Origin of the sequence: Vibrio ostreae, assembly GCF_019226825.1 — a bacterium.
GTDB classification, from domain to species: domain Bacteria; phylum Pseudomonadota; class Gammaproteobacteria; order Enterobacterales; family Vibrionaceae; genus Vibrio; species Vibrio ostreae.
The window spans coordinates 3,055,149-3,168,120 of record NZ_CP076643.1; the positions used below are offsets into that span (position 1 = coordinate 3,055,149).

At 51.8% G+C, this 112,972-nt stretch carries 116 protein-coding genes, 1 tRNA gene and 6 pseudogenes (2 of these 123 only partly in view); 77 read left to right on the forward strand and 46 right to left on the reverse strand.

The features are described 5' to 3' along the window. From KNV97_RS20190 to KNV97_RS20210, 5 genes are all read left to right on the forward strand, one after another. Positions 1-359, forward strand: partial view of an aminodeoxychorismate/anthranilate synthase component II gene (locus KNV97_RS20190; RefSeq protein WP_218562656.1) — the 3' portion only. 220 nt of this gene lie to the left of the window's left edge; the window shows 359 of its 579 coding nt (coding positions 221-579); the start codon falls outside the window, past its left edge; it ends in the stop codon at positions 357-359. 421 nt (positions 360-780) lie between these two features. Next, the gene (locus KNV97_RS20195; RefSeq protein WP_218562657.1) at positions 781-1,992 is read left to right on the forward strand and encodes an aspartate aminotransferase family protein; all 1,212 of its coding nucleotides are present in this window, start codon (positions 781-783) and stop codon (positions 1,990-1,992) included. 98 nt (positions 1,993-2,090) lie between these two features. Further along, positions 2,091-3,110 (forward strand): arginine N-succinyltransferase, encoded by a 1,020-nt coding sequence (astA, locus tag KNV97_RS20200; RefSeq protein WP_136485241.1) that lies wholly within the window; start codon positions 2,091-2,093, stop codon positions 3,108-3,110. 34 nt (positions 3,111-3,144) lie between these two features. Beyond that, positions 3,145-4,602, forward strand: coding sequence for a succinylglutamate-semialdehyde dehydrogenase (gene astD, locus KNV97_RS20205; protein WP_218562658.1), 1,458 nt, complete (start codon positions 3,145-3,147; stop codon positions 4,600-4,602). A 104-nt stretch (positions 4,603-4,706) separates the two neighbouring features. Further along, positions 4,707-5,501, forward strand: coding sequence for a DUF1338 domain-containing protein (locus KNV97_RS20210; RefSeq protein WP_136485237.1), 795 nt, complete (start codon positions 4,707-4,709; stop codon positions 5,499-5,501). 168 nt (positions 5,502-5,669) lie between these two features. Here KNV97_RS20210 and crp read toward each other — a convergent pair whose 3' ends face one another. The 6 genes from crp to KNV97_RS20240 all read right to left on the reverse strand — a co-directional run bounded on the left by crp (position 5,670) and on the right by KNV97_RS20240 (position 11,215). Continuing rightward, complete coding sequence (crp, locus tag KNV97_RS20215; protein ID WP_004728582.1) at positions 5,670-6,302, reverse strand: cAMP-activated global transcriptional regulator CRP; 633 nt, start codon at positions 6,300-6,302, stop codon at positions 5,670-5,672. Between the two features lie 233 nt (positions 6,303-6,535). Next, positions 6,536-7,405 (reverse strand): phosphoribulokinase, encoded by an 870-nt coding sequence (locus KNV97_RS20220; RefSeq protein ID WP_136485235.1) that lies wholly within the window; start codon positions 7,403-7,405, stop codon positions 6,536-6,538. 93 nt (positions 7,406-7,498) lie between these two features. Further along, on the reverse strand, positions 7,499-7,708 hold the full coding sequence (locus KNV97_RS20225; protein WP_136485232.1) for a YheU family protein: 210 nt from the start codon (positions 7,706-7,708) through the stop codon (positions 7,499-7,501). 42 nt (positions 7,709-7,750) lie between these two features. Beyond that, the gene (locus KNV97_RS20230) at positions 7,751-8,725 is read right to left on the reverse strand and encodes a hydrolase (protein ID WP_218562659.1); all 975 of its coding nucleotides are present in this window, start codon (positions 8,723-8,725) and stop codon (positions 7,751-7,753) included. Between the two features lie 97 nt (positions 8,726-8,822). Further along, on the reverse strand, positions 8,823-9,296 hold the full coding sequence (locus KNV97_RS20235; protein WP_136485228.1) for a TIGR02444 family protein: 474 nt from the start codon (positions 9,294-9,296) through the stop codon (positions 8,823-8,825). After that, positions 9,293-11,215: an ABC transporter ATP-binding protein gene (locus tag KNV97_RS20240; RefSeq protein WP_218563463.1), complete on the reverse strand. Its 1,923-nt coding sequence runs from the start codon at positions 11,213-11,215 to the stop codon at positions 9,293-9,295. The genes KNV97_RS20235 and KNV97_RS20240 overlap by 4 nt, the downstream gene beginning before the upstream one ends. A gap of 134 nt (positions 11,216-11,349) precedes the next feature. Here KNV97_RS20240 and kefG point away from each other — a divergent pair, with 134 nt between their 5' ends. From kefG to motX, 7 genes and pseudogenes are all read left to right on the forward strand, one after another. Beyond that, positions 11,350-11,940 carry a glutathione-regulated potassium-efflux system ancillary protein KefG gene (kefG, locus tag KNV97_RS20245; RefSeq protein WP_136485226.1) on the forward strand — a complete coding sequence of 197 codons (591 nt, stop codon included), beginning with the start codon at positions 11,350-11,352 and terminating at the stop codon, positions 11,938-11,940. Next, a pseudogene (gene kefB / locus KNV97_RS20250) lies at positions 11,921-13,724 on the forward strand (glutathione-regulated potassium-efflux system protein KefB). The gene kefG and the pseudogene kefB overlap by 20 nt, the downstream one beginning before the upstream one ends. 14 nt (positions 13,725-13,738) lie before the next feature. Beyond that, positions 13,739-13,939, forward strand: coding sequence for a YheV family putative zinc ribbon protein (locus tag KNV97_RS20255; protein WP_136485222.1), 201 nt, complete (start codon positions 13,739-13,741; stop codon positions 13,937-13,939). A gap of 192 nt (positions 13,940-14,131) precedes the next feature. Next, on the forward strand, positions 14,132-14,662 hold the full coding sequence (gene slyD, locus KNV97_RS20260) for a peptidylprolyl isomerase (RefSeq protein WP_136485220.1): 531 nt from the start codon (positions 14,132-14,134) through the stop codon (positions 14,660-14,662). Between the two features lie 187 nt (positions 14,663-14,849). Next, positions 14,850-15,791 carry an isoaspartyl peptidase/L-asparaginase family protein gene (locus KNV97_RS20265; protein ID WP_218562660.1) on the forward strand — a complete coding sequence of 314 codons (942 nt, stop codon included), beginning with the start codon at positions 14,850-14,852 and terminating at the stop codon, positions 15,789-15,791. Positions 15,792-15,920: 129 nt separating this feature from the next. Further along, positions 15,921-17,237 carry an adenylosuccinate synthase gene (locus KNV97_RS20270; RefSeq protein WP_218562661.1) on the forward strand — a complete coding sequence of 439 codons (1,317 nt, stop codon included), beginning with the start codon at positions 15,921-15,923 and terminating at the stop codon, positions 17,235-17,237. Between the two features lie 215 nt (positions 17,238-17,452). Then, on the forward strand, positions 17,453-18,088 hold the full coding sequence (motX, locus tag KNV97_RS20275) for a flagellar protein MotX (RefSeq protein WP_136485214.1): 636 nt from the start codon (positions 17,453-17,455) through the stop codon (positions 18,086-18,088). 125 nt (positions 18,089-18,213) lie between these two features. Here motX and KNV97_RS20280 read toward each other — a convergent pair whose 3' ends face one another. Further along, entirely contained in the window at positions 18,214-20,061 is a 1,848-nt protein-coding gene (locus tag KNV97_RS20280; RefSeq protein ID WP_218562662.1) for a DUF3413 domain-containing protein, read from the reverse strand. A gap of 185 nt (positions 20,062-20,246) precedes the next feature. Between KNV97_RS20280 and rnr the strand changes: the two genes are divergently transcribed. The 30 genes and pseudogenes from rnr to rplQ all read left to right on the forward strand — a co-directional run bounded on the left by rnr (position 20,247) and on the right by rplQ (position 37,563). After that, positions 20,247-22,694 (forward strand): ribonuclease R, encoded by a 2,448-nt coding sequence (rnr, locus tag KNV97_RS20285; protein WP_218562663.1) that lies wholly within the window; start codon positions 20,247-20,249, stop codon positions 22,692-22,694. 28 nt (positions 22,695-22,722) lie between these two features. Beyond that, complete coding sequence (rlmB, locus tag KNV97_RS20290; protein ID WP_218562664.1) at positions 22,723-23,463, forward strand: 23S rRNA (guanosine(2251)-2'-O)-methyltransferase RlmB; 741 nt, start codon at positions 22,723-22,725, stop codon at positions 23,461-23,463. Positions 23,464-23,892: 429 nt separating this feature from the next. Continuing rightward, positions 23,893-24,204: a 30S ribosomal protein S10 gene (gene rpsJ / locus KNV97_RS20295; protein ID WP_001181007.1), complete on the forward strand. Its 312-nt coding sequence runs from the start codon at positions 23,893-23,895 to the stop codon at positions 24,202-24,204. A 14-nt stretch (positions 24,205-24,218) separates the two neighbouring features. Then, positions 24,219-24,848, forward strand: coding sequence for a 50S ribosomal protein L3 (gene rplC / locus KNV97_RS20300; protein ID WP_136485206.1), 630 nt, complete (start codon positions 24,219-24,221; stop codon positions 24,846-24,848). A gap of 16 nt (positions 24,849-24,864) precedes the next feature. After that, positions 24,865-25,467 carry a 50S ribosomal protein L4 gene (gene rplD / locus KNV97_RS20305; protein ID WP_136485203.1) on the forward strand — a complete coding sequence of 201 codons (603 nt, stop codon included), beginning with the start codon at positions 24,865-24,867 and terminating at the stop codon, positions 25,465-25,467. Then, positions 25,464-25,766 carry a 50S ribosomal protein L23 gene (gene rplW / locus KNV97_RS20310; RefSeq protein ID WP_004394523.1) on the forward strand — a complete coding sequence of 101 codons (303 nt, stop codon included), beginning with the start codon at positions 25,464-25,466 and terminating at the stop codon, positions 25,764-25,766. The genes rplD and rplW overlap by 4 nt, the downstream gene beginning before the upstream one ends. Positions 25,767-25,782: 16 nt before the next feature. Then, positions 25,783-26,607 (forward strand): 50S ribosomal protein L2, encoded by an 825-nt coding sequence (gene rplB / locus KNV97_RS20315; RefSeq protein ID WP_136485201.1) that lies wholly within the window; start codon positions 25,783-25,785, stop codon positions 26,605-26,607. Between the two features lie 20 nt (positions 26,608-26,627). Further along, complete coding sequence (gene rpsS / locus KNV97_RS20320; RefSeq protein WP_004394525.1) at positions 26,628-26,906, forward strand: 30S ribosomal protein S19; 279 nt, start codon at positions 26,628-26,630, stop codon at positions 26,904-26,906. A gap of 10 nt (positions 26,907-26,916) precedes the next feature. Continuing rightward, positions 26,917-27,249 (forward strand): 50S ribosomal protein L22, encoded by a 333-nt coding sequence (rplV, locus tag KNV97_RS20325; protein WP_136485198.1) that lies wholly within the window; start codon positions 26,917-26,919, stop codon positions 27,247-27,249. Positions 27,250-27,268: 19 nt separating this feature from the next. Further along, positions 27,269-27,970, forward strand: coding sequence for a 30S ribosomal protein S3 (rpsC, locus tag KNV97_RS20330; RefSeq protein WP_020329479.1), 702 nt, complete (start codon positions 27,269-27,271; stop codon positions 27,968-27,970). An 11-nt stretch (positions 27,971-27,981) separates the two neighbouring features. Beyond that, positions 27,982-28,392: a 50S ribosomal protein L16 gene (gene rplP / locus KNV97_RS20335; RefSeq protein ID WP_004728605.1), complete on the forward strand. Its 411-nt coding sequence runs from the start codon at positions 27,982-27,984 to the stop codon at positions 28,390-28,392. After that, on the forward strand, positions 28,392-28,583 hold the full coding sequence (gene rpmC, locus KNV97_RS20340; protein WP_136485196.1) for a 50S ribosomal protein L29: 192 nt from the start codon (positions 28,392-28,394) through the stop codon (positions 28,581-28,583). The genes rplP and rpmC overlap by 1 nt, the downstream gene beginning before the upstream one ends. After that, the gene (rpsQ, locus tag KNV97_RS20345; protein WP_136485194.1) at positions 28,583-28,837 is read left to right on the forward strand and encodes a 30S ribosomal protein S17; all 255 of its coding nucleotides are present in this window, start codon (positions 28,583-28,585) and stop codon (positions 28,835-28,837) included. The genes rpmC and rpsQ overlap by 1 nt, the downstream gene beginning before the upstream one ends. Before the next feature lie 159 nt (positions 28,838-28,996). Next, entirely contained in the window at positions 28,997-29,368 is a 372-nt protein-coding gene (gene rplN / locus KNV97_RS20350) for a 50S ribosomal protein L14 (protein ID WP_136485192.1), read from the forward strand. A 14-nt stretch (positions 29,369-29,382) separates the two neighbouring features. Next, positions 29,383-29,700: a 50S ribosomal protein L24 gene (gene rplX, locus KNV97_RS20355; protein WP_136485190.1), complete on the forward strand. Its 318-nt coding sequence runs from the start codon at positions 29,383-29,385 to the stop codon at positions 29,698-29,700. A gap of 24 nt (positions 29,701-29,724) precedes the next feature. Beyond that, entirely contained in the window at positions 29,725-30,264 is a 540-nt protein-coding gene (gene rplE, locus KNV97_RS20360) for a 50S ribosomal protein L5 (protein WP_136485187.1), read from the forward strand. Between the two features lie 17 nt (positions 30,265-30,281). Then, a complete protein-coding gene (gene rpsN / locus KNV97_RS20365; RefSeq protein WP_020329484.1) occupies positions 30,282-30,587 on the forward strand; it encodes a 30S ribosomal protein S14 in 306 nt (101 codons plus the stop codon). A 29-nt stretch (positions 30,588-30,616) separates the two neighbouring features. Beyond that, positions 30,617-31,009, forward strand: coding sequence for a 30S ribosomal protein S8 (rpsH, locus tag KNV97_RS20370; protein ID WP_136485185.1), 393 nt, complete (start codon positions 30,617-30,619; stop codon positions 31,007-31,009). Positions 31,010-31,025: 16 nt separating this feature from the next. Beyond that, positions 31,026-31,559 carry a 50S ribosomal protein L6 gene (rplF, locus tag KNV97_RS20375; protein WP_136485182.1) on the forward strand — a complete coding sequence of 178 codons (534 nt, stop codon included), beginning with the start codon at positions 31,026-31,028 and terminating at the stop codon, positions 31,557-31,559. Between the two features lie 9 nt (positions 31,560-31,568). Then, complete coding sequence (rplR, locus tag KNV97_RS20380; protein WP_136485180.1) at positions 31,569-31,922, forward strand: 50S ribosomal protein L18; 354 nt, start codon at positions 31,569-31,571, stop codon at positions 31,920-31,922. A 14-nt stretch (positions 31,923-31,936) separates the two neighbouring features. After that, positions 31,937-32,440, forward strand: a complete 504-nt coding sequence (gene rpsE, locus KNV97_RS20385; protein ID WP_136485178.1) for a 30S ribosomal protein S5 — start codon at positions 31,937-31,939, stop codon at positions 32,438-32,440. 7 nt (positions 32,441-32,447) lie between these two features. Further along, complete coding sequence (rpmD, locus tag KNV97_RS20390) at positions 32,448-32,624, forward strand: 50S ribosomal protein L30 (protein WP_000201159.1); 177 nt, start codon at positions 32,448-32,450, stop codon at positions 32,622-32,624. Positions 32,625-32,629: 5 nt separating this feature from the next. Beyond that, positions 32,630-33,064, forward strand: a complete 435-nt coding sequence (rplO, locus tag KNV97_RS20395; RefSeq protein ID WP_136485176.1) for a 50S ribosomal protein L15 — start codon at positions 32,630-32,632, stop codon at positions 33,062-33,064. Between the two features lie 20 nt (positions 33,065-33,084). Beyond that, positions 33,085-34,419 carry a preprotein translocase subunit SecY gene (gene secY / locus KNV97_RS20400; protein WP_136485174.1) on the forward strand — a complete coding sequence of 445 codons (1,335 nt, stop codon included), beginning with the start codon at positions 33,085-33,087 and terminating at the stop codon, positions 34,417-34,419. A 36-nt stretch (positions 34,420-34,455) separates the two neighbouring features. Then, positions 34,456-34,570: pseudogene (rpmJ, locus tag KNV97_RS20405) on the forward strand (50S ribosomal protein L36). A 149-nt stretch (positions 34,571-34,719) separates the two neighbouring features. Continuing rightward, positions 34,720-35,076, forward strand: a complete 357-nt coding sequence (gene rpsM / locus KNV97_RS20410) for a 30S ribosomal protein S13 (protein WP_136485171.1) — start codon at positions 34,720-34,722, stop codon at positions 35,074-35,076. Positions 35,077-35,095: 19 nt separating this feature from the next. Then, positions 35,096-35,485 carry a 30S ribosomal protein S11 gene (gene rpsK, locus KNV97_RS20415; protein WP_001118870.1) on the forward strand — a complete coding sequence of 130 codons (390 nt, stop codon included), beginning with the start codon at positions 35,096-35,098 and terminating at the stop codon, positions 35,483-35,485. Positions 35,486-35,512: 27 nt separating this feature from the next. Next, positions 35,513-36,133, forward strand: a complete 621-nt coding sequence (rpsD, locus tag KNV97_RS20420; RefSeq protein ID WP_136485169.1) for a 30S ribosomal protein S4 — start codon at positions 35,513-35,515, stop codon at positions 36,131-36,133. Between the two features lie 24 nt (positions 36,134-36,157). After that, complete coding sequence (locus KNV97_RS20425) at positions 36,158-37,150, forward strand: DNA-directed RNA polymerase subunit alpha (protein WP_004728619.1); 993 nt, start codon at positions 36,158-36,160, stop codon at positions 37,148-37,150. 26 nt (positions 37,151-37,176) lie between these two features. Continuing rightward, positions 37,177-37,563 carry a 50S ribosomal protein L17 gene (gene rplQ, locus KNV97_RS20430; protein ID WP_136485167.1) on the forward strand — a complete coding sequence of 129 codons (387 nt, stop codon included), beginning with the start codon at positions 37,177-37,179 and terminating at the stop codon, positions 37,561-37,563. Between the two features lie 98 nt (positions 37,564-37,661). Here rplQ and KNV97_RS20435 read toward each other — a convergent pair whose 3' ends face one another. Together KNV97_RS20435 and KNV97_RS20440 are read right to left on the reverse strand one after the other, a co-directional pair. Continuing rightward, a complete protein-coding gene (locus KNV97_RS20435; RefSeq protein ID WP_218562665.1) occupies positions 37,662-38,168 on the reverse strand; it encodes a DUF2780 domain-containing protein in 507 nt (168 codons plus the stop codon). A gap of 104 nt (positions 38,169-38,272) precedes the next feature. Further along, a complete protein-coding gene (locus KNV97_RS20440) occupies positions 38,273-38,893 on the reverse strand; it encodes an FKBP-type peptidyl-prolyl cis-trans isomerase (RefSeq protein ID WP_218562666.1) in 621 nt (206 codons plus the stop codon). Positions 38,894-39,124: 231 nt separating this feature from the next. Here KNV97_RS20440 and KNV97_RS20445 point away from each other — a divergent pair. Next, positions 39,125-39,725: pseudogene (locus tag KNV97_RS20445) on the forward strand (LysM-like peptidoglycan-binding domain-containing protein). A 121-nt stretch (positions 39,726-39,846) separates the two neighbouring features. Here KNV97_RS20445 and KNV97_RS20450 read toward each other — a convergent pair. Then, a complete protein-coding gene (locus KNV97_RS20450; protein WP_218562667.1) occupies positions 39,847-40,299 on the reverse strand; it encodes a GNAT family N-acetyltransferase in 453 nt (150 codons plus the stop codon). A gap of 234 nt (positions 40,300-40,533) precedes the next feature. Between KNV97_RS20450 and dbpA the strand changes: the two genes are divergently transcribed. After that, positions 40,534-41,853: an ATP-dependent RNA helicase DbpA gene (gene dbpA, locus KNV97_RS20455; RefSeq protein ID WP_407701913.1), complete on the forward strand. Its 1,320-nt coding sequence runs from the start codon at positions 40,534-40,536 to the stop codon at positions 41,851-41,853. A 5-nt stretch (positions 41,854-41,858) separates the two neighbouring features. On the opposite strand, the gene KNV97_RS20460 is transcribed toward dbpA, so the two are convergent. After that, positions 41,859-42,401 (reverse strand): Crp/Fnr family transcriptional regulator, encoded by a 543-nt coding sequence (locus tag KNV97_RS20460; RefSeq protein WP_407701914.1) that lies wholly within the window; start codon positions 42,399-42,401, stop codon positions 41,859-41,861. A 509-nt stretch (positions 42,402-42,910) separates the two neighbouring features. Between KNV97_RS20460 and cobA the strand changes: the two genes are divergently transcribed. From cobA to cysC, 5 genes are all read left to right on the forward strand, one after another. Beyond that, positions 42,911-43,786: a uroporphyrinogen-III C-methyltransferase gene (cobA, locus tag KNV97_RS20465; protein WP_136485155.1), complete on the forward strand. Its 876-nt coding sequence runs from the start codon at positions 42,911-42,913 to the stop codon at positions 43,784-43,786. 72 nt (positions 43,787-43,858) lie between these two features. Then, complete coding sequence (gene cysD, locus KNV97_RS20470; RefSeq protein WP_032082223.1) at positions 43,859-44,767, forward strand: sulfate adenylyltransferase subunit CysD; 909 nt, start codon at positions 43,859-43,861, stop codon at positions 44,765-44,767. Positions 44,768-44,784: 17 nt separating this feature from the next. Then, entirely contained in the window at positions 44,785-46,212 is a 1,428-nt protein-coding gene (gene cysN, locus KNV97_RS20475; protein ID WP_136485153.1) for a sulfate adenylyltransferase subunit CysN, read from the forward strand. A 46-nt stretch (positions 46,213-46,258) separates the two neighbouring features. Continuing rightward, complete coding sequence (locus KNV97_RS20480; protein WP_136485151.1) at positions 46,259-47,983, forward strand: SLC13 family permease; 1,725 nt, start codon at positions 46,259-46,261, stop codon at positions 47,981-47,983. Positions 47,984-48,016: 33 nt separating this feature from the next. After that, positions 48,017-48,646, forward strand: a complete 630-nt coding sequence (gene cysC, locus KNV97_RS20485) for an adenylyl-sulfate kinase (protein WP_218562668.1) — start codon at positions 48,017-48,019, stop codon at positions 48,644-48,646. Between the two features lie 98 nt (positions 48,647-48,744). Here cysC and KNV97_RS20490 read toward each other — a convergent pair whose 3' ends face one another. The 8 genes from KNV97_RS20490 to msrA all read right to left on the reverse strand — a co-directional run bounded on the left by KNV97_RS20490 (position 48,745) and on the right by msrA (position 55,044). Beyond that, positions 48,745-49,641, reverse strand: a complete 897-nt coding sequence (locus KNV97_RS20490; RefSeq protein ID WP_136485146.1) for a TIGR03899 family protein — start codon at positions 49,639-49,641, stop codon at positions 48,745-48,747. Positions 49,642-50,020: 379 nt separating this feature from the next. Further along, positions 50,021-50,500, reverse strand: coding sequence for a DUF3299 domain-containing protein (locus KNV97_RS20495; RefSeq protein ID WP_240798177.1), 480 nt, complete (start codon positions 50,498-50,500; stop codon positions 50,021-50,023). Positions 50,501-50,604: 104 nt separating this feature from the next. Next, entirely contained in the window at positions 50,605-51,864 is a 1,260-nt protein-coding gene (locus tag KNV97_RS20500) for an ABC transporter permease (protein WP_136485142.1), read from the reverse strand. Continuing rightward, a complete protein-coding gene (locus KNV97_RS20505; protein ID WP_136485140.1) occupies positions 51,861-52,577 on the reverse strand; it encodes an ABC transporter ATP-binding protein in 717 nt (238 codons plus the stop codon). The genes KNV97_RS20500 and KNV97_RS20505 overlap by 4 nt, the downstream gene beginning before the upstream one ends. Positions 52,578-52,628: 51 nt before the next feature. Further along, positions 52,629-53,240 carry a zinc uptake protein ZrgA gene (zrgA, locus tag KNV97_RS20510; protein WP_218562669.1) on the reverse strand — a complete coding sequence of 204 codons (612 nt, stop codon included), beginning with the start codon at positions 53,238-53,240 and terminating at the stop codon, positions 52,629-52,631. Between the two features lie 111 nt (positions 53,241-53,351). Beyond that, positions 53,352-53,666, reverse strand: coding sequence for a DUF2607 family protein (locus KNV97_RS20515; RefSeq protein WP_136485136.1), 315 nt, complete (start codon positions 53,664-53,666; stop codon positions 53,352-53,354). Between the two features lie 73 nt (positions 53,667-53,739). Next, the gene (locus KNV97_RS20520) at positions 53,740-54,291 is read right to left on the reverse strand and encodes a YtfJ family protein (RefSeq protein ID WP_136485134.1); all 552 of its coding nucleotides are present in this window, start codon (positions 54,289-54,291) and stop codon (positions 53,740-53,742) included. Between the two features lie 123 nt (positions 54,292-54,414). Continuing rightward, positions 54,415-55,044, reverse strand: a complete 630-nt coding sequence (gene msrA, locus KNV97_RS20525) for a peptide-methionine (S)-S-oxide reductase MsrA (protein ID WP_136485132.1) — start codon at positions 55,042-55,044, stop codon at positions 54,415-54,417. Positions 55,045-55,220: 176 nt separating this feature from the next. Here msrA and tamA point away from each other — a divergent pair, with 176 nt between their 5' ends. The 3 genes and pseudogenes from tamA to KNV97_RS20540 all read left to right on the forward strand — a co-directional run bounded on the left by tamA (position 55,221) and on the right by KNV97_RS20540 (position 61,079). After that, positions 55,221-56,936: an autotransporter assembly complex protein TamA gene (gene tamA / locus KNV97_RS20530; RefSeq protein WP_136485130.1), complete on the forward strand. Its 1,716-nt coding sequence runs from the start codon at positions 55,221-55,223 to the stop codon at positions 56,934-56,936. After that, positions 56,933-60,692 (forward strand): annotated as a pseudogene (gene tamB, locus KNV97_RS20535) (autotransporter assembly complex protein TamB). The gene tamA and the pseudogene tamB overlap by 4 nt, the downstream one beginning before the upstream one ends. A gap of 39 nt (positions 60,693-60,731) precedes the next feature. Continuing rightward, on the forward strand, positions 60,732-61,079 hold the full coding sequence (locus KNV97_RS20540) for a gamma-glutamylcyclotransferase family protein (RefSeq protein ID WP_136485126.1): 348 nt from the start codon (positions 60,732-60,734) through the stop codon (positions 61,077-61,079). Between the two features lie 52 nt (positions 61,080-61,131). On the opposite strand, the gene ppa is transcribed toward KNV97_RS20540, so the two are convergent. Next, the gene (ppa, locus tag KNV97_RS20545) at positions 61,132-61,662 is read right to left on the reverse strand and encodes an inorganic diphosphatase (RefSeq protein ID WP_136485124.1); all 531 of its coding nucleotides are present in this window, start codon (positions 61,660-61,662) and stop codon (positions 61,132-61,134) included. 240 nt (positions 61,663-61,902) lie between these two features. After that, positions 61,903-62,913, reverse strand: a complete 1,011-nt coding sequence (gene fbp / locus KNV97_RS20550; protein WP_136485122.1) for a class 1 fructose-bisphosphatase — start codon at positions 62,911-62,913, stop codon at positions 61,903-61,905. 254 nt (positions 62,914-63,167) lie between these two features. Between fbp and mpl the strand changes: the two genes are divergently transcribed. The 5 genes from mpl (at position 63,168) to thiQ (ending at position 68,819) form a co-directional block, all read left to right on the forward strand. Further along, positions 63,168-64,538, forward strand: a complete 1,371-nt coding sequence (gene mpl, locus KNV97_RS20555; protein WP_218562670.1) for a UDP-N-acetylmuramate:L-alanyl-gamma-D-glutamyl-meso-diaminopimelate ligase — start codon at positions 63,168-63,170, stop codon at positions 64,536-64,538. A gap of 45 nt (positions 64,539-64,583) precedes the next feature. Next, positions 64,584-65,207 (forward strand): flavin prenyltransferase UbiX, encoded by a 624-nt coding sequence (locus KNV97_RS20560; protein WP_168797017.1) that lies wholly within the window; start codon positions 64,584-64,586, stop codon positions 65,205-65,207. A 297-nt stretch (positions 65,208-65,504) separates the two neighbouring features. Then, complete coding sequence (gene thiB, locus KNV97_RS20565) at positions 65,505-66,497, forward strand: thiamine ABC transporter substrate binding subunit (protein WP_218562671.1); 993 nt, start codon at positions 65,505-65,507, stop codon at positions 66,495-66,497. Positions 66,498-66,502: 5 nt separating this feature from the next. Next, positions 66,503-68,122, forward strand: coding sequence for a thiamine/thiamine pyrophosphate ABC transporter permease ThiP (gene thiP, locus KNV97_RS20570; protein WP_136485503.1), 1,620 nt, complete (start codon positions 66,503-66,505; stop codon positions 68,120-68,122). Beyond that, positions 68,106-68,819: a thiamine ABC transporter ATP-binding protein gene (gene thiQ / locus KNV97_RS20575; RefSeq protein ID WP_218562672.1), complete on the forward strand. Its 714-nt coding sequence runs from the start codon at positions 68,106-68,108 to the stop codon at positions 68,817-68,819. Before thiP ends, thiQ begins: the two co-directional genes overlap by 17 nt. A 72-nt stretch (positions 68,820-68,891) precedes the next feature. Here the strand turns inward: thiQ and yjgA are convergent, their stop codons facing one another. Next, positions 68,892-69,419: a ribosome biogenesis factor YjgA gene (yjgA, locus tag KNV97_RS20580; protein ID WP_218562673.1), complete on the reverse strand. Its 528-nt coding sequence runs from the start codon at positions 69,417-69,419 to the stop codon at positions 68,892-68,894. Positions 69,420-69,528: 109 nt separating this feature from the next. Here yjgA and pmbA point away from each other — a divergent pair, with 109 nt between their 5' ends. After that, positions 69,529-70,872 (forward strand): metalloprotease PmbA, encoded by a 1,344-nt coding sequence (gene pmbA / locus KNV97_RS20585; RefSeq protein ID WP_218562674.1) that lies wholly within the window; start codon positions 69,529-69,531, stop codon positions 70,870-70,872. 104 nt (positions 70,873-70,976) lie between these two features. On the opposite strand, the gene mgtE is transcribed toward pmbA, so the two are convergent. The 12 genes and pseudogenes from mgtE to KNV97_RS20645 all read right to left on the reverse strand — a co-directional run bounded on the left by mgtE (position 70,977) and on the right by KNV97_RS20645 (position 80,266). Then, positions 70,977-72,335: a magnesium transporter gene (mgtE, locus tag KNV97_RS20590; RefSeq protein WP_136485107.1), complete on the reverse strand. Its 1,359-nt coding sequence runs from the start codon at positions 72,333-72,335 to the stop codon at positions 70,977-70,979. Between the two features lie 203 nt (positions 72,336-72,538). Next, positions 72,539-72,817 carry an HPr family phosphocarrier protein gene (locus KNV97_RS20595; protein ID WP_136485105.1) on the reverse strand — a complete coding sequence of 93 codons (279 nt, stop codon included), beginning with the start codon at positions 72,815-72,817 and terminating at the stop codon, positions 72,539-72,541. A gap of 9 nt (positions 72,818-72,826) precedes the next feature. After that, on the reverse strand, positions 72,827-73,687 hold the full coding sequence (gene rapZ / locus KNV97_RS20600; protein WP_136485103.1) for an RNase adapter RapZ: 861 nt from the start codon (positions 73,685-73,687) through the stop codon (positions 72,827-72,829). 8 nt (positions 73,688-73,695) lie between these two features. Next, positions 73,696-74,148: a PTS IIA-like nitrogen regulatory protein PtsN gene (gene ptsN, locus KNV97_RS20605; RefSeq protein ID WP_136485101.1), complete on the reverse strand. Its 453-nt coding sequence runs from the start codon at positions 74,146-74,148 to the stop codon at positions 73,696-73,698. A gap of 1 nt (position 74,149) precedes the next feature. Further along, positions 74,150-74,437 carry a ribosome hibernation promoting factor gene (hpf, locus tag KNV97_RS20610; protein ID WP_136485099.1) on the reverse strand — a complete coding sequence of 96 codons (288 nt, stop codon included), beginning with the start codon at positions 74,435-74,437 and terminating at the stop codon, positions 74,150-74,152. Positions 74,438-74,460: 23 nt separating this feature from the next. Beyond that, positions 74,461-75,940: pseudogene (locus tag KNV97_RS20615) on the reverse strand (RNA polymerase factor sigma-54). 50 nt (positions 75,941-75,990) lie between these two features. Further along, a complete protein-coding gene (gene lptB, locus KNV97_RS20620; protein ID WP_136485095.1) occupies positions 75,991-76,716 on the reverse strand; it encodes an LPS export ABC transporter ATP-binding protein in 726 nt (241 codons plus the stop codon). 8 nt (positions 76,717-76,724) lie between these two features. Continuing rightward, a complete protein-coding gene (gene lptA, locus KNV97_RS20625) occupies positions 76,725-77,216 on the reverse strand; it encodes a lipopolysaccharide transport periplasmic protein LptA (RefSeq protein WP_136485092.1) in 492 nt (163 codons plus the stop codon). Continuing rightward, entirely contained in the window at positions 77,197-77,760 is a 564-nt protein-coding gene (gene lptC / locus KNV97_RS20630; RefSeq protein ID WP_136485090.1) for an LPS export ABC transporter periplasmic protein LptC, read from the reverse strand. The genes lptA and lptC overlap by 20 nt, the downstream gene beginning before the upstream one ends. Continuing rightward, positions 77,757-78,314, reverse strand: a complete 558-nt coding sequence (kdsC, locus tag KNV97_RS20635; protein WP_136485088.1) for a 3-deoxy-manno-octulosonate-8-phosphatase KdsC — start codon at positions 78,312-78,314, stop codon at positions 77,757-77,759. Before kdsC ends, lptC begins: the two co-directional genes overlap by 4 nt. Continuing rightward, positions 78,314-79,288, reverse strand: a complete 975-nt coding sequence (gene kdsD, locus KNV97_RS20640) for an arabinose-5-phosphate isomerase KdsD (RefSeq protein ID WP_136485086.1) — start codon at positions 79,286-79,288, stop codon at positions 78,314-78,316. The genes kdsC and kdsD overlap by 1 nt, the downstream gene beginning before the upstream one ends. Positions 79,289-79,300: 12 nt before the next feature. After that, complete coding sequence (locus tag KNV97_RS20645) at positions 79,301-80,266, reverse strand: calcium/sodium antiporter (protein ID WP_136485084.1); 966 nt, start codon at positions 80,264-80,266, stop codon at positions 79,301-79,303. Between the two features lie 343 nt (positions 80,267-80,609). Between KNV97_RS20645 and mlaF the strand changes: the two genes are divergently transcribed. The 8 genes from mlaF (at position 80,610) to KNV97_RS20685 (ending at position 86,012) form a co-directional block, all read left to right on the forward strand. Continuing rightward, on the forward strand, positions 80,610-81,413 hold the full coding sequence (gene mlaF, locus KNV97_RS20650; protein ID WP_136485081.1) for a phospholipid ABC transporter ATP-binding protein MlaF: 804 nt from the start codon (positions 80,610-80,612) through the stop codon (positions 81,411-81,413). After that, positions 81,403-82,194, forward strand: coding sequence for a lipid asymmetry maintenance ABC transporter permease subunit MlaE (mlaE, locus tag KNV97_RS20655; protein ID WP_136485079.1), 792 nt, complete (start codon positions 81,403-81,405; stop codon positions 82,192-82,194). The genes mlaF and mlaE overlap by 11 nt, the downstream gene beginning before the upstream one ends. A gap of 2 nt (positions 82,195-82,196) precedes the next feature. Next, the gene (mlaD, locus tag KNV97_RS20660) at positions 82,197-82,685 is read left to right on the forward strand and encodes an outer membrane lipid asymmetry maintenance protein MlaD (RefSeq protein ID WP_136485077.1); all 489 of its coding nucleotides are present in this window, start codon (positions 82,197-82,199) and stop codon (positions 82,683-82,685) included. Between the two features lie 6 nt (positions 82,686-82,691). After that, the gene (gene mlaC, locus KNV97_RS20665) at positions 82,692-83,348 is read left to right on the forward strand and encodes a phospholipid-binding protein MlaC (protein ID WP_407701915.1); all 657 of its coding nucleotides are present in this window, start codon (positions 82,692-82,694) and stop codon (positions 83,346-83,348) included. Continuing rightward, complete coding sequence (locus tag KNV97_RS20670; protein WP_136485075.1) at positions 83,345-83,674, forward strand: STAS domain-containing protein; 330 nt, start codon at positions 83,345-83,347, stop codon at positions 83,672-83,674. Before mlaC ends, KNV97_RS20670 begins: the two co-directional genes overlap by 4 nt. Next, entirely contained in the window at positions 83,667-83,921 is a 255-nt protein-coding gene (gene ibaG / locus KNV97_RS20675; protein WP_136485073.1) for a BolA family iron metabolism protein IbaG, read from the forward strand. The genes KNV97_RS20670 and ibaG overlap by 8 nt, the downstream gene beginning before the upstream one ends. Positions 83,922-83,930: 9 nt before the next feature. Next, positions 83,931-85,196: a UDP-N-acetylglucosamine 1-carboxyvinyltransferase gene (gene murA / locus KNV97_RS20680; protein WP_218562675.1), complete on the forward strand. Its 1,266-nt coding sequence runs from the start codon at positions 83,931-83,933 to the stop codon at positions 85,194-85,196. Between the two features lie 72 nt (positions 85,197-85,268). Next, complete coding sequence (locus KNV97_RS20685; protein WP_168797016.1) at positions 85,269-86,012, forward strand: 1-acylglycerol-3-phosphate O-acyltransferase; 744 nt, start codon at positions 85,269-85,271, stop codon at positions 86,010-86,012. A 149-nt stretch (positions 86,013-86,161) separates the two neighbouring features. On the opposite strand, the gene KNV97_RS20690 is transcribed toward KNV97_RS20685, so the two are convergent. The 5 genes and pseudogenes from KNV97_RS20690 to KNV97_RS20710 form a co-directional block, all read right to left on the reverse strand. Then, positions 86,162-86,551, reverse strand: a complete 390-nt coding sequence (locus tag KNV97_RS20690) for a RidA family protein (RefSeq protein ID WP_136485067.1) — start codon at positions 86,549-86,551, stop codon at positions 86,162-86,164. A gap of 128 nt (positions 86,552-86,679) precedes the next feature. Continuing rightward, positions 86,680-87,147: an aspartate carbamoyltransferase regulatory subunit gene (gene pyrI, locus KNV97_RS20695; RefSeq protein WP_136485065.1), complete on the reverse strand. Its 468-nt coding sequence runs from the start codon at positions 87,145-87,147 to the stop codon at positions 86,680-86,682. A 12-nt stretch (positions 87,148-87,159) separates the two neighbouring features. Then, entirely contained in the window at positions 87,160-88,089 is a 930-nt protein-coding gene (gene pyrB, locus KNV97_RS20700; RefSeq protein WP_136485063.1) for an aspartate carbamoyltransferase, read from the reverse strand. A 229-nt stretch (positions 88,090-88,318) separates the two neighbouring features. Beyond that, positions 88,319-89,323, reverse strand: a complete 1,005-nt coding sequence (locus KNV97_RS20705) for an ornithine carbamoyltransferase (RefSeq protein WP_218562676.1) — start codon at positions 89,321-89,323, stop codon at positions 88,319-88,321. Between the two features lie 116 nt (positions 89,324-89,439). After that, positions 89,440-90,817: pseudogene (locus KNV97_RS20710) on the reverse strand (PhoH family protein). Positions 90,818-91,281: 464 nt separating this feature from the next. Between KNV97_RS20710 and rapA the strand changes: the two are divergent. After that, positions 91,282-94,191: an RNA polymerase-associated protein RapA gene (rapA, locus tag KNV97_RS20715; RefSeq protein WP_218562677.1), complete on the forward strand. Its 2,910-nt coding sequence runs from the start codon at positions 91,282-91,284 to the stop codon at positions 94,189-94,191. Between the two features lie 93 nt (positions 94,192-94,284). On the opposite strand, the gene KNV97_RS20720 is transcribed toward rapA, so the two are convergent. Next, positions 94,285-95,559: an Nramp family divalent metal transporter gene (locus KNV97_RS20720; protein ID WP_136485055.1), complete on the reverse strand. Its 1,275-nt coding sequence runs from the start codon at positions 95,557-95,559 to the stop codon at positions 94,285-94,287. A gap of 296 nt (positions 95,560-95,855) precedes the next feature. Here KNV97_RS20720 and KNV97_RS20725 point away from each other — a divergent pair, with 296 nt between their 5' ends. Then, positions 95,856-96,593: a pseudouridine synthase gene (locus tag KNV97_RS20725; protein ID WP_136485053.1), complete on the forward strand. Its 738-nt coding sequence runs from the start codon at positions 95,856-95,858 to the stop codon at positions 96,591-96,593. 31 nt (positions 96,594-96,624) lie between these two features. Further along, positions 96,625-97,587 carry a D-2-hydroxyacid dehydrogenase gene (locus KNV97_RS20730; protein ID WP_218562678.1) on the forward strand — a complete coding sequence of 321 codons (963 nt, stop codon included), beginning with the start codon at positions 96,625-96,627 and terminating at the stop codon, positions 97,585-97,587. 90 nt (positions 97,588-97,677) lie between these two features. On the opposite strand, the gene KNV97_RS20735 is transcribed toward KNV97_RS20730, so the two are convergent. The 3 genes from KNV97_RS20735 to pepA all read right to left on the reverse strand — a co-directional run bounded on the left by KNV97_RS20735 (position 97,678) and on the right by pepA (position 102,786). Next, a complete protein-coding gene (locus KNV97_RS20735; RefSeq protein WP_218562679.1) occupies positions 97,678-100,539 on the reverse strand; it encodes a valine--tRNA ligase in 2,862 nt (953 codons plus the stop codon). A 92-nt stretch (positions 100,540-100,631) separates the two neighbouring features. Beyond that, on the reverse strand, positions 100,632-101,081 hold the full coding sequence (locus KNV97_RS20740) for a DNA polymerase III subunit chi (RefSeq protein ID WP_136485046.1): 450 nt from the start codon (positions 101,079-101,081) through the stop codon (positions 100,632-100,634). 196 nt (positions 101,082-101,277) lie between these two features. Next, on the reverse strand, positions 101,278-102,786 hold the full coding sequence (pepA, locus tag KNV97_RS20745; protein ID WP_136485044.1) for a leucyl aminopeptidase: 1,509 nt from the start codon (positions 102,784-102,786) through the stop codon (positions 101,278-101,280). Between the two features lie 191 nt (positions 102,787-102,977). Between pepA and lptF the strand changes: the two genes are divergently transcribed. Both lptF and lptG read left to right on the forward strand, forming a co-directional pair. Continuing rightward, positions 102,978-104,084: an LPS export ABC transporter permease LptF gene (gene lptF, locus KNV97_RS20750; RefSeq protein WP_136485042.1), complete on the forward strand. Its 1,107-nt coding sequence runs from the start codon at positions 102,978-102,980 to the stop codon at positions 104,082-104,084. A 3-nt stretch (positions 104,085-104,087) separates the two neighbouring features. Continuing rightward, entirely contained in the window at positions 104,088-105,158 is a 1,071-nt protein-coding gene (gene lptG / locus KNV97_RS20755) for an LPS export ABC transporter permease LptG (protein ID WP_136485040.1), read from the forward strand. 66 nt (positions 105,159-105,224) lie between these two features. Here lptG and KNV97_RS20760 read toward each other — a convergent pair whose 3' ends face one another. Next, a complete protein-coding gene (locus KNV97_RS20760; protein WP_136485037.1) occupies positions 105,225-105,698 on the reverse strand; it encodes an RDD family protein in 474 nt (157 codons plus the stop codon). 267 nt (positions 105,699-105,965) lie between these two features. On the opposite strand from KNV97_RS20760, the gene KNV97_RS20765 reads away from it, so the two are divergent. Next, complete coding sequence (locus tag KNV97_RS20765; protein ID WP_218562680.1) at positions 105,966-107,336, forward strand: GGDEF domain-containing protein; 1,371 nt, start codon at positions 105,966-105,968, stop codon at positions 107,334-107,336. 143 nt (positions 107,337-107,479) lie between these two features. Then, positions 107,480-107,564 (forward strand) — tRNA-Leu (locus KNV97_RS20770). A gap of 246 nt (positions 107,565-107,810) precedes the next feature. Here KNV97_RS20770 and KNV97_RS20775 read toward each other — a convergent pair. Beyond that, positions 107,811-108,239, reverse strand: a complete 429-nt coding sequence (locus KNV97_RS20775) for a DUF7282 domain-containing protein (protein WP_136485023.1) — start codon at positions 108,237-108,239, stop codon at positions 107,811-107,813. A gap of 620 nt (positions 108,240-108,859) precedes the next feature. Here KNV97_RS20775 and KNV97_RS20780 point away from each other — a divergent pair. Continuing rightward, on the forward strand, positions 108,860-109,093 hold the full coding sequence (locus KNV97_RS20780; RefSeq protein ID WP_136485021.1) for a hypothetical protein: 234 nt from the start codon (positions 108,860-108,862) through the stop codon (positions 109,091-109,093). 129 nt (positions 109,094-109,222) lie between these two features. Here KNV97_RS20780 and KNV97_RS20785 read toward each other — a convergent pair whose 3' ends face one another. Next, complete coding sequence (locus tag KNV97_RS20785) at positions 109,223-110,143, reverse strand: homocysteine S-methyltransferase family protein (RefSeq protein WP_218562681.1); 921 nt, start codon at positions 110,141-110,143, stop codon at positions 109,223-109,225. Positions 110,144-110,385: 242 nt separating this feature from the next. On the opposite strand from KNV97_RS20785, the gene KNV97_RS20790 reads away from it, so the two are divergent. The 3 genes from KNV97_RS20790 to KNV97_RS20800 all read left to right on the forward strand — a co-directional run. Further along, positions 110,386-111,957, forward strand: a complete 1,572-nt coding sequence (locus tag KNV97_RS20790; RefSeq protein WP_136485016.1) for a sensor domain-containing diguanylate cyclase — start codon at positions 110,386-110,388, stop codon at positions 111,955-111,957. Positions 111,958-112,084: 127 nt separating this feature from the next. Then, complete coding sequence (locus KNV97_RS20795; protein ID WP_136485014.1) at positions 112,085-112,489, forward strand: VOC family protein; 405 nt, start codon at positions 112,085-112,087, stop codon at positions 112,487-112,489. Positions 112,490-112,621: 132 nt separating this feature from the next. Then, positions 112,622-112,972, forward strand: partial view of an HD-GYP domain-containing protein gene (locus tag KNV97_RS20800; protein WP_218562682.1) — the start only. It continues 909 nt past the right edge of the window; 351 of the gene's 1,260 nt are visible here — the first part of the coding sequence; its start codon is at positions 112,622-112,624; its stop codon lies beyond the right edge, outside the window.

Sequence of the window (112,972 nt, forward strand, 5' to 3'; positions counted from 1 at the left end):
CGATGCTTGGCGTGTGTCTGGGCCATCAGGCGATTGCACAGGTATTTGGTGGTGAAGTGGTGCGTGCCCGTCAGGTGATGCATGGTAAAACCTCACCGATCCGACATACCGGACGCAGTGTATTCGCTGGTCTGAACAATCCGCTCACTGTGACCCGCTATCACTCGCTGGTGGTCAAAAACGGTACTTTGCCGGATTGTTTTGAGCTGACCGCCTGGACTGAACTGGCCGATGGCAGCGTGGATGAGATCATGGGCTATCAGCACAAAACCCTGCCGATTGACGCGGTGCAGTTTCACCCGGAATCGATTAAAACCGAACAAGGCCACGAGTTGCTGGCGAATTTCCTCAAGCGCTGAGCGCGCAAATCTTTCTTTTTCCTCTCAGCCTGGCGGTATATCCGGCGGGCTGATTCCTGATCGCGATCACTTTTCTTAACATTTTCGTCATTAAATTTACCTTTTTTCTGTGTTGAAAATTTATGCGCCGCACATCCTGCCAATGCCTTGCCAGCGCTGATGGATACAGGGCTCAAATGAGGTTTTTTCGCTCATTGTTAAAAAGTGCTTCATAAAAGAGTTTACATGGTGCATAAATAATCATGAGTGGTGAGGATTGTGAGCTTAAATGCTAAGCTGAAAGAATAATTCACTATTGAATTGGTTAATATTTTGTAAATACAATGCTGCATCTGCTTAAACGCAACACAAAATCTTATGAGTAAGGTTTTGCGAAGGAGAGCCTTTTTGCCAGGCATGCGGTATTGATAAGGAATGGGTAATGACAGTGGAAAATAAAGTAGATCGTGGTTTGTTTGATGAGGTGATGGTGCCTTGTTATAACCCGATGGAGTTCATCCCGGTTAAGGGCGAAGGTTCACGTGTTTGGGATCAGCAGGGTAAAGAGTACATCGACTTTGCCGGCGGTATCGCAGTGAGCTGTTTGGGGCACTGTCATCCGGCTATGGTGAAAGCGCTGACTGAACAGGGCAACAAAATCTGGCACCTCAGCAACGTGATGACCAATGAGCCTGCGCTGCGTCTGGCAAAAAAACTGACCGAGGTCAGCTTTGCGGAAAAAGTATTCTTTGCTAACTCTGGCGCAGAAGCGAACGAGGCGGCCCTGAAGCTGGCCCGTCGTTATGCGGCAGATGTGTATGGTGCGCAAAAATCGGAAATCATCGCATTTAAACAGGGTTTCCACGGCCGTACTTTCTTTACTGTCACCGTGGGCGGCCAGGAAGCATACTCGGACGGCTTTGGTCCAAAACCGGGCGATGTGACGCACCTGCCTTATAACGATATCGAAGCGCTGCAGGCACACATCTCTGATCGCACCTGTGCCATCATGATGGAGCCGCTGCAGGGCGAAGGCGGCATCGTGTCGCCGAACCCTGAATTTGTCCAGGCGGTGCGTGAGCTGTGTGATAAACACAACGCCCTGCTGATTTTTGATGAAGTACAGACCGGTAACGGCCGTACCGGTGATTTCTATGCTTATCAGGGCATTGGCGTGACTCCGGATATTCTCAGCACCGCCAAATCACTGGGCGGCGGTTTCCCAATCGGCGCCATGCTGACCACGACTAAATTGGCGCAGCACATGAAAGTGGGCGTACACGGCTCGACGTATGGTGGTAACCCGCTGGCTTGTGCTGTGGCAGAGGCGGTGGTGGATATCGTCAGCCAACCTGAGACGCTGGCGGGGGTTAAGCAGCGTGAAGCTCTGCTGCGTGCCGGACTGGAGAAAATCAACGCCAAATACAACCTGTTTAAAGAGATCCGTGGTAAAGGTCTGCTGCTGGGTGCGGCACTGAACGATGAGTGGCAAGGCCGCGCGCGTGATGTGTTGGTGGCGGCTGGTCAGCAAGGCCTGATGCTGCTGGTGGCAGGTGCGTCTGTGGTGCGTATGACACCATCACTGGTGATCACAGAGCAAGAAATTGAACAAGGCTTAGCACGACTGGATAAAGCGATTGCGACGCTAGTTTAAGCGAGCCGGAGCACTGTATCCTAGCCAGCAGATGGCGCGGATACAGTGTGTTATCAGGCTGACAGGCGCGGGCCTGTCTGCATCTGGAGGGAATATAGATGCTTGTTGTTCGCCCCATTGCAATGTCTGATTATGACGCGCTGCATACCTGCGCGGTTGAATCGGGACATGGTTTCACCTCATTGCCGGTCAACCAGGAACTGTTGACCAACCGCATTACCCATTCCGAATACAGTTTTAGCAAATCCAATGTGACCGAGCCGGGAGACGAAGGCTACCTGATGGTTGGCTTTGACTCCGAAAGCGGTGAAGTGGCCGGTACCACCGGTATTGAAGCGGCGGTTGGCTGGGACATGCCCTGTTACTCTTATCACATCAGTACCATAGTGCATTCTTCACCTAAACTCGGCGTCAACAATGTGGTCAAGTTACTGACGTTTGGCAACAACTACACCGGTTGCTCCGAGATCTGCACCCTTTACCTGCGCCCGGCGTTTCGTCAGGGGCTGAACGGGCGTCTGATGTCGAAGTGCCGTTTTCTGATGATGGCAGAACACCCGGAGCGCTTTTCGCAAACCATATTCGCCGAAATGCGCGGCGTGTCGGACGAGCAGGGTAACTCGCCGTTCTGGCAGTGGCTGCAGGAACACTTTTTTTCGATTGATTTCACCATGGCGGATTATCTGACCGGGATTGGCAAAAAAGGCTTTATTGCCGATCTGATGCCCAAACTGCCGATCTACATCAACCTGCTGAGTAAAGAAGCGCAGGCCGTGATTGGTCAGGTGCATGAGAAAACCCGCCCGGCATTAGCCTTACTGGAAAAAGAGGGCTTTACCTGCCGCAACTATGTCGACATTTTTGATGCCGGTCCGTCGGTCGAGTGCGATTTACGCAATATCGAATCGGTGCGCGAGTCGGTGCGGGCTAAGGTTGAAGTGGCTGCGCACTCCAGTTCGCAGACGTTTTTGATGTGTAACAGCTCATTTGAACAGTTTCGTGCCACCGCAGCGAAAGCAGCGCATAACCGCGAAAACGGCACCGTCATTATTGCGCCGGACGTCGCTCTAGCGCTCCAGGTGGAAACCGGTGACTGGGTGCGGATTCTGGCCCAGTAGGCCCCATTTACAAGACAAGTTAAGGATGTAACACATGACTCAGTGGATTGCCGGTCAATGGGTGGCTGGCCAGGGTGAACATTTCACCTCTCTAAGCCCATACAACCAGGAAGTAGTCTGGCAGGGGGACTGCGCGACACCAGCTCAGGTTGAAGCGGCGGTCAGTGCCGCGCGCAGCGCACTGCTGAGCTGGAAGCAACGTTCGTTTGCTGAGCGTGAACAGGTCGTGCTGGCGTTTGCTGAGCAGGTGAAAGCCAACAGCGAGATGATCGCCGAAGTCATTGCCAAAGAAACCGGCAAACCATTGTGGGAAACCCGCACTGAAGCGGCGGCGATGGCCGGTAAAATTGCGATTTCTATTCGTGCTTATCATGACCGTACCGGCGAAAGTGTGCGTGAGGCGGCGGGCAACCAGATTGTGCTGCGCCATCGCCCGCTCGGCGTCATGGCGGTATTCGGGCCATATAATTTCCCGGGTCATTTGCCGAACGGACACATTGTACCGGCGCTGCTGGCGGGTAATACTGTGGTGTTTAAGCCGTCAGAGCAGACGCCGTGGACCGGTGAAATAGCGATGAAACTGTGGCAGCAGGCCGGATTGCCGGATGGTGTGCTTAACCTGGTTCAGGGCGGAAAAGAGACTGGCATCGCTTTAGCGCAGTCAAAAGGCATTGATGGCCTGCTGTTTACCGGCAGCGCTCATACCGGTCATTTGTTGCACCGTCAGTTCGCCGGTCAGCCGGGTAAGATGCTGGCGCTGGAAATGGGCGGCAATAACCCTATGGTGATCTCTGAGCAGTATGGCGATCTGGACTCGACCGTGTACACCATACTGCAATCCGCTTTTATCAGTGCCGGGCAGCGTTGTACCTGCGCGCGGCGGTTGTACATTCCCGCCGGAGAGAAAGGCGATGCGCTGCTGGTACGTCTGGTTGAGGCGACCCGCAAGCTGCGTATTGACCAGCCGTTTGCCGAGCCGGCGCCATTTATGGGCCCGCAAATCTCGGTTGCGGCGGCTGAGGTGATTCTCGCTGCGCAGGCCCGTCTGGTTGAGCTTGGTGCTGAGCCTTTGATTGAGGCTCGTGCGCTGCAGGCGGCGTTTGTGACACCGGGGATTATTGATGTGACCGCGGTGCGTGAACTACCGGATGAAGAAGTGTTCGGGCCGTTGCTGCAGGTAGTGCGTTACCACGGCCTTGAGCAGGCTGTTGCGCTGGCCAATGATACCCAGTTTGGTTTGTCAGCCGGTCTGGTCAGTACCGATGACAACGAGTGGCAGTATTTCGTCGACCATATTCGTGCCGGTATTGTTAACCGTAACCGGCAACTGACCGGCGCGAGCGGAGATGCGCCGTTTGGCGGGCCGGGTGCGTCCGGTAACCTGCGTCCGAGTGCCTACTATGCCGCCGACTACTGCGCTTATCCGATGGCTTCGATGGAAGGGTCTGCGACCGAGCTGCCGGCGACGCTCAGCCCGGGCATCGAACTGTGAGTTCAGGGGCTGGCCAAGTGCCGGCCCGGTAGTTGCTATCACTGTGCCGCCCTGTCGGGTGGTGAACGCTAATGCACGCGCTGGCGTGCTGATAAGGAGGCGTTATGACGCCAACAGATCTGTTTCAATCTCTGTGGAATGATTACATTGACCGTCTTTGTCCTTCGGCGGACAAAGTGCATCAGTTGCTGGAAGAAGACGAAGCACTGATCAATGACCATATTGCCCTGCGTACCTTCAATCTGGCGCCATTAGGCCTGGAGACTCTTGCCCGGCCGTTTATCGAGCTGGGTTATCAGGCGTGCGGCGAGTATCTGTTTGAGAGTAAAAAACTGGTGGCCAAACATTATGAGCATCCGGATCCGTTGCAGCCGAAAGTGTTTATCAGTGAACTCAAAGTGGCAGAGTGCTCAGCGCAGTTGCAGGCCATTGTACAGGGGCTGGTGGCTCAGGTTGATGAGCGTCAACTGACGGGCAGTGATTTTCTCTTCGGCGGGCGCTTATGGGAGTTAAGCTACGCGGATTATCAGGTGCTGGCCGCTGAGAGCGAGTATGCCTCCTGGCTGGCAGCACACGGTTATGGTGCCAACCATTTCACCGTCAATGTCAATCAGCTCAAGCATCTGCATGAAGTGCAGCAGGTTAATGATCACCTGCGCCAGGCCGGATTTACCATCAACGAATCGGGCGGCGAAGTAAAAGGGTCGCCGCAGGTATTGCTCGAACAGTCCTCGACCATGGCGGATAAGGTTGAGGTGCGTTTTAGTGAGGGGAGCTATACCATCCCGGGCGGTTTTTATGAGTTCGCCAAACGTTATCCGCTGCCGGATGGTAAGTTGTACACCGGCTTTGTCGCGGCCTCGGCCGATAAGATTTTCGAAAGTACAGACAGCCGCTAGAGAGCCTGCTTGGTACCCTAAGCTCAATAATTAGGTACCTTGAGCTCAATAATTAGGTGCCGTGAGCTCAATAATTAGGTATCTGAAAGTAATCACCTGGTGTCCTGAACGCTATAAAAAAGCCACCGCGAGGTGGCTTTTGCAATCTTGTCTATTTGCCGTATGGGCTTAACGCGTGCCGTAAACCACGATGGTTTTACCGTGCGCAGAAATCAGGTTCTGCTCTTCCAGCATCTTCAGGATACGGCCAACGGTTTCACGTGAACAGCCGACAATCTGACCGATTTCCTGGCGGGTAATCTTGATTTGCATACCATCCGGGTGGGTCATCGCATCTGGTTGTTTCGCCAGGTTCAGCAGAGTCTGCGCGATACGGCCCGTTACGTCCAGGAACGCCAGATCGCCTACTTTTTGGCTGGTGACTTGCAGACGGCGCGCCATCTGACCAGAAAGACGCATCAGGATATCAGGGTTAACCTGAATCAACTGACGGAATTTCTTGAACGAAATTTCAGCCACTTCACAAGGAGATTTGGCACGAACCCAGGCAGTACGCTCTTGGCCTTCTTCAAACAAGCCAAGTTCACCGATGAAATCACCTTGGTTCAGGTAAGACAGAATCATCTCCTTACCTTCTTCATCTTTGATCAGTACCGCAACAGAACCTTTAACGATGTAGTACAGGGTTTCTGCTTTTTCGCCCGCGTGAATCAGCGTGCTTTTTGAAGGGTACTTATGAATGTGACAATGGGAAAGAAACCACTCTAGTGTTGGGTCGGTTTGAGGTTTACCTAGAACCATAATATCTCACTTCCTCTGCAGGGTACGCTTGCTGCTATCCATATTTTAGCGAAGCCTTATTCAACGGATTCTCTAGAATAAGAGGACTTTATTATTGCTGCAAGTTATCTTGTGTTTCGGTTTAGAATAGTATCCTTTTTCCAACACGATTTCTTGACTTTAATCGTGTTGGAGACCGGATAATGTACGCAAAACTGTGCCCATGATCACGGTATGAAAAGTAAGCGACAGCCTCAGCCGATTTTTCCTGATTCTATCAGTTGTTCCAGCAGTGGCCGTACGATCAGCTCCATCGCGAAGCTCATTTTACCGCCCGGAACCACGATGGTGTTGTGGCGTGACATAAACGAGCCGTCAATCATCGCCAGTAGGTAGGGATAGTCGACATTTTTAATCCCGCGCACCCGGATCACCACAAAACTTTCATCCAGGCTCGGGATGCCTTTGGCGTTGAGCGGGTTAGAGGTATCGACCGTCGGTACGCGCTGGAAGTTGATGTGGGTGCGGGAAAACTGCGGTGTGATGTAGTTGAGGTAGTCATCCATCGAACGCACGATGGAGTCCATCACCGCTTCACGTGAGTGGCCGCGGTCGCGGGTATCACGCACGTATTTCTGAATCCATTCCAGGTTGACGATAGGCACCATGCCGATCAGAAAATCGACATGCTGAGCGACATTGATGTCACCATCGACGACTCCGCCGTGCAGACCTTCGTAGAACATGATGTCTGAGTTCTGTGGCAGATCCTGCCACGGGGTAAAGGTGCCCGGCATCTGATTGTAAGGGACCGCTTCGTCAAAGGTGTGCAGATAACGGCGAATCTGGCCGGTACCGGACTTACCATACTGACGGAAGAAGCCTTCCAGCGCGGCAAAATCGTTGGCCTGAGGGCCGAAGTAGCTGATATGGCGCCCTTGCTCCCGTGCTTTACGGATTTCGACGTCCATCTCCGGACGGGTAAAACGGTGAAAACTGTCACCTTCCACCCAGGCCGGCCGGATGTCCATCATATTGAACATCTTGCGAAAGGCTTCTGAGGTGGTGGTGGTGCCCGCGCCCGATGAACCGGTCACGGCAATAATTGGGTGTTTCGCTGACATGACAGACCTTGTCTCTGATTCCTTAACGAGGCTGTGTAATTTCACAGCCTGAGTCGAAACACTATAGCACGGAAACGGTGAGCGGGTGATGGCTTAAGCGCGGTTGGTTTTGATATCGACCGTTTCATGCAGTTCAGAGTAAACAATTACCGCATCACCGCGCTGCAGCTGGGATCTGACCTGATCGACTTTATCCTGCAGCGAAACTTCTTGTGCACCGTAGTCGGTGCCTTCACGTAACACGAATTCGCGGATCAGGCTGTCTAACGTGTCGGGGTCAATTTGTTGCCAGGGAACAATCATAAATATCTCATACTTTTATGATGGATGAACAGGGCGATTATATCAGTTTTTATCGCGCAGGCAGGCATAGTAAGCGGGCAGGGCTTGTTCGAGCCAGAACACCGGTTTGAGCAGGCTACCGCTGACAAAGCCGACGTGGCCACCCTGCTCGAACAGACGATAGTCAATGTTATCCGGCAGGATAAATTTCGGGATCACTGCATCGGTCATAAAGGGGTCGTCTTTGGCATGAATGATCTGGGTCGGCACGCGGATATCCTGCAATTTATGAATCCCTGAACAGCGCTGGTAATAATCGCTGGCATCACGAAAACCGTGCAGTGGGGCGGTGATCAGGTCGTCAAACTCCTGCAGGCGGGTGACACGCTTTATATTGTGGTAAGACAGCCCGAGTTCACCTTTCAGCAGGTGATGCTTTTTGAGCGCGGTATTTTTCAGTGATGAGAGCAGATAGGTACGGTACAACTTGGAGAAGCCGTGCTCAATCCGCTCTGAGCAGGCGGCCAGGTCAAGCGGCGCCGAGACGATAGTCGCGGCGCTCAGGATCGGATCCTGGTTGTAATGGGCGAGGTAATTAACCAGCATGTTGCCACCGAGTGAGATGCCGACCGCGATAATGGTCTGCTGCGGGAAGCGCTCACGGATGTTCTCCAGCACGAAGCGCGCATCTTCCACCTCGCCGGAATGATAAGCACGTGCCAGGTGGTTGGGTTTACCACTGCAGCCGCGAAAGTGCATCATCACGGACAGCCAGCCATCCTGGGCAAAAGCGTGCATCAGGCCATTGGCATACGGACTGTAAAAGCAGCCTTCCAGACCATGGAACAGTACGAACACGGGCTTATTACCGCGGGTATGCTGCGGGTCTTCACTCCAGGCCAGATCGAGAAAATCACCGTCCGGCGTGTCCAGTGTCTGCCAACAAGGTTCGAACAGTGCCTTTTTGCGGATAAAGCGCGGCAATAAGGTTTGCAGGTGGGGATTCTTCAGGCCGGTCGCGGCAACAAATTGGGTCATAGTTCAGCCAATACAAAGTGTTTAAATGAGTATATACCCTAATAATCGGCTGTTCGAATTTTGCCGCGCAGCCCTGTCTGGGCGCAGTGGTGAGCGCTCAGAATGAAGCCGGAACGGGTTTACCGAAAATGGTGGCCAGATGTTCGGCACCGAGCTGGCGACAGTAGCGTAAGGTCAGTACTTCGCCGTGATTGATGGTCAGGGTATGACGGTTGATGACCTCAATAAGGTCAGACTGCTGCTGCTTCTCAAGCTGCAGTTCAAACTGCAGCGCTTCGCGGTATAAAGTATCGGTCAGATTGTTTTTGAGCTTGCGGCGCAGTTCGCGGTAGTGATGGAGCAGGGTTTCGGTTCTGGCAATGCCTTCAATCAGTGATTGCCAGTCCTGTTCCTGCAAGGTGAGCTGCTGCTCGTCGAGATATTTAAGCAGCAGCAGTAAGTTCACATTGCCGTTAAAGTTATTCTGTAAGCTGAGACACGCCTCTTTGACCTCGCGTACGCTGTAGTATTGCAAACTGAATTGCCACAATCTTTCTAACGTGAGGGATAGTGTGACGTGTTCTTGGCTCATTGAATGTTGAACTCCTGTTCCATCTCTTCCAGGGCTTCCTGCTCACTCATCCAGTCACCTTCGACCTGTTCCAGTTCGGATTTGGCGCTGGCCTGAGTTGCGAGAACCTGATTAAGTTTAGCTTTATTTTCCGCGTCATACAGTGCGGAATCGGATAATTGTTGTTCTGCCTCGGCAATGGTGGCGTTCAACTTATCCATTTTTGCTTCCAGTTGTGTCAGCTTTTTGCGAATTGGCGCGGTCAGCTTGCGGAAATCTGCTTCACGTCGTTTCTGCTCTTTTTTCGCTGCGGCACTGTTGGTGTTGTCTTTGGCCGGAGCCTGCGCTGCACTCTCTTTACGATCGGCTTTTTGTTGTTCAGTCAGCCACTTATAGTAGTCGTTCAGATCGCCATCAAACGGTGCGACTTGTTGGTCATGTACCAGGTACAGGTCATCGGTGGTCGCGCGCAGCAGATAGCGGTCGTGGCTGACGATCACCATCGCCCCCTCGTAGCTTTGCAGAGCCAGGGTCAGGGCCTGGCGCATGTCGAGGTCGAGGTGGTTGGTCGGTTCGTCGAGCAATAGCAGGTTGGGCTTTTGCCATACGATCAGCGCTAATACTAAACGCGCCTTTTCCCCACCGGAGAAGGGGCCGACTTTATCCAGCGCTTTATCGCCGTGAAAACCAAAGCTGCCGAGATAGTTACGTAACTCCAGTTCGTTTTTGTCTGGTGCGATTTGCATCATATGCTGCAGCGGCGTCTCTTCCGGGTGCAGTGTTTCCAGCTGATGCTGGGCAAAGTAACCAATCTTGACGCCTTGCGAGTAGGTCAGATCGCCACCTTGCGGATTGAGCTCGCCCGACAAGAGTTTAATCAGGGTTGATTTACCTGCCCCGTTACGGCCCAGCAGACCGATGCGGCTGCCCGGAACCAGATTCAGGCGAATTTTTTCCAGAATCAGATGGTCGCCGTAACCTGCACTGACCTGATCCATCATCATAATCGGGTTAGGTAGAGCGGCCGGCTCACGGAACTCAAAACTGAACGGGTTATCGAACTGGGCCGGCAGAACCTGTTCCATTTTCTCCAGCGCTTTGATGCGGCTCTGTGCCTGACGCGCTTTGGAAGCTTTGTAGCGGAAACGGTCGATGTAGCTTTGCATGTGTGCCATCTGTTTCTGCTGTTTCTGGTACATGGCCTGTTGTTGCAGCAGTTTCTGCGCACGCTGGGTTTCAAACGAGGAGTAGTTACCGGTGTACTCGTTGAGTTTCTCGTTTTCGATGTGAATAATCCGCCCGACAATCGGGTCCAGAAAGTCACGGTCGTGGGAAATCAGCAGCAGCGTGCCCGGATAGCTTTGCAGCCAGCGTTCCAGCCACATCACAGCATCCAGATCCAGGTGGTTGGTCGGTTCATCGAGCAGCAGCAGGTCCGAGCGGCAAATCAGCGCCTGAGCCAGGTTAAGGCGCATACGCCAGCCACCGGAAAACTGGGTCAGATTCCACTCCATCTGCTCCTGGCTGAAGCCCAGACCATCGAGCAGTTCGGCTGCGCGGGCACGGATGCTGTAACCGCCGATGGTTTCCAACTGACCATGCAGCTCAGCCACGCGGGTGCCCTGATCCTGTTGCTCAGCCAGATGTAACTGGCGTTCCAGCTCGCGGTATTCGCGGTCACCGTCAATCACGTACTCCAGCGCAGTGCGTTCCAGAGCCGGAGTTTCCTGCGCTACCCAGGCCAGTTCCCAGTGTGCGGGCTGGTTAAAACTGCCGGCATCTATGGTCAGCTCGTCTTTCAGCAGCGCAAACAGGGTGGATTTACCGCAGCCGTTTTTACCCACCAGGCCGACTTTATCGCCGGGATGAATGGTCGCTGAAGCTGCATCAAGCAGTGGTTTGCCACCGCGCAGTAACTGAATATCGGAGAAGGTAATCATAATAATGCCGTCTGTTCTGGTATTAAATTTTCGCCCGGAATAGTAGGGGCAATAAGGATAAATGTCGATCATTATACAAATTACGTTATGATGCTCAGTAACCGTTTGATAACCACAGGGAGTGTGCTCAACGAATGGCAAACCCAGAGACCGTGGCTGACAACAAGCCCAAAGTATTGGTGGTGTATGCTCACCCTGAGCCGGATCACTCGGTCGCCAATCAGATCATGATCAAAAAGATCAAGCACCTTGAGCATGTCTCGGTGCTGGATCTCTACGCCACCTATCCTGATTTCTTCATCGACGTCAATCGTGAGCACCAGCGCGTGCTGCAGTACGACGTGATTGTGTTGCAACATCCGCTGTATATGTATTCCTGTCCTGCTTTGCTCAAAGAGTGGATTGATCGTGTGCTGGGCAAAGGTTTTGCCTTTGGCGATGAGAGTGCCATGAAAGGCAAGATCTGGCGCAGCGTGGTCACCACCGGCGGTAACCAAGATGCATTCAGCCATCACGGCTACAACCGTTACTCGATGCGGGAAATTCTGCAGCCGTTTGAACTGACCGCCGCGCTGTGCTGTATGGAATGGATGGAACCACTGATTCTGTACTGGGCGCGTAACGTCAGTGAAGAGGAACGTTATCAGCATGCCGAGCAATACCATCAGTGGTTGCTCGACCCGCTGGGGCAGACAGGAGTGAGTGATGGCCGCACTGACCGGTGATTTTTTGCAAAGTGCTGTGGTGTTCCTGACTTCGGCGGTCGTTGCGGTGCCGCTGGCACAGCGCGCCGGGCTTGGCTCGGTGCTCGGCTATCTATTGGCCGGAGTGGCGATTGGCCCGTGGGGGGCTCGGGCTGATCAGTGATGTGAATGCGATTCTCCATTTCGCCGAATTCGGCGTGGTGCTGCTGCTGTTTCTGATTGGCCTGGAGCTGAATCCGAAAAAACTGTGGCAGATGCGCGGCCCAATCCTCGGCCTTGGCGGCGCTCAGGTGGTGGTGACCGGTGCGGTGTTATCCAGCCTGGCCTGTCTGCTCGGCATGAGCTGGCAGAGCAGCCTGGTGGTGGGCCTTGGCCTTGCCCTTTCTTCCACCGCGATCGCATTGCGCGTGATTGACGAGCAGGGACTGAGCCGCAGTGAGACCGGACAGTCGGGCTTTGCGGTTTTGCTGTTTCAGGACATTGCGGTGATTCCCATTCTGGCACTGATGCCGGTGCTGGCCGGTAGCTCCGGGGGGAACTGGCTGGACGGCGTGTGGATGCTGTGCGGCATCATCGGCCTGCTGGTCGGCGGCCACTATCTGCTCAGCCCGCTGTTTCGTTATATTGTGCTGAGCGGGGTGCGTGAACTGTTTACCGCCGCGGCACTGCTGCTGGTGGTCGGGATTGCGCTACTGATGCAAAACCTGGGCTTGTCGATGGCGCTGGGTACTTTCCTGGCGGGTGTCCTGCTGGCCGAAAGCGAGTTCCGCCATGAGCTGGAAATTGCTATCGAACCGTTTAAAGGCTTGTTACTTGGCCTGTTCTTTATTGCGGTTGGCATGGCGGTTGACCTCGGTATGCTGATGACCATGCCTGTGCAGATCCTGCTGGCGGTGACCGGCCTGGTGGTGGTCAAAGGCCTGATTCTTTATGCGCTGGCGCGTTTATCCGGCACCCGGGCGAAAGCGCGCAGCAGCATGGCGGCGATTCTCAGTCAGGGCGGCGAGTTTGCCTTTGTCATTTTTACTGCCGCGAGTCATGAAGGCTTACTGGCAGCGGAGCAGGTTTCATTTTTGCTGGTGGTGGTCAGTTTATCCATGGTGACCACGCCGCTGATTCTGACCATACAACGTCAATGGTTTGCCCGTCGTCTCAACAGTGCAGCGGATGAAACGCTCGATAGTGATGTGTTCAATAAAGAGCCACGTGTGATTATTGCCGGTTTCGGCCGTTTCGGGCAGATTGTCGGCCGTTTGATGTTTGCCAATAAGATTAAGGTGACGGTGCTGGAAAGCGATGCGAGCCAGATCAAATTGCTGCGCAAATATGGTTATAAAGTGTTTTATGGTGACGCGACTCAATTAGAATTGCTGCGCGCCGCCGGGGCCGAGGATGCAGAAGCGATAGTGATCTGTACTGATGCGCCGGATGAGGTGATGAAAATCGTCGCTCTGTGTCAGCACCATTTCCCGCGCCTGAAAATTCTTGCCCGTGCCCGCAGCCGGGTCGAAGCCTATCAGCTGATGAATCACGGTGTAGAGTGTTACTCACGCGAAATGTTCCTCGGTGCGCTCGACTTGGGGCGGCAGGCACTGGTTTCTCTCGGTATGCATCCGTATGAAGCCAAGCGGGCCGAAGCGCATTTTCGTCGTCTCGATCATGCCATGCTTGAAGAGCTGCTGCCGCAGCATACTGAGGGCACCAAACTGGGGTTGCGTGCTAAAGAAGCACGTAAAGAGCTGGAAGAGATATTTGGCCGTGAGATGGATAATGATCGTCAGTCGCGCGGCTACTGGGAACAATAACAGGATCAAATAACGTGAAAGCCAAGAAACGTTTTATTGCCGGTGCGGCCTGTCCGCACTGTCAGGCGCAGGATACTCTGCGCTGGTGGGTCGACAATAATGTCGAATTAGTCGAGTGTGTCGAGTGTGACTACACAGAGCAACGCGCGCCAAAATCGGTCGAGCAGAGTTCGCATGCCGGTGAGCAGATGATAGGGATCTTCCGTCCCGAGTAAGTGTCGCGCCGCGTATGCCTCTCGCTGAGAGCGGGATAAAACGCGCTTTTGCGGCCTGTGACCGACTTAAACCGGGCCCGCTTGCCACGCATGCCTTGAGGTGACAAGGCGAATCATCCATAATGTCGCCTATCTCAAGCTAATCTGTGTGATCTGATTTGAGTACTGAATACACAACTCCTTGGAGCCGTTATGAAAATTGAAAAGAACGTGGTTGTAAGCCTTGCCTACCAGGTAAAACTGGAAGATGGCATTGTGGTAGACCAGTCAACAGTGGAAGCACCACTGGATTACTTACATGGTCACAACAACCTGATCATTGGTCTTGAGCGCGAACTGGAAGGCAAAGCTGCCGGTGATAAATTCACCGCAACGATTGCACCAGAAGATGCGTACGGTGAGCACAGTGATGCACTGGTTCAGCGTGTACCAGCTGACGTATTCCAAGGCGTAGACCAAATTGAAGTGGGCATGCGTTTCCTGGCGGATACTGACCAGGGTCCAATCCCGGTAGAAATCACCGAAGTGGATGGCGACGAAGTAGTGGTTGATGGTAACCACATGCTGGCTGGCCACACTCTGACTTTCGAATGTGAAGTGGTTGCACTGCGTGAAGCGTCTGAAGAAGAGCTGGCGCACGGTCACGTTCATCAGGCTGGCGGTCACGATCATGACCACGACCACGAAGGTGGTTGCTGTGGCGGTGATCATCACCACCACTAATTGATTTCAGCGCCGGTCACTGCACCGGAAGCCGAAATGAATCAAAGCGCGAGCCAGGTGATCTGGCTGGCGCTTTTTTATATCTGATCACTTTCTTTTGCGTGTCCGGTGAGGACGTTACGCCTGCGCAGTACTACCGCCCAGCGAGGTGCCGCCCAGCGTGATGTCGGCGGACAAGGAGCACAGCATGACCCAACCTTTTGCCATCGCCATCCATGGTGGTGCCGGTACCATATTACGCGCCCAGATGAGCGCTGAGCTTAACCGCGAGATCCGCCAGGCTCTGCAGCAGGCCGTCAGCGCCGGTCATCAATTGCTCGCCCGGGGTGGCGATGCCCTGGACGCTGTGGTGGCGGCAGTCAGGGTGCTGGAAGACAGCCCGCACTTTAATGCCGGTCATGGCTCGGTACTGACGGATAAAGAAATGGTGGAAATGGATGCGTCGGTGATGCATGGCGCGCAGATGAATGCCGGTGCGATTGCCGGGGTGCGCCACATCCGTAATCCGGTTGAACTGGCTCGGGATGTGATGCTGCGCAGCCAGCATGTCATGCTGGCCGGTGAGGGCGCGGAAGAGTTTGCGTTCAGCCTTGGCTATGAGTATACCGAACAGGATTACTTCTTTACCGAGCGCCGTTATGACCAGTTGCAAAGCATGAAGCAAAAAGGCTTGTTTGCCCTGTCGGAATCGGCTTATCCGGACGATACTAAGCACGGCACTGTGGGTGCGGTGGCGCTCGATCAGCAGGGTAATCTGGCTGCGGCGACCAGTACCGGTGGCATCACCAACAAACGGTATGGTCGCATCGGCGATTCGGCGATTATCGGGGCCGGAACGCTGGCCGAAAACGGCACGGTGGCGGTGTCAACGACAGGGATGGGCGAGTACTTCATTCGTAAAGGGGTGGCCGGGGATGTGGCGGCGCGGATGCGCTATTTGCAGCAGGACGTGCATACGGCTTGCGAGCAGGTCATTCAGGGCGATCTGAAAGCGATGGGCGGTGAAGGCGGTCTGATTGCGATTGACGCACAGGGCGAGATTCATTTTGCCATGAACAGCAGCGGTATGTACCGCGCCAGTATCGATGTACAAGGTCACTTGCTGGTCAAGATTTATGCTGATGAATGAGCGTTGAATTCACTAAATTAATGGATTGCAACGGTAATTTTTCATCCATTTTTTATGCTTAAAAAATGACTGCATCGAATCGTTTTCGGTGCTAGAATCCATTTTTAATCAGCAATCAGACTTGGAAAGATGGGAAATAACGTAGTCGTTCTTGGCACCCAATGGGGTGATGAAGGAAAAGGGAAGATCGTTGATCTTTTAACTGAAGATGCAAAATATGTGGTTCGCTACCAGGGCGGTCACAATGCAGGTCACACACTGGTTATCGACGGCGAGAAAACCGTCCTGCACCTGATTCCTTCCGGTATCCTTCGTGATAACGTGAAATGTATCATCGGTAACGGTGTGGTACTTTCACCTGACGCATTAATCAAAGAAATGACAGCTCTGGAAGAGCGCGGTGTTCCGGTACGTGAACGTCTTTACATTTCTGAAGCTTGTCCCCTGATTCTTCCTTACCACATCGCTCTCGACCAGGCTCGTGAAGCTGCACGTGGTAAAAAAGCCATTGGTACGACTGGTCGCGGTATCGGTCCTGCTTACGAAGACAAAGTTGCTCGTCGTGGTCTGCGTGTTGGCGACCTGTTTGACCGTGCTGCTTTTGCTGAGAAGCTGAAAGAAGTCATGGCACTGCACAACTTCCAGCTGGAACACTTCTACAAAGTTGAACCTGTCAGCTACGAAGAGGTGCTGGAACAGGCGATGGGTTACGCTGATCTGCTCACTTCTATGGTTATCGACGTCACTGACGAGCTGGATGCAGCCCGTAAACGCGGCGACAAAATCATGTTCGAAGGCGCGCAAGGCACACTGCTGGACATCGACCACGGTACTTACCCATACGTGACTTCATCTAACACCACGGCTGGTGGCGTTGCTGCTGGTTCTGGCTTTGGTCCTCGCTACCTGGGCTACATCCTGGGTATTGCGAAAGCTTACTGTACCCGTGTAGGTTCTGGTCCGTTCCCGACTGAACTGTACGATGGTCTGGACAAGCAAGATCCGGTTGGTAAACATCTGGGTACGGTAGGTCATGAGTTTGGTGCGACGACTGGTCGTCTGCGTCGTACTGGCTGGTTCGATGCGGTTGCGATGCGTCGTGCAATCCAGATCAACTCAATCACTGGTTTCTGTCTGACTAAACTGGACGTTCTGGATGGTCTGAAAGAGATCAAGATCTGTACTGGTTATCAGATGGCTGACGGCTCAATTGCTGAAGTATCGCCAATGGCTGCTGACGCATACGACAACGTGACGCCGATTTACGAAACCATGCCAGGCTGGTCAGAAACAACTTTTGGCGCAAAATCGATTGATCAACTGCCACAAACTGCTCTCGATTACATCAAGCGTATCGAAGAGCTGACTGGTGTGCCGGTTGACATCATCTCGACCGGTCCTGACCGTAACGAGACCATCATCAAAGTACACCCGTTTAACGTGTAATTGATAGGAAAGTATTTTTGAAAGCCGGCTGTCTCAGCCGGCTTTTTTTATGCTTCTCATTCCAGAGCGGGCAACTGCTGCGGCAAAAAGTTGCCAGTCGGTGGCAATATTTGCCTAAAGCGTGGCGGGCATTGGCCGATAAAAGAATCAGACCGGGCCTGCGCGTATCACGCGCTATACTGTTATGGCTATCGGAGTTAACTAAGAGTGCAGGTATGAAGCTACGAACGGTAGCCGCTTCTCTGGTGTTAGTCTTTCACGCATCTTTCAGCCAAGCAAATGTGGCTGAGGTCGGTGAGCCAGTGCCAATTTATTCAGAAGCTGAGCTGATCAAACTAATCGAGAACAACAAACATCTGGAACGCGTTAAAGCGGATAATTGCCAGTTGGTCGAGGACATCGTTGCCCGCGCCACACGCATTAATTTGCCGGCTTACGAGTTTCTGTATGGTGACATGCTGGCATGGGGCGTGTGTGTGGAGCAGGACGTGGAGCTTGGCCTGTACTACATGGAAAATGCCGCTCACCAGGGATTGCCAGCTGCGCTGGAACAACTGGGGCGCTATTATTCGCGCGGCACCTTAGTGCAGCAGGATAAAGAGCGCGCGATTCCTTATCTGCGTGAAGCCGCGTCGATGGGCAATCTTAACGCGCGTATTCATCTTGCCGAGCTTCTGCTGCGTGATTACGGCAGTCCGCTGGATTATGAAGATGCCTACCGCTGGCTGTACAGCTCAGTAACGGCAGACCAACGGACTCACAACCGGATTGCGATTCTGCGCCAGGGGCTGGAGCAGCGTATGCCGCAGAATATTATTGCCCGCGCCAAGCGGCGTACCACCTTCTGGTAGCCTCACCAGACTCCCTTTCTGTACTATTGCGGCCACGTTGTCATACCTGCACGTGGCCGCACTTGTCTCTGTCGTTGCACTTGTCTCTGCCGTTGGCGATACGTCGCCAACGGCAGAGACAGTGCTTATTTCAAAAAGCGATTCATCTGGGTCAGCGCCTGCATCAGATCGCTGCTGGTAAATGAGTGCTGTGCTTTCGGCTCTAACTGCGGTGTCATGGTCTGAACGCTGCCGCTCGGGTAGGTCACCATAATCTCATCATCCGCCACCATGGCGTAGTTGAAATAACTGCCGATCAGTAACCAGTCCCGGTCACGCTGAGTATCAAACAGATCATAACCCACCGAATAGTCGCTGACCGGGTTAGAGACCCCGAGTGTGCGCTGCATAAAAGTCGGTGCGATATCCTGATGGGTGGTCTTCCAGCGAATGTCTTTACTCTCCCGGCCCGGCACATAGATATAGAGCGGGACATGAATCTGCGCCATGCTGTAGTTGCTGCCGTGCCCCCAGTAGTTCTGATGGTTATCGTTAAACTCCTGACCGTGATCGGACGTAATGACGACAATGGTGTGGTCCAGTTCGCCGCGTGCCTGCAGCGATTTCAGGACCCGTTCGACCTGAGTGTCGATGTAGTACAGCGCATTGCGGTAGCGGTTGCGGTACGGCTCAGGATCGAAATCGTTGTTGAGTTTGATGTGATCCACCCGCTCCCAGGAAGGCGAAAAGTGTAGCGGCATGTCAGCCGGAAAATCGGTGGCATGGGCGGAGTCATAGAACAGGAAACCAAAATAAGGTTTGCTGCTGTCACGTGTGTGCAGAAAGTCGATGAAGTCATCGGTAATGCGCGCGTCACGTTGTGGCGAGGTATCTGCCGGTGTATCAATACGCAGATTTTCCACCCCGTTAAATACCGTGCGATCAAACGGCGGGCTGTTCAGCGGCGCCGCGGCATAAATTGCAAACTGATAATCTTGTGCCTGCAGGGCATCCATCAGCGCCGGACGTTGCTGCGCGGACAGGAAAGCGTTCCAGTAGGTCGCCGGCAGACCGTAGAACAGGCTGAAAATACCGGCCTGGGTTGAATTGCCGCCACTGACATGCTGCTGGAAACGCAAACTGCGCTGGGCAAACTGGCTGATATGCGGCGTCACTTGTGGGTTGGCATCATCGTAGCGCCAGGTATCGATGGCGATGAACAGAATATTCGGTTGCTGCTTGGGTTGCTGCGTGGACTTCTCATAGCTGAGCGGATGCAAAGGGTAATTGAGGTTCGAACTCTGTGGCTGGGCCAGAGTCAGGTTCTCTTCGCGTGCCGCCTGGATATCAATCCAGCCCATCTTATGGAAAAAACGTTTGGCAGTCAGAGGGTAGTACAGTGGCCAGTGATAGCTGTAGCTTGGTACGACGCTGTCGTAATTGGCATCGCGCCACATGTGAATGCTCTGGCTGGTCAGCAGGCAAGCAAACCAAATCGCGCAGGCGTATCTGGTCCAGCGCAGTTGAGTGCGAGCCAGTTTACTGCTCAATACGCTCACCACCAGGCTGGCCAGTCCAAGTCCCAGCACAATCATGCCCGCCATCAGCAGGGTGTACCAGGACAGGCTGATGACCTCATCACCGCCTTCGATCAGCAACTCCCAGACGAAACCACTGAGATGGAAGCGGTACTGCTGGTAAACCTGCACATCGACGATCAGCAGCACCGAAGCCAGCCAGGTGATCAGGGTCGCTATACATTTCAGCCAGCGTCCCGGCAGCCAGCTCAGCGCCAGCATGGCTAAACTGATGGCCAGGGCAAACAGACCAAACCAGCCTATCTGGGTGGTCAGCAAGTACAGTTTGGCCAGCCAGTCGTGTTGCGGGGTGATCATCCAAGTCAGATAAGGCAGGCCTAGTACTGATAATAAAACAACGTTCAAAACAAACTGGCTCAGTAACCAGCGCACCTTGTGGCGTACATTTAACAGCATAAGATTATCCGTCTCCGCGAGAGGGGTGAAACAAGAGGTAGAAAGCCGGTCAATGTAGCGTAAAGTTTGATTCATGTCACATATTTGCCTTTGGTGATCTTGTTCAGGATATTTGTTTTAGTTCTTATGCTCAGATTCTCAGTAGGTTATACTGGTGTTCCCTTCATAATTAAGCAGGTCTGGCTATGTCTGACACCCCGCACGTTGATCCTTTCGCGGATCGTGAAGCTGATAACTACGAAAATCCAATACCAAGTCGTGAATTCATTATCGAATATCTGACTCAGGCCAATGTGCCGATGAACCGCAATGATCTGTTCGAGGCGCTGCAGTTGTCTGGTGAGGACCAGTACGAAGGCTTGCGTCGTCGTCTGCGTGCCATGGAACGAGACGGTCAGCTGGTGTTTACCCGACGTCAGTGTTACGCCCTGCCGGAAAAACTGGAAATCGTCAAAGGCTATGTGATCGGTCATAAAGACGGTCACGGCTGGGTACGTCCGGAAGGCAGTGCCAATAAAGACAATGACATTCTTCTTCCTCATCACCAGATGAAACACATCATCCATGGTGATCTGGTATTGGTACAACCAACCGGTACTGACAAGCGCGGCCGAAAAGAGGGGCGATTAGTCCGCGTGCTGGAAGAGCGTCAAACTCAGATTGTGGGTCGCTTTTTCTTTGAATACGGCTACTCCTATGTGGTGCCGGATGACTCGCGGATTCATCAGGATATCCTGATCCCGAACGAGCTGCGCGGCAGCGCGCGGATGGGCAACGTGGTGGTGATTGAAATTACCGACCGTGGCACCCGCAATCGCGGCATGATGGGCCAGGTGGTTGAAGTGCTGGGCGAGAACATGGCGCCGGGCATGGAGACGCAAATTGCTATCCGCACGCACCAGATCCCGCATGTGTGGCCGCAAGAAGTGGAAAAACAGATTGCCGGTCTGGGTGAAGAAGTGCCGGAAGAAGCCAAACAGGGCCGGGTCGATCTGCGTCAACTGCCACTGGTGACCATCGATGGCGAAGATGCGCGGGACTTCGATGATGCGGTCTACTGTGAAGCCAAGAAAGGCGGCGGCTGGCGTTTGTGGGTCGCGATTGCCGATGTGAGCTATTACGTCCGTCCGGATTCTGCGCTGGATAAAGAAGCGATTCAGCGTGGTAACTCAGTCTACTTCCCGTCCCAAGTGGTTCCTATGTTGCCGGAAGTGCTGTCGAATGGTCTGTGTTCTCTCAACCCGCAGGTCGATCGCCTGTGTATGGTGTGTGAGATGACCATTTCGGAAAGCGGTAAGCTGTCTGGTTACAAACATTATGAAGCGGTAATGAATTCCCATGCCCGTCTGACTTACACCAAGGTGCACGACATTCTGGAAGGGGATGAAGAACTGCGTGCGCGTTATCATGCTCTGGTGCCGCATCTGGAAGAACTGCACCGCATGTATAAAGTGCTGAAAGGCTCACGAGAACAGCGCGGCGCGATCGAATTTGAAACTGTCGAAACCAAGTTTATTTTTAACGCCCAGCGCAAGATTGAAAGTATCGAGCCGCTGGTGCGTAACGATGCCCACAAGCTGATTGAAGAGTGCATGATCCTGGCCAACATCGCCTCGGCCTCGCTGGTGGAAAAAGCCAAAGAGCCATCGTTGTACCGCATCCACGAGTCGCCGGGTGAAGAGCGTCTGATGGGCTTCCGTGACTTCCTGTCCGAGCTCGGACTCGATTTAGGCGGTGGCCTGGAGCCGTCGCCGACCGATTACGCTCACCTGATGAGCCAGATTGGCGAACGTCCGGATAAAGAACTAATACAGACCATGCTGCTGCGTTCGATGAAGCAGGCGGTATACAACGCAGACAATGCCGGCCACTTTGGTTTGGCGCTGCAACGTTATGCTCACTTTACTTCGCCGATCCGCCGTTATCCGGATCTGCTGCTGCACCGCGCGATCAAGTATCTGATCGCCAAGCAGGAAGGGACCAATAAAGATCGCTGGACACCGACCGGCGGTTATCATTATTCCTTTGATGATATGGATTTCTATGGTGAGCAGTGTTCGATGACCGAGCGCCGTGCGGATGATGCAACGCGCGAAGTCTCTGACTGGCTGAAATGTGAATACATGCAGGATCACGTGGGTGAAGAGCTGGAAGGCGTGATTGCCAACGTGACCGGGTTTGGCTTCTTCGTACGCCTGACGGATCTGCACATCGATGGTCTGGTGCATATTTCCAACCTGGCAAACGACTACTATCAGTTTGATCCGATTGGCCAGCGTCTGGTGGGGGAATCGTTTGGTGCCATTTACCGCCTCGGCGATGCGGTCAAAGTCAAAGTGCTGGCAGTTAACCTCGATGATCGTCAAATAGACTTTGAATTAGTGGAAACAAGTCGTAAGCTACGCGGCGAAGGTAAAACGGCTAAGAAACGCGCGGCGGACGCCAAAGCCAAGGCGAAAGGCAAAAAACAGGCCGCCACTCGTGGCGCGAAAGCGGTTCCGCAAATTGAACCGACCAAACGCCCTGAGGACAGGGATGCCGCCGAGCAACCGAAGCGTAAAAAAAGCAAAGCGGAAAAAGCACGTAAGCATCAGTCGCGCGGTAAAGCCGACAAAGCCCGTGCGAAAAAGTAAGCCCGTGCGAAAAAGTAATAGGTAACTAATGAGTAACGAACTGATCTACGGCATTCACGCAGTGCGTGCCGTCCTGGAACGCGACCCGGCACGTTTTGTTGAAGCGTACGTCCTGAAAGGTCGTCAGGATGATCGCCTGCTGCCGGTACTGAACGAGCTGGCTCGTATCGGTGTATCGATTCAGGAAATGAACCGCAAAGTTCTGGATGACAAAGCGAACGGAGCCAATCACCAGGGCGTGATTGCCAAAGTCAAACCGAGCAAGCCGCTGAATGAAAATGACCTGGACGCGATCCTGGCTCAACATGAGCAGCCATTGCTGCTGGTACTGGATGGCGTCACCGATCCGCACAACCTGGGGGCGTGTCTGCGTAATGCCGATGCCGCAGGTGTGGCAGCGGTGATTGTGCCGAAAGATAAATCAGCACCGATGACAGCAACGGTCAGCAAAGTGGCGTGCGGTGCGGCGGAAACCGTGCCTCTGGTGCGGGTAACCAACCTGGCGCGTACCATGCGTGCACTGCAGGAGCAGGGCGTTTGGTTTGTCGGTACGGCTGGCGAAGCGACCCACGATATCTACCACAGCAAACTGACCGGGCCGCTGGCTATCGTGATGGGTGCGGAAGGGGATGGTATGCGTCGACTGACCCGAGAAACTTGTGATGACCTGATCAAGATCCCGATGGCCGGCACAGTTTCCAGCCTTAACGTGTCTGTGGCAACCGGTATCTGCCTGTTTGAGGCAGTGCGTCAGCGTTCGCTGAGCTAACTGACCCGCTAACACAGCAAAACGCAGGCCCAGGCCTGCGTTTTTTTATTGGTAATGCTGGTTACAGCTTAACCCCGAATCAGTGGTTTAGAATTAATAGCGTTTATTTTTCAAACACTGCTTGCATGCCCCCCGCCGATCTGTATAATGCAGCCCCACTGGTTAAGCCAGTTGTGAACCAATGAGCAGCGAGGAGCTGTTAAATCTTCGGATTTTTCAGGTAATGTAAACTCAGCTTATGTTCGCAGTTAATAAAAATTTAGCTTTTAACTGTCGTTATGATAGTTCCAGGTTAATCACCTATTAGCTGACAATGCGTCCTAATCTTGGATGCTACGGTTTCACATAAATCAATCGGCATTCTCTCGCCCTGGCGAGTTTGAGTGGCGATATTGTTTGTGTAATTTATCAAATTTGGAGCTCTGTCTCATGCAGAACCAACGTATCCGTATCCGCCTAAAAGCTTTCGATTACAAACTGATCGATGCTTCTACCGCGGAAATCGTTGAAACAGCTAAGCGCACTGGCGCACAGGTTCGTGGTCCAATCCCACTGCCAACTCGTAAAGAGCGTTTCACAGTTCTTATCTCTCCACACGTTAACAAAGATGCTCGTGATCAGTACGAAATTCGTACTCACAAACGTCTGATCGACATCGTTGAGCCAACAGACAAAACTGTTGATGCTCTGATGCGTCTAGACCTTGCTGCGGGCGTTGACGTACAAATTAGCCTAGGTTAAGGGAGATTAGAAGAATGATTGGTCTAATCGGTCGTAAAGTGGGCATGACCCGCGTATTTACTGAAGAAGGCGTTTCTATCCCAGTAACAGTTGTTGAGGTTGAAGCTAACCGTATTTCTCAAGTTAAAACTCTTGAGTCTGACGGCTACGCAGCAATCCAGGTAACTGCTGGTGCTAAGAAAGCAAACCGCGTAAACAAAGCTGAAGCAGGTCACTTTGCTAAAGCTGGCGTTGAAGCTGGTCGCGGTCTTTGGGAATTCCGTTTGGAAAACGGTGAAGAGTTTGAAGTTGGTGCTGAACTGACTGTTGAACTGTTCAACGAAACTAAGAAAGTAGACGTTACTGGTACATCTAAGGGTAAAGGTTTCCAAGGCGCTGTTAAGCGTTGGAACTTCCGCACTCAAGATATGACTCACGGTAACTCATTGTCTCACCGCGCACCTGGCTCTATCGGTCAATGTCAGACTCCAGGCCGCGTGTTTAAAGGCAAGAAAATGGCAGGTCACATGGGTGCTGAGCGTGTAACGACTCAAAACCTAGAGATCGTACGAGTTGACGCTGAGCGCAATCTGCTTCTTATTAAAGGTGCAGTCCCAGGCGCAACTGGCGGCAACGTGATCGTAAAACCAGCTGTTAAAGCATAACGTCTAGGAGTAAGTAATGGAATTGATGGTTAAAGGTGCTAACGCACTAACTGTTTCCGAAACTACTTTCGGACGTGAGTTCAACGAAGCTCTTGTACACCAAGTAGTTGTTGCATACGCAGCAGGTGCTCGTCAAGGTACTCGTGCTCAAAAGACACGTTCAGAAGTTTCTGGCGGTGGCGCTAAGCCATGGCGTCAAAAAGGTACTGGCCGTGCGCGTGCTGGTACAATTCGTAGCCCAATCTGGCGTACAGGTGGTGTTACTTTTGCTGCGAAACCACAAGATCACAGCCAAAAAGTAAACAAGAAAATGTACCGCGGTGCTATGAAAGCAATTCTTTCTGAGCTAGTTCGTCAAGAGCGTCTAATCGTTGTTGATAACTTCTCAGTAGAAGCACCAAAAACTAAAGAGCTAGTAGCTAAGCTTAACGAACTTGAGCTTAACGATGTACTTATCGTTACTGGCGAAGTAGACGAGAATCTGTTCTTAGCTGCTCGTAACCTGTACAAAGTTGACGTGCGCGACGCTTCTGGTATCGACCCAGTAAGCCTGATCGCATTTGACAAGGTTCTTATGACTGCTACTGCAGTTAAGCAAGTAGAGGAGATGCTGGCATGATTCGTGAAGAGCGTCTACTAAAAGTTCTACGTGCTCCACACATCTCTGAAAAAGCAACTATGGCTGCAGAGAAAGCGAACACTATCGTTTTCAAAGTAGCAAAAGATGCAACTAAGAAAGAGATCAAAGCAGCTGTAGAAAAGCTATTTGAAGTTGAAGTTAAGTCTGTAAATACCCTTATTCTTAAGGGTAAGACCAAGCGTCAAGGTCTACGCCAAGGCCGTCGTTCAGACGTGAAGAAAGCGTACGTAACTTTGAAAGAAGGTCAAGATCTTGACTTTGTTGGCGGCGCGGAATAACAGGAGTAGTTGAAAAATGGCTATTGTTAAATGTAAGCCGACTTCGGCTGGTCGTCGTCACGTAGTTAAAGTTGTTAACACTGACCTGCACAAGGGTAAGCCTTACGCACCACTTTTAGAGAAAAACTCTAAAAATGGCGGTCGTAACAACAACGGTCGTATCACTGTACGTCACATCGGTGGTGGTCACAAACAACACTACCGTGTAATCGACTTTAAACGTACTAAAGATGGCATCCCAGCGAAAGTTGAGCGCCTAGAATACGATCCAAACCGTAGCGCGAATATCGCTCTGGTTCTGTACAAAGACGGTGAGCGTCGTTACATCATTGCACCTAAAGGTCTGCAAGCTGGTGATGTTATCCAATCTGGTGTTGATGCACCGATTAAAGCGGGTAACACTCTGCCAATGCGCAACATCCCTGTAGGTTCAACCGTTCACAACGTAGAGCTGACTCCTGGTAAAGGTGCACAGCTAGCTCGTTCTGCGGGTGCATATGCACAAATCGTTGCTCGCGACGGTTCATATGTAACTATCCGTCTACGTTCTGGCGAAATGCGTAAAGTATTGTCTGAAGGCCGTGCAACAATCGGTGAAGTAGGCAACTCTGAGCACATGCTACGTGAACTGGGTAAAGCTGGTGCTAGCCGCTGGCGCGGTGTTCGTCCAACCGTTCGCGGTGTGGTAATGAACCCGGTTGACCACCCACACGGTGGTGGTGAAGGCCGTACTTCTGGTGGTCGTCACCCAGTATCTCCTTGGGGTATGCCTACTAAAGGCTTTAAGACCCGTAAGAACAAACGCACTGACAAGTACATCGTACGTCGTCGCAATAAGTAATCTATTAAAGAGGATAAGCCATGCCACGTTCTCTCAAGAAGGGTCCATTTATTGACCTACACTTGCTGAAGAAGGTAGAGAAAGCGGTGGAAAGCGGAGACAAAAAGCCTATTAAGACTTGGTCCCGTCGTTCAATGATCATTCCTACAATGATCGGTTTGACCATCGCTGTCCATAATGGTCGTCAACACGTTCCAGTTTTCGTAACTGACGAGATGATCGGTCACAAGCTGGGTGAATTTGCACCAACTCGCACTTACCGCGGCCACGCTGCGGATAAGAAAGCTAAGAAGCGCTAAGGAGTAAATAATGGAAGCATTAGCTAAACATAACTTTGCTCGCATTTCTCCTCAGAAAGCTCGCTTAGTTGCAGATCAAATTCGTGGTAAGAAAGTTGACCAAGCACTAGAAGTTCTGACTTTCAGCAACAAAAAAGCTGCTGTACTAGTTAAGAAAGTTCTAGAGTCAGCTATCGCGAACGCGGAGCACAACGAAGGTGCAGATATTGACGACCTACGTGTCGCTAAAATCTTCGTAGATGAGGGCCCAGTCATGAAGCGTATTATGCCTCGTGCTAAAGGCCGTGCGGATCGTATCTTGAAGCGTTCAAGCCACATCACTGTGGTTGTCGCAGATCGCTAAGAGACTAGGAGAGTAAGCAATGGGTCAAAAAGTACATCCAAATGGTATTCGTCTAGGCATCGTTAAGCCTTGGAATGCTACATGGTTTGCTAACACCAAAGATTTCGCTGACAACCTAGACGGCGACTTCAAGGTACGTCAGTTCCTGACTAAAGAACTGTCAAAAGCGTCTCTATCACGCATCGTTATCGAGCGTCCTGCGAAGAGCATCCGTGTGACTATTCACACTGCTCGTCCAGGTGTTGTTATCGGTAAGAAAGGTGAAGACGTTGAGAAGCTACGCGCAGCAGTAGCGAAAATCGCAGGTGTACCAGCGCAAATCAACATCGCTGAAGTACGTAAGCCTGAGCTAGACGGCCAACTAGTGGCTGATAGCATCGCGTCTCAACTAGAGCGTCGTGTTATGTTCCGTCGTGCTATGAAGCGCGCGGTACAGAATGCTATGCGTCTAGGCGCTAAAGGTATCAAAGTGGAAGTAAGCGGTCGTCTAGGCGGCGCTGAAATCGCACGTTCAGAGTGGTACCGTGAAGGCCGTGTGCCTCTACACACTCTACGTGCTGACATTGATTACGCAACTTCTTCGGCTCACACCACTTACGGTGTAATCGGCGTTAAAGTTTGGATCTTCAAAGGTGAGATTCTAGGCGGAATGCCAGCTGCTAACGCAGTAGAGCCTAAGGCTGACAAGCCTAACAAGAAGCCGCGTAAAGGCCGTAAGTAAGGAGTCGACAGATGCTACAACCTAAACGTACTAAGTTCCGTAAGGTTCATACAGGTCGTAACCGTGGTCTGGCTAAAGGTACTGAAGTAAGCTTCGGTTCTTTTGGTTTGAAAGCTGTAGGCCGTGGTCGTCTAACTGCTCGTCAAATCGAAGCGGCACGTCGTGCTATGACGCGTCACATTAAGCGTCAAGGTAAAATCTGGATCCGTGTGTTCCCAGACAAACCAATCACAGAAAAACCACTAGAAGTTCGTCAAGGTAAGGGTAAAGGTAACGTTGAGTACTGGGTAGCCCAAATCCAACCTGGTAAGGTTATGTACGAAGTTGATGGTGTACCTGAAGAACTGGCTCGTGAAGCGTTCCGTCTTGCGGCGCGTAAACTGCCATTCAAGACTACATTTGTAACTAAACAGGTGATGTGATGAAAGCACAAGATCTACGCGAAAAAAGCGTTGAAGAGCTGAATGCAGAGCTGATGAATCTGCTTAAAGAGCAGTTCAACTTGCGCATGCAAGCTGCAACTGGTCAACTACAGCAAACTCATACTCTGAAAGCTGTACGCCGTGATATCGCACGTGTTAAAACTGTTTTGACTGAGAAGGCGGGCGCATAATGAGCGACAATATTCGTACCCAGCAAGGTCGTGTAGTTAGCGACAAGATGGACAAGTCTATCACTGTTGCTATCGAACGTTTTGTGAAGCACCCAATCTACGGTAAATTCGTTAAGCGTACGACTAAAGTACACGCACATGATGAAAACAACGAGTGTGGCATCGGCGACACAGTTGAGATTTCAGAATGTCGTCCACTGTCTAAGACTAAGTCTTGGACTTTGGTAAAAGTAGTAGAAAAAGCGAAAATCTAATTTAGCTTGACTACGAATAAAGCGGCCCCAATTATTTTTGGGGCCGCTTGTTTTTTGACTACCCAATCTCGAAAAAGGGTGGTACAATTCGCGTCCCTTTAAAGAGGCAGCCCGACCCGAGACGGGTCTAGTTTATTTAATATTTAGCGGAGCACTAACATGATCCAAATGCAAAGTATGCTGGACGCAGCTGATAACTCAGGCGCTCGCAGCGTAATGTGTATTAAGGTTCTGGGTGGCTCTCACCGTCGTTACGCTCATGTGGGCGACATCATCAAAGTTACCGTGAAAGAAGCAATTCCACGCGGTAAAGTGAAGAAAGGTGATGTACTGAAGGCGGTGGTAGTTCGCACCCGTAAAGGCGTACGTCGACCAGACGGTTCTGTCATTCGCTTCGACCGTAATGCTTGTGTGCTGTTGAACAACAACACCGAGGCACCAATCGGTACACGTATCTTTGGTCCAGTGACTCGTGAACTTCGTACTGCGAAATTCATGAAGATTGTTTCACTGGCTCCAGAAGTTCTGTAAGGAGCGGCAATAAAATGGCAGCTAAAATCCGTCGTAATGACGAAGTGATCGTTCTTGCTGGTAAAGACAAAGGCAAGAAAGGTAAAGTAACTAAGGTTCTAGCAACTGGTAAAGTTATCGTAGAAGGTATCAACCTTGTTAAGAAACACCAGAAACCTGTTCCTGCACTAGGTATCCAAGGCGGTATCGTAGAGCAAGAAGCAGCGATCGACGTTTCTAACGTGGCTATCTTCAACGCAGCTACTGGTAAAGCGGACCGTATCGGTTTTCGTTTCGAAGACGGCAAGAAAGTTCGTTTCTTCAAGTCTAACAACGAAACCGTTTCTAACTAATTAGAAGTAATTTGGAGTTCTACTATGGCGAAACTGCATGATTACTACAAGTCGTCTGTAGTCGCTGAACTGACCAAACAGTTCGGTTACACAAGCGTCATGCAAGTCCCTAGAATTGAGAAAATCACCCTCAATATGGGCGTTGGTGAAGCAATCAACGATAAGAAACTACTGGAAAACGCAGCATCTGACATGGCAACCATTTCTGGTCAAAAGCCACTGATCACTAAAGCGCGTAAATCTGTTGCTGGTTTCAAAATTCGTGAAGGCTACCCAATTGGTTGTAAAGTAACCTTGCGTGGCGAACGCATGTGGGATTTTCTGGAGCGCTTAATTGCAATCGCTCTACCACGTGTACGTGACTTCCGCGGTGTTAGCGCTAAGTCTTTTGACGGCCGCGGTAACTACAGCATGGGCGTTCGCGAGCAAATCATCTTTCCGGAAATCGACTACGATAAAGTCGATCGTGTGCGCGGTCTTGATATCACTATCACGACGTCTGCTGCAAACGATGAGGAAGGCCGTGCTCTGCTGGCTGCCTTTAACTTCCCATTCCGTAAGTAAGGTGAAGGGTTACTGTTATGGCTAAACAATCAATGAAAGCACGTGAAGAAAAACGTGCAAAGCTAGTAGCTAAGTTCGCAGAAAAGCGTGCAGCGCTAAAAGCTATCATCAGCGATGTAAACGCATCTGAAGAAGATCGTTGGAATGCAGTTCTGACTCTGCAATCTCTTCCACGTGATTCAAGTGCATCACGTCAGCGCAACCGTTGTAACCAAACTGGTCGTCCACACGGTTACCTACGTAAGTTCGGTCTGAGCCGTATTAAAGTTCGTGAAGCTTGCATGAAAGGCGAGATTCCTGGACTTCGTAAGGCTAGCTGGTAATTGCCACTTAATCATTTGGAGTAAAGTTTATGAGCATGCAAGATCCGATTTCGGATATGCTGACCCGTATTCGTAACGGTCAGGCAGCAAACAAAGTTGCTGTTAAAATGCCTTCTTCAAAGCTGAAAGTTGCAATCGCTGCACTACTGAAAGCTGAAGGTTACATCGTTGACTTCGCTGTTGAAAGCGAAGCAAAACCTGAGCTGGAAATCACTCTTAAGTATTTCCAAGCGAAACCAGTAATCGAGCAAATCAAGCGCGTTTCTCGTCCAGGTCTTCGTGTTTATAAGAAGAAAGACGAGCTGCCATCAGTGATGGGCGGTCTTGGTGTTGCTGTTGTTTCCACTTCCAAGGGTCTGATGTCAGACCGCGCTGCTCGTAAAGCAGGTCTTGGCGGTGAAATCATTTGCTACGTAGCTTAATTTTAAGGAGTAGAACATGTCTCGTGTTGCTAAAGCACCTGTCGCTATTCCAGCTGGCGTAGAGGTGAAACTAAACGGCCAAGAGATCACTGTTAAAGGCGCTAAAGGTGAACTAACTCGCGTTATTCACAACGGCGTAGTGATCGCACAGGAAGAAAACAACCTAACTTTCGGCCCAGCTGAAGGTGTTGCTAACGCATGGGCTCAAGCAGGTACTGCTCGCGCTCTGGTTAACAACATGGTTGTTGGTGTTACTGAAGGCTTTACTAAGAAGCTAGTTCTTAAGGGTGTAGGTTACCGTGCTGCTATCAAAGGCAACGCTGTAGGTCTGACCCTGGGCTTCTCTCACCCTGTTGAGCACGAGCTGCCAGCGGGTGTTAAAGCTGAATGTCCAAGCCAAACTGAAATTGTACTGACTGGTGCTGATAAGCAAGTAGTTGGTCAAGTTGCGGCTGACATTCGTTCTTACCGCGCGCCTGAGCCTTACAAAGGTAAAGGTATTCGTTACGCAGATGAAAATGTGCGTACTAAAGAAGCTAAGAAGAAGTAAGGTAACACTATGGATAAGAAAGCATCTCGCATCCGTCGTGCTACACGTGCACGTCGTAAGATTGCAGAACTGGGTGCGACTCGCCTAGTTGTACACCGTACTCCTCGTCACGTGTACGCTCAGGTAATCGCAGCGAACGGCTCTGAGGTTATCGCATCAGCTTCTACTGTAGAAAAAGCGATCCGTGAGCAAGTGAAATACTCTGGTAACATCGATGCAGCTAAAGCAGTAGGTAAAGCTATTGCAGAGCGTGCGCTTGAGAAAGGCGTATCAGCTGTTGCATTTGATCGTTCCGGTTTCCAATACCACGGTCGAGTAGCGGCGCTGGCAGACTCTGCTCGCGAAGCTGGTCTGAAATTCTAAGGTAGGGTTGGAAGATGGCTAAAGAACAACAAGTTCAAGCGAATGATTTGCAAGAAAAGCTAATCGCCGTTAACCGCGTTTCTAAAACGGTTAAAGGTGGTCGAATCATGAGCTTCACTGCACTGACTGTAGTTGGTGACGGTAACGGTCGTGTAGGTTTCGGTTACGGTAAAGCCCGTGAAGTACCTGCAGCGATTCAAAAAGCAATGGAAAAAGCACGTCGTAACATGGTTACTATCGCGCTTAACGAAGGTACTCTTCACCACCCGGTGAAAGGTCGCCACTCGGGCTCTAAAGTTTACATGCAGCCAGCTGCAGAAGGTACTGGTGTAATCGCAGGTGGTGCGATGCGTGCAGTACTTGAAGTTGCGGGTGTACATAACGTTCTGTCTAAAGCATACGGTTCTACGAACCCTATCAACATCGTTCGTGCAACGATCGACGCTCTAGTAGATGTTAAGTCACCAGAAATGGTTGCGGCTAAACGTGGTCTAACTGTTGAATCTATTTCGGAGTAAGAACACCATGGCAACTATTAAAGTAACTCAAACTAAAAGCTCAATTGGTCGCCTACCGAAGCACAAAGCTACTTTGCGCGGTCTAGGTCTTCGTAAAATCAACCACACAGTAGAACTTGAAGATACTCCGTGCGTACGCGGTATGATCAACAAGGTTTACTACATGGTTAAAGTTGAGGAGTAATCATAATGTTTTTGAATACTCTATCACCGGCTGCTGGTTCTAAACCTTCTAAGAAGCGTGTAGGCCGTGGTATCGGTTCTGGCCTTGGTAAAACTGGTGGCCGTGGCCACAAAGGTCAAAAGTCACGTTCTGGCGGTAAAGTTCGTCCAGGTTTCGAAGGCGGTCAGATGCCTCTGAAACAACGTCTACCAAAATTCGGTTTCACTTCTCGTAAGAGCCTAGTGTCTGCTGAAATTCGTCTGTCTGAACTGGCGAAAGTAACTGGTGACGTAGTTGATCTAAACAGCCTGAAAGCGGCAAACCTGGTGACTAAAAACATCGAGTTTGCAAAAATCGTTCTTTCTGGCGAGATCAACAAAGCAGTGACTGTAAAAGGTCTGCGCGTAACTAAAGGCGCTAAAGCTGCAATCGAAGCTGCAGGCGGTAAAATCGAGGAATAATCTCGAGGATTGAGGTACAGATGGCTAAGAAACCAGGACAAGATTTTCGTAGTGCTCAGAGCGGCTTAAGTGAGCTGAAGTCGCGCTTATTATTCGTAGTGGGTGCGCTTCTAGTATTCCGAGCAGGCTCTTTTGTGCCAATCCCTGGTATTGACGCTGCTGTACTTGCCGATTTGTTCGAACAGCAAAAAGGCACCATCATTGAGATGTTTAACATGTTCTCTGGTGGTGCACTTTCGCGTGCATCTATATTCGCACTGGGCATCATGCCGTATATTTCGGCATCTATTGTTGTCCAGTTGCTGACTGTAGTTCATCCAGCGTTAGCCGAACTCAAGAAAGAGGGTGAGGCAGGCCGTCGTAAGATTAGCCAATATACGCGTTACGGCACGCTTGTACTTGCATGTTTCCAGGCTATTGGTATTGCAACCGGCTTACCAAACATGGTCGACAATCTGGTTGTTATCAACCAAACCATGTTTACGCTAATTGCTACCGTGAGTTTAGTAACCGGCACCATGTTCCTGATGTGGTTAGGTGAACAAATTACAGAGCGTGGAATTGGTAATGGTATTTCATTACTAATCTTTGCAGGTATCGTTGCTGGATTGCCACAAGCAATCGGTCAGACAATCGAGCAAGCGCGTCAAGGTGAACTGCATGTACTTCTTCTACTGTTAATTGCAGTGGTAGCTTTTGCTGTTATTTACTTCGTTGTGTTCATGGAACGTGGTCAGCGTCGAATCGTCGTTAACTACGCGAAGCGTCAACAGGGTCGTAAAGTTTTTGCAGCGCAAAGCACTCACTTGCCATTGAAAATTAATATGGCGGGTGTTATCCCTGCGATTTTCGCATCGAGCATTATCCTGTTCCCAGGAACACTGGCTCAGTGGTTTGGTCAGAACGGCGAGAGCAGCACATTTGGTTGGCTAACTGATGTGTCTTTGGCTCTGAGCCCGGGTCAACCGCTGTATGTAATGCTTTATGCAGCAGCGATTATTTTCTTCTGTTTCTTCTATACTGCGTTGGTGTTTAACCCTCGCGAAACAGCAGATAACTTGAAGAAGTCTGGTGCATTCGTACCCGGTATCCGCCCAGGCGAACAGACAGCTAAGTACATTGATAAAGTAATGACTCGCTTAACCTTAGCCGGTGCGCTATACATTACTTTCATCTGTCTGATCCCTGAGTTCATGATGGTCGCTTGGAACGTACGTTTCTACTTCGGCGGCACATCACTACTGATTGTAGTTGTCGTAATCATGGACTTTATGGCACAGGTACAGACTCATATGATGTCAAATCAATATGATTCTGTGTTGAAAAAGGCAAATCTGAAAGGTTATGGCCGTTAACAGGTCGCCATTCAGAGAGATTTACGGAGTTTAGCAATGAAAGTTCGTGCTTCCGTTAAAAAAAATCTGCCGTAACTGTAAAGTTATCAAGCGTAACGGTGTCGTTCGCGTGATTTGCAGTGAGCCAAAGCACAAGCAACGCCAAGGCTAATAAGCAGAAATTTTTACTTGAAAAGTAAGGGTTGGTCGAGTATATTCCTCGGCCTACCTTTTGCGTGCAAAAGAAGTAGTATCCCGCAGCGTATCCTCTACGGGCTTTGCTGCGGATAATTCTTTTATAGAAAGTACTAGGAGTGAATAGTGGCCCGTATAGCAGGCATTAACATTCCTGATCAAAAACATGCAGTAATCGCGCTTACCGCGATTTACGGCATCGGTAAGACTCGCTCTCAAGCTATCCTAGCTGAAGTGGGTATCGCTGAAAATGTTAAGATCAGTGAACTAACAGAAGATCAGATCAATCTACTGCGTGATGGTGTAGCTAAGTACACTGTAGAGGGTGATCTACGTCGTGAAGTATCCATGAACATCAAGCGTCTTATGGACCTTGGCTGCTACCGTGGTCTTCGTCACCGTCGCAGTCTACCACTACGTGGACAGCGTACTAAAACCAATGCTCGCACCCGTAAGGGTCCGCGTAAGCCGATCAAAAAGTAATCGGGAAGGGTAGAGTACAATGGCTAAACAACCAACTCGCGCACGTAAGCGTGTACGCAAGCAAGTTGCTGATGGCGTAGCGCATATCCACGCATCTTTCAACAACACAATCGTAACCATTACTGACCGTCAAGGTAATGCTCTAGCATGGGCTACCGCAGGTGGTTCAGGTTTCCGTGGTTCTCGTAAGTCAACTCCGTTCGCTGCACAGGTTGCTGCTGAACGTTGTGCTGAAATGGCCAAAGAATACGGTCTGAAGAATCTGGAAGTTATGGTTAAGGGTCCTGGTCCAGGTCGCGAATCTACTGTTCGTGCACTGAACGCCGCTGGTTTCCGCATTACAAACATCGTAGATGCGACACCAATCCCTCATAACGGTTGTCGTCCACCTAAGAAACGTCGCGTTTAACGTTTCTGGGAACATTGGAGAAAGATCATGGCAAGATATTTGGGTCCTAAGCTGAAGCTTAGCCGCCGCGAAGGTACTGACTTGTTCCTTAAGTCAGGCGTTCGTGCGATTGATACCAAGTGTAAAATCGATAACGCACCAGGTGTACACGGCGCACGTCGCGGTCGTCTATCTGAGTATGGCGTTCAGCTTCGCGAGAAGCAAAAAGTTCGTCGTATGTACGGCGTTCTAGAAAAACAATTCCGTAACTACTACAAAGAAGCAGCTCGCCTTAAAGGTAACACCGGTGAGAACCTACTTCAGCTTCTTGAAGGTCGTCTGGACAACGTAGTTTACCGTATGGGCTTTGGCGCAACTCGCGCAGAAGCACGTCAGCTGGTTAGCCACAAAGCTATCCTGGTTAACGGTAAAGTTGTAAACGTTCCTTCTTTCAATGTTGCGGCCAACGACGTTGTTGCAATCCGTGAGAAAGCGAAAGCGCAATCTCGCGTAAAAGCGGCTCTTGAAGTTGCTGAACAACGCGAAAAACCAACTTGGATTGAAGTAGATGCAAGCAAGATGGAAGGTACTTTCAAGCGTTTGCCTGAACGTTCTGATCTATCAGCTGACATCAACGAACAATTGATCGTCGAGCTTTACTCTAAGTAAGGTTTAAACTAAAGAGAGGACACAATGCAGGGTTCTGTAACAGAATTTCTTAAGCCACGTCTTGTTGATATCGAACAAATCAGCACGACACACGCAAAAGTAACTCTTGAGCCATTAGAGCGTGGTTTCGGCCATACTCTTGGTAATGCACTTCGCCGTATTCTTCTATCTTCTATGCCGGGTTGTGCCGTAACAGAAGTAGAGATTGAAGGCGTACTTCACGAATACAGCACCAAAGAAGGTGTTCAGGAAGATATCCTTGAGATTCTACTGAACCTGAAAGGTCTGGCAGTTCGCGTTGCCGAAGGCAAAGATGAAGTGTTCATTACACTGAACAAATCAGGCTCGGGCCCTGTGGTTGCAGGTGACATCACCCATGATGGTGATGTAGAGATCGTAAACCCTGAACACGTTATTTGTCACTTAACGGATGACAACGCTGAGATCGCAATGCGTATCAAAGTTGAACGTGGTCGTGGTTATGTTCCAGCTTCTGCGCGTATCCATACTGAAGAAGATGAGCGTCCAATTGGTCGTCTGCTTGTCGATGCTACATTCAGCCCAGTAGACAAAATTGCCTACTCTGTTGATGCAGCACGTGTTGAGCAGCGTACTGACTTGGACAAGCTTGTTATCGATATGGAAACAAACGGTACTCTTGAACCTGAGGAAGCTATCCGTCGTGCAGCAACTATTCTTGCTGAACAACTGGATGCATTCGTAGATCTTCGTGATGTACGTGTTCCTGAGGAGAAAGAAGAGAAGCCTGAATTCGATCCGATCCTACTGCGTCCTGTAGACGATCTTGAACTAACAGTTCGCTCTGCTAACTGTCTGAAAGCAGAAGCGATTCACTACATCGGTGATCTAGTACAGCGCACTGAGGTTGAGCTACTTAAAACGCCTAACCTTGGTAAGAAATCTCTTACAGAGATTAAAGACGTGCTTGCATCACGTGGTCTTTCTCTGGGCATGCGCCTGGAAAACTGGCCGCCAGCGTCCATCGCTGAAGATTAATCGATACTAGTTAGAAGGATTTGGTCATGCGCCATCGTAAGAGTGGTCGTCAACTCAACCGCAACAGCAGTCATCGCAAAGCGATGTTCAGCAACATGGCTAGCTCTCTAGTACGTCATGAAGTTATCAAGACTACTTTGCCAAAAGCTAAAGAGCTACGTCGCGTAGTTGAGCCTTTGATTACACTAGCTAAGACTGACAGTGTTGCTAACCGTCGTCTGGCATTTGCACGTACTCGTGACAACGAAGTCGTTGCTAAACTATTTAACGAACTTGGTCCACGTTTCGCTGCACGTCAAGGCGGCTACACTCGCATTCTGAAGTGTGGTTTCCGTGCCGGCGATAAAGCTCCAATGGCTTACATTGAGCTTGTAGATCGCCCAGAAGCTGCTGAAGAAGCTGCTGCTGAGTAATCGGTTCGCGATTAAAAAAGCCGAGCGTAAGCTCGGCTTTTTTGTATCTGCAGATTCTGATATGCACACTCAACATTTTTGTTGGGTGTGCACTCTCATCAATTCGCTGATGACGTTCCCCACAATTTGCTCAACGAGCCGAGCAGACCATCACTGGCACCCTGGCTGGTCAGGTACTGCAGCACCAGCGGTGCAAACTGACTAATCATACTTGGGTCAAGGCCCAATCCTTTGAACACATCATGGACTGCACTGAGGTTATTCAGGCCCGATAACGTATCCTTGCTGCCAGACAAATTCAGATTGGTTAACTGATCCATGCCGGGTAACAGTTGCCCCAGCTCTTCGCTGTTGCTTTCTGAGAGCTGATTTTGGGCCAGCGATAACATCGCGCCAACCCCACCGGTGGCTTGTTGTGGCGAGACTGGTAGTTGGTTGGTCACCTGGGTGATCAAGCTCGAGTTACTTTCGGCCTGATTGAGCGTGCTGCTGACCATGCTGGCGAGGTCGTTGCTTTGATCTTTGCTGCCGAAATTGAGAAATGCAAAGCTGGGTGCGCTGAAAACGGTGCTGAGCACCAGCGCGGAGACAATGGAGCGTTTCATAGATGAGTGCCATTCCTTAACTTTAGGCTCAGTGACCTTCATTCTAGCCAAAAAAAAGCGGCGCTGGGCGCCGCTTGATGTCAATTTTTTGCGAATTCGTTGGATTACAGGATAGCCAGCAGTTCCACTTCGAATACCAGGGCAGCAAATGGAGGGATTGCCGCGCCTGCGCCACGTTCACCGTAAGCAAGATCTTGAGGAACGTACAGTTTCCATTTTGAGCCAACAGGCATCAGTTGCAGCGCTTCTACCCAACCTTTGATTACACCGGTTACCGGGAATTCAGCAGGCTGGCCACGAGTGATTGAGCTGTCGAATACTGTGCCGTCAACCAGTTGACCGTGGTAGTGTACACGTACCGCTTTGTCTGCCGTTGGGATTTCGCCTTCACCCTGGCTGATCACTTCGTATTGCAGACCAGATTCCAGTACGGTGACTTCAGGGCGCAGAGCGTTGTCTTTCAGGAAAGATTCGCCTTCAGCCGCTGCAACTTTTGCTGCTTCCTGGCGAGTTTCTTCAGCGCGCATGTGAAGAGCTTGCAGAGCCTGGTTGATCTCGTCGATTTCGATAGCTGGCATGTCGCCAACCAGTGCAGTGGCAATACCCGCTGCGATCGCGTCAACACTCAGTCCTTCCAGACCGCTACCTGCCAGTTGTTGGCCCATTTGCAGACCGATACCGTAGCTAGCTTTTTGCTCTACAGTTTCAAATTTTACTTCAGACATAAAAGTCACTCTTTGTCGTGTCAAATAAAGCCCACAGGATAACAGTTTCGTCCGGGGGATGAAACGTTCAGGCTGAATTCGTTACAATTGAGGTTTAAGGTGTGATTGAGCGCAGAATCCCGGCCAAAAAACATCAGGATTATGTCAACCTTTAGCAGATCAGCGGCAAGCCCCTATACTCTCGGCACGTGAGTTTTTATACTGTGGTAAGGAATTTATGGACGGATGAAAATGAATCGTCGACACAAGAAGAAGCAGCAGACCGATTATCTTGCCTTGGTTCAGAACCAGTGGGACTCTATTGACTGGCGTGAATATCAGCAACGTAGCGTGCAGTTGTGGCAGCGTTTACCTAAGCTGCACCAGCGCGCACTGATGGTTTTGGTGCCGGTCGTATTGATTCTGATGGTGATCCCGTTACCAGGGGGAGGATGATGCGGTGCAAGACACCGCTGCAGAGCCGCTTTCGGGTCAAATTCAGCGCGTTGCGGTCAACGTGAATACCCGCGGCTTGAGTGAAGAGCAGCAACAGAATACGCCTCAGGCTCAGACTCCTGGCCAGATACAGAGTACCGCCTGGCGTGAGTATATAGTGCAAAGTGGTGATACCCTGTCGCAGGTATTTCGTAATAATGATCTGTCGATGGCTGATCTCAATGATCTGGTTAAAATCGAAGGCAGCGATAAGCCGCTGAGTCAGATCCGCGCAGGCCAGCTGATCCGTTTTAAACTGTCGAAAGACGGCAAGCTCGACATTTTACAGCTGGAGAAAAACAATCAGTCGGTGATGTTTTTCCGTTTGTCTGACGGTGGATTTGGCCGCAGTAAATAGCTTGCGATATGCTTAACCTGTCGCTGGGCGACTTTGGGGCCAGCGGCACAATGATCATCCCTATTCCAAACCAGCTCAGTTGACCCGGTTGTTCATTAAATCAGTACAGCCCGGACAGGGCTCATACGCTGCGCAGCATGCCGACATGTTCGATGTCGTCTTCGAGGTAAATATCGGTCGTGGTGACAAACCCGTGCTGGCGATAAAATGCCTGTAAGTGAGCCTGGGCGCTGATCTCAATCGCCTGCTGTGGCCACAACTGTTGGCAATGCGTTAATGCCTGGCTGAGCAAGTCATGCCCGAGTCCGTTGCCGCGCGCGGATTGCAGGGTTGCAACCCGGCCGATACTGGCGTTGTCATAGCTGACGCCGGGAGGCAGCAGGCGGGCGCAGGCCACCAGTTGTTCTCCCTGGTAACCGAGCAGATGGCAGGCGCCGGGGGCATGATCTTTATTGTCCAGTTCCGGGTAAGGGCAAGTTTGTTCTACAACGAAGACATTGACCCGTAATTGCAGTAATTGATAGAGCTGAAAAGTACTGAGTTGGTCAAAAGTGAGGCATTGCCAGGTGATCATGAATAACTCCTTGTATTGAAATGGCGCTCACTGTAGCAGCGCACCCTGCGCCTGGCATTAACAAAAGTTAAGAACGAAGCACAATAAAAAATTAAATTAATATTCACTGGTGATCCGGGGCAAAATAACGATAATAGCCGCTCGTTTTTTCGTCTGACTAAGGACACCCCCGTGACCTCCACCTCTTTTTCTGCCTTGAATCTCAAGCCTGAACTACTTTCTAACCTCGATACTATGGGGTTTACTCAAATGACGCCGATTCAGGCCCAGTCATTGCCTGCTATCTTGCAAGGCCAGGACGTGATTGGTCAGGGTAAGACCGGCTCAGGTAAAACCGCGGCGTTTGGTCTGGGTGTGTTATCTAATCTGAACGTGAAACGCTTCCGTGTGCAGGCTCTGGTGTTGTGTCCGACCCGCGAACTGGCTGATCAGGTCGCGACTGATATCCGTACCCTGGGCCGCGCAATTCACAATATCAAAGTACTGACCCTGTGTGGGGGAATGCCGATGGGCCCGCAGATTGGCTCACTGGAGCATGGCGCACACATTCTGGTCGGCACTCCGGGCCGTATTCTTGACCACTTGAGTAAAGGACGCATCGATCTGTCTGAGCTCAATACTCTGGTGCTGGATGAAGCGGATCGTATGCTGGAAATGGGTTTCCAGGAAGCGCTGGATGCTATTATCGGCGCGGCACCAAAACAGCGCCAGACGCTGTTGTTCAGTGCCACTTATCCGAAAGCAATTGCGAATATTGCTCAGTCCGTCACGCATGATGCACTGATGATCAAAGTGGCAGCGACGCATGATACGTCTAGTATTCAGCAGTTGTTTTACAAGCTGGACGGAACCGAAGCGCGTGATGCGGCGCTGGAGACCTTACTGCTTAACCATCAACCTGAATCGGCGGTGGTGTTCTGTAATACCAAACGCGAAGTGCAGAATGTGGCCGATGAGTTACATCATAAAGGCTTTAGTGTGGTTGAGCTGCATGGTGATATGGAGCAGCGTGAGCGCGACCAGGCACTGGTTCAGTTTGCCAACAAAAGTATTTCCATCTTAGTGGCCACTGATGTGGCGGCGCGCGGCCTTGATGTTGATAATCTGGATGCGGTGTTCAACTTTGAACTGTCACGTGATCCGGAAGTGCACGTGCACCGTATCGGCCGTACCGGCCGTGCGGGCAGCAAAGGCCTGGCGTTCAGCTTCTTCAGTGACAATGAAATGTACCGCGTGGCACAGATTGATGAATACATGGATATCGCGATCAGCCCGGCGGTATTGCCGGCAGTGAAAGCAGGTGCCGAGCCGTATCAGGCTGGCATGGTGACCATTCAGATCGATGGCGGTAAGAAGCAGAAAGTGCGTCCGGGTGATATTCTGGGTGCGCTGACCGCCGGCGGTGCGCTGACAGCGGATCAGATCGGTAAGATCAATCTGATGCCAATGCGTGCCTATGTGGCGGTCAGTAAGAAAGTGGCCAAGCAGGCACTGCAGATCCTCGCCAACGGTAAGATCAAAGGCCGCCAATTCCGCGCCCGTCTGGTCAAGTAAACCGCTTACTTTACTCTCAGCCGGGCTTTAATCCGGCTGAGACTGATGGGGGTTATCCCCAGATAGGCAGCGATCAGGCTGTCGCTGATGCGCGGAATTAAGTCAGGAAACTGCTCGCACATCGCCTGATATCGTTGCTCTGGTCGCAGCAGTAACATGACTCTTTCTTTATGCTCTTTATGTATCAGTTGGGTTTCCAGCAGCTTGAGGTATAACGGGTGTGCTTCACTGCGCCACTGATGCAGGTGTTGCAGTGGCAGGCATAACAAAACGACCGGCGTCAGTGTCTCTAGTAAGTAGGGCGATGGCGTATTCTCAATCAGGTTTTCAAAACCGATAATCCAGTCCTCCTCCCAGTAAAACTCTTTACTGAATTCCTTACCCTGCTCAGTCAGATAACTGGCGTGGCAGATTCCCTGGCTGACGAAGTAAAAGTGGCTTGGCATTTCGCCCTGATTAATCAGTATGTGCCGGGTTGGCAGTTCAAGCGGAAAAGCACCGTCCAGCAGCTGCTCAATTTGTGTTTCACTGAAACCGTTTTGTTGCATCTGCTGATAAAATTGCTGTGAAATCGTATCGTGCGGCAATGCCATCGGATGTCCTTGTTAAGCGATTATGTGCCAGCGATGAAGCAGAGGGATTAATGTGTTTAGACCAGATTCTGGTTTGACTGGCTAATGCTTTGTCCGCCGGGCACGGGTCGGGCAGCATGAAATTTTGACGTATTTTAGCCTAACGTCAGGCTTGGTTTCGAGTCATTTCCACACCACAGCACTGTCTCTATGCTTGTATCCATCACGCTCACCAAGGGCGACTTTGTGGCTGGTGTCACACAACCACCCCCTGTTGCAGCAAGGCTTAGCAAGCGATTTGTTGCTGTTCACACTTCATCGCTGTGTAACCAGATAGTCACGATTTTGTTACTCAAATTTACCGTGATGCTGCAAATGTGCCAGTCCTATATCAGTTTTTCGAATAAAAAATGAAATTTTAGAATTTCAGGTAATAACAAGAACTGCCCATAATGCAAGCATTAATCGGGTAAGGGATGACGAACATGGCGGGCTCAGAAACGGTGTCAACGCTGCAACATAAAACACCACGTTTAGTGGCGATTGAATCAGGTAAGCAACCGGACGCGTTTAAGCGTATTGCTCGCAGCCAGCTGCAAGCTGGTGAAGTCGCTCTGGTTGGTGCCGGCCCTGGCGATCCTGAACTGTTGACGGTTAAAGCACTGAGCTATCTGCAACAGGCTGATGTGGTGTTGTACGACTACCTGGTTTCTGACGACATCATGGCATTGATCCCGGATGAGACCATTCTGGTGTGCGTGGGCAAACGTGCCGGTCACCACAGTGTGCCGCAGGAGAAAACCAACCAGCTGTTGGTTGAGTTTGCCAAACAAGGTCATCGTGTCGTACGCATCAAAGGCGGCGATCCGTTTATGTTTGGTCGTGGCGGCGAAGAGCTGGAAGTGCTGTTCGATGCGGGAGTGTCATTTCAGGTGATTCCCGGCATTACAGCCGCTGCTGGCGCAACAGCCTATGCGGGCATTCCGCTAACTCACCGAGATTATGCGCAGTCGGCGCTGTTTATTACCGGTCATCTCAAAGCGGAAGCCGCGGCTGAAATGGACTGGTCAACCCTGGCTCGCAGCCAGCAAACGCTGGTGATTTATATGGGACTGATGAAATCCAGCACCATAGCGCAGCAATTGATTGAGCATGGCCGCAGTGCCGGGACGCCGATCGCGATTATTGAGCGTGGGACTCAGTCAACCCAGAAAGTGTTTCGCGGTCAGCTCAGTGAACTGCCGCAGTTGGCCGCTAACGCTGAGTCACCGTCACTGATTGTGATTGGCGAAGTGGTGACTTTGGCCAACAAACTGACGTGGTTTGGTGACAATACCGCGCCGTCTACCCAAATTGCATAACAAACATAATTCAAATTGCGAGACCCGCAGGGGTCTTTCAAGCCACCAGGCAGCTAAAAGGAAGCACGCAAAATGGATCAACAACGCTTAACCCATTTAAAACAGCTTGAGGCAGAAAGTATCCACATCATTCGTGAAGTGGCTGCCGAATTTGCCAACCCAGTGATGATGTATTCGATCGGTAAAGATTCGTCGGTCATGCTTCATCTGGCGCGTAAAGCGTTTTATCCGGGCAAGATCCCATTCCCTCTGTTACACGTTGATACCGACTGGAAATTCCGCGACATGATCGCGTTCCGTGATGCAACGGCGAAGAAATACGGTTTCGAACTGTTGGTACACAAAAACCCGGAAGGTTTGGCGATGGGGATCAACCCGTTTGACCACGGTTCTTCTAAGCACACTGACATCATGAAAACCCAGGGTCTGAAGCAGGCGCTGAACAAATACGGTTTTGATGCTGCGTTCGGTGGTGCCCGTCGTGATGAAGAGAAATCGCGTGCCAAAGAGCGTGTTTATTCATTCCGTGACAAGAACCATACCTGGGATCCAAAAAACCAGCGTCCAGAGCTGTGGAAAACTTACAACGGTCAGATCAATAAAGGCGAGAGCATCCGTGTTTTCCCACTATCGAACTGGACCGAGCTGGATATCTGGCAATACATCTACCTGGAAAACATTGAAATCGTTCCTCTGTACCTGTCGGATGTGCGTCCTGTGGTTGAGCGTGATGGCATGCTGATCATGGTTGATGATGACCGTATGAAACTGAAGCCGGGTGAAGAGATCCAGCATAAGAGCATACGTTTCCGTACTTTGGGTTGTTACCCGCTGACCGGCGCGGTGGAGTCGGAAGCGAAAACGTTGCCGGAAATCATCGAAGAAATGCTGGTTGCCACCTCAAGTGAGCGTCAGGGCCGTGCGATCGACCACGATTCGTCAGGATCGATGGAAATGAAAAAACGTCAAGGTTACTTCTAAGGGTCTAAGGAAAGAAAATGAATAGTGCAGTTCAAGCTCAACTTGCTGAGCTAGGTATTGAAGGTTACCTCAATCAACACCAACATAAATCGCTACTTAGATTCCTGACGTGTGGTTCGGTAGACGATGGTAAAAGTACACTGATCGGTCGTCTGCTTCATGACTCAAAACAAATTTATGAAGATCAGCTGGCCGCTGTGCATTCCGACAGCCAGCGTGTCGGTACCACCGGTGAGCGTCCGGATCTGGCGCTGCTGGTTGACGGCCTGCAGGCCGAGCGTGAGCAGGGCATCACCATTGATGTGGCGTACCGTTACTTCTCGACTCAGAAACGTAAGTTCATCATTTCTGACACACCGGGACACGAGCAGTACACCCGTAACATGGCGACCGGTGCGTCGACCTGTGATCTGGCGGTGATTCTGATCGATGCGCGCAAAGGCGTATTGGATCAAACGCGTCGTCACTCGTTCATTTCCAACCTGCTGGGTCTGAAGCACTTCATCGTTGCGGTGAACAAGATGGACCTGGTGGACTACTCGCAGGAGCGTTTTGAAGAGATTCGCGCTCAGTATCTGGAGTTCTCGAAGCATCTGCAGGGTGAAACCAACATCGAGATCATTCCACTGTCTGCGCTGGAAGGCGATAACGTGGTGGATAAGAGCGAGAACATGGCATGGTACCAAGGTCCGTCACTGCTGGATCTGCTGGAAACCGTCGATGTTGATCAGGAAAAAGGCACCGGTGAATTCCGCTTCCCAGTGCAGTACGTGAACCGTCCTAACCTGGATTTTCGTGGTTTTGCCGGCACCATCTCATCCGGTGCAGTCAGCGTTGGCGACAAAATTAAAGTGCTGCCATCAGGCAAGACTTCAACCGTTGCTCGTATTGTAACGTTCGATGGCGATCTGCCACAAGCAAGCGCTGGTCTGGCGGTTACGCTGACTCTGGCGGATGAAATTGATATCAGCCGTGGCGATCTGATTGTGCTGGAGCAGGATCATGTCGACAGCACCAACCATCTGCTGGCGGATGTGGTGTGGATGACAGAGCAGCCGCTCAAACCAGGTCGTGAATACGATGTGAAAATCGCAGGCATGAAGACGGTTGGTCAGATCGTTGCGGTTCGCCACCAGTACGACATTAACAATCTGGACACTTTCCAGTCTGAAGAGTTGCCACTGAACGGTATCGGTTTGTGCGAATGGACCTTTAATCAGTCCGTTGCACTGGACAAGTACCTGGATTGTGCTGATACCGGTGGTTTCATCATCATCGACCGTCTGACTAACGTCACTGTCGGTGCCGGTCTGGTGCGTGACAGTCTGCAGAATGTGGCGCAAGCCGAAGGCCAATTCTCTGCGTTTGAAGTGGAACTCAACGCGCTGATCCGTAAGCACTTCCCACACTGGGATGCCAAAGATCTGAGTCAATTGCTTAAGTGATCAGTGATGGGGGGCAGGTGACTGCCCCCATATCGAGGGAAGCGTTATGTGGGAACAAGGGCTGGTACTGGCGATTCTGCTGGGCATTGTGACCTGTCTGTTAGTGACACGAATTAAGCCGAGCTTTATCTTTGCCGGCGCAGCATTTGCTGCTTTTATGACTGGCATGATGGATGTCACCGAGCTGGCGGCGAATTTCACTAACGCTTCTTTACTGACTTTAGTGTTACTTATTCTGGCTTCGACGGCGTTGGAAAAAACGCGTCTGGTCAGCTGGGTAAGCCGTAATATTTCTGAAGGTAATCTCGGCATGGTTGTCGCCAAGCTGGGGTTCTCAACCGCGTTTTTATCCTCGTTTACGAATAACACGGCGGTAGTGGTGTCGTTGATCGGAGCGATCAAACGCAACCAGCAACATGCGCCTTCGCGTTTGTTGATCCCGCTTTCTTATACCGCAATTTTTGGCGGCACCCTGACTTTGATCGGCACCTCGACCAACCTGATCATCAATAGCTTTGTCGAAGATGCCGGGCTACCCAGCCTCGGCTTTTTCGCCCCGTCTTTGATCGGCCTGGCCGTGTTGGTGGGTTGTGTGATCATCTTGATCCCGCTCAGCTATCTGCTGCCGAGCTATGATGAACAGAGTCAGGATGATTTACCCTATTTTCTTGAGGCCAGTGTTGAGCCGGGCTCTCCTCTGGTCGGGCACAGCATCGCAGAAAATAATCTGCGTGAGCTGCGTAAACTGTTTCTGGCCGAAGTGATTCGTGACGGCGAAAGCGTCCGCTCGGTCGGACCGGATTTTATCCTTGAGGCGCGCGACCGTCTGTTGTTCTGTGGCGATGTTGAGAGTGTCTCCACGCTGCAGGAGATTCAGGGGCTGACCCTGTTTGGCCAGCATCATCTCAATGGCCAGAACTTTGTTGAAGTTGTGGTTAGCTCATCGGCCAGTTTTTGTAATACCACGTTGAAATCGAGCCGTTTCCGGGATCGTTTTGATGCTGTTGTCGTCGCCATTCGCCGTGGTCATGAGCGTCTCGAAGGCGGGCTGGGTAATATTACCCTCACCGCAGGTGATACTCTGGTTCTGGTTCCGGGTAAAGGTTTCGATGCTCAGCGCCGTTCCAACAGCCGTGAATTTGTGCTGATCAACGATCTTGATTCGAGTGCCAAACTCGATACCAGCAAATCCAGCCTGGTATTGCTCGGCTTTGCCGCCGTCATCGCTGCATCCCTGCTTGGTGTTTTGCCGATTATCAAAGGGCTGCTGGCGTATTTATTAGTGCTGTTTGTGTGCGGCATCGTACAGGTCAGTGAGCTGCGGCGCCGCTTCCCGCTCGATATCGTGGTGATTGTCGGCTCAGCACTCTCCATTGCCCAGTTGATGATCTCGTCCGGATTATCGCAGGAGATGGGCGGGCTGTTTATCCAGGCGTTTAACGGCTGGGGTGTATTTGGTGCCCTGGTGGCGACCTATCTGGTCACCCTGGTGTTGACGGAACTGATTACCAATAACGCCGCCGCGGCACTGGCATTCCCGATTGGCTACAGTATGGCCGTCGGCTACGGTGTCGATCCGATGCCATTTATCATGGCCGTGCTGTTTGGTGCCAGTGCCAGTTTTATTTCGCCTTACGGTTATCAGACCAACCTGCTGGTTTATAGCGTAGGCAATTACAAAATGTCGGATTATGTGCGTATCGGTATCCCGATTTCGCTGGTCTACTCCACTCTGGTGCTGACCCTGATCCCAGTATTTTTTCCATTTTAATTTTACAATCAATAATGTGCAGAAGGATGACTTATGAGCACCGCATCTAATGTGAAAGACGAAAACATCGTGTGGCATCAACATGCGGTTGATAAGCACTTTCGTGCCGAGCTGAAACAGCAAAAACCGGCCGTACTCTGGTTCACGGGTTTGTCTGGTGCAGGCAAATCAACCGTCGCTGGCGCACTGGAAAACCGCCTTGCTGAGCTGGGTTTTCACACTTACCTGCTGGATGGTGACAATGTACGTCACGGTCTGTGCGGCGATTTAGGCTTCTCGGAACAGGATCGCCGCGAGAATATCCGTCGTATCGGTGAGCTGGCCAAGCTGATGGCCGATGCGGGGTTGATTGTACTGACGGCGTTTATTTCTCCGCACCGTGCTGAGCGTCAGCTGGTGCGTGACCTGCTGCCGGAAGGCGAGTTTATCGAAGTGTTTGTCAACACTTCGCTGGAAGTGTGTGAGCAGCGCGACCCGAAAGGTCTGTACAAGAAAGCACGTGCTGGCGAAATCCCGAATTTCACCGGTATTGATTCAGCTTACGAAGCGCCGCTGAATCCGGAAATCGATCTGCCGGCCGGAGATAAGAGTATTGATGAGCTGGTAGAGCAGTGTGTGGCCGCGTTGACGCAACGCGCGATCATCAAGCGCTCAGCGCGATGATCAAACACTGACATCAAGTGCTCAGTCAGAGTGAAATAGAGAAATCAGGCCCCGGCCTGATTTTTTGTTTCTGATCTCGGCCCAGCGCTCCGGCTGACTTACACCGTATGGTGAATACTGCTGCTGGCGTCGCTATGCACGGTAAACTTCTGACTCAGCAGCGCGACCAGCTGATCGTAATAACTCATGTTCGGTTTATTACCGAGCAGACGGCACAGCTCATTACCGGTCGGTGAAAAGCGGTAGTAAAGCAGGCGCACTCCGCGCGAGTTGGCATTTAACGACAGCTGCTTACCCTGATAACTGAGACTGAGGGGCGGATCGATTTCAATTTCTCCCGACTCCAGTTCGCTGGCGTGCAACAGGCCGAGTTCGATCAAAACCAGCAGGCTGGCGTAGGGCAGTTGATGGTTACCGATATTGAGTGTATTGGTGCTTTCCCGTTTACCCAGCCGGAACAGACTGTGCTGAACTTTGAGGCCAAATAGCAGTTTCAGGCTGCTATCGGTGCCGAAACTGCAGGCCAGAGCGGCTGCACGCTGCAAAATCTGCGCTTCTTTGGGAGTCATACCCTGCAGGACCTGCAGCGCTTTCATCGAAGTAAAACCGGGATTAGTCACTTCGCGCTTGAGTACTTGTGCCCACAGGCGCTGCATCGATGAATTATGAATATCCTGGGCCATATCAAAAAAACGATACAGCCAGTCCTGATCCGGTTCTCCAGCTGTTTCATTGCGACAGGAAACATGCGCCAGACGTACGATTTGCTCAAGATTCTTCTGGCGCTGCTCTTTACGATCGCGCTCGCGTTTTAAGGCCCGCTCAAAGGGTGTCTTTTTGGCCGGCTCGCTGCTCAGTAAAGCATCCAGGCCATGCTGCTGGGCAATCGCGATAATGCGGTTAGCACTGTCTTTAACATAATGGGAGCGTTTTTCCTGGCCGGAGCCGGTTGTTGTTTCGTGTTCGATCAGCACGGATTGTTTAGGATCGGCCATGTTTTCGGGCACTTATACAGAGACACACATAGGTTAAAATCTACCCTGTATATGCGGTGATAGCCAGAGTTACGATCGACAAATTTGCGCTACCACGAATGATAATAGTTTGTTAAAATTGTTAATCATTAGCGCTGGGGGTGAGTATGAAAGAGTGCGGGGATAACAGAATGCGCAAGCACCTGTCGATTGTTTTACTGTTTGTCATTTACCTGGGTGTACTGACGTATCTGTCCAAATATCTGATTTAGCATCACAATTAACAGGTGGTTTTCTTAACCAATCCAGACTTGTGCTAACTTAACAACGTTGGCTCACTGAACATTTTTGCTAACCGAAAACTTTCATTAAACCCAAAGAATGGCTGGTTAGCTCGCTATTACATGTCGTCGTAAGGCTCAAGGTTGTCCCCTTGCAGGGTATAGCCACTTTCAGCCAGTTCGAGACTGACCGGGTCTGTTTTCAATGTCCCCACCACATACACTATGTCCCACAGCTCCTGCACGGGCGCACCTTGCGGAAACTTCACATAAATAATCTGATTCGGTGGCGGCGGTGGCACATGGATGCAGGCGCCAAAGTAGGGCACCAGCAGAAATTCAGTCACGGTATTTTCATCCCCTTCGAGCGGAATAACAAAGCCGGGAATTTTGACTTTACTGCCGTTCAGCTCCGGGCGCACATGGCCGATTTTAGACTGTTTGGCCTGGGCGTTGCCGCTGTGATCCGGCATGGGTAATCCCTGCTGGTCAAACTGGTTGCGTTCGTTTTGCGGGATCAAATCGAGCCAGTCGAGTTGGAGCACATCATCGCTCGCCAACGCGGCGGGCGCACAGAGGCTGAGCAGCAGTATGCACATTGCCTGGTAACAGGTTTTCATAGTCGTTCCTTGTTGTGGTCCCGGCTGATTAAGCGCCGGGACGAAGATGGATGTTGTCAGTGTCGTTATCGGGTGGCTGCCACTTACAGCCGGATGGTCATCCCATCACTGAGCGACTGCCGATAGGCGCGCAAGGCCGGTACAATTCCTATCACAATTCCGGCGCATTGCACATAACCCAGCAGTTGCCATTCGTGGCGGCTGATAGCGCCAAGATCGATACGAATCCCGTACTGGCTTTCAATCAACGGAGCCGCCAGCGCGAGCAGGGCATACAGCCCAAGCACTCCGAGCACAATACCGGCCAGAGTCAGCAGAGCGGCCTCACTGATCAGCAGGCTGAAGATGTGTCTTGGCCGCGCTCCCATCGCACGCAGGATGGACATCTCGCGCCGCCGCTCCTGCAAGCTGGTCAACAGGCTGCTCAGCATGCCAAGCAGCCCGGCGACCACTACGAAGACCGACACGGCCATCAAAGCCTGTTCTGCCACTGACATCATGCCCCATAACTCATGCAGTGCGACTCCAGGTAAGATGGCACTGAGCGGCTCCTGACGGTATTGGTTGATTTCCCGTTGCAGGGCAAAGGTCTGAATTTTCGATTTAAGTCCGAGCAACATGGCAGTGATCTGTTGTGGCTCAAACTGCTGCTCAGCCAGTTGCTTGGCATCCGGAGTATTGCCCAGATGGGCACCGGACTGCCAGCCGACATGAATGGCTTCAATCGCAGCCAGCGAGACGTGCACGGTTTTGTCGACCGGGGTACCGGTCGGCGCCAGAATACCGACCACTTTAAACGGCAGCTTGTCGTGCCGGGCAAAGGCAACATCACTGATGCCGTGGGCAATAATGATTTCGCTGCCGATGGTGTAGCCGAGTTTTTTCGCCACATCGGCACCGAGCACGGTTTCAAACAGGCCATTGAATTGTCTGCCCTGGCTGAAAGTAAGTGACTGCTTACTTCCGAAGCGGTAGTGTTCGAAATAACTGTGATTGGTACCCATGACCCGAAAGCCGCGATGTGAATCGCCGAGTGAGATAGGGATTGCCCACTTCACCGCCGGATGCTGGCTGAATTCGCGGTAGCTTTGCCAGTCGATATTGTTGGTGGCGTTGCCAATCCGAAACACCGAATAGAGCAGCAGGTTCACAGAGCCCGAGCGCCCACCGACAATCAGGTCAGTCCCGGAAATGGTATTCGCAAAGCTGCTCTTGGCCTGGGTTCGAATGCGTTCTACGCCGGTCAGTAGCAGCACGGAAATGGCAACGGTCAGTATGGTCAGCAGTGCGGTCAGTTTGCGGTTGAGCAGACTTTTCCAGGCTAATTTGGCGATGACACTCATTGCATCCCCCGTGCGCGGTTAATGACAGGTAAGTGAATGCTTCGTTCAAAGCATGACTCCAGCGTCGGGTCGTGGCTGACAAACACCAGCGTCGAACCGGCGCGATTGACCTCTTCCAGTAACAAATCAATAAATGCGCTGCGGTTGTCATGATCGAGGGCTGAGGTCGGTTCGTCGGCAATAATCAGATGCGGTTCGCCAATCAGGGCGCGCGCCGCCGCAACCCGTTGCTGCTGACCGATACTCAGCTCCAGCACCGATTTGTGCAGCAGGGCGTGAGGCAGGTGCAGTCGCTCCAGCAGTTCGCAGGCACGAGCCTGCAGTGCGCCGGAGACTTTACTCTTGCGCAGAGCGGAAAACTGGCACGGCAGAATGACATTATCCAGCACAGATAAATAGGGCAGCAGGTTGAACTGCTGGAAAATATAGCCGATATGGTCAGCGCGGAACCGATCGCGCTGGCTGGCCTTGAGCCGGGCCAAATCCTGCCCCAGCAGGCTGACCCGGCCTTGGCCGGCAGTATTGATACCGGTCAGCAGGCTGAGCAGCGTGGATTTACCACAGCCGCTTGGCCCTTTAATGAACAGATGCTGCCCGGCCGCGACAGCGAGTGCGGCGATATCCAGAGTCGGCTGGTCCGTGTCCGGCCACCGGAACACCACATTTTCCAGGGCAATCACCTGCTCGGCAGAATAGAGATGGGGTTGATTCATCACGTCTCCTTGGCGAAAAATCGGGTAAGTGCTCACTTACCCGTATGCCTATTACAGTGAAATGACGGTTTGCTGCGGCGTCAGTTCCGTCGCGGTTTGCCTATTGTCGGTCAGCAGGTTGACCTGCATTTCGCGTGTGGACGGGAATAAATCAAACCAATGGGTTTCTATCTGTTTGAGGTCGCTGATCTGCTCACAGTGATACTGGTATTGAATGGTGAACGCAGCGTGTTCACTGTGGTGGGCATGATCCGCATCATCGTCAGCATGGTGCGGGTCGTCATGGCTGGCATGATCATCATGGTCATGGTGTTCATCATCATGATGCGGCTGGTGGCCGCCCAGATTATGGCCGACGTCAGCATGTTGCAGTGAGCATAAGCCAGCTTCACTCAGGGTAAACAGCGAATCCGCCTGATTGAGATTCTCGAGTGCCTGATTGAGCAGTCTGATCTCGCTGTCTGATTGCGGCGCATGTTCAAAGCCGGTGACATCGGCGCCGGGCGCGGTGATTTCGACTAACAGGTCATGGCCATCCTGGGCAATATTGAGCTCAACATGGCCGTGAACGTGAGCGTCATGCTGGCGAAACTCGGATTGGGCGAAAGCACTGCCGCACAGCGCTGCAGTGATGCTGAGAACCAGCATGGTTTGGTTAAACATGGTTTGACTCCGTCAATAAGCAGTGAAACACATTACGTCACATCACAGATGGCGCTGGGTAGCCGCCTACTCTGAGCAACAATAATGTTGAAATAGAAAACGTGAACGGCGTTAAGCCGAGAGGTACTGCAGAGCGAGAGTCGGTGGTGAGCGGGCGCAATAGTCAGTCGGGGGCTGGGGTAGCCGTACCACCCGGTTATCGGGCTGGAGATATGAGGTGCCCGAACACGGCGCCAGTTCAGGCAGAGCCTGGGCCAGACCATGTTGCAGGCCATTGAACAACTGGCATTGGTGATGAGCGTGATGAGACGGCGTAGTGTCCTGCTGGTGACTTACCTCGGCAACAATCAGCCATAGCGTCAGCAGGAGCGCGACTATCGCCACGCTCCTGCTGTGAACTCGTATGCTGTACAGGCTTTTCGGCATGACTGACCCGACGCTGGTTATCCTAACCTTGTTATACTATAACAATCAGCCGGAGAGGCAAGTGAGATTATGGTCAGAGATTACGCTGCACCAGTTGCAGCACCTGCTCTATCTGGCTGTCATCCAGCGCGCCTTCATGCACAAACAGGATCTGGCCGCGTTTATCCTGCACTATGATGGCTGAAGATTCCGGTTGCAGTGCCCAGCTCCGGGCGACGTTGCCGTCTTCATCCAGCACTATCGAGGACCACGGGTACTCTTTTTTGCTGTCCTGCGCGGAAGATTTAACGAACGATCCGGTGCCCCAGATCGCATCATCCTGGTTGATGATCGAGGTGGTCTGATACTGCTCAGCCGGGAACTTCGCCGCGCTGATGGCGCTCATCAGTTGCTGGTTAAGTTCTTTCGCGCTGCTGCGTCCGGCGATGGCCTGGATCACCCGCACTTTGCCGACCATCTGCTGGCTGTTCCAGCTTTGAAAAGTGGTATCGTTATTGTTGAGGATGACTTCACCGTATTGCTGTACCGACACTTCGGGCAGTGTTTGGCCGATATGCAGGTTGTGAGCAGAGACAAGGGTGGGAGAGCACGCCAGCAGTATGGCGATAAGCGTTTTATTTTTCATTATATTTTCCTTTGGTTGAGCACCAAAAGATATAGCATAGAAAGTGGCTGGCTGAGAAATTCAGGTTACCGGATTGCGTGTCAGGTAACCTGATTAGACTAAAGGTCGAGCCGGATTAGTCTCTTATTGAGGTGGAAAACACACTCCGGTGCCACCCAGTCCGCAGTAACCTTGCGGATTTTTGGCCAGATACTGCTGATGGTAAGTTTCGGCGTAATAGTACGGGCCGGCTGGCGCAATCTCTGTGGTGATCACAGCACGTTGCTGCTCGCTGAGCAGTGACTGGTAATCGGCCTGGCTTTGCTCGGCAATGGCCTGTTGCTCATCACTGTACGTATAAATGACTGAGCGGTATTGAGTACCGAGATCGTTGCCCTGACGCATGCCCTGAGTCGGATCGTGCCGTTCCCAGAACGCGCGCAGCAATTGCTCCAGCGGCAGTACCTGCGGGTCAAACACCACCCGTACCACTTCGCTGTGGCCGGTCAGACCGGTACACACTTCTTCATACGTCGGGTTGGGGGTAAAACCACCGGCATAACCGACCGATGTTGAGACGACTCCTTCAATCTGCCAAAACAGGCGCTCAGCACCCCAGAAGCAGCCCATGCCCAGCAGAATTTGCTGCTGGCCGTTAACCGGTGCGGCACTCAGACTGGTTTGGTTAACGAAGTGGGTATCATCTACACTCAAAGGGGTAGAGCGGCCGGGTAAAGCGGTTTCAGCGCTAACCATCATTTGTTTGTCTAACATGATTTATCCTTTTGATTCGCTGACGGTATGACGATAGCCAGGATGTGGGTTAAATCCTGACTATTCAACAGTAAGACCGGATAATTGACGCTTTTCATACAGACGTATTTGCATATAGTCGGTATGATTCTCAACTAGTGAAACCTTAACTGCTGTTCAACGCCACTAACTTAAGCATGAGACGAAATTTATTACCAGCGCTAATCCCGGCTTTGCTTTATTCTGCTGCCTCTTTCGCCGATGTTGATCTCACGATCGAGGGCTTGGAGGGGGAGCTGAAAAGTAATGCCGACGCCTACCTCTCTTCGATTCCGTCCGCCGACTATTCAACTCAGTTGCGTTTTCAGTCGCGCCTGGAAAATACGCTGACAGAAGCGCTCAATGCGCTGGGCTATTATCATCCTGAGTTTGATTTTGAAGTCACCGAGCCTAACGCCGCAATGACGCTGCGTATCACGCCGGGTGAAGTGGTGCGCCTGCAGCAGGTTGATATTAGGATTGAAGGCGAGGCGCAGGATGATGCGGATTTCCAACGTCTGATTGAACGCAGTGGCCTCAAAGTCGGCGAGCCTTTGAATCACAGTCAGTACGACAGCCTCAAATCCGGCTTGCGGAATCTGGCGTTGCAAAAAGGCTACTTTGACGGTGAGTTCGTGACCAGCCGCCTGGAAGTCTCTCCCGCTCTGAACCTGGCCTACGTGCATCTGCACTATAAAAGCGGTATTCGCTATCAGTTTGGCGAAACCTTGATTGAGGGCAGTCAGATTGATGAAAACCGGGTGCGCTCACTGAGCCCGTTTAAGGCCGGCGACCCGTATCAGGTGGCTCAGGTTGGGGAGTACAACCAGAATTTGTCCAATACCGAGTGGTTCTCCTCGGTAGTGGTGGCACCAGATTTAGCGCAGCTTGGTCAGGGACGGCAACTGCCGCTCAATGTCAGTTTGAGCCCGCAGGCGCGTAACCAGATCGAAACCGGTATTGGCTATTCGACCGACGTCGGAGTGCGCGGCTCACTGAAGTGGAAAAAACCGTGGGTTAACGATCTTGGTCACAGCTTCGACAGCAGTTTCTCCATTTCTGCTCCGGAGCAGAGTGTCACCGCCAGCTACAAGATTCCGCTTGATGATGTGTTACGCCAGTACTATCGCATTCAGTACGGCATGAAGCATGTCGATAACCGTGACACACAGAGTATTGAATCCAATCTTGCACTGGAGCGGCACTGGGTGCTGGATAACGGCTGGCACCGCACCCTGTTTGTGCGTTACCTGGTGGAAGATTACCAACAGGGTGTACTGGATGATGCGGCGCAATACATTCTGCCTGGCATCAGTTATACCCGCAGTCGGACCCGAATGCGCGGCTCGCTGCTGACCTGGGGCGATAAGCAGACCGTTACGCTGGAGTACGGCGATCCGGATCTGTTCTCAGAAACCCGGGTGACGCGTCTCCTGGCCGGGACTTCCTGGCTGCGCAGCTTTGGCCGTAACCACCGTGGTCTGATCCGCCTTGATGGCGGAGCTAACTTCGCGGAGGAATTTGATAAGCTGCCGCCATCGATGCGTTTCTTTGCCGGTGGTGATAACAATCTGCGCGGTTACGGGTATGAGTCCATTTCACCGCGCGATGAGACCGGATCGTTAAGCGGGGCCAAATACATCGCCACCAGCACGCTGGAATACCAGTACCGTTTGACCGGTAACTGGTGGGGTGCGTTGTTTGTCGATTATGGGGATGCCTTTAACGATACGCCGGACTGGAAAACCGGTACCGGCTTTGGGATCCGCTGGATTTCGCCGGTCGGGCCGATTCGGCTCGATTTCGCGTGGGGCCTGGATTTGGATCCGGCCGATCGCTTTAAGATCCACTTTACCCTGGGGCCTGAGTTATGATCAAACGAGCCATACGTTGGACCAAATGGCTGACCGCGGCGCTGGTGGTGTTGATCATGGTGCTGACGCTATCGATCGCTGCGCTGTTATTTACCGGACCCGGGTTGAATGTGATCGTTTGGGGCGCGCAGCAGGCGCTGCCTCAGTTGACCATCGCTTCCAGTCAGGGGGCTTTGCTGCCGCGTTTCACCCTCAGTGAGGTGCGTTTTAACGATCCGGGGCTCAATATCGATGCCCGGGTTGACCACCTGACTCTGGCGATGCAGGCCAGTTGTCTGCTCGACCCTGTGGTGTGTATTAATGAAGTGGCGGTTGACGGGCTCAAGTTATCATTGCCGCAATTACCGCCGGCCAGTGACGAAAGCACACCAGAGTCTGAGCCGGTCACTCATATTGCCACGCCGGTACCGATTCGGATCGGCCGCCTGAGTCTGAGCAATATTGATCTCGACGTGCTCGGTAACCAGATCCGCTGGCAGCAGTTTTCGACCCGGGCCCAGTTTCAGAGTAACCGGCTGACCATCGGCCGGACTGAATGGCAGGGCATTGATGTCACACTGGCGCAGACGGCGGATGAGCCGGTCAATAATAGCGCAGGTGCAGAGGGGCAACCCCGTGAAGATATCACTCTGCCTGAGGTGATTATTCCGCTGCGGGTGGAGCTGAACCGTTTTGATGTGCGTGATTTTACCCTGCATCAGGCAACGCCGGTCATCATTAATCATCTTGGTTTGCAGGCCGACGCCTATCGTTCTCAGGTTAATGTGACCTCGCTTGAACTCGACATGCCGCAAGCAACTGCCAAGCTGGATGGCAAAGCGACCCTGCAGGGCGATTATCCGCTGGCGTTAAATCTCGAGTCGACTCTGTTACTGGATGAAGCTAAGGGGCAGACACTGCATTTACAGGCCAGTGGCAGCGCGGCGGATCTCAAACTGCAGGCTGAACTGGGTCAGCGTGCCCGGGCGCAGATTGAGGCCAGTTTGCAGCCATTAAACGCTGACTTACCTTTCACGGCCTCGATTCGCGATCTGGCGGCGCAGTGGCCGCTGGTCGGTCAGGGGCAATACCGTGTTGAGGCGCCGCGTATTGAGGCGCACGGCTCACTGCAGGGCTATCAGTTTGATGTGCAGAGCCAGCTGCAAGGGCAAGGCATGCCGGATACCACACTGTCACTGACCGGCAACGGTGACCTGCATCAGGTGAGTCTTGATGCGCTCAAGATAGCCACTCTGGGCGGTGAAATTACCGGACAGGCGACAGCCAATTGGGATGCGCCGGTTAACTGGCAGGCCAGTCTGCGACTCGACAATATTCAGCCCGGCCTGCAATGGCCCGAAGCGCAAGGTGTCATTAATGGCGAACTGACCACGTCGGGGCAACTGACGGCGCAGGGCGGCTGGCGAGCCGAGCTGCCGTTACTGGCCATCAAGGGTGACATAGCCGGTTACCCGCTCAATATTAATGGTCGTCTCAGCGCTGCAGATGCCAGCGGAAAGGGCGAGTTTACAGTCTCAACGCCCGGTGTGACGATAGCGCATGGTGCAAACCGCCTTGTTGCTCAGGGTGAACTCGACCAGCAGTGGCGTATGGACGTATCGATCAATTTACCGGATTTGTCCAAATCGGTGCCCGATCTGAAAGGCAAAGTGATTGGTGATGTGTTGCTGCGCGGAGCGCTGCAACAGCCGGATATAAAACTGGCGCTGGATGGTGACAAGCTGGCCTGGCAGCAGATGGCGACGATTGGTCATCTGACGCTGAGTGGCAATGTCAGCCCACTGCCGCAGCCCCAAGCCGATCTGACCCTGCAGGTCAATGACATTGACGTTGAGCAGCAGCATATTCGCTCCGCCCGTCTGATCGCGAGTGGCTCGCAAGCTGAGCACCAGTTGACTCTGGATGTGGACTCGGATGTGGCGGCGACCAGTCTGGCGATTCGCGGCTCGTTGCTGCAGGACCCGCAGAGGGTGTGGAACGGCGAGCTACAACGGATGTGGATTGAGTCGCAGCAAGGGCGCTGGCGCCTCAATCAGGCCACGGCAGTCAACGCCAATATTGATACTCAGCAGGCGACCATTGCAGCGCACTGCTGGCAGCAGGCGGGGGGCATCGCTGTGCCTTGAGAAACCGGCGCAAGTGGGAGAAAAGGGCAGCGCGCAAGTCTCGTTGCGAGGCTTTGAGTTTGAGCAGATTAAAAATTTACTGCCGGAGGAAACCAAGCTCAAAGGGGCACTGGATGCGAATGCCCAAGTGAGCTGGTCAGCCAATAAAGCGCCGCAGGTCGATGCATCGTTGCGTATGCCGGCGGGTTATGTCGAGCAGCAGGCTGGCGAAACCGTACATCTTGGCTGGGATCAGGTGGCAATTAACGCCAAACTGCAGGGCAATCAATTGCAGGCTGACTGGCAACTGGATGTGACTGATAACGGTGATGTCAGTGGTCAGGTATCGATAGCCGATGTCACCAGTCAGGATCGGCAGATGGAAGGGGCGTTGACTCTGACCCGCTTTAATCTTGATTTCCTCGCTCCTTTAATTGGTGAATACAGTCAGGTTAAGTCGACATTACAATCGGATCTGACCTTCAACGGACCACTGCTGCATCCGAAAGTGTACGGTCGCTTCGCCGTCAGCGATATTGTAGTGCAGGGCGACATTGCGCCGGTTGAGGTCCAGTCCGGTGAAGTTAATCTGGATTTCAACGGCTATCAGGCGGGCCTGAATGCTGCGATCCAGACTCCGGATGGTCAACTGGACATTACGGGTGACGCCGATTGGCAGCAGATGGATGACTGGCGGGTGAATGCCCATGTCGGCGCAGAATCGCTGCTGGTGGATATGCCGCCGATGGTGAAGATGAAAGTGGTGCCGGATCTCAATCTGGCTATGCAGCCGCAACTGGCCCAAATCAGTGGTCATATCGCGCTGCCGTGGGGAAGAATTGTAGTGGAAGAGCTGCCGCCGAGTGCTGTCGGGGTGTCGAAAGATCAGGTGCTGGTGGATGAAAATCAGCAGCCCATCAGCGATGAAACGGCCGTGCCGTTTAATGTCGAAACCAATGTCAGCATTTCGATTGGCGATGATTTCAAACTGAGCGCCTTTGGCCTCGAAGCTGGTCTGGTGGGACAGCTTAATGTCAGCCAGAAAGATCAGGGTCCGTTTGTGACCGGTGAGGTTAATATTACCGATGGTCAGTACCGTTCGTTTGGTCAGGATTTGATTATTCAGGAAGGTAAGATCCTGATGAACGGACCGGTTGATCAGCCCTATTTGTCAATCAAGGCGATTCGTAACCCGGACAACACCCAGGACGATGTGACCGCCGGAGTACAGGTGACCGGCCCGGCCGATGAGCCGAATGTGTCGATTTTCTCTGACCCGGCGATGCCGCAGGCTAACGCGCTGTCGTACCTGTTGCGCGGCCAGGATATTGATTCTGAAACCGGTGGTAACGCGATGACCACGACCTTGATCGGGCTGAGTCTGGCCAAGAGTGGTAAGGTGGTTGGCCAGCTGGGTGAGGAGCTCGGCGTGCAGAATCTGCAACTGGATACCGCTGGCAGCGGGGATGATTCGCAGGTCACGGTCAGTGGTTACATTCTGCCGGGCTTGCAAGTCAAGTATGGTGTGGGTATTTTTAACTCAGTAGGGGAATTTACCGTCCGCTACCGGTTATTGAAGGATCTCTATCTGGAGGCGGTATCCGGACTCGACAGTGCTGTCGACATACTGTATCGCTTTGAGTTTGACTAATGCAGTAGGACGGCGTTGGCTGTCAATGAGGAGAAGGCTGTGCAGCATCTGGTGTTTGTATATGGGACGTTGCGTCAGGGAGAGAGCAATCATCATTTCCTGAGCGAGAGTGAACTGTTGGGGCGTTTTGAAACCCAGCCGGTATTTGCCTTGCATGATCTGGGACCGTATCCCGGTCTGATCGCTGGCCATCAGTCGATTGTGGGCGAAGTGTACCGGGTCGATGATGAGACACTGGCTAAGCTGGACATTCTGGAAGACGTGCCGGTTGAATATCGGCGCGAGAGCCTGGTCACTCCTTTTGGCACTGCGTGGATTTATATCTATCAGGATACCGGCGGTCTCGACTCGCTGATTGAATCCGGTGACTGGTGTCAGCGGATTTGACCACAAAAAAAGCCAGCAGTGATTTGCTGGCTTTTTTCATGCGTGGCGCAAATTATTTTTGCTGTGCACGCTCGTATGAAGTCAGGATTTCTTGACGTGCAGATGCAGCATCTTCCCAACCGTCAACTTTAACCCATTTACCTGATTCAAGCTCTTTGTAACGCTCGAAGAAATGAGTGATTTGAGCTTTCAGCAGTTCTGGCAGATCGTTTACGTCCTGGATGTGGTCGTATTCTTTTGACAGTTTAGTGTGCGGAACCGCAACCACTTTCGCGTCTTCACCAGACTCGTCAGTCATCTTCAGTACGCCAACCGGACGGCAGCGGATTACTGAACCTGGGATCAGCGGGTATGGAGTCGGAACCAGAACGTCTACCGGGTCACCGTCCAGAGACAGGGTGTGGTTCACGTAACCGTAGTTACATGGGTAGAACATAGGAGCAGACATGAAACGATCGACGAACACAGCGCCAGAATCTTTGTCTACTTCGTATTTGATTGGATCCGCGTTCGCTGGGATCTCGATTACTACGTAGATATCATCAGGAAGCGATTTGCCTGCTGGCACATTGTTTAAGCTCATTAAGGTTTCCTTATCAATTAGCCGGACTTCAAAATTCGAAACTTATTATTAGTCAAGATTCGCCAAGGTGCAAAAATCCGCACCGCAAACCCGAGAGTTTACTCGGAAATGGGCTCAGACCCAAGTAAACCTAAGTCTAAGCATGCTAAATCAAGGCGATATTTTATTAACTGTCTGAATTTTCTGGCTGGCAAAAAAGAGCGCCGCAGGTGCGGCGCTCACGATCACGCTGTGTGGCGATTAATCCGGATTCGCGGCAAGGAATTCTTCGACCTTGCTGACCATATTTTTCGATCCGACGAAGAAAGGCACACGCTGGTGCAGCTCGGTCGGTTTCAGATCCATAATACGGTTGACGCCGTCAGATGCGGTACCGCCGGCCTGTTCAATCAGAAATGCCATCGGGTTGCACTCATACAGCAGGCGCAGTTTACCGGTCGGGTGACTCTGGGTGCTCGGGTAGAGGTAGATACCGCCTTTGAGCAGGTTGCGGTGGAAATCTGCCACCAGAGAGCCGATGTAGCGCGAGGTGTACGGGCGACCGTCTGCCGGCTCATTTTCCTGGCAATACTTGATATACTTTTTCACGCCGGTCGGGAAACGAATGTAGTTACCTTCGTTGATGGAATAGATGTTGCCATCCTGAGGAATGCGCATGTTTTCGTGCGACAGGCAGAACGAACCGATGGACGGATCGTAAGTAAAGCCGTTGACACCATTACCTGTGGTGTACACCAGCATGGTGGATGAACCGTAGATAACATAGCCGGCCGCCACTTGCTTATGGCCTGGTTGCAGGAAGTCTTCTGCACTTGGCGGTCCGCCTACCGGGGAAATCCGGCGGTAAATCGAGAAAATGGTGCCGACTGACACGTTAACATCGATGTTGGATGAACCGTCCAGCGGATCCATCAGCACCACGTATTTGGCGTTTTTGTTCAGTTCTTTGTTAAACGCTACCGCTTCATCTTCTTCTTCACTGGCGACACCACACACCTGATCGCGCGCTTCCAGTGCCGCTTTAAATTTTTCGTTAGCGTACACATCCAGCTTCTGTTGCTCTTCGCCCTGAATGTTGGCCTGACCGGATGCACCGGTAATATCGGCCAGACCGGCTTTATTAATTTCACGGTTGACGATTTTTGCCGCCAGGCGAATTGAGGCCAGCAGGGAAGAGAGTTCACCTCTTGCGTGGGGGAAGTCATGTTGCTTCTCAACAATGAACTCACCAAGGGTCTGCATTTCAGACATGTTGTTTCCTTAACACTAATTTTGGGGGAGTTATCGCTGCACAGTGGCGAGGCTCTTATGGGGGACCTTTATTTACACTGGCGCTAGCATGGAGTGTACGGGGTGGGATTTTTTTTGGGTAATGAAGTAACAGACGCAGATCTCAATTTACTTAACTTTTTTGAAAATAACACTGCCCTGATGTGGGAGGCTCGCTTTATTGATGCGAATCAGGATAATGGAGCGCAGTAACCAATCGTCATGAGGCCAGGTTTATGCATATTCATATTTTGGGGATCTGCGGTACGTTTATGGGCGGCGTCGCTATGCTGGCGCGTCAGCTGGGGCATAAAGTGACCGGCAGTGATGCCAATGTTTATCCGCCAATGAGTACCATGCTTGAAGCTCAGGGTATTGAAATTATTGAAGGTTTCGACCCTTCGCAACTTGAGCCCAGACCGGATCTGGTGGTGGTGGGTAACGCCATGAGTCGTGGTAATCCGTGTGTCGAATATGTGCTGAACCACAATTTGCGCTACACCTCCGGCCCGCAATGGCTGCAGGATTTTCTCTTGCATGATCGCTGGGTGCTGGCGGTATCCGGTACGCACGGCAAAACCACCACTTCCAGTATGCTGGCCTGGATTCTGGAAGATTGTGGTTATCAGCCCGGATTTTTGGTTGGCGGTGTGCTGGGCAACTTCGGAATTTCCGCCCGGCTGGGCGAAAGCATGTTTTTTGTGGTCGAAGCGGACGAATATGACAGTGCTTTTTTCGATAAGCGTTCTAAGTTTGTGCACTACCATCCCCGCACTCTGATCCTGAATAACCTTGAGTTCGATCATGCGGATATCTTTGATGATCTGGAAGCGATCAAGCGACAATTCCACCATTTAGTGCGCACTGTGCCAGGTAATGGCCGCATTCTTGCTCCGCGTCAGGATCCAGCGCTGCAGGATGTGCTCAGTCGCGGCTGCTGGAGTGAAACCGAGTTCAGCGGCGAGCAGAGTGACTGGCAGGCGCATAAACTGCAGCCGGATGGCAGCCAGTTTGAGGTTCTGTTCCAGGGGCTGCTGGTGGGCACTGTGCAGTGGGATCTGGTTGGCGATCACAACGTCAGTAATGCCCTGATGGCGATTGCTGCGGCGCGTCATGTCGGCGTAACGGCCGATCTGGCCTGTGAAGCGCTGGGCCGCTTTATCAATACCAAACGTCGTCTTGAGCTGAAAGGCGAACAGAACGCTGTGACAGTGTATGACGATTTTGCTCATCATCCGACCGCGATTAAGCTGACGCTGGGCGGGCTGCGTAATAAAGTCGGTACCGCGAAAATTATTGCGGTGCTAGAGCCGCGCTCGGCTACCATGAAACTGGGCGTGCACAAACAGACGCTGGCGGCTTCGCTGGACGAAGCTGATTCCGTTTATCTGTTCCAGCCGGATAATCTCTCCTGGTCGGTGCAGGAGGTTGCCGAGCAGTGTCGCCAAGCGGCGCATGTCGGCACTGATATGGCGCAGTTTGTCGCCCAGATTGCCGCAGAAGCGCAGCCGGGCGATCAAATTCTGGTGATGAGTAACGGTGGTTTTGACGGCATTCATGCCAAGTTGCTGGCGGCTCTGGAACAGCGCGAGTGTGCGGCCGGTTAATCAGCCCGGGCGTCTCATCAAGGATAACAGACGAATATAATCATTATGACAACAGACAACAAAGCCATCACTTTAGCCTGGACCGGCGCATCCGGCGCACCGTACGGACTGCGTCTGCTGCAGTGCCTGCTGGCAGCCGATTACACCGTTTACCTGCTGATCTCTTCAGCGGCGCGGGTGGTGCTGGCAACCGAGCACGGGCTCAAGTTACCATCAGGCCCGGATGCGGCCAAACAGGCGCTGGTCGAACACCTCGGCTGCAATGCGGATAAACTGGTGGTGTGCGGCAAGGAAGACTGGTTTTCTCCGGTGGCATCGGGTTCAGCGGCACCGAAACAGATGGTGGTGTGTCCGTGCTCGGCCGGTAGTGTCGCTGCTATCGCGCATGGCATGTCGGATAACCTGATCGAGCGGGCTGCTGATGTGGTGCTAAAAGAGCGCGGCCAGTTATTGCTGGTGGTGCGCGAGACACCGTTCTCAACCCTGCATCTGGAAAACATGCATAAACTGTCGCAAATGGGCGTCACCATCATGCCGGCGGCGCCCGGTTTTTATCATCAGCCGCAGTCGATTGAGGATCTGATCGACTTTATGGTGGCGCGCATTCTGGACCATCTCGGCATTGAGCAGAAACTGGTCGCGCGCTGGGGCTACGATCAGCGCGTGTGAGTCGCTTTTTAACGCAATTCGACATACAATCGCAACCACTCATCGGGGAGCTTACCATTGTCGGCGTGAATAGGATTATTTGCACCGTCGTGGCGCTGAGATCAAGCCAGGCTTGGGACCCGCATTAGTCACAAACTCCGCTGCCTGTGCGTCACTCGTACCCGCAGGCCAGGGATGTGGTTAGACACCTGAACCAGATAATGCTGGCGTAGGAATTGAGCAGGGTTTGCGATACCGGACTCCGGACTGACCTCATCCTCCCCTCAAGCCTGTGCCGCTCAATGAGGAGAGCGAGCCTTGAACATCACTCATACTGCGGTTGCTGTGGCAACCTTATATTCTGGCGCCTTACTGGCCGCCACGCCAACGCTGACCGTCTACACCTACGATTCGTTTGCCTCTGAATGGGGACCGGGTCCGGCGGTGGAACAAGCCTTTGAAGCCCGCTGCGGCTGCGATCTCAATTTTGTCACGCTGGATGACGGCGTGTCGATTCTAAACCGGCTGCGCCTGGAAGGCAGTAACACTAAAGCGGATGTTGTCCTCGGGCTGGATGACAATCTGATGGCGGAAGCCAAACAGACGGGGCTGCTGGCCAGACACGCGGTGGATACCTCGGCGCTGGCCCTGCCAAACGGCTGGCATGACGATACCTTTGTGCCTTATGACTACGGTTACTTTGCGTTTGTGTATAACAAACAGAAGCTGGCCCATCCGCCAGCCAGCCTGAAAGAGCTGGTTGAGCAGCGCGATGACCTGAGCGTGATTTATCAGGACCCGCGCACGTCGACACCAGGACAGGGCTTGCTGCTGTGGATGAAATCGGTCTATGGAGACCAGGCTGGGGCGGCGTGGCAGCAGCTGGCACACAAAACGGTGACGGTGACCAAGGGCTGGTCGGAAGCGTATTCCATGTTTTTAGAGGGTGAAGCCGATATGGTGCTGTCGTACACCACTTCGCCTGCTTACCACCTGATCGCTGAACAAGATGATCATTATGCGGCGGCGAACTTCACTGAAGGCCATTACATGCAGGTTGAGGTGGCGGCGAAAGTCAAAAACTCACCTCAGGCGAAACTGGCCGATGAGTTTCTGCAATTTATGCTCAGCGATGCGTTCCAGGCGGTGATCCCGACCCATAACTGGATGTATCCGGCCACGGCGGTCACGCTGCCGGACGGTTTTTCGACGCTGACCGTGCCGGACAAGGCGCTGGCCTTCACGCCGGAACAGGTTGCCGCCCAGCGCAGAAGCTGGATTCGTGAGTGGCAAAACGCGCTGACGTTCTGATCCTGATGCAAGTTACTGTTCCTAAAACCGGTCTTTGGGTCGCGGCGCTGGTCGCGGCCTTTGTGTTTTGTGCGCTGGCCGCTTTGTTGTGGCAGGCCCCGCAATTACAGCTCAGCCAAATCTGGGGCGATGCTTATTATCGCCATGTCACCTGGTTCAGCTTTTACCAGGCGTTGTTGTCAACCCTGCTCAGTGTCGGCCTGGCGATCCCGGTTGCTCATGCGCTGAGCCGGCGTCGCTTTCGCGGCCGGGCGCTGCTGCTGCGCTTGTTTGCCAGTACTTTGGTGCTGCCGGTGCTGGTTGGCGTGTTTGGCCTGCTGGCGATATACGGCAAAAGTGGCTGGATTGCAGACTGGCTGCAGCAATGGCAGATAAAAATGCCGTTTTCGATTTATGGCCTGAGCGGTATCCTGCTGGCGCACGTGTTTTTTAATCTGCCGTATGCGTGCCGGTTGTTGCTGCACAGTCTGGAGAGTATACCGGCCGAGCAGCATAAGTTATGTGCTCATCTTGGCATGAGCGGTTGGGATAAATTCAGGTGGGTGGAGTGGCCGCGTATGCGCCAGCAACTGGCTAATGTCAGCGGCATGGTATTCATGCTCTGTTTCACCAGTTTTGCCACTGTAATGGCGCTGGGCGGCGGGCCGAAGTCGACCACTATCGAGCTGGCGATTTATCAGGCGATCAAGTTTGATTTTGATTTACAGACCGGTGCACTGCTGGCGTTGTGGCAGATGCTGTTGTGTGGCGTGCTGGCGCTGGCGCTGCAACGGTTATCTCGCCCGTTACCTGTCAGTACGGGCGCTTGGTCTGACCGGCAGTGGCTAACGGATTCACGCCTGGCGCGCGGCTGGGATGCGTTATGGATTGGCTTGGCGCTGTTACTGGTGGTGCCACCGCTGCTGATGGTTGTGGTGAGCGGGCTCAACAGCAAGCTGTGGCCGGTGCTGAGCAGCGGGCCATTCTGGTCTGCGCTCGGCGCATCGTTGCAGGTGGCGACACTGGCGAGTTCTCTCGCGCTGCTGGCCGGGATCAGTATCGTGCTGACCAGCCGCCACTGGCGTTTGCACTATCAGCCACGCCGCGCCAATTCGATTGAACTGATCGGAACCATTATTCTGGTTACGCCGGGTCTGGTGATCAGTACTGGTCTGTTTCTGCTGCTGCGTAATCTGACCGATGTGTTCAGCCTGGCGTACTGGATTGTGGTGGCGGTCAATGCCCTCATGGCGCTACCGTATGTGGTAAAAAACCTCAGTCAGCCGATGTTGCAGGTCGCACAGCAATACCAGTTTTTGTGTGCCAGTCTCGGCATGCAGGGCTGGCAGCGTCTGCGTCTGGTCGAATTGCGCGCGCTGCGCAAGCCGCTGGCTTACGCCTTTACCCTCAGTTTTCTGCTCTCGATGGGCGATTTGAGTGCGATTGCCCTGTTCGGCAGCCAGGAGTTTCGTACTTTGCCGCTCTATTTATATCAGCTGCTGGGCAGCTACCAGATGCAAGCGGCTGGCGTGGTCTCTGTGGTGATGCTGCTGCTGAGTATTGGATTGTTTTATTTGATCGAGCGTTTGTTCCACAGCCGCTTGATAAAGGCCAGACACGGAGAGAAGCATGTTAGTGCTGGATAATGTACGTTATGAATACCAGAACGAATGGTTTCACTTTGAAATGACGGTCGAACAGGGCAGCATCGTCGCCCTGATGGGGCCGAGCGGAGCTGGTAAATCGACCTTGCTCAGTCTGGTGGCGGGATTTATCGACCCGGACCTGGGCGATATTCGCGCCGGAGCCGGGCTGATGAGCTCGGTGATTGGTCTGGCACCATTTCAGCGCCCGTTTTCGATGTTGTTTCAGGAGCACAATCTGTTTGCGCATCTGACGGTACGCGAGAACGTGGGTCTCGGCCTGCATCCGGGGCTGAAGCTGAGTCAGATTCAGCAGCAGCGGGTGGCTCAGGCGGCGCAAATGGTCGGGGTCGGGCATCTGCTGGAACGGCTACCGGAGCAATTATCCGGCGGGCAGAGACAACGGGTGGCGCTGGCACGCTGCTTTGTGCAGCCCAATCCGGTTTGGTTGCTGGATGAGCCGTTTTCTGCCCTCGATCCTGTGCTGCGTGAAGAGATGCTCAATCTGGTCCGCAGCCTGGCCGCTGAGCGTAACATTACCGTGTTGATGGTGACTCACCATCTTAGTGATGCGCGTGCGATCGCCTCGCATTTTGCCTTCATGGCTGAGGGACAGGTGCAGTGTATGGCTCCGATTGGCGAGCTGACCGCCAACCATCCGCATCCGCCGTTGGCGGCATTTGTCCGTGCCGGCGAATAAAAAAAGAGGTTGGCATCAGCCAACCTCTTTGCATTGATTACATCACAAGCCGCTAATAATGCGCTCGCTCGTTTAATACGGTTGATCGTTGAGTACTTTCAGAACCTGGAAAATCTCACGCGACGCTTTCGGCGCTTTATTCGCTTGCTTCTCTTTTTTCGCCTGACGCGCCAGTTGGCGCAGACGCTGACGATCCGCTTCCGGGTACATTTCCATCACGTCCTCAATCGCACTGTCACCTTCTTCCACCACACGATCACGCAGCTGCTCCAGTTTGTGCAGCACGGCACTGGACTGAGAATGCTTGTTACGTAATTTATCCAGCGCCGCTTGCAGTGGCTCAGGATCGATATTACGCATCAGGCGACCGATGTATTGCAGCTGACGACGGCGCGCTTCATTTTTAAAGCGCTGTGCGTCTTTAATTGCCTCGGCCAGATCGTCAGGTAACGGGAATTTTGCCAGAGCAGAAGGTTTGAGAGCCACCAGCTCTTCACCGAGCTTTTGCAGTTCAATCATATCGTTTTTCAGCTCGGTCTTACTGACCAAGATGATTTCTTCTTCATCTTCCCAAGGGGCTTTTTGATTCTTACGCGCCATCTTCATTCACTAATGAGTTATTTATGTCTGCTATTTTAGCAAGAATCGTGGGGAGAAAGCGAAATTCTTGTTATCCTAACCAGATTAAAGCGCAACAGTTGGATGAGATATGGATGTAAAACAGCAAGTCGCTGCGCAACGAGCCGAGCTTGAAGCTGCCGTTGCAAAAGCGCTCGACATGGCTTCAGCTCAGGCTGACGCCGCTGAAGTCGCCATTACCAAAAGCACAGGTTTAAGCGTTTCGACCCGCATGTGCGAAGTGGAAAACGTGGAATTCAACAGTGACGGTGCTCTGGGCATTACCGTTTACCGCGGACAGCGCAAAGGCAGCGCATCAACGTCGGATTTGAGTGAGAAGGCTATTCAGCAGACGGTGCTGGCGGCGCTCGATATTGCACAGTTCACTTCGGAAGATCCGTTTGCCGGCCCGGCCCCGAAAGAGTTGATGGTACAGGATGTGCCGGATCTGGATCTGTTCCATCCGGATGAGCCGAATCCGGACAAAGCGGCGCGTATTGCGATTGAAGCCGAGCAGGCTGCGCTGGCCTACAGCAAGAAAATCAAACAGAGTGACGGCGGCAGCTACGACAGCCACTACGGCGTTAAAGTATATGGTAACAGCCATGGTATGCTCGCCAGTTATGCGTCCAGCCGCCAGAGCATCAGTTGCTGCGTGATTGGTGTTGGTGAAAATGGTGAGATGGAGCGTGATTACAGCTACACCGTGGCGCGCCATATTGATGATCTGTGGTCACCGCAAGCGGTGGGTCTGGAAGCGGCCAAGAAGACAGTATCGCGTCTTGATGCGCGCAAGATGAAAACCGGCCACTATCCGGTGATGTTTGCTGCTGATGTGGCGACGGGCCTGATGGGCCATCTGGTGATGGCGATCAGCGGCGGAAACCTGTACCGCAAAGCGTCGTTCCTGCTTGATCATCTGGGTGAGCAAATCCTGCCGTCGTGGTTCAATATTGCTGAGCGTCCGCATGTACTGCGCGGACTGGCTTCGAGCCCGTTTGACAGTGAAGGTGTGAAGACCGAAGATCGCGAAATCATTACCGATGGTGTTCTGGCCAGTTATCTGCTGACCAGCTACGCGGCCCGCAAGATGAAGATGACGCCGACCGGCCATGCCGGTGGTATCCACAACTGGTTTGTGAAGCACACCGGCCAGGACTTTGAGCAGATGTTGCAAGAGCTGGGTACCGGCCTGTTAGTCACCGAAGTGATGGGGCAGGGTGTCAATGTGGTCACCGGTGATTACTCGCGCGGCGCGGCGGGATTCTGGGTTGAAAACGGCCAGATTCAGTATCCGGTCTCCGGTATTACCATTGCCGGTAACCTGAAAACCATGTTCCAGCAGATTGTGGCGGTGGGCAGTGATACTGAAACCCGCTCACAGATTCAGACCGGTTCGATGCTGATCGAATCCATGAAGGTGGCGGGTGAATAAACCGGCCCGAAGCAAAAAGCGCTGACCTGAGGTCAGCGCTTTTTTGTTGCTTGGTTGATAACCTTATGGCCGGTTATCCGGTAAGCATGATCAGGTAATGAACATCAGGTAATGAACAGGGTCGCAAGGCCAAGGAAGACCGACAGACCGACTACATCCGTCACGGTGGTCAGTGCCATCCCTCCCGCCAGGGCCGGGTCGATATTCATTTTCTTCAGCACCACAGGTATAGTAACTCCGGCGATGCCGGCCACCAGCAGGTTGGTGAGCATAGCCGCGGAAATAATCCCGCCTAGCAGCCATTCCCCTTTCCAGGCGACGACAATCGCACCGATGATCAGTGCCCAGGTGATGCCGTTCAGCAGGCCGATCGCCGCTTCTTTGAGCAGCAGTTCACGCCGGTTACTGTCACCGATATGACCCAGAGCCAGGCCGCGGATCACCAGCGCAACCGTCTGGTTACCGGCCACCCCGCCCATTGAAGGGACGATGGTCATCAGAATCGCGATTGCCGCCATCTGTTCCAGCGTGGCTTCAAACATGTTGGACACGGAAGCGGCGGCCAGTGCGGCCAGCACGTTGGCACCAAGCCAGATGCTGCGCTTGCGAGCCGATTTAAACACCGGTGCAAAGGTATCTTCGTCATCGTCCATACCGGCCATACTCATCATCGAGTGTTCGGCATCTTCACGAATCACGTCCACCACGTCATCGATGGTGATCCGGCCGACCAGGTGCTGATTCTCATCCACCACCGGCGCCGAAACCCAGTTACGCCGTTCAAACAGACTGGCGATGTCTGAGTCTTTGGTATCGACCCGAATCGCTTCGTCTGCGTCGTCCATCACTTCACTGACCGGAACATCCGGCTGGGTGGTGATCAGCGTGGTCAGCGATAGATGGCCAATCAGGCGGCTTTCATCATCAATGACGTACAATGCATCTGTCGCCGCCGGCAGTTCGCCGCGAATGCGCAGATAACGCAATACCACGTCGACGTCGACATCACCGCGAATGGTGATAACGTCGGTGTTCATCAGGCCGCCGGCGGTATCTTCCGGATAGGAGAGCGCCGTTTCGACCCGTAAGCGGTCGGCGGCATCCATCTGGGCCAGCACTTCCCGTGACAGCCCGTCCGGTAGACTACGCAGAACGTAGGCCACATCGTCGGTGTCCATGCCTTCAGTGGCTTCCGCCAGTTTTTCTGGTGCCATTTTGGACACCAGCGCATCTTTGACGTCTTCGCTCAGCTCGTCGAGGATCTCACCATAATCTTCCGGGTCGGTCAGTTGCCACAGTACGTCACGTGCTTTACGTGGCGAGGCTTCTAACAGGTTGGCGATGTCTTCGGGTTCCATGTCCTGCAGTTGGCGACGAACATGGACAAAGCGGCCGTTTTCCAGCGCTTCGGTGATCTCTTGGAGGGTGAGGTGAGCTTGGTCAAATTCAATCTGCTCTGCCATAGCTTCCCCCTAATCTGTGAATGGTGACAATATTTTGAATAATATCGTACTTTTATGTCTTATTTAATAAGAAGTTATTAATCGTCAGCCGATAGTTTGGTTAATGAAACTTCTTTCTGTGTGGCACAAAGTGTCATCGGGGCAGAGGTTTGCTTGGTAACAGGCATTTACTTGTTAACAGGCGTTGTATCCGCACCAGACATTCAGTCATCTTCTTCAAATTTGTCTTCGATCAGATGGCAGACGGCATCCAGCGCCTGCTCAGCTTGTGAGCCTTCCGCGCAGATGGTGACATTCTGGCCCTGAGCGGATTCCAGCATCAGCAGTCCCATTACGCTGTCGGCGGTGGCTTCTTTGCCATCCTGACTCTGAATGGTGAGCACGGCATCAAAAGATTGCGCCAGCTCGACCAGTTTGATGGCGGCACGGGCGTGAAGACCAAGACGGTTCTGGATAAGAACAGTACGGCAAGCTTGTGGCATGTCTGCTCCTTATGAGCGATTTTTTTCTAACGAGGTGTGGCGGATCTGAACCTGATGCCCCATTTCGGCAAAATATTCGCCCAGCTGCTGGGTCAGGTAGACCGAGCGGTGTTTGCCGCCGGTACAGCCGATCGCTATGGTCAGATAGCTGCGGTTGTTTTTTTCCAGCAGGGGTAACCAGTGTTCGATAAACTTCTGGATCTGATATTTCATCTCCATCACATCGCTGTGACTTTCCAGAAACGCTTTGATTTGTGCATCAAGACCGGTCAATGGTCTTAAGTCCGGCTGCCAGTGCGGGTTAGGTAAAAAACGCACGTCGAACACGTAATCAGCGTCGCTCGGCAGGCCGTATTTAAAACCGAAGGATTCAAACACCATCACCAGGTCTTTGCGTTCACGTCCTTCGATACGGCGTCTGACTGTTTCACTCAGTTCATGCAGTGACAGGTCACTGCTGTTGAGCACCAGATCGGCGCGCTCTTTGAGCGGTGCCAGTAACTGGATTTCCATCTCAATCGCCTGATCCAGGGTGGGCTTGCTTTCGCTCAGCGACAATGGATGGATGCGGCGGGTTTCACTGTAGCGTTTGAGTAGTGTCTGTTTACTGGCATCAAGAAACAGCACGCTGACATCATTGTTTTGTTTGAGCTGGTCGAGGACATCATCAACCAGGCCCGGCTCTTTCGGCAGGTTGCGGATATCAATGCTGACCGCAACATTCTGCTGACTGCCTTGGACTGAGTGAATAAAGGCGTCCAGCAAGCTGACCGGCAGGTTATCCACACAGTAGTAGCCGAGATCTTCCAGTACCCGCAGCGCGACACTTTTTCCGGCTCCGGATTGACCACTCACAACAATTAAACGCATGGTGAGACCTATTGAGGTTGGTTGACCATGATACTGTACAGCTCTTGATCGCTTTTGGCGCCACGCAGCTGTTTAAGAGTCTGCTTGTCATTCAGGCGTTCAGCCATCGACGACAGCGTTTTCAGGTGTTGCTTACACTGTTCTTCCGGCACCAGCAGAGCGAACAGCAGATCGACCGGACGGTTATCGATAGAGTCAAACTCAATCGGCTCTTCGCACTGCAGCAGCACCGCAACCGCTTCGTCGCTGGCAGTCATACGGGCATGAGGGATGGCAATGCCGTTACCGATACCGGTACTGCCCATTTTCTCGCGGCTCAGCATACATTCGAACAACTCGGTGGCGTTCAGACCTGTGTGCAGGGCGGCTATCTCACTGATGATTTCCAGCGCTCTTTTTTTGCTAGAACACTGGACTGCACTCTTGGTGCAGTCCAGTGAAAGTACTTCGCTTAATTGCATGTTAGTGGCTACTTAGCTTTTCTTTATGCTTGTTGAGTTGACGAGAGAGTTTGTCCACCAGGCCATCAATCGCTGCGTACATAACATCTTCTTCCGCAGTGGCGTGGACTTCTCCTTGGTTAATATGAAGCGTAGCTTCAGCGATTTGGCGCGTTTTTTCAACACGTAAAATCACCTGACAGTTATTAATATGGTCGAAAAATCGCTCAAGCTTTTGAAATTTAGAGTGAACATAGTCTTGCATTGAATCGGTAAGTTCAATGTGATGGCCTTGAATATTGATTTGCATAGACTTTCCTTCTCAGTTAGGCCTTATAGCAGGCGTTTGCGCTGACTCGATGGGGAAATACCCAAGGATTCCCGGTACTTAGCAATAGTACGTCTTGCTACCTGAATCCCTTGATCAGCGAGTAGGGCCGCGATCTTACTGTCGCTTAATGGTTTGGCTGGGTTTTCCGCAGCGACCAGTTTTTTTGATCAGAGCTCGAATCGCGGTAGATGAACATTCTCCGCCGTTGTCGGTACTGACGTGGCTGGAAAAAAAGTACTTCAATTCGAATATGCCACGTGGGGTATGCATGTATTTCTGTGTGGTAACACGAGAAATGGTTGATTCATGCATGTCCACCGCCAGCGCGACGTCATTAAGAACCATCGGCTTCATGGCTTCTTCACCATACTCGAAGAAATCACGCTGATGTTCAACTATGCACTTGGCAACTTTGAGCAGCGTCTCGTTTCGGCTCTCCAGACTCTTAATTAACCATTTCGCTTCTTGCAAATTGCTGCGGATATAGTTGCTGTCGGCATTGTTACCGCGCACCATATCGGCGTACTGCTGGTTGATCTTGAGTCTTGGCACGCTGTCCGGATTGATGGTCACAATCCATTTGCCATGTTCTTTAAACACCGACACATCGGGAATGACATACTCCGCATGCTCGGTGGCAATCCGGCTGCCCGGACGCGGGTCCAGTTGTTGGATCAGTTGCAGCACTTCACGTAACTCTTCCTCTTTGAGTTTAGTCTCTTTCAGAATGAGTTTGTAATCGCGGTTGCCAAGTAGGTCGATGTACTGAGACAGGAGGAGTTTGGCTTCGTCCAGCCAAGGGGTCTCTGCCGGAAAGGTGGCCAGTTGCAGCAGCAGGCAGTCCTGCAGGTTGACGGACGCCACACCCAGCGGGTCAAACTGCTGAACCCGCTTTCTGACCGCTTCAATTTCATCCAGCTCAATCGCTTCACCGGCAATCTCTTCGCCGGTAAAGTTTTCCAGAATTTCTTCCAGTGACTGGGTCAGGTAACCGTAGTCGTCGACGGCATCGATCAGCGCCATTGCAATCGTGCGGTCGGTTTCACTAAACGGCGTGAGATCCAGCTGCCACAGCAGATAGTCCTGCAGTGACTGGGTGGTTTCGCCCTGATAAACAGGCGCATCGTCGTCAACAGAAATACCGGTGCTGCCGGTATTGGCACTGTAGACATCTTCCCAGGTGGTATCGATTTCCAGTTCTGAGCTGATTTCCGATTTTTCGATCAGCTCTGAGCTGTCCTGAGGTTCAGGTTCGGCAACATCAGCACTGGCTTCTTTTTCCTCACGATGGGGCTCGGGTTCAGACGGTGCCGCGAACTCTTCCATCGACTCTTCAACATCAAGCAGCGGGTTCGATTCCAGCGCTTCCTGAATTTCCTGTTGCAGATCCAACGTCGATAGTTGCAGCAGACGAATCGCCTGTTGCAACTGGGGTGTCATGGCTAACTGCTGACCTAGCTTGAGCTGTAATGAGGGTTTCATTCAGTATTGACTGCCTTGTTTTTGTTAGGATTGATCTCAATCTATGTTAATCATAGACGGAATTGTTCGCCGAGATAAACCTGTTTCACTTGCTCGTTGTCGAGCACTTCCTGTGGTGTGCCTTCCGCAATTAAGCGGCCCTGACTCACAATATAAGCTTTTTCACACACATCCAAGGTTTCCCGGACGTTGTGGTCGGTGATCAGCACGCCTAAACCGCGATCACGCAGATGTTCGATGATTTTTTTGATGTCGATAACCGAAATCGGGTCAACCCCGGCAAACGGTTCGTCGAGCAAGATAAATTGCGGATTGGCGGCCAGCGCTCGGGCGATTTCCACTCGGCGGCGTTCACCACCGGACAATGCCATACCGGCACTGTGGCGAATGTGCTGGATATGAAACTCTTCCAGCAGATCCTCCAGTTTATCCTGGCGCTCTTCACGGGTCATCTCTTCCCGCGTTTGCAGCACAGCCATGATGTTGTCTTCCACCGACAGCTTACGGAAGATGGAAGCTTCCTGTGGCAGGTAACCGATACCGAGCCGTGAACGGCTGTGCATAGGCAGCACGCTGATGTCTTGTTCATCGATGCTGATGGTCCCTTCGTCACGTGCAACCAGGCCTACAATCATGTAGAAAGAGGTGGTTTTACCCGCACCGTTCGGACCGAGCAGTCCGACGATCTGACCGGATTCAACCTTAAGGCTGACGTCGGAGACCACTTTACGCTTTTTATAGCTCTTGGCTAAATGTTCTGCTTTAAGTGTTGCCATAGTCGTTCTTATTGGGCCGCTTGAGGCTGCAGTACGGTCGAGACACGTCCGTTGCCTTCACCATCTGCAATCAACTTCTGCGACGAAATTTTGTAGCGGATTTTTTTACCGCGGATTTCACTGTCATCCTGAGCCAGCATCGCTTTTTCAATCATGGTCAGTTCGTCTTCGGACATCTTGTAATGCAACTCTTTCGCTTCACCGTACAGAGTCTTACCCTCATCCGTCAACTGGGAAAAAGTCGCCAGGTTGCCATAACCTTCGATGGTTTCAATCTGGCCGGATTTGGCATCGCGTACCACAACCAGTTTATCGGCGTTAATGTTGATGCTGCCCTGCTTGAGTTTTACATCACCCAAAAAGGTCACGCGGTTGCTTTTCATGTCCAGTTGCTGACTGTCTGAATCGATGTAAACCGGTTGCTTAGAATCGGTGGTCAGAGCCAGTGCCTGGCCGGACGCCAGCAGGCAAGCAATCAAACTAAGGTGTGAGAATTTCATATCTACCTTGCACATGGTTATACAGAACAGCCGAGTGTTCGGAGAAATTTCCTTTCATCGCCTGTCCGCGAGTTTCAAACTGCGGGCCGTTCATTTTAACTTCGCTGTCGGCCCAAAAATCGCGGTTATCGAGCTGAATACTCAGCTTGGCCGTTGACAGTTCGTCAAAGGCAGAGCCCGCCAGTAAGTTGTTTGCCATCACGTTGTCATACAAAATCAGCACATGGTCTTTGGTCAGAATGCCGCGATTGGCGGTGACCTGCCACTCCTGGGTAACCCCTTGCTGATAGACTTTCAGTACCGGATATTCGAAAGTGGTGTTGCCACTTTTCGCGTAGTAATCCAGATGCTGTGAAGTAATAACATAGTTCCGCACGCCTTGCTGATTATACGAGACGTTATCCAGATTTTTACCACTAAACATCGGCAACTCATAATTAGGAGCCACCTGAATAGCGCTGTTTTGCTTTTTGTCCAGCAGGTAATAGGCTGACCAGGAAGCAATAAAGAGAAGTATCGCGTAAAGGATACGAGAAAAACTCATATACTCAGGCCTTTATGTACGTCGAGCTCATTCCGTGCTTGTAAAATTAAATCACACACTTCGCGTACTGCGCCGTGTCCGCCTTTGATGCGGGTCACGTAATTGGCCCGCTTGGCCAGCAGAGGATGGCCGTCAGCCACACACACTTTGAGGGCGACTTTTTCCATCACCGGCCAGTCGATCAAATCATCACCAATGTAACCGGTATGCTTTGGGTCGATCGCCAATTTTTCGCAAATATCCTGATAGGCTTTGACCTTGTCGTCCTGACCTTGGTAGATCAAAGAAATGCCCAGCGCCTGCATCCGGTTTTCGACGATTTGCGAACGTCGTCCGGTGATAATGGCTATCTCAATGCCGGCATTCATCAGTGATTTTACGCCATATCCGTCGCGGGTATGAAATGTTTTCAGCTCTTCGCCCTGATTGCCCATGTAGATAAGCCCGTCAGAGAACACGCCGTCTACATCACAAATCAGCAGTTTTATCTGCCCGGCGGTAGCCAGAATATCAGCAGCGACCTCGCCGTACAGAGTTTCGACCATCTGGCTCATTACATCACTCCTGCTTTTAATAAGTCGTGCATATTCAAAGCACCGACCACCTGGCCGTTTTCGACCAGCATCAGGCCGTTAATGCGCTTGTCCTGCATCAGGTTGAGTCCTTCTACGGCCAGAAGATTCGGTGAGGCGACGGTCGGGTGACGGGTCATCACTTCGCTGATTGTCGCGCTGTGAATATCGATGCGTTTGTCCAGGATACGACGTAGGTCACCATCAGTGAATATGCCGACCAGCTGATCATCACCCTCGACCACTGCGGTCATCCCGAGCCCTTTGTGACTGATTTCGAGCAGGGCATCACGTACCAGCGCATTCGGCTGAACCTTGGGTAAAGCGTCACCCGAATGCATGATATCGCTCAGCTTCATCAGCAGTTTACGCCCCAGAGCGCCCCCTGGATGCGATAAAGCAAAGTCTTCGGCGGTAAAGCCGCGCGCCTGCAGCAGAGCAACCGCCATCGCATCTCCCATCACCAGCGTGGCGGTGGTGCTTGAGGTCGGCGCCAGGCCGAGTGGACACGCTTCTTTCGGTACCGTCATCTGCAGGTGAATATCGGCCAGTTTAGCCATATTCGATTGCGGATTACCCGTCATACTGATGATACGATTATTGAGGCGCTTTAAAACCGGGAACAGAGCGAGAATTTCGGACGACTCACCGGAGTTGGAAATGGCCAGGACAATATCGCCGCTCTCAATCATACCCAGGTCGCCATGTGAGGCTTCGCCGGGGTGAACAAAGAAGGATGAGGTGCCTGTGCTGGCGAAGGTGGCCGCCATTTTACGGCCGATGTGGCCGGACTTGCCGATGCCCATCACCACGACTTTACCGCTTTTATTCGCCAGAATCATCTCACAGGCACGGCAGAAGTCATGGTTAAAATATTGGTCCAGTTGTTGTAGTGCTTCGATCTCCGTTGCCAGCACCTGGTTGGCAACACTGCGGTAGTCAAAGTTATCCGACATCCTACACTCCCGTTAAGCGGTCATATTCATGAACAGGTAAATCTGATATGCCAAAAAGGCAACGAACAGGATAGTGCCTTCAATGCGGTTGATGCTGCGTGATTTACCCAGCGCCATCATCAGCAGCAGGACCGAGACCGCCAGCATCACCCAGAAATCGCGCCCCATTGCGTGCTCACTCAGCACGGAAGGGTTGAGAATGCCCGGCAGGCCCATGACCGCCAGAATATTAAAAACGTTGGAGCCGATAATATTACCGACTGCCATGTCATCTTCACCTTTCAGAACCCCTGCCAGAGAAGCCGCCAGCTCTGGCAGGCTGGTCCCAATCGCAATAATGGTCAGGCCGATCACCAGATCGCTCATACCGAAGTATTTAGCAATCACCACGGAATTATCGACCAGCATACTCGCGGCAATCGGCAGTAAAATCAGGCCAATCACCACCCACATGCCCGCTTTCATATTACTTACCCCTTGCGGGATCTCTGATTCGTGCTCTTCGAGCAGGGCATCGCCATTGCTCTGCTCACTACGGCTGATTTTCAGCATCGCCAGAATAAACAGTGCAAACAGGACGAACAGCAGGACGCCTTCGTAAAAGCCCAGTTGGTTATCCCACAACAGTGCGCCGGCTAATAAAGTGACACCAAGCATCAGCGGCAGTTCACGACGAATCACGGTTGAGCTGATCGACAGCGGTTTGATCAGGGCGGTAATACCAAGAATCAGCGCGATGTTGGCGATGTTCGAGCCCAGCACGTTACCGACTGCGGTATCGGTTTTGCCTTCCAGCGCAGCCGTGGCGGACACCATCATTTCCGGAGCCGAAGAGCCCATAGCCAGAATGGTCATACCGATCACCAGCGGTGAAATGCCTACGTTGCGCGCCAGGGCGGCAGAACCGAAAACCAGTTTATCGGCACTCCAGACGAGCAAAATGAGACCTACAATAAGAAACGCAATGGCTTCGAGCATGACAATTCCTAACTTTATGAATAACTGAACGAGTAACCGCTAATTTTGACGTGTTGGTCATTAAAAGGGAAGTCGAAGATACAATTTATTGTCGCATTTTCGTGGTTCTGTGTGGTGATGATGCGCTGTTACTGATCGCATGTTTTGCTGTTTTCATCATCACAAGCGGATGTCGGTGGGTATTGATTTGATGATATTATCAGCAAACCAGAACTGCAGGCCGAATGGGGCGTGAATTGCTAATTGTCGGTTAAATGTAATTGAACGGTGCTTTTAATTTCGCAGTAATGTGCTTATGATTGCCCATTCTTAGCAGGAAATCCGACAACAGCGAATTGTGAGTATGTCTGAAACCGAATTAATCACCATCAAAAATCTGACCTTCTCCCGTGCGGAGCGCGTGATTTTTGATGACATCAGCTTGCAGGTTCCGAAGGGGAAAGTGACCGCCATTATGGGGCCTTCTGGTATCGGAAAAACCACCCTGTTACGTTTGATTGGCGGCCAGTTACTGCCCGAAAAAGGCGAAATCTGGTTTGACGGCCAGAACATTCCCGCCCTCAGCCGCAGTAAATTATACAAAATCCGCAAAAAAATGAGCATGCTGTTCCAGTCCGGAGCCCTGTTCACCGATCTTAATGTGTTTGACAACGTGGCGTTTCCGCTGCGCGAGCATACTCAGCTTGATGAATCGCTGATCAAAACCCTGGTGCTGCTTAAGCTGGAAGCGGTCGGCCTGCGTGGCGCAGCCCAGCTGATGCCCAGCGAGTTGTCGGGTGGTATGGCCCGCCGTGCTGCGCTGGCGCGCTCTATTGCGCTCGATCCTGAACTGATCATGTTTGATGAACCGTTTGTCGGGCAGGATCCGATTACCATGGGTGTGCTGGTTGAGCTGATTCGTAATCTCAATCAGGCGCTGGGTGTGACGTCTGTCGTGGTGTCGCACGATGTGCCGGAGGTAATGAGTATTGCCGACTGGGTCTATTTACTCGCTGACGGTAAAGTGATTGCGTATGGCACGCCAGAGGAATTGCGTCGTAACGAGGATCCGCGCGTGCAGCAGTTTTTGCAAGGCAATGCTGATGGTCCGGTACCGTTTCGCTTCCCGGCGCGGCCGATAGAAAAGGATCTGTTCCATGTTGGATAATTTAAAACACGGTATCAGTGGCCTGGGCCGACGTTATTTTGCCGTGTGTGAAGCGTTCGGCCGGGCCAGTCTGATGTTATTCGGCGCCTTAGCCGGTCGTCCGCGGCCACTGAAAAATCTGCCGCTGCTGATCAAGCAACTCTACAGTGTCGGCGTTCAGTCGCTGGCGATCATTATCGTTTCCGGCCTGTTTATCGGCATGGTGCTCAGCTTGCAGGGGTACGTCATTCTGGTCGATTACGGCGCAGAAACCAGCCTGGGGCAAATGGTGGCATTGTCGCTGCTGCGTGAACTGGGCCCGGTGGTGACCGCCTTGCTGTTTGCCGGTCGTGCCGGTTCGGCGCTGACGGCAGAGATTGGCCTGATGAAAGCCACTGAGCAGCTGTCCAGTCTGGAAATGATGGCGGTTGATCCGCTCAAGCGTGTCATTGCGCCACGCCTGTGGGCCGGACTCATTTCTATGCCGCTGCTGGCGATGATCTTTATGGCGGTCGGTATCTGGGGCGGGCAGTTGGTCGGTGTCGACTGGAAAGGCATTGACCACGGCAGTTTCTGGTCCGCGATGCAGGCCTCGGTGGAGCTGGGACAAGATATTGGCAACAGTGTGATTAAATGTGTGGTGTTTGCCATTACTGTCACCTGGATTGCTCTTTTTAATGGCTATGATGCGATTCCGACGTCTGAAGGCATCAGCCGTGCAACAACACGAACCGTAGTGCATTCGTCACTGGCTGTATTGGGCCTCGACTTTGTACTGACCGCACTGATGTTTGGGAATTAATCATGCAACAAACACGTAAACTAGAATTTTGGGTAGGCAGTTTTGTGCTGGCAGGAATTTGCGCAATTCTGGTAATGATTTTTCAAGTCGCTGACGTGAAAAGTCTGGGCTCTGGGGATACTTACACGCTCAAAGCGGAATTTGACAATATTGGCAGTCTGAAAGTGCGCTCGCCTGTGAAAGTGGGTGGCGTAGTGGTTGGCCGGGTGGAAGACATTTCGCTCGATAAAGAGCGACTGCTGCCAACCGTGACCCTGTCTATCGACAGCCGTTACAGTCAGTTCCCGGATACGTCCAGCCTGCAAATTCTGACCTCAGGTCTGATTGGCGAGCAGTACATCAGCCTGATCCCGGGCTTTGTATTTGAAGATGAACAGATGCTGAAAGAGGGTGATCGGATTGAAGACACCAAATCAGCCCTGGTTCTGGAAGATTTGATTGGTCAGTTCCTCTACAGCGTAGGTGGATCTGACGATGAGAAAAGTGAGTAATCTATGATGACTAAATCTATGCTGTGGAAGCGTTATTTTGTCCTGCTGCTCAGTGTTCTGGTCTCTTGGTCGGCAAGTGCGGCGCAGGACGTTGATCAGACCAACCCGTATCAGATGATGAAACAGGTCGCTCAGCAGGCGTTTGACCGCCTTAAAGCGGAACAGCCAAAAATCCATCAGGATCCGAACTATCTTAAAGTGATCGTTGAAGAAGAACTGATGCCGTATGTCAATGATCAATACGCAGCTCTGAAACTGCTGGGCTCTAACCTGCGCGGCGCGAAACGCGAAGAGGTGGGTGAGTTTATTCAGGCCTTCCGCGCTTATTTGATCACTAACTACGCTCAGGTGCTGACCCAGTACACGGATCAGACCCTTGAATTTGCGCCGGAACTGCCAGTCGAAGATGACCGCCGCATCACCAGTGTGAAAGTTGATATCATTGATGCGCCGCGTCCGAACATCAATCTTGAGTTCAAACTGCGCAAAGAGAAATCCGGTGAATGGCGTGCTTTTGACATGGTTGCGGAAGGCATCAGTCTGTTGTCGAGTAAGCAATCAGAGTGGAACACGAAAATTCGTCAGGAAGGTATTCTGGCGGTGGCCAAAGAGCTGGAAAAACAGGCGCAGCAACCGATCCGTTTTGAGAGTAAATCCGAATGAGCCATCCGCAATGGCAAGTCCTCAGCCCCGAGCAGTGTGCTCTGAATGGCGCGCTGGACCGGGACAAAGTCCCGTCTTTGTGGGTGATTTTACAGCAATGGCAACCACAAAGTGCGCGTTGTACCCTCTCTTTGCGTGATGTATCACGAGTCGACTCAGCAGGGATGGTAATGTTAATTCATTTAATAGAGCATGCAAAAAAACAAAACTGTCATATAATGCTCAGTTTCGTGCCAGAACAACTGCGCACACTGTTTCAACTGAGCAACATCGAAACCATGATGGCTCAGCACTTAGAACAACCAGCCGGGGTGAATTGTGGATAGCGCACAAGTACAACAGATATTAGAACAAGCACTCGAACTTCAAGAGATTCACGTCAAAGGTGAAGGCAGCCACTATGAAGTGCTGGCTGTGGATGCTGCATTTGAAGGTATGAGCCGTGTGAAGAAACAGCAGATGATTTACGCTCCGTTAATGGAGTACATCCAGCGCAACGACATTCACGCCGTTTCGATTAAAGCGTTCACGCCAGATGAGTGGGCTCGCGATAAGAAGTTGATGTCGCTTTAAGGTTTGTGAATGGATAAGTTTCGAGTTATCGGGTCAGATAAGCCCCTGCAGGGCGAAGTGACCATCTCTGGTGCAAAGAATGCTGCACTGCCTATTTTATTTGCTTCGATTCTGGCTTCTGAGCCGGTCGAGGTCGCCAACGTTCCGCATCTGCGTGATATTGACACCACGATGGAGCTGCTTAAGCGCCTGGGGGCCAAAGTTGAACGCAACGGTTCAGTGCATGTCGACCCAAGCCAGATTGACCAGTACTGCGCGCCGTATGACCTGGTGAAAACCATGCGTGCTTCTATCTGGGCTCTGGGTCCGCTGGTGGCGCGTTTTGGCCAGGGTCAGGTGTCTCTGCCGGGCGGCTGTGCGATTGGCGCACGTCCGGTCGACCTGCACATCCATGGCCTGGAGCAACTGGGTGCGACCATTACTCTGGAAGACGGTTACGTCAAAGCCAGTGTCGATGGCCGCCTGCAAGGCGCTCACATCGTGATGGATAAAGTCAGCGTCGGTGCCACCATTACAATTATGTGTGCTGCGACACTGGCAGAAGGCAAAACCGTGCTGGATAACGCCGCGCGTGAGCCGGAAATCGTCGATACCGCGATGTTCCTCAATCAACTGGGGGCCAAAATCAGTGGTGCCGGCAGCGATACCATCACCATTGAAGGCGTGGAACGTCTGGGTGGCGGTAAACATTCGGTGGTGGCTGACCGCATTGAAACCGGTACTTTCCTGGTTGCCGCGGCCGTATCAAATGGCAAGATTGTGTGTCGTAACACCAACGCAAAATTGCTCGAAGCGGTACTGGCTAAGCTGGAAGATGCCGGCGCACTGATTGAAACCGGTGATGACTGGATCAGCCTGGATATGACCGGCCGCGATCTGAAAGCTGTGACGATTCGTACCGCACCGCATCCGGGTTTTCCGACCGACATGCAGGCTCAGTTCACTCTGCTTAATATGATGGCGAAAGGTGGCGGCGTGATCACTGAAACCATCTTTGAAAACCGTTTTATGCATGTGCCTGAACTGATGCGTATGGGCGCTAAAGCAGAGATCGAAGGGAATACTGTGATCTGTGGTGATGTCACGTCTCTGAGCGGCGCTCAGGTGATGGCGACCGACCTGCGTGCATCGGCCAGTCTGGTGATTGCCGGCTGCATTGCCAAGGGTGAAACCATCGTTGACCGGATTTATCATATCGATCGCGGTTACGAAAAGATTGAAGACAAGCTATCGGCACTGGGCGCCAACATTGAGCGCTTCAGCGAGTCGAGTTAAACTGCTGTTTTGTTTATGGGCCGAAATCCGTGGGTTTCGGCTTTTTTATTCGAGCTCCTTTGGAGAATCTGGATGATTGCTTTATTGCGTATTATTGCGGTGGTGATGTTTGCCGTCGTAATGTTTGTGTTTGGTTGTGGCTACTGTCTGCTCAGTCCGCGTAACCCGAAGCACGTGTTCACGTTTGGACGTATGTTCGGTGCGATGTCGAAAGTGTTCGGCATTAAACTGGAGCTGCGCATTCCGGACAATGCTTATAACCGCGGCCAGGCGATTTACATTGCCAACCACCAGAACAACTGGGATCTGGTTACGGTTTCTTCGGCAGTGACGCCAAAAGTGGTGACGGTCGGTAAAAAGAGCCTGGCGTGGATGCCGTTGTTCGGTCAGCTTTACTGGCTGACCGGTAATATTCTGATTGACCGTGCCAATAAGACTAAGGCGAAAGGCACGATCGATCAGGTTGTCGACAGCATGAAAAACAGCGATGTGTCGGTATGGATGTTCCCGGAAGGGACCCGTTCGCGCGGTCGTGGCTTGCTGCCGTTTAAAGCCGGTGCATTCCACGCGGCGATCGGCGCCGGTGTGCCGATTATTCCTATCGTGTGCAGCTCAACCGATAAACTGCGTATTAACCGCTGGAACAATGGTCATATCATTGTTGAGATGCTGCCACCGGTCAGCACGGAAGGCCTGGGCAAAGAGCACGTGCGTGAACTGACTAAGCAGTGTTACCACGACATGAAAGCTAAGCTGCAGGAGCTGGATGAAGAAGTTGAGCTGCTGAACAGCCACAAGGTGACATCCAACAGCTAAGGCTCAAGCTCAGCACTGCCTCAATAGCAGCAGGAGTGGATCGTCAGCGATAAAAAAGGTTGCTCAGAGAGCAACCTTTTTGATCCGGTCACGGATGATTGGCGCACTGCAGTTTATTTGTGTACTGCAGTTTACTTGCGTACGGGAATCTATTTACGTACTGCAATCGCTTCGATTTCGATGCCAACATCTTTTGGCAGACGAGCAACTTCCACACAAGAGCGAGCAGGGTAATGAGCAACCTGGTGCTCATCAAAGAACTTGCCGTACACTTCGTTCACTGTGCCAAAATCGTTGAGGTCTTTGACAAACACGGTCAGTTTGACGATGTCGCCAACAGTCAGGCCTGAAGACTCAACCACAGCTTTCACGTTTTCCAGTGACTGGCGAGCTTGCGCGGCGATATCAGCCGGAACTTCACCTGTTGCCGGGTTTACCGGGATCTGACCTGAAGTCAGAACCATGTTACCTAGGTCTACGCCCTGAATGTACGGGCCGATTGCTGCTGGTGCAGACTCAGTATGCAGAACTTTAGTCATGCTTGTTTATTCCATTGTTTAAGCAAAAAGCGGGACGATTAGTGTGCCTGTTCTTGCCTGAGAGGTAAAGAGCCAGTCACCCATTCCGTGCGACTGGCCGTCGTATCCGATCACTGAAAATGACCTCATCAGGCTTCGCGTTCAGTCACGATTTCGCGTGAGAATACTTTTTCGCAGTACTTACACTTAAGGCGGATATCGTGGTTTTTTTCGAAAATGCGGAAGCTGCTTTCCACCGGTTCATTGTGTGAAATGCAGTTGCTGTTCGGACAGGCGAAAACATCGTTGATACGCTCAGGCAGCACCAGTTCAAGCTTCTTCACCACCTGATAATCTTCAATCTGGTTCACGGTCGCGTGTGGCGCATACAGCGCCAGTTTGTTGGCCTGCTCTTCACTGATGAACACGTTCTCTATTTTGAGCAGATCTTTATGGCCCAGAGCCGAAGAGGGCAGATTCAGGCCGATCGTGACACGCTGACTGGAGTTGTGCATATCAAACAGGCGCAGCACCTTGATGCCGACTTTGGCCGGAATGTGGTCGATCACTGTGCCGTTTTTAATCGCTTCGACTTGCAGTTTGGTTTCTTTACTCATAACAGACTCCGGTTACAGTGATTCATTCAGGACAAGGGCAAGCAGGGCTTCACGAGCGTACACACCGTTTTCTGCCTGCTGGAAGAAGTACGCGTGCGGAGTCTTATCGACATCTGTGGTGATCTCGTCCACGCGTGGCAGCGGGTGCAGCACTTTCATATTGGGACGTGCGTCCTTCAGGTGATCGGCAGTCAGCACGTAAGCCGATTTGATATGTGCGTATTCCGATTCGTCAAAACGCTCTTTCTGCACCCGGGTCATGTACAGAATATCAAGTTCAGCAATCACGCTTTCCATATCATTGTGCAGGCTGTATTCAATCCCGGCGTCGTCAAGATCTTCACAGATGTAGTCCGGCATCGCCAGTGCTTCCGGCGCGATGAAGAAGAAGCGGTTGTTATTGAACTTCGCCAGCGCCTGAGTCAGCGAGTGCACCGTACGGCCATATTTGAGGTCACCGACAAAAGCCACGTTGAGGTTATCCAGGCGGCCCTGGGTTTCATACAACGAGAACAGATCGAGCAAGGTCTGGCTCGGATGCTGGTTAGAACCGTCACCGGCATTGATGACCGGCACACCGTTGGAGAATTCAGACGCCAGACGCGCCGCACCTTCCTGCGGGTGGCGCATAACAAACGCATCCACGTAAGAAGAGATAACCTGCACCGAGTCAGCCAGGGTTTCGCCTTTTTTAGCCAGAGAAGTGTTACCGCCGTTATCAAAACCGATCACACTGCCGCCGATACGCTGAATCGCCGTTTCAAACGACAGGCGGGTACGGGTTGATGGTTCAAAGAAACAACTCGCGACCACTTTGTTCTTAATCAATTCCGGATTTGGCTGCGCTTTCAGCTGGCCCGCGGTTTTGACAATCAGTTCCAGCTCTTCACGAGACAGCTCAGAAATGGAGATGATGTGCTTTTGATAAAGCGAATTCGCCATGATCTTCTTCCCTTTAATATGTAGCAATACAAAGCTTTTAGCCATAAAAAAGCCCCCCGATCTGGGAGGCTTTAAAATCATTGGTGAGGAGCAAAAAATAGCAGGCCCTGTAAGCATAGTCGCTTACCAAACGTGCTTGCAGTATCTAGAACCTGATTCAGTTTCACTGGCTACCCCTCAGACAAATTGCTCGGAATTATACGCCTAGTTTGTGTGAGCGCAAGGATAATCAGCTGCCGAGGGTCGCGACCATAATCGCTTTGATAGTGTGCATGCGGTTTTCTGCTTCATCGAACACGATCGAGTGGTCAGACTCAAATACCTCTTCGGTGACTTCCAGTCCTTTCATGCCGTATTTCTGCGCCACTTCTTTACCGACGGTGGTTTCGTCGTTGTGGAAAGCTGGCAGGCAGTGCATGAATTTGACCTGCGGATTGCCGGTGGCTTCCACTACGGCCATGTTAACCTGGTACGGTTTCATCAGCGCAACCCGCTCATCCCAGGCTTGCGGAGCTTCGCCCATTGATACCCATACATCGGTGTAGAGGAAATCCACTCCGTTGACACCTTCATTGACATCTTCGGTCAGCGTGATGCTGGCACCGGTTTGCTCGGCGATTTGCTGGCAGGTTTGCACCAGTTCAGCTTCCGGCCAGTACGCTTTTGGTGCAACCAGACGAATATCCATGCCCATTTTCGCTGCGCCGACCAGCAGGGAATTGCCCATGTTATTACGGGCATCACCCAGGTAAGCAAAGCTCAGCTGATGGAGTGGTTTGCCGTCACCGTGTTCTTGCATGGTGAGAAAATCGGCCAGGATCTGGGTCGGATGGAACTCGTCAGTCAGGCCGTTCCAGACCGGAACACCGGCGTATTGCGCCAGCTCTTCAACGATCGCCTGACCATAACCACGGTATTCGATGCCGTCATACATACGACCCAACACCCGAGCGGTGTCTTTCATTGATTCTTTATGGCCGATTTGCGAGCCGGACGGGCCGAGATAGCTGACTTGCGCACCCTGGTCAAATGCGGCCACTTCAAACGCACAACGGGTACGGGTTGACGACTTTTCAAAGATAAGCGCGATGTTTTTTCCCACCAGCTTTTTCTGTTCTGAACCTGTGTATTTAGCACGTTTCAGATCCGCCGCCAGGTCGAGTAAAAATTGAATTTCCTTCGGCGTGAAGTCGAGCAGTTTGAGAAAATTGCGGTTACGTAAATTGAAAGCCATATCTCAGTCCTTAGCAATAACAATTGAGTCTGGCTAGTAAAACATACTAATGCGGTTAAAGTGAATAATTATTTTAAATAAATGGCGAGATATTCGAGATATCTCGCCAGATGTGATTATAAATTCTCTTCGGCGAATTCGGCCAGACGGCTGCGAACCACGCCATTGAGGTGGATGTTAGCGCTGCCTTCAAAGTTTTTGAAGCGCTCTACCATATAAGTCAGGCCGGAGGTCACCGGAGTGAGATAAGGGGGAGTCAATCTGCGCCAGGTTACCGGAGCAGACGATCTTAGTGCCTTCGCCACAGCGGGTAATGATGGTTTTGATTTGCGAGGCAGTTAAGTTCTGGCATTCATCAAGCAGCACGAACGCATTCTGAATGGAGCGGCCGCGCATAAAGTTAATCGATTTAAACTGGATATTGGCTTTGTCGACGATGTACTTGAGCGAGCTCTCGGTACAGTGGTCATGTTTGTGCAACGCTTCCAGGGTATCGGTGACCGAGGCCAGCCACGGCATCATTTTCTCTTCCTCGCTGCCGGGCAGAAAGCCGATGGATTCGCCGATGTCGGGCGTGTTGCGGGTTACGATGATCTTATCGAACATTTTCTTCTCAATGGTCTGCTCCAGCGCTGCCGCCATCGCCAGCAGGGTTTTACCGCTCCCCGCTGCCCCGGTCAGGATCACCAGGTCGATATCGCGGTCAAGCAGGGCGTCCATCGCCATACCCTGATAAATATTTTTCGGGGTAATGTCCCACGCTTTGCGATGCAGCATACGCTCACGGCTTAAATCGCGCAGGGTAATTTTGTCTTCATTGATGACTTCAACCCGGGCAGCAAAGTCACTCTCTTCATCCAGCACATACTGGTTGATGTAGGTCGGTTCAAATGGTTCACGGTCGAGTTTATGGTAGGTTTTGCCTTCCAGGGTGTAGCTGTCGACATTGCTGACCTGGTCCCAGAAATTACCCGGCCGGGTCTGGAAGCCTTTGGTCAGGTACTGTACGTCGTCGATCAGTTGGTCGCTGCGGTAATCATCGACGAAGCGTACCCCGGCGCCTTTGGCGCGCAGGCGCATGTTGATGTCTTTCGTGACCAGCACTACTTCACGCGGCGCACGTTTATTTTGCAGGTGCAGCACCGCGTTAAGAATGCGATTGTCGCCTTCCTTGTCGGTGAAGGCTTTCACGGTTTCCGGCACGTCATAATCGGCCAGGATGGCTATTGAGCCGGACGCGTTCGTGTGAGTGGTGAACGGGATGCCTTCGGTGATTTCATCCGGGGTGGCGTCGTGGAACAGGTTTTCCAGCGCCCGGATGGCGACGCGTGCGTCGCGCGCGACATCGCGTTTGCTGTCTTTGATTCGGTCGAGTTCTTCGAGCACGGTCATTGGGATGACCACATCATGTTCTTGGAAGGAGTAAATGGCTAGTGGTTCATGAAGCAGGATATTGGTATCCAGGACAAACAGTTTCCGGTCGGTATCGCCCATAAGCGTCTCCTTGCTACTGTGTAGCTTGCTAAGCAATGGATGTTTGCATTCATTGCCCTGTCAGGGATCGTACGCTTAGGGGTATGTGTTCGATCACCTGACGGCTGACTGCAAACCCGTGTTGATACTCTCTGTTTGAACTTGCAGACTTTGTGCCAGTTTTACTGGCTGTCGTGCGCCTTCTCGCTGAGTATAGCAACCCTTGCTGAATAGAAATGCCACTTGTTTCTTACAGTTTGATGTCAGACAGATCTTGACGAAAAAAAGCCGGGTTTGCGCGTGACCTCTATCACGCCATCAAGTAAGATTAGCGACCTTTTTCTGCACCACTCTTTTTGAACCACCATAATGTTATCCAAACGATTTTAAACCCAGTGTCTGTGCTGGTTTGTGGTCGGGTTTCCCTTCTGTGGGTGCAGTGTCAGTAGATATATTCCATTCCAAATTGATGAGGTAGTCGATACATGACTTTTGCTTTGGGGCAGCGCTGGATTAGCGATACGGAAAGCGATTTAGGTTTAGGTACAGTCGTGGCTCTGGATGCCCGTACTGTGACTTTGATGTTCGCAGCATCGGAAGAAAACCGTGTTTACGCGCGTAATGATGCCCCGGTCACCCGAGTGACTTTTAACGTGGGTGATGTCATCGACTGTCAGGAAGGCTGGTCGCTGAAAGTGGAGCAGGTGCTGGAAGAGAACAGCGTGTTCACTTATATCGGTACCCGCGAAGACAGTGGTGAGGAGGGGGTTGCGCTGCGTGAGATCTTCCTTAGCAACCAGATTCGCTTTAATAAACCGCAGGACAAATTGTTTGCCGGCCAAATCGACCGGATGGACAATTTCGTGCTGCGTTACCGCGCTCTGAATAACCAGTACCAACAACACAAAAGCCCGATGCGCGGCCTGTGTGGTATGCGCGCTGGTTTGATTCCGCATCAGCTCTATATTGCCCATGAAGTGGGCCGTCGTCATGCGCCGCGTGTTTTGCTGGCGGACGAAGTGGGCCTGGGTAAAACCATCGAAGCCGGTATGATCATTCACCAGCAGGTGTTGTCTGGCCGGGCGGAACGCATTCTGATCGTGGTGCCGGAAACCCTGCAGCACCAGTGGCTGGTGGAGATGCTGCGCCGCTTTAACTTGCACTTTTCAGTGTTTGACGAAGAGCGCTGTGTGGAAGCCTTTGCTGAAGCCGATAACCCGTTTGAGACCCAGCAGTTCGTGTTGTGTTCGCTCGATTTTCTGCGCAAAAGCCGCAAGCGTTTTGAACAGGCGCTGGACGCGGAATGGGATCTGCTGGTGGTGGACGAAGCGCACCACCTGGAGTGGAGTGTCGATAATCCAAGCCGCGAATATCAGGTGATTGAAGCGCTGTCGGAAAGTACACCGGGTGTACTACTGCTGACGGCAACACCGGAACAGCTGGGGCGTGAAAGTCACTTTGCCCGTTTGCGCCTGCTTGATTCTGACCGTTTCTACGACTACGAAGCTTTTGTGCAGGAAGAAGCGCAGTACGAACCGGTGGCGGATGCGGTCAGCGCGCTGTTCAGCGGTCATGCGCTGGCGGATGACGCTAAAAATCAGATCGCCGAGCTGCTGTCCGAGCAGGATGTCGAGCCGCTGTTCCGTATTCTGGAAAGTGATAGTGACCAGGCACAACAAGCGGCAGCGCGTCAGGAACTGATTGATAACCTGATGGATCGTCACGGTACCGGCCGCGTGCTGTTCCGTAACACCCGTGCCGCGATCAAAGGTTTCCCGGTACGTAATGTCCATCTGATGCCGATGGAGATCCCGCAGCAGTACACCACGTCGATGCGGGTGGCGGGCATGATTGGCGGCAAGATGAGCCCGCAAGCGCGGGCGATGAAAATGCTTTATCCGGAAGAGATCTTCCAGGAATTTGAAGGCGATGATGCCAGCTGGTGGCAGTTTGACTCACGGGTGAACTGGCTGCTGGAGAAAATCAAAGCCAAGCGCAGCGATAAAATTCTGGTGATCGCGTCGCGCGCCAGCACCGCGTTGCAGCTGGAGCAGGCGCTGCGCGAGCGCGAAGGCATTCGTGCCACGGTATTCCATGAAGGTATGTCAATTCTGGAGCGTGATAAAGCGGCGGCTTACTTTGCCCAGGAAGAGGGCGGCGCCCAGGTGCTGATCTGCAGCGAAATCGGCTCTGAAGGACGGAACTTCCAGTTTGCCAGCCAGCTGGTGATGTTTGACCTGCCGTTTAACCCGGATTTGCTTGAGCAGCGCATCGGTCGTCTCGACCGCATCGGTCAGAAACAGGATATCGATATTCACGTCCCGTACCTGAAAGGCACCTCGCAGGCAATTCTGGCGCGCTGGTATCACGAAGGGCTGAATGCCTTTGCTGAAACCTGTCCGACCGGCCGTGCGGTGTATGATGAGTTTGCTGAGCGTCTGATTGCATTGCTGGCCTCCGGTGAGGAGACTGGCCTGGATGAGATTGTGGCTGCATCCGCGCAGATGAACAAAACCCTCAAAGCCCAGCTCGAGCAGGGCCGTGATCGCCTGCTGGAAATGCACTCGAACGGTGGTGAACGGGCGCAGAAAATTGCCGAGCAGATTGCCGCGACCGATGGTGACACCAATCTGGTGACCTTCGCGCTGAGCCTGTTTGATACCGTAGGCCTCAATCAGGAAGATCGCGGAGAGAACGCACTGGTAGTGACGCCGTCTGAGCACATGATGGTACCAAGCTATCCGGGACTGCCGTATGAAGGTGCCACGATCACCTTTGATCGTGATACCGCACTATCGCGTGAAGACATGCACCTGATCAGCTGGGAGCACCCGATGATTCAGGGCGGTATGGATCTGCTGATGAGTGAAGGTGTCGGTGTGTCGGCGGTGTCGCTGCTGAAAAACAAAGCTCTGCCGGTCGGTACTATTCTGATTGAGCTGGTGTACGTGGTCGATGCCCAGGCACCGAAACGCAGTGGGATCAGCCGTTTTCTGCCGAAAACACCGATTCGTATGCTGATGGACTCGCGCGGCACTGATTTGTCGGCTCAGGTGGATTTTGAATCGTTCAACCGTCAGCTCAGCCCGGTTAACCGTCATCTGGCGAGTAAACTGGTCAGCTCGGTACAGAATGATATTCATCGTCTGATCAGCGCCAGTGAAATCCCGGTGGTTGAACATGTGGCGGCGATTCGTACTCAGGCCCAGCAGGAGATGCAGCACAGCCTGAACGGCGAACTGGAGCGTTTGCAGGCGCTGAAAGCGGTCAACCCGAACATTCGTGATGAAGAGATTGCAGCCCTGGAGCAGCAGATTGTAGCCCTGAACGGCTACATCAGTGAAGCGCAGTACCAACTCGATTCACTGCGTCTGATTGTGGTAGCACACAACTAACGTTTGCTGCCGGCAACGAAAAAGGCTTTCCCGCGGGAAAGCCTTTTTTATCGCTGTTATCCGGTGCTAAACCAGCTGAGGTACTGCAGCGGCTTACATCAGCCACTTCCACCATACAAACAGGGCCAGGAAGCCGAACAGGTAAACCAGGCCAATGATTGACAGGGCTTTCAGTTTCGGGCCGACTTTGAGCTCGTCCGGCAGTTCAGTACGGGTAACCAGAGTGTAGTTGAGCAGGGCAAACACCGGCGTGGTCATAAATGCCATGATCATGGCGAAATTGAGCATCGGCATCAGCGCAGAGGTAAAGAAGCTGACAATCGCCAGTGCTGCTGCAGAGACCAGTACAATCCAGCCTTGCAGCACTTTCGGGCTTTGTTGTTTTTGCTCTTTGAGCAGGCGCTGAGATTCGGCGATCACGCGCGAATAGCCGTCAATCACGGTAATCGTGCTGCCAAAAATACAGAAGAAGGCAATCACAGCAATCAGGTAACGTGACCATTCACCAATTGTCGAAGCGTACATGCCAACCAGCTGGTGCGAAAAGCCCATGCCGGATTTGGACAGCTCAACGCCAGTGCCGTGGATAACCAAGGCGCCCAGCGCCAGGAATACAATCGCCAGCAGCGCGGTGCCGATGTAACCAACGTTGAAGTCAAACAGTGCCGACTGTGCCGTCACTTTTTGCTGGCGGCACTGGCTCTTGAGCCACACCGAAGTCAGTGAAGAGATCTCGATCGGAGCCGGCATCCAGCCCATGGTCACCACCAGAAAGCCGATCGCGGCCAGAGTCCATGGTGACGGGCCGTCGGTGACTGCTGAGGTGACCGGCGCCGGGTTAAAGGCGGCAATCGCCACAGCCAGCAGGGTCGCGATGGTCAGCACCGCCATGATGACTTTCGATAAGGTATCCAGAGCGCGGTAATGACCGGCAAACAGAATAATCAGGCAAGTGGCCAGGATTATCGCGCTTAATACTGCCAGCGGCAGCTCAAACGGCACAAAGATGCTCAGCAGACTGGCGCTGAACAGCAGCAGGGCTGCGGTATTGACGATGCCGGAGAACACCGCCAGCACGGCAAAAATCCACAGATAAGGTTTGCCTAGTCTGGCGTAGCCTTCGACCAGGCTTTGACCTGTGCCCATGGTGTACTGAACGCCGGCGCGGAAAAATGGGTATTTCAACAGATTAACCAGCAGAATCAGAATCGCCAGTTGCCAGCCGTAGATGGCTCCGGCTTTAGTTGAAGCGACCAGATGAGAACCACCCACGGCAGCGGCAGCCATCATGATGCCCGGGCCCAGTGAACGCACCAGTTGGGATAATGACAGCCGCTGTTGCGATGGATAAGGGACGGCATTTTCCATTCTTGTTCCTTACAAATTTTGATGTTGTGTTGTGCGAGTAAAAGCGGCGCCTGCCTGCGTGGGCCGGCGCTCATTTTTTTATCAATATTGACCATCAATATCACAGTTAATATTCGTGTCAATTTTTAGTTACAATTTATCCAAAACTTTTTTTCATGTCCTTATTTGACCTTTGTCGATTGTTGTTTTAAACGGCACATGTCAACAGCGCAGAGAGGGTTTGCCTGCTGCATCCCGCAGGCAGTTAGGGTTATAATGCGCCGATTTTTTACTGACCTGTTGGAACGAGATAGCACATGGCGATGACTGAGTACCACCCACCGACCGATCCATGGATTGACGTGGTTTTCGAAGATGATTACATCCTGGCGGTGAACAAGCCTTCCGGTCTGCTTTCCGTCCCGGGTCGGCTGGCCGAGCACCACGACAGTATGTGGAGCCGCCTGCAGGAGCAGTATCCCGAGATCCAGGTGGTGCATCGTCTCGATATGTCGACTTCAGGCCTGATGTTGTTCGCCAAAGATAAATATATGGAAGCCGCCCTGAAAAAGCAGTTTCAGTATCGTCTGACCCATAAAATTTACTACGCCCGGGTGTGGGGCAAGGTGCAACAGGATGAGGGCGAGATTGATCTGCCCCTGATCTGTGACTGGCCGAACCGGCCCAAACAGATGGTGTGTCATGACACGGGCAAGCCGTCCAAAACCTTATATCAGGTGGTTAAACGTGAGGCGCATACCTCGGTGGTGCGTCTGTTTCCGGTTACCGGTCGTTCCCACCAGTTACGGGTTCATATGATGGCCATCGGCCATCCGATTGTCGGTGATGAATTCTATGCGCCGCAGGAGGCGATCGACTTTACTGACCGTTTGGAGTTGCATGCAGCCGAGCTGAGCTTTTATCATCCTCGTAGTCATTGGCTACGCTCGCTGTTTGTTGCGTGTGATTTCTATCCCGAAGCGCAAGAACAGATATTGCAGCATTTCGATCCTGAGCGAAAATTACCCGATTATAAAACTCTGCCCCGTCCTTAACTGCGAACAGTGGGCAGACCGAGGAGAAGTTATGTCGTTACCCACTGTTGTATTCCTTGACCGCGCCACCATACCGCGCCATATCCACCTGCCGGCACTGACCTTTTCTCATCGTTGGCAGGAGTTCGATACCACAGCGCCAGAGCAAGTGGTTGAACGCCTGCAGGATGCGGAAATCGTCATTACCAACAAAGTCGTGCTCAGTGCCGAGATCCTGGCTCAATTGCCGAATTTGCGTCTGGTCGCGGTATCAGCCACCGGCGTTAATAATGTCGATGTTGATTACTGCCGGATTCATAATATCGCGGTGTGTAATGTGCAGGGTTATGCGACCCGTTCGGTGCCGGAACATGTGGTGGCGATGATGTTTGCTCTGCGGCGTAATCTGATGGGCTATCACCATGATATCGCTGCCGGTGAATGGCAGCGCAACAAGCAGTTCTGTTTTTTTACCCACTCGATCGGTGATATTGCCGGTAGCACGCTCGGTCTGATTGGTGGCGGCGCGCTCGGCCAGGCAACTGCTGCTCTGGCGCGCGCTTTGGGGATGCAGGTGCTGTTTGCTGAACATAAAGGTCAGGCTGAATGCCGCGCCGGTTATACCCCGTTTGAACAGGTGCTGCGCGAAGCGGATGTGTTATCGCTGCACTGCCCGCTGACCGAGCAGACACGTAATTTGATTGCTCAGCCTGAGCTTACCTGTATGAAGCCGACCGCAATCCTGATCAATACCGGCCGTGGCGGCCTGGTGGATGAAACCGCGCTGGTGGACGCGCTCAAGCAGCGTACCATTGCGGGGGCCGGGGTCGATGTATTTACCCAGGAGCCGGCGGATATTAATAATCCGCTGATTGCCAATATGGATTTGCCGAATTTGTTGTTAACGCCGCACGTCGCGTGGGGCAGTGACTCTGCCATTCAGCAACTGGCTAACATCTTAATCGACAATATTGAGGCATACGCCGCCGGTAAACAGCAAAACCGGATTGTGTAGGCGTGAGCCGGGCCGGTAAAGCGTTCATCCAGCCGGGCAACGGATACAAAAAAGGCAGCGAATTCGCTGCCTTTTCTTCATCCTGATAACTTACAGAGCGGCGATGGTCGCTTTCTGCTCTTCCAGTTTAGTCAGGGTCTCTTTGTAGCCGTCCAGCTTCTCACGCTCTTTGGCAACCACAGCTTCCGGCGCTTTGGCGACGAAACCTTCGTTACCCAGTTTGCCTTCAATGCGTTTGATCTCGCCTTGAGTTTTCGCGATCTCTTTCGCTAGGCGATCCAGTTCGGCATCTTTGTCGATCAGGCCCGCCATCGGGATCATCAGCTCAGATTTACCCACCAGTGCGGTCGCACAGGCCGGCGTTTCTTCACCTGATGCCAGGATGCGTACGCTTTCCAGTTTCGCCAGCGACATCAGTACTTGCTGGTTAGCCTGCAGACGCTGCGCGTCGGTCTCGTTGGCTGCTTTCAGCATCACTTCGAGTGGTTTACCCGGGTTGATGTCGTATTCTGCACGCAGGTTACGGATGCTGGTGATGAAGGCTTTTACCCATTCGATGTCATCCAGCGCTTCCTGATGGAAGTTGTCGGCATCGTACTGAGGCAGTGCCTGCAGCATAATGGTGTCGCCTTCCACACCCTCAACCAGTGGCTTAACGCTTTGCCAGATAGTCTCGGTGATGTACGGCAGAACCGGATGAGCCAGACGCAGGGTCTTCTCCAGCACAGTGATCAGGGTACGGCGTGTCGCACGTTGCTGCGCTTCGTTACCTTTCCACAGCACCGGTTTGGTCAGCTCCAGGTACCAGTCACAGAACTGGTTCCAGATGAACTCGTACAACGTGTTCGCGGCCATATCGAGGCGGTAGTTGTCGATGTGTTCGTTGAACGCTTTCGCTGCCAGTTCAAACTGAGATTCGATCCATTTGTCGGCCTGTGAATACTCAAGTGCAGCGCCTGCAGCAAAGCCACAATCCTGCTCTTCGGTGTTCATCAGTACATAACGGCTCGCGTTCCACAGCTTGTTACAGAAGTTACGGTAACCTTCCAGACGCTTCATATCCCAGTTGATATCGCGACCGGTGGATGCCATTGCTGCCAGGGTAAAGCGCAGTGCATCGGTACCGTAAGGTTCAATCCCGTTTTCGAATGTTTTACGCGTGTTTTTCTCGATCTTGGCCGCAAGTTGTGGCTGCATCATGTTGCCGGTACGTTTGGTGACCAGCGATTCCAGATCGATACCGTCGATCATGTCGATCGGATCCAGCACATTACCTTTTGACTTCGACATCTTATCGCCGTTTTCATCACGGATAAGACCGGTGACGTAAACCGTCTTGAACGGGACTTGTGGCTTGCCGTTTTCATCTTTGATGAAGTACATGGTCATCATGATCATGCGCGCCACCCAGAAGAAGATGATGTCAAAACCGGTCACCAGAACTTCTGACGGATGGAACACTTTCAGGGCGTCCGTGTTTTCCGGCCAGCCCAGGGTACCGAAGGTCCACAGCGCCGAAGAGAACCAGGTATCCAGCACGTCTTCGTCTTGGCTCAGGGCAACATCAGCCGGGATGTTGTTGTCAGCACGGACTTCGTCTTCGTTACGACCCACGTAAACGTTGCCGTTGGCATCGTACCAGGCCGGGATGCGGTGACCCCACCACAGCTGACGAGAGATACACCAGTCCTGAATATCACGCATCCAGGAGAAGTACATATTTTCGTACTGCTTAGGCACAAACTGAATGTCGCCATTCTCCACCGCTTCAACCGCAGGCTGGGCCAGAATACCGGCACGCACATACCATTGGTCAGTCAGCATAGGTTCGATCACCACACCGCCACGGTCACCGTAAGGGACAGTCAGGTCGTGATCTTTGATTTCTTCCAGCAGGCCAAGCTGCTCAAATTCTGCCACGATCGCTTTACGTGCCGCAAAACGTTCCAGGCCTTGGTACTGAGCTGGGATCTCGGTGCTGTAAGCGTCGCTCGCTTCACCGTTCGAATTGAACACTTCCGCTGCAGCGCGCACGTTAGCATCAAAGGTGAAGATGTTGATCATCGGCAACTGATGACGTTTACCCACTTCATAGTCGTTGAAGTCGTGTGCCGGGGTGATTTTCACACAGCCGGTACCTTTTTCCATGTCAGCGTGTTCATCGCCGACAATCGGGATACGACGGCCCACGATAGGCAGCAGGACATCTTTGCCGATCAGATCTTTGTAGCGTGGATCTTCCGGGTTTACCGCCACACCGGTATCACCCAGCATGGTTTCCGGACGCGTGGTCGCGACGACAATGTAGTCTTTACCTTCAGCAGTTTTGGCGCCATCGGCTAACGGGTAGCGGAAATGCCACATGTTGCCTTTAACGTCTTTGTTTTCCACTTCCAGATCAGAAATCGCGGTGTGCAGTTTTGGATCCCAGTTAACCAGACGCTTACCACGGTAAATCAGGTCGTCTTTGTACAGACGGACAAACACTTCCTGTACTGCTTTGTAGAAGCCGTCATCCATAGTGAAACGTTCACGGTCCCAGTCAACCGAAGCACCCAGGCGGCGCAGTTGTTGAGTGATGGTGCCGCCAGATTCGTTTTTCCATTCCCAGATCTTGTCGATGAAGGCATCACGACCGTAATCGTGTTTGGTTTTGCTCTCTTCTGCCGCGATCTTACGCTCAACAACCATCTGAGTCGCAATACCCGCGTGGTCAGTACCGACTTGCCACAGGGTGTTCTTACCCTTCATGCGCTGGCAACGAATCAGGGTATCCATAATGGTGTCTTGGAATGCGTGACCCATATGAAGGCTACCAGTGACGTTCGGTGGCGGAATCATGATGCTGTAGGCGTCTTTTGATGTGTCACCGTGAGGCTTGAAGTAGCCTTTTTCTTCCCAAGTCTGATACAGATCTTGTTCGATTGATGTTGGGTTATATGTCTTTTCCATAGCGCTCTTAAATGGATACTTTGATGGTTAATACTGGCAATCTTTATAAGTGAGGTCTCTCAACAAGAGAGCTTAACTATAACGATGAACCATTATGGGTATTGGATCTCGATGGTTTGCAGCTGATAGCCCGCCTGGCGGTACAACTTATAACGTTCACGAGCCCGTTGTTTCGCATTTTCTTCGTTGGGGACGAAGTCTACCACCTCTGCGAAGGCCTTCGCAAAGGTTGTATGATTATCGGCCAAATTTATTGCCAGTTGCCGGTTCCAGGTAGGTTTGACCCCGCAGTGACCGATTTCGATCGCCGTGCCGTAGCGCGGACCTTCTCCAACCAGATTATGGGCAATAAAGTCCGTCGCGTCGACCTGCCAGAAGCGCTCTGCCATCTGCTCGGCATGGGCTTTATCATTGCATTGCAGATACACTTTGGCGCCCTGACGGGCAAAATGCTGACTGAGGAACAGCGCATAGTCAGCCAGACCGGATTCCGTCGCCTGCGGGGAATCGGGCTGGACGATATAAAACGTTGCGGTTGCCATACTTGTGCCTCATTCGGTTCACGACCAACACTCGCCGTTATTAAACATAGTTATCGATAAACATAGTTGTCGGTAAACATAGTTAGCGGTAAAAATAGTTAGCGGTAAAAATAGTTAGCGGTAAAAATAGTTAGCGGTAAACCTCGATTCGCGATAAACAAAAAAGGGCCTGACGGCCCTTTTATTTTCGGGAGTATTACTCCTCGCTATCCTGGCCACTGCGATTGAGCAGGAATTGGACCAGCATAGAGACCGGACGACCGGTTGAACCTTTCGCCGCACCAGAGCGCCACGCGGTACCCGCGATATCAATGTGGGCCCAGTTGTACTTCTTAGTGAATTTCGACAGGAAGCAACCCGCGGTGATCGCGCCACCCGGACGGCCACCGATGTTCTGCATATCGGCAAACGGGCTTTTCAGCTGTTCGTGGAATTCATCCGCCATCGGCAGACGCCATGCGCGGTCGCTGGCCTGCTCAGAAGCATTGACCAGTTCATGGGCCAGCGGGTTATGGTTGGCCATTACACCACTGATGTGGTGACCCAGTGCAATCACACAGGCACCGGTCAGCGTGGCCACATCGACCACACAATCGGGTTCGAAGCGCTCTACGTAGGTCAGGGCATCACACAGAACCAGACGGCCTTCTGCGTCAGTGTTGAGGACTTCAACCGTCTGACCTGACATGGTCGTCAGGATGTCACCCGGACGGTAAGCGTTACTGCCAGGCATGTTTTCACAGCCAGCCAGAATACCCGTCACGTTAAGTGGCAGGTTCAGTTTGGCAATCGCTTTCATGGTACCAAATACTGACGCGGCACCACACATGTCGTACTTCATCTCATCCATCGCTTCGCCTGGCTTGAGTGAAATACCGCCTGAATCGAAAGTCAGACCTTTACCAACCAGGACAATCGGCTTGGCATTCGGATCCGGGTTGCCCTTGTACTCGATGACTGACATCATGGATTCGTTCTTCGAACCACGGCCAACCGCCAGGTAAGAGGTCATGCCCAGTTTTTCCATCTCTTCTTCACCAATGATCTTGGTGCTGATGGTTTCGTAGTCGTCAGCCAGACGACGAGCCTGGGAAGCCAGGTACGCCGGGTTAGCCACGTTTGGTGGCATATTGCCGAGATCTTTACAGGCTTTAACACCGGAAGCGATAGCCAGACCGTGCGTGATAGCACGCTCGCCCAGGCTCAGTTCACGGCGGGTAGGGACGTTGAATACCAGTTTACGCAGCGGACGACGAGTCTCCGGCTTCACGGTTTTGAACTGGTCGAAAGTGTACAGGCCATCTTTGGTGGCTTCGACTGCCTGACGCACTTTCCAGTAAGTATCGCGCCCCTTAACATGCAGTTCAGTCAGGAAGCAGACCGCTTCCATTGAGCCGGTTTCGTTAAGTGTGCTGATGGTTTTCTGAATGATTTCTTTGTACTGACGTTCGCCCAGTTCGCGCTCTTTACCGCAGCCAACCAGCAATACGCGCTCAGACAGAACACCAGGTACTTGATGCAGCAGTAGCATCTGCCCCGGTTTACCTTCCAGATCACCGCGACGCAGCAGTGAACTGATATAGCCGTCGCTGATTTTATCTAGCTGTTCTGCGACTGGAGAAAGGCGGCGTGGTTCAAAGACACCGACAACGATACATGCGCTACGTTGTTTTTCAGGGCTACCACTTTTAACACTGAACTCCATGCGTACTCCTACATCCTAAAGACAAATAGAACTAAATGTTAGATAATGCGTTCTTACTTGTTGAATCCTCACTTGGATCTACCCTTTAGTTAAGCGCTCTAACACATAGTGAAATTTTAAAAAATAAAAGGTTCAACGGGAAATTATAGTGATTCAATCAAAAAAACAAGTTTTGCATAGGTTATTTCAGCGTGATTATTGTTAGATATTTGATCCGCGAGACACTAAAAAGCCAATTAGCGATCTTTTTCGTGCTGTTTTTAGTGTTTCTGAGCCAAAAATTTATTCGCGTTTTAGCCGATGCGTCTGATGGTGAAATCCCGGCTCGTTTGATTTTATCCATTGTCGGTCTGAACATGCCGGCAATGGGGTTGTTAATGCTGCCACTGAGCCTGTACATCGGGATTTTGCTCACCTTCGGTCGCCTGTACGCGGAAAGTGAAATTACAGTGATGAATGCCACCGGGATCGGTAATAAGTTCCTGGTGCGCGCTGCATTGTATCTCGGCATTATTACCTCGTGTGTCGCCGGCTTTAACGCGCTGTGGCTGTCACCCTGGAGTCAGGATAAAGTCGAATCGCTGATGGAACAACTGGCGGCGGAAAACAGTGTTGACCTGTTGCAAACCGGTCAGTTCCAGCGTTCGCCGGATGGTTCGTCGGTGGTGTTTATCGATAATATCGACAACAAAACCCTGAACAACGTGTTCGTGGCGCAACTGACGCCACGTGAATCGATCCTGCCGAGTGTGATGTTCTCCGATTCCGGTGACGTGAAAGAACTGAGTGACGGACGCCAGATCATCACCATGTATAACGGCACCCGCTATGAAGGGGTCCCGACCCGCGTTGATTACATGATCTCCAAGTTTGATGAATATGAAGGCTTGATTGGTCAGCGCGAGGTGGAAGAGAAAGGCCGCGACTGGGAAGCGATTCCGACCCTGGAACTGATGCATAATTCTGATCGCCGCGCGCAGGCGGAGTTGCAATGGCGTATTTCACTGGTGGTCTGTATTCCGCTGTTGACCATGCTGGTGGTGCCACTGTCGGCGGTCAATCCGCGTCAGGGCCGTTTTGCCAAAATGGGTCCGGCAATCCTGATTTACCTGACTTATTTTCTGGCCATCAGTGCGACTAAGTCAGCACTGGAAGATGGCTCTATCCCGGCACTGGTCGGTATGTGGCCGATCAATGCAGCGCTGCTGCTGACGGCTATTATTGCCAATACCATGGATAGCGTGCCGGTGAGAAAATTCAAAGATAAGTTAAGACAAAAGAAGAAAAAGGTAGCCTAAGTCATGTTTAAGATTCTTGACTGGTACATCGGCCGCACCATTATTGCCACCACCATGCTGGTACTGGCCACCTTTGTCGGGTTGTCCGGTATCATCAAATATGTTGAACAGCTGCGCAAAGTGGGTGACGGTACCTACGATCTGCTGCAGGCCCTGCTGTTTGTGGTGCTGAGTATTCCGCGTGATATTGAAATGTTTTTCCCGATGGCTGCATTGCTGGGGGCACTGATTGGTCTTGGTGCTTTGGCCGCAAGTTCAGAGTTAGTAGTGATGCAGGCGGCGGGTTTTTCGAAAATTGATATTGGTTTGTCGGTGCTGAAAACCGCGGTGCCGCTGATGATTATGGTCACTCTGCTTGGTGAGTGGGGCGCGCCGCAGGCACAGAAAGCGGCGCGTGATTTGCGCGCGTTCGCAACCTCCGGCGGCCAGATTTTATCGGTCCGCACCGGGGTTTGGGCGCGCGATATCAATGATTTTATCTTCATCGCTAAAATCGATGATAATCGTCTGCATGGCCTCAATATGTGGCGGTTCGATGATAATAAACAGCTAACCAACGTGGTCTTTGCCAAACAGGCCGATTATCTCGGCGATAATCTGTGGATGATGAAAGGTGTTGAGATCACGGACATGAAAGATGACGTCGTCATCACCAAACAGTCACTGCCAGAATACCGCTGGCAGACCTCTCTGGCCCCGGATAAGCTGGCGGTGGTTACCGTCAAGCCGGAAGAGCTGGCGCTGAGTGGTTTGTATGATTATGTTCATTATCTCAAAGAGTCGGAACAGGATGCTTCCCGTTATGAACTGGCGTTCTGGCGTAAGATTACTCAGCCGTTTTCGATTGCGGTCATGATGCTGATGGCACTGTCGTTTATCTTTGGTCCGCTGCGTAGTGTGACCATGGGGGCTCGGATCTTGTCCGGGGTCATCGCAGGTTTCACCTTCTATATTTCCAGTGAGTTTTTTGGTCCGCTCAGTCTGGTGTACGGCATCCCACCGGTGTTTGGCGCTGTCGCGCCGAGTCTGGTGTTCCTCAGTATTGCTATCGTGCTACTACGACGCAAACTTTAACGGGTGTTATGAACAGAAAAGGAAAGCAGAAGCTTTCCTTTTTTATTCCTTAACAGAGGACTGCGCTTATTTAACTTTCGGCAGCACGACCACACAAGTCTTGGCCCACATGTCCTGAAAAGCACGTTTCTTTGGATCAAAAGGTACCGTAAGGTTTCCCAGTCCGAAGACTGATGTTGCCAGGCGGATCAGGGCCTGTGTCGCTGAAATGCGCGTACCGTCCGGATTACATACCACCAGTTTCCAGGCCCGCATTCCGAGGGTTTGGCCGCCGCGGGTCCAGAAGAACACGAAAAAGTAGATCCAGGCGCAGGCCAGATACAGGGTATAAGCCGGGCTCCAGATCGGGTGATGGCTAAGCAGGTCACCCGCGTCCTGATAAGGGGCATAACTGAGTATCCCCGCGGCGACACACGCTTCTAGTACAGCAACAACAACGCCACCGGCAATCATCAGGATCGCCATCACCACCAGGGTATCGTAAATCAGTGCTCCGACACGGCGCAGCAGCCCGGCAGGAGGCAGAGTGGACTCGTTCATAACAACCTTTGTATCTAATCAACCGGCCGTCAGCATATCGTCAGGTTGGTCAGGTGAAAAGAGAGCTGCCGCACAGCTTAGTAATTGGTCGTAATTTGTTACCCTGAGCAAGAAGAGAGATCGAATGGGTTCACAAAAGCGTAACCAAACTTGCCTCTGCTCAGTCAGCAGGTAAAATTCGGCCACTATGCCAAAGCGGATCTCTGTGTAGCCGGCGGTATTGGTTACGACTCTTGGTCTGGTTTCACTTTCTGGTTAGGGAAAATCATGGCGCTTTTTAATTGGTATCACGCTTCAATCAAACACAAAATCGGCGGTCTGTTTGTATTACTGCTGACGTTTTTGCTGTTTGCGATTGTCTATTCAGGTTACAAAATTAAGCAGATAGACCATGAGATGCGTGAACTCGCCTATCTGGATATCCCTCTTAGCCAGATTATGCGCCAACTGGAGTTTATTGAACTGGAACAACACCAGCAGTTTGAACGCTCCCTGTTAGCGGGGAAGTCGTATGATGAGCTCAAACGCCATCAGCAGCTGGCATTTCAAAAGCACAAAATGAAGAGCCTGCTCGATAAAGCAGTACAGTTGATTGAGCAGAATCTGAGCCAGAACAAGGTAATTTTGATGCCTGCTAAGCATCAGCAGGTATTGCAGGAGATCAGCCGCTATGCGCAGCAAAGCGCTGCGTTTGAACAACATCTGGAAATGGTAGCTGGGCGCGATGTCATTTCTGCGGCGGAGCGGAATAGGATGGAAACCCTGGCTGATGAACTGGAAGCGGCCGGTACAAACATTATTGGTCATCTCGAGAGCGTCACTCGTCAGGATGCGTACTACACCGAGCGCCACGAGAAAGATTTCCTGCTGGTCAGTATACTGCTAGGCGTTGGCGCGCTGGGGTTAGGGTTATTTCTCACCGTCTATATCGTGCAGATTATTCTGCATCGCATTCGCCGCATTCAGGGCGAAATTCATACCATGACCTCGACGCTTGATCAGGGCGACGGATCATCAGAGCTTGATGTAGCGCCTATCCAGACCCGCGACGAGCTGGCGGAACTGGAATATGAAATCAATATTGTGATGTCACGTCTCAGCGTTGAGATGACCAGCCGCGCAAGGGTCGAAAAGCAGTTATTGGCGCTCGCGACTCAGGACAAACTGACTGGTGCATTCAATCGCCATAAATGGGAAGAGCAGATCCAACTGCAACTGGATCTGGCCGAGCGTGGTGGTTATGACTTTGGTCTGGTATTGCTGGATGTAGATTATTTTAAACGGGTCAATGATCGTTATGGTCACCAGGTAGGTGACCAGCTACTACAATTGTTGGTCGCTCAGCTCAAGCAGCGTATTCGCTCTACTGATATGCTATTTCGCCTCGGCGGTGAGGAATTTGCGATTGTGTTACCGATGCAAAATGGTGACAGCAGCTATCAACTGGCACAAAATCTGAGACAGCTGGTGGAGGATTTACGCGAAGAGGATTTGCCTGAGTTTACTATCAGCGCCGGTGTCACCAGTTATATAGCGCAGGACAGTGAAGCCTCTTTGTTCAAGCGGGCGGATATGGCGCTGTATCAGGCGAAAGCACAAGGGCGTAATCGGGTTATCTTATTGGCGCACAATGAGTAATAACGAGAGAGTTAGCCTGAATTAAGCGAGTTAGGATTGGTGGCGAAATATTCAGCAAACAATTTAGTTTTCAATATATTGTTATTGCACCCTCTTCGTTCTTACGTATAATGACCATCCATTGAAGGGGATTCCCCTAAGATGCCGGTGTGGTGAAATTGGTAGACACGACGGATTCAAAATCCGTTTCCTTCGGGAGTGGCGGTTCAAGTCCGCCCATCGGTACCATGATTAGAAAGGTCGCTTATTACAGCGGCCTTTCGTCGTTCTGGGGCTCAGTGAACGCGGGGCGGGAAAACGGTGTTTCCGGAGTGGCGGCTTGAGCGCAAGCCCGGTCAGTCCTCCCATCGGTACCATGATTAGAAAGGTCGCTTATTACAGCGGCCTTTCGTCGTTTTGGGGCTCAGTGAACGCGAGGCGGGAGAACAAAAGGGGACAGCAAGGTCCCCTTTATCGTTATGGTTTGCTTGCAGATTATTTGGCCGTAATCACACTCATAACCAGTTTGCCGTCTTCGCGTACCGGGCCATCTTCTTTGGCACCTAACGTGTACTCAAAAATACCGGTTTTCATGCCGCCGGCTTCGCCGTGTAACATTAACATCAGCATCTCACCAGATTTTACCGGTTCAGTCAGTATCGCTGTGACGTCGCTGTTGTTGCCTTTCTTAACCGGCGAATAACCAACCACCGGACCCGGTTTCATTTCTTTATCAGTGCGGTGCACCACCATCCAGCCATTGTCGCCGGCCATTATCATGTTGGCAGATACTGTTCCACCGGAAACATCCTGATCAGTGGCTTTAACGCCGAGATGATGTCCGGCCCATGCCAGAGAAGAAGCGGTAGTTAGTACAGTGAAAAGACAAAAGGTTTTTGCTGAAGCTGTAAAACGATTTTTCATAATATTTTCCTGTTGCAGCGTAATCTTAAACACGATTTGTCAGCGCTACTTCTGCCAACTATCTCTGATACGTAGCGACATCGATTGCAGTTCAACCATGGACGTAAAAAAGTGCATTTATTTTTGTGTCCTGATATTTAGGTCTTTGAGCGCCATTTCGACTGAGGGCATCAGATGTGATTAATAACCATGGCTTTTCGGGCAGATGATCGAGTGGTGGTATGTTGAATTGGAATAGTCTGGTAACCAGTAAGTTGCAAGGCAGGCTTACGGATAAAATGTCAGTTTGAGGTGTAAAAGTACTCTTTTCAAAGGCTCGACTTATTTTACATAAAGTGATTACACAATATCCATTGACTAAAACAAGGTGCTAGTCTCACTTTCATCAAAACAGGCAATGTATATACGATAACTGATCGAAAAATGTGATATCGTGCGCGAAAATTTGTGGCTTATATGCAATTTATCGTATTACGTTTGGTTTGGTTTCGCATTATATGATTATTAAGATAAATAGATTAGCGGTATTTTTTGTTTGTAGTGGCTTTGTTTTTTCTGCTTGCGCCGATTCGTTTGAGAGTTCTGAGAATGTTTATTGTAACAAGTCTAAGACTGGCAATATGGTATTTGAGCAGTGCAAAGACAGCACCACCGGTTTGACCTGGAGCCGGACAATAATAGAAGCGGGCAACAGTCAGTACTTACGTGGTACAGACCGCGAAGGTAAAGAGTGGACTGCGATTCGTGAAATTCGAGGTAAACATTATAAAACCACGTACAGTGACAAGCATGGTAACCCTTTGCGTATCGAGGAGTGTGACAGTGGCGTGTGTACCGAAATCGTGATGAACTGAGCCTGGTATTCAGTCTGGCTCATTTGGCTTAGTGAGCCTTAGGGCGTCGAGCAATATGTTTGGTAATAGCAATACCCCCCGAAATTTTCGTGGGTATTGCTTGTGTTTATTACGGTCTGAAGATGAATATTATTTAACAGCTACCAACGGTTCCTGGCTATCACGCCATCGAGCCAGCGCTTGGATATGTTCCGGCCTGATTCCGCAACATCCTCCGAAAAGAGTGGCACCGAGTTGATACCAATGCTGCGCTAATACTAAGTAACTTTGTGGTGAGAGTTCGGAGCTTGGTGTACTCGTGTTTTGTGCTGTGAGCGCAGAGTCTGTGGTGGTGGAAAAATTGATGTATCCGCCAAGTTCGATATCTGCACGCTTGATGCGTTCCGCGGCACGAGTAATAGCCTGGGAAATGACGTCGGTTGTTTCACTCTCAAACAGAATACCCTCGCCACCGTGCTGGACGATAAAATCAATGGCATCAATAGCCGATTCTCCGGAGCGCAACTGAAGCTCGGGGGTTGTTTCGTTGCTCAGCGATAAAATGTAGTAACAGGGCTGTTGAGCGTGTTGCAGAACCGATTGCACTAATGTGAGTTCAGCTATACTGGCTATCTCTTCTGCGAACCACAGATCAACGTAGCGGTTTTGGGCTGCAAACAGAGCGTGATAGATACCCAGTGCAGATTCAGCATCAAACAGGTCAGGGTCGTCATTGCCATACGGCGGAGATAACGCACCCGCAGCCAGAACTTTATTCCGGTGCTTCACTTTTTCGTGCTGTACGACGGACTGAGCGATAATCGCGGCTTCGCGTGCCAGTGACTCACCTTTGGCCTGATAGCACTCTTGACCGAGATAAAAGGGTACGCAAGCGGAGCTGTTCGCAATGATGACTTGCGCTCCGGCATCAATAAAATTTTGATGAGCCTGGCGCACATAGCCTGGTGTTTCCAACAGTGCTTGTGCACTCCACATTGTTTGTGAAAACGGGGCACCGATTCGTTCTAATTCTCTGCCCATACCACCGTCTATGATGGTTAATTTTTTCATCTTAAGCGCCTGAAGTACGTGGGATGATGGCGGTTATTGAACCATATTGTGATTTGTATCAAATTGAATTCTGTTCAATGTTACTATGAATTAAATTCACACTTTAATCTTGGCTTAGTGTCATTTTTTGGACGTGAACAATGTTAGTACTCTGATTTATTGCATGTGATGGGAAGGAAGTTGTCGCTATTATTGTGCACGGAAATTTGGCGGAAGAAAACTAATAGGCAACGGTTAATGGAATGATAGAAGTGTCTGGAGATAAACTAAATTTAAGAAGACTCATTTTACTGTTGTGCCTATTCACGGCATTTATCACCCTAATCAATGCATTTTACTCCATGTATCGGGTGCAGAGAGAGTTAATCATCGCCAATACTTTGGCTTCTAATCAGGTGTATGCCGAGAAGATGGCCGAAATGACAGATGCATTTTTGACTTCAGCACTCAATCAGCTCGCGTTTAGTGCCGCGGTGCTGAGTGATAAAATAGCGGATCCTGAATTGTTGTTAGCTGAAACTGAACGGTTAAAAAAGCAGACCGATTCATTTAATTCTGTGGTCGTGGTCAACGCTGATGGCGTGATTAAGGCGATTGCGCCGCAAACGCTGCCAGTGACAGGTATAGCTCTGACCGGCGTCAACTCGCTCCAGTCTCTCACAGCACAAAAGCCGCTGATTACCGATCCTTTCGTCTCTCCAGCGGGCAACTATATTACCAGTATCTCTTATCCGATCTTTTCAGCTTCCGGCCACTATCAGGGATTTGTCAGTGGCACGATTTATCTGGAGCAGGAAAACATGCTGGCCACGTTACTGGGTAAACACAGTTATCGTGACGGTTCATATCTGTATGTAGTGGATCATAATCGTACTTTGATTTATCACCCGGACCATCGGCGCATCGGTCAGGTGATCACGAAAAATGCTGCGATAAACGCAGTCGCACGTGGTGAAAGCGGCCACATCGAGACTTTAAATGTTTTCGGTACTGAAATGCTGGCTGGTTATGCTCCGGTTAAACAATCTGGTTGGGGTATTGTGGCGCAGAAACCGCGTGCAGAGGCGTTGATGGTTCTTGATGATCAGTTGCTTCAAGTGGTGTGGCAATCGATTCCGATAGGTATCGTCACCCTGATTATTATCTGGATATCGGCGATTTTTATCTCAAAACCACTTTGGCAACTGGCCAGCGCGGTTAAGAAACTTGAAAGTGACAGTTCACTCATGGATGAGATGAAACTCGTCAAACCTTGGTACTTTGAGGCTGCTCACCTCAAACAGAGTTTCTTACGTGCATTCGGAGTTGCGTCTAACACCATCGATCGACTGCAGTCCGATAGCTTAACTGATGCTATGACCGGATTGTTGAACCGACGTGGGTTAGAAAAAAGTATTGAGAGTTTTACCGTCCGCCAGATGCCATTTTCTGTGCTTGCGCTCGATTTGGATTATTTCAAGAAGGTGAATGATACCTATGGGCATGATGCGGGTGATGAGCTGTTGCGGGAAGTATCGAGTTTGATGAAACAGCAGGCACGGGAGCAAGATATTGTGTGTCGTGCAGGCGGGGAAGAATTTATCCTGTTGCTCAGTAATACCCATATCGCCCGGGCTTATGAGGTGGCGGAACGTATCCGGGCCTCAGTGGCCAATCATAGTTTCACTATGGTGCCAGCCATTACTATTTCAATTGGTGTGGCATATTGGTCCGCTGGTGATGAGGCGATTGAATCAGTGATGAAAAAGGCGGATATGGCACTGTATCAGGCCAAACATAATGGTCGTAACCGTACTGAGATGAGTGATTGTTAGCTAAAGATGCGGAAGACAAGCTGGCTGGACTTTTGCGTGCCTGAGTTCCTTTCTATAGAGCGACATACCAGTATTCAGATTTGGTGAGAGGAATCGACTATGCTTCTTATAAAAGCAGGAGGTGTCTATGTTTATCCTCACACCGTATATATTTTTTTCCGGCCGCTGTGAACAGGCGCTCGACTTTTATTGCCAGTGTTTTGATGGCCATGTATTAACCAAACGCTATTTTCATGAAGCGCCACAGCTGATTAAAGGCGTTAACCCGAACTGGATCATGCATGCTGAACTGGTCACGCAGCATATGAAGTTAATGCTGTCTGATGGCATTGCAACGCAGGAACTCAAAGATAATCAGATTGCACTGTCTGTGGTGATGGATGACATTGATCGTCAACTCGTATTATTCGAACAGTTAGCTGAACAAGGTAAAGTGATGATGCCATTAGAAGACACGTTCTGGGGCACCCGATGCGGAAAAGTTGAGGATCAGTTCGGTGTTCGCTGGATCATTAATTGCGAAGTTTGTTGAAGATCTCGCTTTATACGCAGCTCTCTGAGTATTGTATTGATGACCTTATTATTGAGTTCTTCTAATATATGAACACCTAATATCAAGGCCCCTGATTAGTAGGAGCCTGCGTACCAAGGACAGAGTGATAGAGTGGCAAGTATCAAAATTACGGTCGATAGGCTGCAACCTGGGTTACATATCCGTTTGCCGGTCAAATGGAATGAGCATCCTTTTCTGTTTAACAGCTTTAAGATTACGACTCAGGAGCAAATCCGCCTGATTCGGCATCTGGGTATCCAGCACGTATTTTTGAATCCGGCCCAAAGCGATACCTCGCCTTTACCTCCACAGACTCAGGGGCAGTCGGAAGCTGAACAGAGTAGTGACCCAGCGATTGACGATGAAGCTGACAAGTTATGGCAGGAAAAGCAGAAACGAATCGAGAAACTGAATGCTTATCGGCGCCGGGTTTTGCATTGTGAGAAAGAATTTGAACGCTCA

Coding starts and splice junctions, on each gene's coding strand:
- mgtE (WP_136485107.1), bottom strand. CDS start 72,335: ATGGCAGAGCAGATTGAATTTGACCAAGCTCACCTCACCCTCCAAGAG.
- KNV97_RS20560 (WP_168797017.1), top strand. CDS start 64,584: ATGACAACAGACAACAAAGCCATCACTTTAGCCTGGACCGGCGCATCC.
- KNV97_RS20195 (WP_218562657.1), top strand. CDS start 781: ATGACAGTGGAAAATAAAGTAGATCGTGGTTTGTTTGATGAGGTGATG.
- KNV97_RS20705 (WP_218562676.1), bottom strand. CDS start 89,323: ATGGCTTTCAATTTACGTAACCGCAATTTTCTCAAACTGCTCGACTTC.
- msrA (WP_136485132.1), bottom strand. CDS start 55,044: ATGTTAGACAAACAAATGATGGTTAGCGCTGAAACCGCTTTACCCGGC.
- rpsC (WP_020329479.1), top strand. CDS start 27,269: ATGGGTCAAAAAGTACATCCAAATGGTATTCGTCTAGGCATCGTTAAG.
- rpsQ (WP_136485194.1), top strand. CDS start 28,583: ATGAGCGACAATATTCGTACCCAGCAAGGTCGTGTAGTTAGCGACAAG.
- rplF (WP_136485182.1), top strand. CDS start 31,026: ATGTCTCGTGTTGCTAAAGCACCTGTCGCTATTCCAGCTGGCGTAGAG.
- KNV97_RS20265 (WP_218562660.1), top strand. CDS start 14,850: ATGACCCAACCTTTTGCCATCGCCATCCATGGTGGTGCCGGTACCATA.
- KNV97_RS20435 (WP_218562665.1), bottom strand. CDS start 38,168: ATGAAACGCTCCATTGTCTCCGCGCTGGTGCTCAGCACCGTTTTCAGC.
- KNV97_RS20760 (WP_136485037.1), bottom strand. CDS start 105,698: ATGAACGAGTCCACTCTGCCTCCTGCCGGGCTGCTGCGCCGTGTCGGA.
- lptA (WP_136485092.1), bottom strand. CDS start 77,216: ATGAAATTCTCACACCTTAGTTTGATTGCTTGCCTGCTGGCGTCCGGC.
- mlaE (WP_136485079.1), top strand. CDS start 81,403: ATGTTGGATAATTTAAAACACGGTATCAGTGGCCTGGGCCGACGTTAT.
- KNV97_RS20210 (WP_136485237.1), top strand. CDS start 4,707: ATGACGCCAACAGATCTGTTTCAATCTCTGTGGAATGATTACATTGAC.
- fbp (WP_136485122.1), bottom strand. CDS start 62,913: ATGTCTGAAATGCAGACCCTTGGTGAGTTCATTGTTGAGAAGCAACAT.
- rpsN (WP_020329484.1), top strand. CDS start 30,282: ATGGCTAAACAATCAATGAAAGCACGTGAAGAAAAACGTGCAAAGCTA.
- rpmC (WP_136485196.1), top strand. CDS start 28,392: ATGAAAGCACAAGATCTACGCGAAAAAAGCGTTGAAGAGCTGAATGCA.
- KNV97_RS20505 (WP_136485140.1), bottom strand. CDS start 52,577: ATGAATCAACCCCATCTCTATTCTGCCGAGCAGGTGATTGCCCTGGAA.
- rpmD (WP_000201159.1), top strand. CDS start 32,448: ATGGCAACTATTAAAGTAACTCAAACTAAAAGCTCAATTGGTCGCCTA.
- tamA (WP_136485130.1), top strand. CDS start 55,221: ATGAGACGAAATTTATTACCAGCGCTAATCCCGGCTTTGCTTTATTCT.
- KNV97_RS20490 (WP_136485146.1), bottom strand. CDS start 49,641: ATGGCCGATCCTAAACAATCCGTGCTGATCGAACACGAAACAACAACC.
- rplC (WP_136485206.1), top strand. CDS start 24,219: ATGATTGGTCTAATCGGTCGTAAAGTGGGCATGACCCGCGTATTTACT.
- kdsD (WP_136485086.1), bottom strand. CDS start 79,288: ATGTCGGATAACTTTGACTACCGCAGTGTTGCCAACCAGGTGCTGGCA.
- lptB (WP_136485095.1), bottom strand. CDS start 76,716: ATGGCAACACTTAAAGCAGAACATTTAGCCAAGAGCTATAAAAAGCGT.
- cysC (WP_218562668.1), top strand. CDS start 48,017: ATGAGCACCGCATCTAATGTGAAAGACGAAAACATCGTGTGGCATCAA.
- ptsN (WP_136485101.1), bottom strand. CDS start 74,148: ATGCAATTAAGCGAAGTACTTTCACTGGACTGCACCAAGAGTGCAGTC.
- cysD (WP_032082223.1), top strand. CDS start 43,859: ATGGATCAACAACGCTTAACCCATTTAAAACAGCTTGAGGCAGAAAGT.
- motX (WP_136485214.1), top strand. CDS start 17,453: ATGAAGCTACGAACGGTAGCCGCTTCTCTGGTGTTAGTCTTTCACGCA.
- KNV97_RS20440 (WP_218562666.1), bottom strand. CDS start 38,893: ATGTCTGAAGTAAAATTTGAAACTGTAGAGCAAAAAGCTAGCTACGGT.
- astA (WP_136485241.1), top strand. CDS start 2,091: ATGCTTGTTGTTCGCCCCATTGCAATGTCTGATTATGACGCGCTGCAT.
- KNV97_RS20220 (WP_136485235.1), bottom strand. CDS start 7,405: ATGTCAGCGAAACACCCAATTATTGCCGTGACCGGTTCATCGGGCGCG.
- KNV97_RS20730 (WP_218562678.1), top strand. CDS start 96,625: ATGTCGTTACCCACTGTTGTATTCCTTGACCGCGCCACCATACCGCGC.
- mlaF (WP_136485081.1), top strand. CDS start 80,610: ATGTCTGAAACCGAATTAATCACCATCAAAAATCTGACCTTCTCCCGT.
- KNV97_RS20735 (WP_218562679.1), bottom strand. CDS start 100,539: ATGGAAAAGACATATAACCCAACATCAATCGAACAAGATCTGTATCAG.
- KNV97_RS20670 (WP_136485075.1), top strand. CDS start 83,345: ATGAGCCATCCGCAATGGCAAGTCCTCAGCCCCGAGCAGTGTGCTCTG.
- KNV97_RS20515 (WP_136485136.1), bottom strand. CDS start 53,666: ATGCCGAAAAGCCTGTACAGCATACGAGTTCACAGCAGGAGCGTGGCG.
- rplW (WP_004394523.1), top strand. CDS start 25,464: ATGATTCGTGAAGAGCGTCTACTAAAAGTTCTACGTGCTCCACACATC.
- KNV97_RS20225 (WP_136485232.1), bottom strand. CDS start 7,708: ATGATTGTTCCCTGGCAACAAATTGACCCCGACACGTTAGACAGCCTG.
- kefG (WP_136485226.1), top strand. CDS start 11,350: ATGGCAAACCCAGAGACCGTGGCTGACAACAAGCCCAAAGTATTGGTG.
- rplR (WP_136485180.1), top strand. CDS start 31,569: ATGGATAAGAAAGCATCTCGCATCCGTCGTGCTACACGTGCACGTCGT.
- KNV97_RS20595 (WP_136485105.1), bottom strand. CDS start 72,817: ATGCCACAAGCTTGCCGTACTGTTCTTATCCAGAACCGTCTTGGTCTT.
- KNV97_RS20765 (WP_218562680.1), top strand. CDS start 105,966: ATGGCGCTTTTTAATTGGTATCACGCTTCAATCAAACACAAAATCGGC.
- KNV97_RS20775 (WP_136485023.1), bottom strand. CDS start 108,239: ATGAAAAATCGTTTTACAGCTTCAGCAAAAACCTTTTGTCTTTTCACT.
- secY (WP_136485174.1), top strand. CDS start 33,085: ATGGCTAAGAAACCAGGACAAGATTTTCGTAGTGCTCAGAGCGGCTTA.
- mlaC (WP_407701915.1), top strand. CDS start 82,692: ATGACTAAATCTATGCTGTGGAAGCGTTATTTTGTCCTGCTGCTCAGT.
- KNV97_RS20480 (WP_136485151.1), top strand. CDS start 46,259: ATGTGGGAACAAGGGCTGGTACTGGCGATTCTGCTGGGCATTGTGACC.
- KNV97_RS20725 (WP_136485053.1), top strand. CDS start 95,856: ATGGCGATGACTGAGTACCACCCACCGACCGATCCATGGATTGACGTG.
- rplO (WP_136485176.1), top strand. CDS start 32,630: ATGTTTTTGAATACTCTATCACCGGCTGCTGGTTCTAAACCTTCTAAG.
- KNV97_RS20495 (WP_240798177.1), bottom strand. CDS start 50,500: ATGTGCATACTGCTGCTCAGCCTCTGTGCGCCCGCCGCGTTGGCGAGC.
- rpsS (WP_004394525.1), top strand. CDS start 26,628: ATGCCACGTTCTCTCAAGAAGGGTCCATTTATTGACCTACACTTGCTG.
- KNV97_RS20520 (WP_136485134.1), bottom strand. CDS start 54,291: ATGAAAAATAAAACGCTTATCGCCATACTGCTGGCGTGCTCTCCCACC.
- rapZ (WP_136485103.1), bottom strand. CDS start 73,687: ATGCGTTTAATTGTTGTGAGTGGTCAATCCGGAGCCGGAAAAAGTGTC.
- yjgA (WP_218562673.1), bottom strand. CDS start 69,419: ATGGCGCGTAAGAATCAAAAAGCCCCTTGGGAAGATGAAGAAGAAATC.
- KNV97_RS20740 (WP_136485046.1), bottom strand. CDS start 101,081: ATGGCAACCGCAACGTTTTATATCGTCCAGCCCGATTCCCCGCAGGCG.
- mpl (WP_218562670.1), top strand. CDS start 63,168: ATGCATATTCATATTTTGGGGATCTGCGGTACGTTTATGGGCGGCGTC.
- KNV97_RS20785 (WP_218562681.1), bottom strand. CDS start 110,143: ATGAAAAAATTAACCATCATAGACGGTGGTATGGGCAGAGAATTAGAA.
- KNV97_RS20460 (WP_407701914.1), bottom strand. CDS start 42,401: ATGCAACAAAACGGTTTCAGTGAAACACAAATTGAGCAGCTGCTGGAC.
- hpf (WP_136485099.1), bottom strand. CDS start 74,437: ATGCAAATCAATATTCAAGGCCATCACATTGAACTTACCGATTCAATG.
- KNV97_RS20720 (WP_136485055.1), bottom strand. CDS start 95,559: ATGGAAAATGCCGTCCCTTATCCATCGCAACAGCGGCTGTCATTATCC.
- rplN (WP_136485192.1), top strand. CDS start 28,997: ATGATCCAAATGCAAAGTATGCTGGACGCAGCTGATAACTCAGGCGCT.
- thiP (WP_136485503.1), top strand. CDS start 66,503: ATGCAAGTTACTGTTCCTAAAACCGGTCTTTGGGTCGCGGCGCTGGTC.
- KNV97_RS20450 (WP_218562667.1), bottom strand. CDS start 40,299: ATGATCACCTGGCAATGCCTCACTTTTGACCAACTCAGTACTTTTCAG.
- ppa (WP_136485124.1), bottom strand. CDS start 61,662: ATGAGCTTAAACAATGTGCCAGCAGGCAAATCGCTTCCTGATGATATC.
- KNV97_RS20230 (WP_218562659.1), bottom strand. CDS start 8,725: ATGACCCAATTTGTTGCCGCGACCGGCCTGAAGAATCCCCACCTGCAA.
- rnr (WP_218562663.1), top strand. CDS start 20,247: ATGTCTGACACCCCGCACGTTGATCCTTTCGCGGATCGTGAAGCTGAT.
- KNV97_RS20425 (WP_004728619.1), top strand. CDS start 36,158: ATGCAGGGTTCTGTAACAGAATTTCTTAAGCCACGTCTTGTTGATATC.
- cobA (WP_136485155.1), top strand. CDS start 42,911: ATGGCGGGCTCAGAAACGGTGTCAACGCTGCAACATAAAACACCACGT.
- murA (WP_218562675.1), top strand. CDS start 83,931: ATGGATAAGTTTCGAGTTATCGGGTCAGATAAGCCCCTGCAGGGCGAA.
- pepA (WP_136485044.1), bottom strand. CDS start 102,786: ATGGAGTTCAGTGTTAAAAGTGGTAGCCCTGAAAAACAACGTAGCGCA.
- KNV97_RS20780 (WP_136485021.1), top strand. CDS start 108,860: ATGGTATTTGAGCAGTGCAAAGACAGCACCACCGGTTTGACCTGGAGC.
- KNV97_RS20690 (WP_136485067.1), bottom strand. CDS start 86,551: ATGACTAAAGTTCTGCATACTGAGTCTGCACCAGCAGCAATCGGCCCG.
- kdsC (WP_136485088.1), bottom strand. CDS start 78,314: ATGAGCCAGATGGTCGAAACTCTGTACGGCGAGGTCGCTGCTGATATT.
- lptG (WP_136485040.1), top strand. CDS start 104,088: ATGTTTAAGATTCTTGACTGGTACATCGGCCGCACCATTATTGCCACC.
- KNV97_RS20790 (WP_136485016.1), top strand. CDS start 110,386: ATGATAGAAGTGTCTGGAGATAAACTAAATTTAAGAAGACTCATTTTA.
- crp (WP_004728582.1), bottom strand. CDS start 6,302: ATGGTTCTAGGTAAACCTCAAACCGACCCAACACTAGAGTGGTTTCTT.
- rplB (WP_136485201.1), top strand. CDS start 25,783: ATGGCTATTGTTAAATGTAAGCCGACTTCGGCTGGTCGTCGTCACGTA.
- rpsD (WP_136485169.1), top strand. CDS start 35,513: ATGGCAAGATATTTGGGTCCTAAGCTGAAGCTTAGCCGCCGCGAAGGT.
- rpsK (WP_001118870.1), top strand. CDS start 35,096: ATGGCTAAACAACCAACTCGCGCACGTAAGCGTGTACGCAAGCAAGTT.
- rlmB (WP_218562664.1), top strand. CDS start 22,723: ATGAGTAACGAACTGATCTACGGCATTCACGCAGTGCGTGCCGTCCTG.
- rplP (WP_004728605.1), top strand. CDS start 27,982: ATGCTACAACCTAAACGTACTAAGTTCCGTAAGGTTCATACAGGTCGT.
- rplX (WP_136485190.1), top strand. CDS start 29,383: ATGGCAGCTAAAATCCGTCGTAATGACGAAGTGATCGTTCTTGCTGGT.
- KNV97_RS20280 (WP_218562662.1), bottom strand. CDS start 20,061: ATGCTGTTAAATGTACGCCACAAGGTGCGCTGGTTACTGAGCCAGTTT.
- KNV97_RS20500 (WP_136485142.1), bottom strand. CDS start 51,864: ATGAGTGTCATCGCCAAATTAGCCTGGAAAAGTCTGCTCAACCGCAAA.
- mlaD (WP_136485077.1), top strand. CDS start 82,197: ATGCAACAAACACGTAAACTAGAATTTTGGGTAGGCAGTTTTGTGCTG.
- rpsJ (WP_001181007.1), top strand. CDS start 23,893: ATGCAGAACCAACGTATCCGTATCCGCCTAAAAGCTTTCGATTACAAA.
- thiQ (WP_218562672.1), top strand. CDS start 68,106: ATGTTAGTGCTGGATAATGTACGTTATGAATACCAGAACGAATGGTTT.
- rpsH (WP_136485185.1), top strand. CDS start 30,617: ATGAGCATGCAAGATCCGATTTCGGATATGCTGACCCGTATTCGTAAC.
- KNV97_RS20235 (WP_136485228.1), bottom strand. CDS start 9,296: ATGAGCCAAGAACACGTCACACTATCCCTCACGTTAGAAAGATTGTGG.
- dbpA (WP_407701913.1), top strand. CDS start 40,534: ATGGGGTTTACTCAAATGACGCCGATTCAGGCCCAGTCATTGCCTGCT.
- pmbA (WP_218562674.1), top strand. CDS start 69,529: ATGGATGTAAAACAGCAAGTCGCTGCGCAACGAGCCGAGCTTGAAGCT.
- KNV97_RS20795 (WP_136485014.1), top strand. CDS start 112,085: ATGTTTATCCTCACACCGTATATATTTTTTTCCGGCCGCTGTGAACAG.
- cysN (WP_136485153.1), top strand. CDS start 44,785: ATGAATAGTGCAGTTCAAGCTCAACTTGCTGAGCTAGGTATTGAAGGT.
- KNV97_RS20240 (WP_218563463.1), bottom strand. CDS start 11,215: ATGATTACCTTCTCCGATATTCAGTTACTGCGCGGTGGCAAACCACTG.
- astD (WP_218562658.1), top strand. CDS start 3,145: ATGACTCAGTGGATTGCCGGTCAATGGGTGGCTGGCCAGGGTGAACAT.
- rpsE (WP_136485178.1), top strand. CDS start 31,937: ATGGCTAAAGAACAACAAGTTCAAGCGAATGATTTGCAAGAAAAGCTA.
- pyrI (WP_136485065.1), bottom strand. CDS start 87,147: ATGAGTAAAGAAACCAAACTGCAAGTCGAAGCGATTAAAAACGGCACA.
- zrgA (WP_218562669.1), bottom strand. CDS start 53,240: ATGTTTAACCAAACCATGCTGGTTCTCAGCATCACTGCAGCGCTGTGC.
- rplD (WP_136485203.1), top strand. CDS start 24,865: ATGGAATTGATGGTTAAAGGTGCTAACGCACTAACTGTTTCCGAAACT.
- slyD (WP_136485220.1), top strand. CDS start 14,132: ATGAAAATTGAAAAGAACGTGGTTGTAAGCCTTGCCTACCAGGTAAAA.
- KNV97_RS20645 (WP_136485084.1), bottom strand. CDS start 80,266: ATGCTCGAAGCCATTGCGTTTCTTATTGTAGGTCTCATTTTGCTCGTC.
- rplE (WP_136485187.1), top strand. CDS start 29,725: ATGGCGAAACTGCATGATTACTACAAGTCGTCTGTAGTCGCTGAACTG.
- KNV97_RS20685 (WP_168797016.1), top strand. CDS start 85,269: ATGATTGCTTTATTGCGTATTATTGCGGTGGTGATGTTTGCCGTCGTA.
- pyrB (WP_136485063.1), bottom strand. CDS start 88,089: ATGGCGAATTCGCTTTATCAAAAGCACATCATCTCCATTTCTGAGCTG.
- lptC (WP_136485090.1), bottom strand. CDS start 77,760: ATGAGTTTTTCTCGTATCCTTTACGCGATACTTCTCTTTATTGCTTCC.
- KNV97_RS20270 (WP_218562661.1), top strand. CDS start 15,921: ATGGGAAATAACGTAGTCGTTCTTGGCACCCAATGGGGTGATGAAGGA.
- rapA (WP_218562677.1), top strand. CDS start 91,282: ATGACTTTTGCTTTGGGGCAGCGCTGGATTAGCGATACGGAAAGCGAT.
- rplQ (WP_136485167.1), top strand. CDS start 37,177: ATGCGCCATCGTAAGAGTGGTCGTCAACTCAACCGCAACAGCAGTCAT.
- rplV (WP_136485198.1), top strand. CDS start 26,917: ATGGAAGCATTAGCTAAACATAACTTTGCTCGCATTTCTCCTCAGAAA.